Here is a 111208-nt window from a genome sequence, read left to right as displayed (position 1 = left end):
CCAGCCAGCATGGTGAATCAGAAACCTACTGATTTGGGAATCCCAAATCGATTCAACCTAACTCCATCCCGCTTTAGATTCTTGATTTGACGCGTTTTCTTGACGCGAGCCGGTGTCCACTTCGCTGGAAAACGTTCTAGTCCGTTATTGGACTAGCTCTGAGAAATTCTGCTCACCTTGACTTCGCCGGGAGAGACCACATCGGCGTTGTCAAAGTCGGGGATTGCATCGAGGGCTTTGACGATCTCGCTTGCTAAGCTGTCGGTAAATTTTACGAAATCAAAATTCATTTCGGTTGTTTTGTTGGAGAGAAATTTGCTGATATCATAACCAACGCGGTTCGATGCACGGGCCGGTAGACTGGTGGGAGAGCTAAGCAGCGGCAAGATAAGGGAGTGAGAAGAGGCCCCTGTCCGTTCCCGTCGCTCAAAGGTCTCCCATTCGGCCAAGTTCCAGCTCGACGCCCAATAGGAGGGCGTAACTATCGCCAATAGGAGCTTGCTCTTCGCAAGCGCTGCGAACGTCTGATCGGCGAAATTTTCGCCAAGTTCAATTTCCCGGTAGTCGAAAAAGATTCGGGCGGGTCGCCCAATTCTCAATGAGATTGCATTATCGAGATGTTTCAGAAACGGACGCAGCCAATCGTCCAATACGCTGTCCCGTTTATAGCTTACGTAAAGGTCGTAGCTGGCGGCGCGAATATTAGTTGACTCGAGGGGGCGGCGATCCGGGGAATTCGGAGTTTGAGGTGAAACGCCTAGCTGGAATACCTCTTCTGCATTCCCCAAATTGTGAGCTAATAGATTTGCTACCTTCAGGTAGGTAAAGCCCATTCCTTGAGGGTCCGATGTCCCCTGTTCGATGACTGCGAGTTTCTCTCCGTATGCAAAATAATCTACGTGTGGGATTTTCAGCTGATCAGTTACGCCGTGTATATTCGCGCCCCGTGGTAGCCAATCGGAATAAAATTCGCTCATCGCCCCTGACGCCCGCTCAACCCAATCTTTGGATTCGCGAAAATCGTTTGCGAATCGTGAGCCAAGGGGGATGATACTGAGCTGTGATCGATCATAAGCTAGGGATTGGCGGGCGCGCTGGGCAAGTCTCATAACGTCGCGTACGCCGTACAAACTCTGGTGGTTTGCCGTGAACATTCCGACCAAGATATCGGGCAACTGAATTGTGCAGATGCCACCAGAGTCGCTGAGACCGGTGCGGCTGTCTATCATAACTACGTCAAAGTCGTTCAGCCATTTGCTACGCAAGGATTCCAGAAAATTACCGCCCCCGTTGGCGAAGAATGACTGCCAATCAAAACTTTCAAGATTTGCAGAATAATTGTCATCAGTAGCGCGACCGCTGGCCAGCAAATAAAGCGTTATTCCTCGGCGACTATCGGTGACAAATAGTTCCTATAGTCAACCTCAGTGCCTTTGCCGGCATCAATCAGCAGCGCCAACAGTCCGGGTCCCCCAACTTCGTTTTTAAAATAGAAGAAGTAATTCTCAAGCCCTGGCGCCTCGAGGTCCCAGTCGACCATCAATACTTTTTTGCCTTGGCGCGCCAGCAAGACGGCGACATTCGCGAGTGCCATGCTTCTGCCGACACCGCCCTTATAAGAGTAGAATGTGACGATCCGGCTCATTTGGGTTGAAACTTTGGCAGGGCAGTTTGAGCGGGCGTGTCCGCTTTATAGAACTCGCGGAAAAAAGCGTCCGATGCTGCTTGCGACCATTTCGACTGCCAGTTTGGGGCCTGCTGAATTGCTTTCGCAATACCCACCGAGTGAACGTCAATGAGGTCGCTCAATTCCTCGGCCTTGGGACTGTCTTCCCGCATGCGGGTATTGTAGCAGGACCGAATGTCCATGCTCTGAATGAACTTCAGTTCCTTGGGAAAGTCTTCCCCGTCGTGAATGATTGCGGGAATTACCAAGCCATATGTAATCCCTTTGGCGCGGCCTTGCCGACCGAGCATATGGCTCATTTCCTTTGCGCACCACACGCTGTTGAAAAAAGTCTTTGTCCACAATGCCACCAGCACCTTTGAGACTCCCAAGGCATCGCCGAGCGATTGTGGCCAAAGCTCTCCAGCCGAGACCTGTTGGTTTATCTCATGAACGAAGATCGTCGGTTCACTGCCGAGGGCAAGTCCTACCCTGTGCCCGAGCAGCGGTTCGAAATGTTTCTTGATCCAGCCCAGCGTCTCAGGGTGACGCTTATAGCTGATAAAAATGTCGTACTTGTACGTCATCGTCCTATCCGCATTGCGGCCGTGAGGGGACAGATCCTAGCACCAAGTCGGGCCGATCTCAGCTTATGGGCGTGAATTTTACAACCATTTTCGCGATAGCAACCGAAGGTCGATCGGACCCAAGCGCTTGCGCTCCCTCAGAAGCACGAGCGCCGCAGCCCGCGCTACCCCGAAAACGGGACGCCGGGATCATTCCAGGAGTGTTTCGATCCCTGTTTTACCGGTTGATTTTCCTCCTGCTTGGGCGCTAATCGCCTCATGGAACGAACCCCACCCACCGAACATTTCGACGTCCTCATCGTCGGGGCGGGTCTCTCGGGCATCGGCGCGGGCTATCACCTGCAGCAGAAGTGCCCCGGCAAGAGCTACGCCATCCTCGAGGGCCGCGACTGCATCGGCGGCACATGGGATCTGTTTCGCTATCCCGGCGTCCGCTCCGACAGCGACATGTTCACGCTCGGCTATTCGTTCAAGCCCTGGACCGAGCCGAAGGCGATCGCCGACGGGCCGAACATTCTCAACTATGTGCGGCAGACTGCGCTCGAGAATGGCATCGACAAGATGATCCGTTTCAACCACCGCGTCAAACGCGCGTCGTGGTCGTCGCAGGATGCGCGCTGGACCGTCGAGGCCGAGCGCAAGGCGGGCGAGGGCGGACCGGAGACCGTGCGCTTCACCTGCAATTTCCTGTTCATGTGCTCGGGCTATTACAAATACGAGGAAGGCTACACGCCGGAATTTGCAGGCACCGCGGATTTCGCCGGCCGCATCGTGCACCCGCAGAAATGGCCCGAAGACATCGACTATGCCGGCAAGCGCGTCGTGGTGATCGGCTCCGGCGCGACGGCGGTAACGCTGGTGCCGGAGATGGCCAAGACCGCGTCCCACGTCACCATGCTGCAGCGCTCGCCGACCTATGTGGTGGCGCGGCCCGCAGAAGACGCGCTTGCCAACAAGCTGCGGCGCAATCTGTCCGCAAAACTCGCCTATCACATGATCCGCTGGCGCAACGTGCTGTTCGGCATGTATTTCTTCCAGCTCTGCCGGCGCAAACCCGACCGCGCCAAAGCGCTGATCCTCGGCGGCGTCAAAATGGCGCTCGGCCCCGACTACGATATCGGTACGCATTTCACGCCGCGCTACAATCCCTGGGAGCAGCGGCTGTGCCTGGTGCCGGACGGCGACCTGTTCAGGGCGATCAGGGACAAGCGCGCTTCGGTCGTCACCAATCATATCGACACCTTCACCAAAAGCGGCATCAAGCTGAAGGACGGCAGCGAACTCGAAGCCGACATCATCGGCACCGCGACCGGGCTTAACCTGCAGGTGCTCGGCGGCCTCGACGTCAGCGTCGACGGCAGGAAAGTCGATTTCGCGCGCACGCTGAACTACAAGGGCATGATGTATTCGGACGTGCCGAACATGGCCTCGGCGTTCGGCTACACCAACGCGTCGTGGACGCTGAAATGCGATCTCACCTGCGAATATGTCTGCCGCCTGATCAACTACATGGACCGGCACGGCTACAAGCAGTGCGTGCCGCACAACCTCGATCCTTCGGTGTCGGAACTGCCGTCGCTGGATTTCTCCTCCGGCTACGTGCAGCGCGCGATCGCGCAGATGCCCAAGCAGGGCTCGAAGCGGCCGTGGCGGCTCTACCAGAACTACGCCCTCGATATCGTCACGCTGCGCTACGGCAAGATCGACGACGGGGTGATGCAGTATTCGTGACGGGATGGCGCCGGAAACCGTCATGCGTAACTTCGCGCATCCGTGCCCTCGTCTGGCTAAGGGGCGGGACGGCCGGTGGCTCGGAAACCATGTACGTCCGGGCCTTCGATGGCACCGGTTGGAGCGCCTGGGATATGTTCGGCCTTACGACGGTCTAGTCGCGAGAGTGCTTCCGTACCCCGACGCTTCGCGGCTTCATAAGACATCCCCGGAAAAGAAAAAAGCCCCGGATCAGATCCGGGGCTTTGCTTTTTGCAGTATGCGTTTCGCGACGATCTATTCCGGCTCCCCGATCGCGACCTTCAGCGTGCCGACGCCGTCGACGCCGCATTCGAGGTTGTCGCCCGGCTTGAGCTGGGAGACGCCGGCCGGCGTTCCCGTCATGATGATGTCGCCGGCGGCGAGCGCGACCTGCTGCGAGAGCTGCCAGATGATTTCAGGCACGTTCCAGATCAGTTCGGTCAGATCGCCCTTTTGCGTTTCGGTGCCGTTGACGGTGAGCCAGATCTTGCCCTTCGCGGGATGGCCGATCTTCGAGGCCGGCTGCAGCGCCGAGCAGGGCGCGGAATAGTCGAACGACTTGCCGACTTCCCACGGGCGCTCCTTCTTGCGCGAGGCGATCTGCAGGTCGCGGCGGGTCAGGTCGATGCCGACGGCGTAGCCGTAGACATGGTCGAGCGCCTTCTCGGTGGGAATATTGAGGCCGCCGCTCTTCATCGCGACGACCAGTTCGACCTCGTGATGCAGGTCCTTGGTCAGCGGCGGGTAGGGGATGGTGGCGCCATCGGCCACCAGCATGTCGGCGTGCTTGGCGAAGAAGAACGGCGGCGCGCGCTCGTCATTGCCCATTTCGCGGATGTGCTCGAGATAGTTGCGCCCGACGCACCAGATGCGGCGCACGGGATAGGACTTTGTCTCGCCGACGACGGGAAGCGAAGGCTGCGGCGGAACGGGAATGACGTAGGATGCGGCGTTCATGAAATGGGTCTCTTGGACGGTTTTGGAGTGGAAACGGCGGGATAGCTTTACGCGCTTGCGCTGATCGGCGCCAGACTGGGGTGACCGGCGTCGCGCTGTTGCAGGCGGAAGAACGAGGCGTAGCGCCCGCCGCGCCGCAACAGGTCGTCATGCTGGCCGCGCTCGACGATCTCGCCGCCTTCGACCACCAGAATGGCGTCGGCGTGCATGATGGTGTGCAGGCGGTGGGCGATCACGATCGTGGTCCGGTTCCGGCACAGATGCTCAATGGCTTCCTGGACGGCTTTTTCGGATTCCGAATCCAGCGCGGCGGTGGCCTCGTCCAGCAGGATGATCGGCGCGTTCTTGATCAGCGCGCGGGCCACCGCGATGCGCTGGCGCTGGCCGCCGGACAGTTGCGTGCCGTGCTCGCCGACCGGGGTGTCGTAGCCGAGCGGAAAACCCTTGATGAATTCGTGGGCACAGGCGGCCTTGGCGGCGGCCTCGATCTCGTCCCTGGTGGCGCCGACCTTGCCGAAGGCGATGTTGGCGCCGATGGTGTCGCGGAACAGATAGACGTCCTGGCCGACGTAGCCGGTCTGCTGGCGCAGCGAATGGCGCGACACGCCCGAGATCGCCTGGCCATCGATCAGGATGGCGCCGTCGCCCACCTCGTAGAGCCGCAGCAGCAGCGCCAGCACGGTGGATTTGCCGCCGCCGGACGGGCCGACCAAAGCGGTGGTCTTGCCGGGCTCGGCGATGAAGCTCATGCGGCGCAGCACCGGCTCGTTCGGCCGGTAGGCGAAGGTCACGTCGCGAAACTCGACCCGCGCGTCGATAAGTTTCAGGGCCGGCTTGTCGTCGTCGGCGGGCTCGGTGGGCGGGCTGTCGACGATTTCCAGCAGCTTGCGCGCGCCGATCAGATTGCTGTTCAACTCGATATTGAGCCGCGCCAGCCGCTTGGCCGGCTCATAAGCCAGCAGGAACGCGGTCAGGAACGAAAAGAACTGGCCCGGCGAAGCGCCCATCGCGACCACGCGATAGCCGCCATACATCAGCCCCGCGGCGATCGCGAAACCGCCCAGCGTTTCCATCAGGGGGCTCGAGCGGCTGGACACCCGCGCCATCTTGTTGGCGTTGCGTTCGACGGCGGTAATGCTGGCGTCGATCCGCTCGCGCATTGCCTGTTCGAGCGTGAACGCTTTCACGGTGCGGATGCCCTGCAGCGATTCCTGCATGGTTTCCATGATGTCGGCGGTGCCGGAGAACTGGTTATGCGCCAGGCCCTTGATGCGCTTGACGAGCTTGCGCAGCACCAGCATCGCCGGGGGGGCCACGCCGAAACCCAGCAGCGCCATGTACGGATCCGTCATCAGCATGACGACGACGAGCGCGATCAGCGACAGCAGATCGCGTCCGATGGCGTTGATCAGGAGATTGAGGACCTGTGTCACCGACGTGGCGCCGGCGGTCAGCCGCGCCAGAAATTCCGAGGAATGCCGCTCGGAAAAGAAGGCGATGTTTTCGCTCATCAGCTTGGCGAACAGCTGGCGCTGGTTGTTGGCCAGGATCGCGTTGCCGATCTGCGACAGGATCACGGTGTGTCCGTAGGTCGCCGCACCCTTGAGCGTGAAGATGACGATGGTGACCAGCGACAGGATCGCAATGCCGCGCACATCCTTGTCGACATAGGCCTTGTTGATGACTTCGCCGAGCAGATAGGCGGAACCGGCCGTCGTCGCTGCCGCAACCCCCATCAGCGCGAACGCCAGCAGGTAGCGCCGCCAATAGGCGAGGCCCTGTTCGGCCACCAGGCGGCGAATCAGGATCGCTGCGCCATAGGGGTCGTCAGTGATTTTTCTCGGTGTTTCCTTGGGAAGCTCGGTCATCCGCGTTCCATTGACGGCGCAGGCGTGAATAACCTGCGTGTCAGGGCTGCTACGGTGACTGCTTGCCCGCTAAATGGCGGTTTTTCAAGCCAAATAACAGCTTGATTTTACGCCGATTCCGCTTGCCGGCCGAGGCCGCCGCGCTCCTGGAACAGCCGCTCTTCCCAGGCCAGCGCGTGGGTGGCGATGGTCTCGAGATCATCAAATTGCGGCGTCCAGTCCAGCGTGGCGCGGATGCGGCTGGTGTCGGCGACCATGGTCATGATATCGCCGGGCCGGCGCGGCGCGTATTGGACCGCGAAATTGCGCATCGCGACGCGGCGAACCGCCTCAATGGTCTCCAGCACCGAATAGCCGCGGCCATAGCCGCAGTTCAGCGTGACCGAATTTCCGCCGCTGCGCAGATACGACAGCGCGGCGAGGTGTGCCTGCGCGAGATCGCTGACGTGAATGAAATCGCGGATGCAGCTGCCGTCCGGCGTCGGATAATCGGTCCCGAACACGTCGATCTTGGCGCGCTGCCCGGTGGCGGCTTCGACGGCGATCTTCAGCAGATGCGTCGCGCCGACGGTGGCAAGGCCGACGCGTCCCTTCGGATCGGCGCCCGCGACGTTGAAGTAACGCAGCGCGACATATTTCAGATCATGCGCCGCGGCGACGTCGTGCAGCATCAGTTCGGTCATCAGCTTGGAAGAACCGTAGGGCGACAGCGGCCGCGTCGGCGCATGCTCGGGCACCGGCACCTGGTCCGGGTTGCCATAGACGGCGGCGGTCGATGAAAAGATGAAGCGGTTGACGCCGCCCTTGACGGCTGCGTTCAGCAGGCTGCGCGTCGTCATGGTGTTGTTGCGGTAGTAAGCCAGCGGATCGCGCATCGAATCCGGCACCACTACCGAGCCGGCGAAATGGATGATGCTCTCGACGCCGTGTTGGGAGAGCACGCCCTCGACGAGGTTTTCGTCGCCGGCGTCGCCGATGAACAGCGGCACACCCTCGGGCAGGAAGGCGGAGAATCCGGTGGAGAGATTGTCGATCACGACGACGCTTTCGCCGGCGTCCGCCAGCGCGTGAACCATATGACTTCCGATATAGCCGGCGCCACCGGTGACAAGCACGGTCATGGGCTTACCCTCTCTCCCAGTTGTTGCCGCCGATGCTAGCCGGGGCGCGGTGAAGAGTGGGTTTCGGCATGAGCGAACTGGTCACTATGCTTAATGTTGCGTATAGGAACCCATGTAAACGGAGCCGGACGTGCCGATCGAGAACAATTCAGCCGATGATCTGCAGCTGATCGTGCCGAATCTGCACAGGCGTTATTCCGGCGTCACGGCGACCAACCGGATGGTGGCGCCGAAACTGGCAAAAATGTTTCGCGCGGCATGGCTCGGTTCCCACGCCCCTGACGGCATTGCGCGGATGGGTTTCGCCGATTTGCCAAAACTCTGGCGCCGCCCCGCGCCGCTGATCTGGCACGCGCGGCGCAACGACGAAATGATTGCGGGCGTGTTGTTGCGCGCGCTCGGCTGGCCGCTGAAGCTCGTGTTCACGTCAGCGGCGCAGCGGCATCATAAATCGCTGACGCGCTGGCTGATCCGCCGCATGGACGCGATCATCGCCACCAGCGCGCTCTCGGCTTCCTTCCTCAAGCGTGAATCGACGGTCGTGATGCATGGCGTCGATACTGATCGTTATGCGCCGCCGGCCGATCGTGCGGCGGCGTTTGCGCAAAGCGGATTGCCGGGTCGCTATGCGATCGGCTGCTTCGGCCGGGTCCGCGCGCAAAAGGGCAGCGACGTCTTTGTCGAGGCGATGTGCCGGCTGCTGCCGCGCTTTCCGGATTTCACAGCCGTGATCGTCGGTGCTGTTGTGCCCGAGCAGCAAGGCTTTGCGAACGGGCTGAAAAAGCAGATCGAGGCCGCCGGTTTGCAGTCACGAATCATCATCACCGGCGAGATCGAGATCGAGGAAGTGCAGCGCTGGTATCAGCGGCTGACGATCTACGCCTTCACCTCTCGCAACGAAGGTTTTGGGCTGACGCTGATCGAGGCGATGTCGTCCGGCGCGGCATTGGTGGCGTCGCGGGCAGGGGCGGCCGAATTCGTGGTCGAGGACGGCGTCACCGGCGTACTGACGCCGCCCGGCGACGCTGATGCCTTGGTGGCGGCGCTGGAGCCATTGATGAAAGATCCCGCCTCGGCGGCGGCGATGGGGGTGCGGGCGCGAGCGCGCGTACTGGAGAAGTTCAGCCTCGACGCTGAAGCGAATGCGATCGCGGCCGTCTATCGAACCGTGGTTTGAGCCATCACGTCGGCCACAAAAGCGTCGAGATCACCGCCTGCGAAAAGGAAACCCGGCAGGCCCACGGCTTGCCCGGCCTCGATGTCGGTCGGGCGGTCGCCGATGACGAAGCTGCCGGCGTGACGCACCGGCCAGTGCTGCATCAGGTCATGGATCATGCCGGGGCTTGGCTTGCGCCAATGATGATTTTCGAGATAGCCGGCGACGGTGCCTTCCGGATGGTGCGGGCAGTACCTGATGTCGTCGATGACGGCGCCTTGCGCCGCGAGCTCGGCGCGCATCCAGTCGTGCAGCGCGTTGAGTTCGTCCTCGGTGAAATAACCGCGCGCAATACCGGCCTGGTTGGTGAAGAAGAACACGAAATAGCCGGCGTCGTTCAGCCGCCGGATCGCCTTCGCCACGTTCGGCATCCAGCGAATCCGTTCCCGCGTGCCGACATAGCCGTCGTCATGGTTGACGACGCCGTCGCGGTCGAGGAAGGCGGCGGGCTTCGGAATCGCGCGGGCGAGGTCGGTGCCGCTCATTCCGGAGAGGCCTCGCGCATCATGGTCTGCTCGATCTCGTCGCAGATGCCGTGGCCGATGGCGAGATGGATCTGCTGCACCACCGGCGTGTCGTCGGTCGGCGCCACCAGCAGATGATCGCAATCCGCGCCCATGGCCGCGCCCTTGCCCCCGGTGAAGCCGATCGTGACAAGCCCGCGCTCGCGCGCCTTGCGCAACGCCGCCAGGATGTTCGGCGAGCGGCCCGACGTGGTGAGCGCGAGCAGCACGTCGCCGCGCACGCCGAGGCCTTCGACCTGGCGGGCGAAAATCTGCTCATAGCCGTAATCATTGCCGATTGCGGTCAGCGCCGACGTGTCTGTGGTGAGCGCAATCGCCGCGTAGCCGGGCCGGTCCTTCTTGTAGCGGCCGACGATTTCGGCGGCGATGTGCTGGGCATCGCCGGCGCTGCCGCCATTGCCGATGATGAGAAGCTTGTTACCGGCGCGCAGCGCCGAAATGATCGCGGCTGCAATGGCGTGCGCGACGGCCAGCAGTGCCGCGTCGCTGTTGGCGCGTTCGAGCGCGACGAGCGACTCTTTCAGATGGGCGGCGATCAGGTCTTTCGAATTCTGGTTCAAGATGCACCATCAGGGTTGCAACGCGCGAGTTCTACCTTGGCAAGTCTTTTGGAACGTCTTGGTACTGATCGCACGGCTCACGCGCAAGCTCACGAGGGCTGATGTGCACGCGCGCGGGCTTCGCCAAGCACGCGCTGCACGATGTCGACCACGTCGGATGCCGGGATGTCCCGCATGCAGCGATGGTCGTTCATGGTGCAGACCGTGCGCTGGCAGGGCTGGCAGGTGAGTTGCGATTTGGTTTGCAGAACCGTCGCCGCCAGGCCGTTCAGCGGCGCCCAGAGATAGGGGCTGGTCGGCCCGAAAATGCCCATGGTCGGCGTGCCGATCGCGGCGGCGATGTGCATCAGGCCCGAATCATTTGAGATGGCGACGCTGGCCGCCGCCATTGCCAGGATTCCGTTGCGCAGGTCTGATCCGGTGAGGTCGCGGATTCTCGGTCCCCCGGCGGCCACGATCTCCTGCGCCAGCGCCTTTTCGCCGGGACCGCCGACCACCCAGACCTCAAAGCCGCGTTCTGCCAGCAGCCGGGCCGCTTCCGGGAAATAGGTCCAGCGCTTGGACGCCCCGACGGAACCGGGCCCCAGCGCCACCGCAGGCCCCGTACCCAGCCCGTTGGCCTGCCGCCAGCGGCTGGCATCGTCAGGCGGCACCGCCAATTGCGGCACCGGCCATTTCGGCGGCAATGCCGCGCCGTCGGGCAGCGCCAGCGCGGCATTCTTGTCGATAAAGCGGGGCAGGGCCTTCTCGCCCCAGCGCATCCGGTTGATCAGCCCGAACCGGGCTTCGCCGAAGAAGCCTACCCGTTCCGGGATACCGGCCAGCGTCGGCGCAATGGCCGCCTTCCAGGTCCGGGGCAGGACCAGGGCGGTCGCATAGTCCCTCGACCGCAATTCCCTGGCCAGGCCCTGTTGTTTGGCCACCGCCAGCCGGCTGCGCGGCAGATCCCAGACAATGCCGGCGCGAACCCCGGGCATGTAATCGACCAGGGGGGCGCAAAGGGAGGTCACCAGCAAATCGACCGGCCGGTTCGGCCAGCGTGCCTTAAGGACGCGCACCACGGTATGGCCTCGGACGAAGTCGCCGATCCACATATAGGGAATGATCAGGATCGGCCGTGTATCGGCCGCATCCTGCATCGCGATCCCATCTATTGAATCTTTATTCATATCTTAGGTGTCTGACGACCGGTCTTTTTCCGGCTTCGTCGGTAACCGCTCCGCACCGGCAGGTAAAGTCGCCCCTGCGGTCTTCACCACGGCCCACAAGCCAAGTTGCCTGCCGGGCGCGTCTGAGGCAAAGCTGGCGCCGCACATCAAGGCAGGGGATGACATGTTACTGGTGACCGGTGGCGCCGGTTTTATCGGATCGAACGTCGTGGCCGCGTTGAACGACGCGGGCCGCACCGACGTGACCGTGTGCGACATCCTCGGCCATGACGGCAAATGGCGCAATCTGGCCAAGCGACAGCTTGCCGACTTCGTGCCGCCGGCGGAACTGATGGACTGGCTAAAGGGCCGGGGGCTCGAAGCCGTGATTCATCTCGGGGCCATCTCGGAGACGACGGCGACCGACGGCGATCTGGTTATCGAAACCAATTTCCGGCTGTCGATGCGGCTGCTCGACTGGTGCACCGTGAATGCGACGCCGCTGATTTATGCGTCTTCCGCGGCCACTTATGGCGATGGTGAGCGAGGCTTTCGCGACGACCAATCTGTGGAAAACCTGAAAAAACTTCGGCCGATGAATCTGTACGGCTGGAGCAAGCATCTGTTCGACATGGCGGTGGCCGAACGCGCCGCGCGCGGCGAGAAATTGCCGCCGCAATGGGCCGGGCTGAAGTTCTTCAACGTGTTCGGGCCCAACGAGTATCACAAGGGCACGATGATGAGCGTGCTGGCGCGGCGCTTCGACGACGTCAAGGCGGGACGTCCCGTGCAGCTGTTCAAGTCGCATCGCGAAGGCATCGCGGACGGCGATCAGCGCCGCGATTTCATCTATGTCGACGACGTCGTTCGCGTGATGATGTGGTTGCTGGCGACGCCCGGTGTCAGCGGTCTGTTCAACGTCGGAACCGGAACTGCGCGCAGTTTCCGCGATCTGATGCTTTCAGCCTATGCCGCGCTCGGCGCCAAGCCCAACATCCAGTATGTCGACATGCCCGAGCAAATCCGCGGCAGCTATCAATATTTCACCCAGAGCGAAGTCGATCGGCTGCTGCACGCCGGCTATAACGGCGGCTTCACGGCGCTGGAGAACGCGGTCGACGCTTACGTGAAGGGTTTCCTCGACCGCGCCGATCGCTTCCGCTGACGGGCTACAGGTAAGAACATATGCTTGATTTTGATGCCCTGTCGCATGCGATAACCCGGCAGACCGTCCTCTGCATCGGCGATCTCATGCTCGATGAATTCGTCTATGGGGAGGTCTCCCGGATTTCGCCGGAGGCGCCGGCGCCTGTCATTTCGGTCCAGCGCAGCGAGACCAATGTCGGCGGCGCCGGCAATGTCGCGCGCAATATCGCCTCGCTCGGCGCGCGCTGCATCTTTGCAGGATTGATCGGTGAAGACGAAGCGGGCGCGAAACTGCGGGCGGAGCTTTCGCGTGAAGCCCGGATCGAGGCCGTGCTGGTGTGCGATCCCAACCGGCCGACAACGCGAAAAGTGCGTTTCGTCTCCGAACATTTTTCGACCCATATGCTGCGCGCGGACTGGGAGCTGGCGCAGCCGGCGGCGCCCGACATCGAGCAAAAGCTGATCGACGCCATCCTGCCGCAACTCGCCCGCGCCGACATCGTGCTGCTGTCCGATTACGCCAAGGGCGTGCTGACGGCGCGTGTGATCCGCAATGTCATCGACGCCGCCAAGAAGCTCGGCAAGCGCGTGATCGTCGATCCCAAGAGCGCCAATCTGGCGATCTATCGCGGCGCGACGCTGCTGACGCCCAACCGCAAGGAATTCGCCGAAGCGACCCGCAGCCGCGCCGACACCGCACAGGGCATCGCCGATGCGGCCCAGGACGCGATGTACCTGGCCGATTGCGAAGCCATGCTGGTGACGCAAAGCGAACACGGCATGACGCTGGTCGTTCGCGGCGGAGAGGCGATCCATGTGCCGGCGCTACCCGTGACGGTGCGCGACGTCTCGGGCGCCGGCGACACGGTCGCCGCCGTATTGGCGCTGACGCTCGCCGCCAACGCCGATTGGGAAACGGCGCTGCGGATGGCGAATGCAGCGGCTGCCGTCGCAGTCGGCAAGAAGGGCACCGCCACCGTCACGCCGGCCGAACTGCGGCGAAAAATCCTGCCGCATGCGTCGCTGGCGGCCGAAGAAAAAATCGTGGCCGCAGGCGGTGACCTCGATGTTCATCTGGCGGAGTGGCGCCGGCAGGGCCTGCGCGTCGGTTTCACCAATGGCTGTTTCGACATCCTGCATCCCGGCCACGTGAAAGTGCTGACCGCGGCGCGCGGCGCCTGCGACCGCCTGATCGTCGGATTGAACAGCGACGCCTCGGTCAAGCGGCTGAAGGGCGAGGGGCGCCCGGTGCAGGACGAGCGCGCGCGCGCAGAGGTGCTGGCGGCGCTGGAGGCGGTCGACCTCGTCGCGATCTTCGAGGAGGACACGCCGATCGACCTGATCACGCGCGTGAAGCCGAGCGTGCTGGTCAAGGGCGGCGACTATACCCGCGAGCAGGTCGTCGGCTATGAGGTCGTCGAGGCCTGCGGCGGCGAGGTGCTGCTGATCGATATCCTGCCCGGACACTCTACGACGTCGCTGGTCGACCGCGCCCGCGGGAGCGCAGCGTGAACGCCAGGACGGCCACTTCGCCGGGAGGCCAGGCGCTGTCGGTCTGGCGCGATCCCGCCCGGTGGACGAAAGCCGCCGATATTTTCGCGGTGCTGATCGCGTTCTCGCTGCCCTGGTCAACCTCGCTGGTCGGCATCTTTGCCGTGATCTGGCTGCTGGCGCTCGCGCCGACGCTCGATTTGAGGCTTTTTCTGCAATCGCTGAAGCGGCCGATCAGCGCGTTGCCGATCGCGCTGTTTCTGCTGGCGCTGGTCGGGACGCTTTGGTCCGACGCGCCATGGGACGTGCGCAGGTACGCCCTCAGTCCCGCAACGAAGCTCCTTGTACTGCCGCTGCTGTTCTATCACTTCGAGCGCTCGGCGCGCGGCATGTGGGTGTTGGTCGCCTTTTTGGTCTCCTGCGCGCTGCTGATGGTGATGTCCTGGTTGGTCTTGATGTATCCAAGCCTGACGCTCAAGCCGGAAGGTGCCGACCGCGGTATTTTCGTCAAGAACTACATCGACCAAAGCCAGGAATTTGCGTTGTGCGCGGTCATACTCGCTTATCCCGTCATCACACTGTTGCGGGACAAGAAGGTCTGGCAAGCTTTGCTGCTGATCGCGCTGGCGGCGAGCTTTATCGCCAACATGACTTTCGTCATCGTGTCGCGCACCGCGATCGTCACCATGCCGGTGATGATCGCGGTATTCGCGCTGATGCACCTGAAATGGCGGATCAATGTCATCCTGTTCCTGACCACGATCGTGCTGGGCGGGCTGGCGTGGATCGCGTCGCCCCAGTTGCAGGCGACGACGGACAGGTTCGCGCGAGATTACCGGTTGTACAAGGAACGTAACGAGCCGACGTCGCTCGGCTTGCGGCTGGTATTCTGGGAGAAGTCGCTGCGGTTTTTTGCCGAGGCGCCGATCATTGGACACGGGACCGGATCGACGCGGAGGCTGTTCGAGGCCGCCGCCACCGGTCCCGCGGGACTTGCCCAGGGGCAGGTAATCGGAAATCCGCATAACCAGACGCTTAACGTCGCGGTGCAATGGGGTTCCGTCGGGGTCGTCCTCCTGTATGCGATGTGGCTGGTGCATCTGCTGTTGTTTCGCGGCGAAGGCCTGGTGGCCTGGATTGGCCTCATGGTCGTCCTGCAGAACTTCTTCAGCTCATTGTTCAACTCGCATCTGTTCGATTTCCACGAGGGCTGGATGTACGTGCTGGGTGTCGGAGTGGCCGGCGGCATGATACTGAGGGCCAAGAATACTGAGGGCGGATACTGTAAGGGCGGAAGCGCCATGCCGGCGTCCACAGGCTGACTGGTCAGCGATTTTCAGGGATCAGCACCACCGGCCGTAAACGCTGGTTTGAGTGATCGAGATGAGCTATGAGCGGTGTTTGACGTTGCGGGACAGGTTTAGTTGATCAAGAGCATGACGCGTCTTTCCCAATTAACGATGCGGAACCTGCTGATCGCAGTGCATGATGCGCTTGCGACCGGCGCAGCGTTGCTCGCCAGCTTCTATCTCCGGTTCGAAGGCGACATGTTCTACGATCGCCTGCCGTTGCTGCTGCGCATACTGCCGTTTTTCGTCATATTCAGCGTTCTCGTTTGCTACTTCTCGCATCTCACCACGACGAAATGGCGGTTCATTTCGCTGCCGGATGCGTTGAACATCCTGCGCGCGACGACTGTCCTGACGCTCGCGCTCGTGGTGCTCGACTACGTGTTCGTTGCGCCGAACGTGCTTGGCACGCCTGTCGCGCCGAACGTGCCGGGTGCGTTCTTTATCGGCAAGATCACCATCATCCTCTACTGGTTTCTCGAGGTGTTCTTCCTGAGCGGATCGCGGTTCGCCTATCGGTATTTTCGTTACACACGCGCGCGACGTCATGCGAAGGCCGAGAATGCTTCGCCGGCGCTTCTGGTCGGCCGCGCTGCGGACGCCGAGATTTTGCTGCGCGCCATCGAGAGCGGCGCCGTCAAACGCATCTGGCCGGTCGGCGTGTTGTCGCCGTCGCCGGCCGATCGCGGGCAGTTGATTCGCAACATTCCCGTGCTGGGCGGAATCGACGACATCGAGGACGTGGTTCGCGATTTCGAGGCGCGCGGCAAGCCGATCGCGCGCCTCGTGATGGCGCCATCGGCGTTCGAGCCGGAAGCGAAGCCCGAGGCGGTCCTGATGCGCGCCCGCCGGCTCGGCATGATCGTCAGCCGGCTGCCGTCGCTGGAAAGCGGAGAAACGCCGCGCCTGACCACGGTTGCCGTCGAGGACCTGCTGCTGCGTCCGAGCGAGGCCATCGACTATGCGCGGCTCGAAACGCTGGTGAAGGGCAAATCCGTCATCGTGACCGGCGGCGGCGGGTCGATCGGTTCGGAAATCTGCGAGCGCGTCACGACGTTCGGCGCGTCGCGGCTGCTGGTGATCGAGAATTCGGAACCGGCGCTCTATGCCATCACCGAAGCGCTGGTCGAGAGCGGAACCACCGCCGAAATCGACGGCCGGATCGCCGATATCCGCGACCGCGAGCGGATCATGCGCCTGATGCGCGAGTTCAAGCCGGATATCGTGTTCCATGCCGCCGCGCTCAAACATGTGCCGATTCTCGAGCGGGACTGGAGCGAGGGGGTCAAGACCAACATCTTCGGCTCCGTCAATGTTGCCGACGCAGCGCTGGCGGCGGGCGCCAAGGCGATGGTGATGATTTCGACCGACAAGGCGATCGAGCCGGTCTCGATGCTCGGCCTGACCAAGCGCTTTGCCGAAATGTACTGCCAGGCGCTGGACCATGACCTGGCGACGCAGTCGGACGGCAAGTCGCGGATGCGCCTGATTTCCGTGCGGTTCGGCAACGTGCTGGCGTCGAACGGGTCTGTTGTGCCGAAGTTCAAGGCGCAGATCGAGGCGGGCGGGCCGGTCACGGTCACCCATCCCGACATGGTCAGGTATTTCATGACCATCCGCGAGGCCTGCGATCTGGTGCTCACAGCCGCGACGCATGCGATGACGCCGGCACGTCCCGATGTTTCGGTCTATGTGCTCAACATGGGACAACCGGTGAAGATCGTCGATCTCGCCGAGCGCATGATCAGGCTGTCCGGCCTGCAGCCCGGATACGACATCGAAATCGTCTTTAGCGGGATGCGGCCGGGAGAACGGCTGAACGAAATCCTGTTCGCCAACGAGGAGCCGACCATCGAGATCGGTGTGGCCGGCATCATGGCCGCCAAGCCCAACGAGCCGCCGATGCAGGTGCTGCGCAAGTGGCTCGCAATACTGGAGGAGGCGATCGCGAAAGATGATCGTGCCACCATCAGTGCGGTGCTCAAGGACGCGGTTCCCGAATTCGGATCGACGGCGGCCTGACCGCTAGCGCTGGCCGGTCTGCGCAACGCGCGCCTGCGAAAACTGAAACAACACGGCCGCGACACCGAAAGCCCCAAGCGCCAGCATCGTCAGATCGACGCTTCTCGAGGAGGCGGCAATCGTCGTCATCGCCAGGCCAGCCAAAGCGAGATTGAGCAGGAACACGCGGGCGATGACCTGCGTGACGCTGAACCCGTTATCCGTCGCGCGCTGATAGAAGTGCGATCGATGAGCGTCCCAGAACCGTTCGCCATTTACAATCCGCCTGAGCAGGGTAATCGTCGCGTCGGCAAGATAATAGAGCGGCAGCAGCAGGGCTGCCGCAATGTGCTGTTGCGAGGCGAGTTCGAACAGGCACCAGCCGATCAATAGACCTATGGGTAGGCTGCCGACGTCACCGAGGAATAATCGCGCGATCGGTCGATTGAAGGGTGCAAAGCCGAGCAAGGCGCCGGCGAGCGCCAGTGCTATCGGCAGCACGCTCGCCGGAGCTTGGCCGAAAAATGCAAATGCCGCCAGCGCTGCGGATGCCGGAAGCATTTCCGCGACCGTCATCCAGTCCAGGCCGTCCATGAAGTTCACGAGATTGATGAACCAGAGGAAGCCCACAATCAGCAATGCTCGTTCCAGCCCAAGCGGGATCGCTTCGAGAATCCGTAGCTGCGGAGGCAGGGTGGCAAACAGAACCGTGACGATGGCCAGTTGCAGCGCCAGCCGCGGGATTACCTGGATCGGCCGGAAGTCATCGATCATGCCGACGGCCGCAAGGCAGAATGCCGCCGCCATGACGACGGGGATCGCGTGGCCGAAAGAGGATACCCCGAGGACTCCGGCCAGCGCCGCCGCGATTGCGGTGGCGACCATCACGGCGATACCGCCGCCTTGCGGGGTTGGAACTACATGCGACGATCGCGCATTCGGGCGGGCCAGGGCATAGCGCCGAAGCAGGGGATGCAGCATCACGATCAGGCCCGCACAGATCAGCGCAGCTGCGATCGGAATGACGAGAGCCAGGGCAGTTCGATACGGATCCAAAAGTGTCATGAAAACTCAGCCGCCGGCTTTCTGCTGTTGATGCCAACGGCCTATCAGATGGGTGTCGCTTCGCAAATACGAAGCTTTGCTTCCGGTCAATACTCGGTGGCAAAGGGTTGAAAGTCGTGTTGCGAACAGCTCTCACCACGTCCCATTGCGGAAGAGCGACCCCGCTGGAACGCAGACGGAGGCCGCTCGTTGGACCTCGTTGGGCGTGCTGACGCCGGGCTATCTTGAACGCTACGTCGCCATTGATAAGAGACTGATTTCAATCATAGTTTTTAGTGGTCGATGCACCCGTGCTGCCGGCCGGCGGCTGTAGCGCGTTCCATTCGTTTCATGGCAACGATCCCGACCGTAAGGGCGAAGAAAAACCAAACCAGAAATTGAAAAGCAAATGAACCGGAAAGCTCGGACCCCACAAGCTGAAAGACATACATCGACACCGCGGACTTTTCGGCAAGCGAAAACCAATGCCAGTGCGCTAGGGCGGCACCTAACGGAAATAGCGTAACAATGCTGAACAGCAATAGACCCACAATTCCAGTTTCGTAAAGCATTTCGAGATGCACGTTGTGAGGGTAATGTCGTGATGCCGCAGCTTTGCTTAGCACCCAATCCGGAGCGCCAACCCCCTCATTCACCGGATACATCCCGATGCCCCTGCCGAACCAAAGCGAATCCGGTTCGGCCAGAATGCGTTGCCACGTTCTTGTCCATATCGGCAGTCGGAAGCCGGGGTCCGGATCCTGGATTTCTCGAATGGTCCGGGAGATAGCGTCAGGAGCTTTCGGGTCGACGTTCTTGTCCTGGAGCGCGCGCTGGTAGAATAGCGTTGCCGTCACTGTGATTGTCAGGACCAGGGCAATGGCACCGAGCACGGTGAATGATTTTGAGCGGGTCCAGAGGAACGAGCCCATCAAGAAGGTCAAGCTACAAGCAAGTGCAACAAGCGCCGTTCTTGCGGCGATATGAAACATAAATAACAAAACCAGCGGCAAAGCGATGCCGGCAAGAATCTGCCTGATCCGATTCGAGCCGAGCCCGATGGCAGCGAGCGTGGCCAACGCCAGCATTGTGCCGATCGGCTGGTGGAACGAGATAGCTATATTCGGATCGCCAACTCCCAGGATGTCATTGAGAGCGCCGCCGCGCATCACATCGCCGAACCTGATGGTATGTTGGACAATCACGATGAAGTAAAATGCTGCAGCGGCGAGAAACAGCAGCATGGCCGCCTTCAAGGCACGTGCAGCGGCAAAACCAAAAATCATGAACAGCACATGGAAAATCAGGATCCCAAACAGGTGGGTCGTGGGGACGGCGGGACGGGAAAGAAACAGAAAATTGGCAATCGCGAAAATATAGAAGGCCCCCACCAGGAGAAGGATATCGCTGACTTTGCTCGCCATGGTGCATATCGGGCGCCAACTAATAGCGATCAGCGCAGCTCCAAGCGCGCCGGTTACAGCAAAAATTGCCGTTGAGCCGATCAGATAAAATGGCACGAATATTTTTGCAAATGCCGCCGTCGTGACCACCGCCGCTGTCACTCCCGCGAGTGCGCGTTTGTCGTAGTTTACCAACATGACTCCGCAAAATGCTCCGTGGATTTCAGGCGGAAAACGACGAGTTTCGTGTGATCCCGGGCAATGTTGCCGGATAGGAGTGTTGATGGGCAAGCAATTTCGGTCATTTCAGCGTTTTCTTCCGACCGCACACCAGTAGGGTACGTTGTCGGAAAAGCCTATGTCGCCAAACCCGGCGCCGGCTAACATTTGTTCTATCTGTTGCCGCGTAAATCGCTGCTCAAGTGTGGTGCAAAACCGGTCGTAAGCGTCGGTGCGCATCACGTAGAATTTTCGATGACGGTAGGACTCGAGTGGAATGGCTGCAGGAGAGAATCCTGCGCGCTCGACCAGCGCGGCAGAACGCGCCAGCGGCCAATAGACGATAACCGCGATGAGCTGGCTGATGATGAGCCGTAGCGCTGGCGGCAATCGTGAAATGATCATCCGGAAGACATTGCTGAGGCGCCACATCGCGCGGTACCACCGAGGACGATTGTCCAGCGCATAGTAAAGGTAGATCAAGAACGGCGCGCCAACCCTGAGCTTGGCGGCGACTGCCCGAATCGCAGCGGCCGTATCCGGGACGTGATGCAAGACCCCCAGCGAGTAGGCGAAATCGAGGGAATTGTCCTGGAGCGGGATATCACCGACGCTTGCAAGATGAAAGCTGACGTTGGCGGTGTCGGCGAGATTTGCTCGCGCGACGGCAAGGGCATCTTCACTTGCGTCGAGCACATGAAGATGGCCGACTTTCGGTGCGACCATCACCGACCAGCGCCCGCTGCCGCAACCGACGTCAATGCCGACTGGGTTTGGGGGGAGCTCGTTCCACGGAAAGATACGAAAATAGGACTGGAAGATCGCCTCGCGGTCCAAAGATGAAAATTCGGCCTCGCTCTGACGGAAGGTCGACCATTCATGCCCAAACCCGGCCGCGACATCGTGATCAATGTTTCGCGTGACGTCGTTCATGGCAGCCATTTCGGGCAGTGAGTACGCAGAATAGGCGCGTGTCTATTGGATGGAGAAGGGGTCGGTCAAGCTGCGCAGCACGCGGGAGATGGCTGAGGCGATATGGCAATTCGAGCCGACTTTGGCGTGCAAAACCGGGCGGTAATCCGTGGTACTGGCACAAAATGAAAGTCGCCCCGATCCGTGAGCAATCGCGCTGTAGTGGCTTGCTGAAAGGTGGTCGGGCTGCTGATGACGTTATTGACGTGGGCACAACCAAGACGAGTTCATTTTACCCGATCAGGGTAATCTTTCCTGACTTCGCGTGAAAATGGTAGAAATTTCAATAGGATAGATGCTTCTCTTGATATTGTGTCGGCTTGACGTTCACGCCGTGAACGTGGTATCGACGACCATCCATTAGGGTGCATTCATGGACCGTACGTTAAGCGATAGTGCAGAGGACGAAAGGATCGTCCTCAATCTCCTTAAGTCTGTCGACGACGGCGCAGGGTCGCAGCGCCGTATCGCGGAAGAGCTGGGAATCGCGCTTGGTCTCGTCAATGCCTACCTGAAACGCTGTATCAAGAAGGGCCTCGTCAAAGTAAGCCAGGCTCCAGCGCGGCGTTACGCCTATTACCTGACACCGCAAGGCTTCGCTGAAAAGTCGCGGCTGACCGTGGAATACCTGTCGTATTCGTTTTCCTTTTTTAGGCAGGCCAAGGCGGATTGCGCGCGATCGTTTGAATTGGCGAAGGAGCGCGAATTTCACAATCTAGTACTTTTTGGAAAGTCGGACTTGGCCGAGATTGCCGTTCTGTGTGCGGTGGACTGCGGGGTCTCGATTGTTGCGGTCGTTGACAAGAGCGCAGATGCGCGGGGACTTTTTGCCGGCGTAAAAGTGGTATCGGATTTTGCGGAGGTCTCGGCTCCATTCGATGCGGTGGTCATCACCGATTTGGTCAACGCCCGCCAATCATTCGATCGGGCCGTGGAGCGCTATGGGCTTGAACACGTGCTCGTTCCAGGATTGCTGGGTATAAACGCAGCCGATCGCCGAGGTGAATTGCAATGAACGAAGTCAACGATAGCCATTGGTATGTCGTTCAAACCCGGGTGAATTCGGAGACGAAGGCCGCGCGCAACCTGATCCGCCAGGGATTTGAAACCTATCTGCCGCGGTACTTGAAGAATCGCAGTCACGCCGGGAAGATTGAAAAGGTCGCTGCACCCTTATTTCCGCGCTATCTGTTTGTGCAAATCAACATCGCCACTCAGCGTTGGCGCGCAGTTCAATCCACCTTCGGTGTGTCGCATCTTGTCACGAACGGTCCAAGCCCTGTGCCTGTTGCGGAGCAGGTGCTCTGCATGCTCAGATCGCGTGAGGATCAACGCGGCTTCGTAAAACTGGATCGGCGGCCGCAGTTTTCGGTTGGTGAGAAGGTCCGGGTACTCGCGGGTGCTTTTGCCGATAATCTTGGGTTGTTCGACGGCCTGGGTGATCGCGATCGCATTGCAATCCTGCTTGATTTGCTGGGGCGAAAGGTCCGGGTCTCGATCGAGGCGGATATGGTCGCGGCGGCCTAAAGGGCAAGCGCGAATGTCCCGCAAAGCTACCTTAATCGGCTTGGAGAGCGCCGCGGTCCCGACTGCGGCTTGCTGGAAATACCAACGTTGAACCGTTGAATGTTAGTGGGCACAATGACCTCATTTGCGCTGATCGGAGCCGCCGGTTACGTTGCGCCTCGGCATATGAAAGCCATTCAGGCGATCGGTGGCGACCTGAAGGTAGCCTACGATCCGAACGATTCCGTCGGAATCATCGACAGTCATTTTCCGGACGCGCATTTTTTTACCGAATTCGAACGCTTCGACCGGCATATCGACAAATTGCGACGGCGTGGCGAGAAGGTGGACTATGTGTCTGTCTGTTCGCCCAACCATCTGCACGACGCCCATTGCCGTTTTGCGCTGCGCTCGGGAGCCGACGCAATTTGCGAAAAGCCGCTGGTCCTCAATCCCTGGAACATCGACGGTCTTGCCGAGATCGAGCGCGAGACCGGCCGCCGCATCTCGACGATACTTCAACTGAGACTGCATCCCGCGATCGTTGCGCTGCGCAGCAAATATGCGCAGAGCGGCATTCGTCATCAGGTCGAGTTGTCGTATATCGCCTCACGCGGGCGGTGGTACCATACTTCATGGAAGGGTGAGGACGCCAAATCCGGCGGTGTCGCAACCAATATCGGCGTGCACCTCTTCGATATGCTGAGCTTTGTGTTTGGAGCTGCCAAACGGAGCGAGGCGCATCTGAGAGAGCCGGAGCGAGCTGCGGGCTTTCTCGAGTGTGAGCGCGCCGATGTCAGTTGGTTTCTTTCGGTGGATCGCAACGACCTGCCGGAAAAGGCCAAAGGCGCCCGGACAGCGTTTCGGTCCATCACCGTCGATGGTGAAGAAATCGAATTCTCGGACGGATTCGCCGATCTGCACACCCGCAGTTATCAGGAAATCATGGCAGGACGCGGCTTTGGCCTGGACGAGGTGCGCTCGTCGATCGGCGTGGTATCGGCGTTTCGCAGCGATCCTCTGAAGCGGGGCGGCGCGGTGCACCCGTCTGCACAGAAGCGGATCGGCACATGAAAGAGATGCGTGAAGATCCGCGCTTTCCCGGCGCCTTGATTCACGTATCGAGTTATGTCGATGACGGCGCCCTCATCGGGCGAGGGACGCGGATTTGGCATTTTTGCCATGTCCTTGCAGACACGATCATCGGCGAAAACTGCTCGATTGGTCAAAACGCCATGATCGGTCCCCGCGTGAGGGTTGGTAACGGCTGCAAGATTCAGAACAACGTGTCTCTCTACCAGGGGGTGGAGCTGGCCGACGAGGTATTCTGCGGACCGAGTTGTGTTTTCACCAATGTCAACAACCCGCGGGCGGGCATCAGCCGCAAGGATGAGTTTCGCTCGACACCGGTTGGCCGCGGCGCAAGCATTGGTGCAAATGCAACGATCGTTTGCGGCCACCGACTGGGAGAGTATTGCTTCATCGGAGCGGGCGCCGTTGTAACCAAGGATGTACCTGCATTCGCTCTCATGGTGGGGAACCCGTCGCGGCGCATTGGCTGGATGAGCAAGGACGGCGAGCGTCTCGGGCCCGATCTTGTCTGCCAGCGAAGCGGCGAACGATATGTTGAGGACCGGGCTTCCGGGACTTTGGCGCCATCGCCGTGATCATGACTTTCAGCGTTTCAGCCGGTTGTCACCTTTCCCGGATAGCGTCATGTGCGGCGTAGCGGGTGTCTTTCGGCCGGGGGGGCATCGCGGTAGTGCCTTGATCGATTGCGTCGCCGCAATGACGGCCACGCTGGCGCACCGCGGACCTGACCGGGGCGATACATGGGCCGATCCAGAAGGCAGGATCTGTCTCGGTCATCGCCGGCTATCGATCCTGGATCTGTCTGCGGCGGGTGCCCAGCCGATGCACAGCGATTGCGGCCGGTTCAGTGTGACCTTCAACGGCGAAATCTACAACCATCTGGAAATTCGCGGCGAGCTTGAGGCATGCGGCGGTGCTCCCCGCTGGATCGGATCATCCGACACGGAGACGCTGCTTTATGCAATCCGCCATTGGGGTATCGAAGGCGCGTTGAAGCGCTTCAACGGCATGTTCGCCTTTGGGCTCTGGGACGCCCGCGATCGCACATTGACGCTGTGTCGGGATCGCTTCGGCGAGAAGCCGCTGTTTTACGGCTGGATCGGACAGGACTTTGTGTTCGCCTCCGAACTCAAGGCCTTCTCGCCCCATCCCAAATGGCATCCGACGATCGACCGCCGTGCGATGACGGCCTTCATGCGCTATGCCTATGTACCCGCGCCGTGGACGATCTGGGAGGGGTTCAGGAAACTCGTCCCCGGCTCGTTCATAACGGTTGCCTCGGGTGCCCACGCCGGTGAGATCATTCAACCCCGGTCTTACTGGTCGATGCGCGACTGTGTCGTGAAAGGCCAGCAGCAACGGCTGAACGATCCGGTTGCAGCAGCGGACGAACTGGAGCGACTTTTGTCGCTGGCGACCAAGCGCCAGCTGCTATCCGACGTGCCGCTCGGCGCGTTTCTGTCGGGTGGCATCGACTCATCCACGATCGTGGCGCTGATGCAAAGCCAGTCGTCGCGACCAGTCAAGACGTTCTCCATCGGTTTCGCCGAAGCCGGCTTCAACGAGGCGGATCACGCGCGTCGCGTCGCGCGTCATCTTACGACCGACCATACCGAGATGATCGTCTCGCCGTCCGACGCCCGCGACGTCATTCCGCGTTTGGTGGAAATGTCGGATGAACCATTCGCCGATTCATCCCAAATTCCGACCCTGCTGGTTGCCATGCTGGCTCGGCGCAGCGTGACCGTTTCGCTGTCAGGTGACGGCGGAGACGAACTTTTTGGCGGGTATAACCGGCATGTCTGGGGCTCGCGGCTGCAAGCCCGATTTGGTTCGCTGCCGGGGCCGGCAAGGCGGCTCCTCGGCGGTATCCTCGGCGCGATAGCGCCTGAACCGGCCAACATGCTCTCGGCCGTCGTGGGCAGGATTCTGCCCGCCCGCTATCGCGTGCTGCGGGCGGGTGATCAGATCGTCAAGGTCGTGCGGGTTCTCGGCACGCACTCGTTCGATGAGATGTATCGAAGGTTGAGTTCGATCGAGGACAATCCCGCGGCCGTTATCGTCGGAGGTGCGGAGCCTCTCAGCTGGTTTAACGACCAGATGCACGAGATCGAAGAACCACTAGATCCGCTCGATCGCATGACACTCTCCGATGCGTTGAGTTATCTGTCCGACGACATCCTTCAGAAAGTCGATCGTGCCGCCATGTCGGTCGGTCTCGAGACGCGAGTGCCGTTTCTGGACAAGGACGTCGCGGAATTCAGCTGTCGGCTTCCTCCCGACATGAAGGTGAAGGAGGGGCGCGGCAAATGGATCGTGAGGGAGGTGCTCAACCGTCACGTTCCGGATAAATTAACCGTTCGCCCCAAGACCGGGTTTAGCCTTCCCCTGGACGACTGGCTGCGCGGGCCGCTTCGGCCGTGGGCTTCGGATCTATTGTCGCCCGATCGCCTCGAGCGGCAGGGTCTGTTCAATTCAGAGCTGGTCACCCGGATCTGGCATGAGCATCTGCACACGTCACGCAATCACGGATTCTGGCTCTGGAACGTACTGATGGCGCAGGGTTGGGCGGACAGGTGGCATGGCGTCGCGCGCTAGCCCGGTGGAACGATCAGGGCATCGACTCTAGGCTTTTCTTGCGATCATGAAGTAGTGGTCCACCAGCAGCTTGAGGCCATTCGTCAATTGGCGATCCCGGCTCTCGGTCTTTATCGTCCAGGTTCGGATAGGATCGTCTTTGGGCTTTAGATCGATCGCGATCTGAAAGCGCTTCAACTGCAATGACGACCCGTTGGCTTCCACAATCTCGTCAATGGTCTCCTTGCTAAAGACGTTCCAGCCGGTCTCCCACTGCGCCGCTCTTCCACCCGGCCGCTTGCGATGCCTGATCATCGCGTCAATACCGAACTCGTTCAATGGCGAGAGTACTACAATCAACCCGCCGGGCCTGGTTACGCGAAACAGGTTGCTCCAAAAGGCTGCGATCTGGGTTTCGTCAAAAATCGACATGCAGCCGATGGCGCAGGTCAGATCGAAAGTTTCCGTAAAGCGCTCGGGCAGGTCCAGGGCCGATGCATTGACGAACTCGGCTGCGGGGAGATTCCTCCGCGCGGCTATCAGCAGGTCGTCGGTCACATCGACGCCGGAACATTTTGTGCTTGGAAGTTGAGACGAAAGAAATCCGAGCAATTCGCCTGTAGCGCACCCGACGTCCAGGATGCTTGAGGCACTCGGCGCTTCGGCTCGGACGATGCCGAGCAGTTCCTTGAACGACTCTTTCGGCTCCTCGCTCCAGCCTTCTGCGATGTAGTGCGTGTGATTGCGGTATTCGGCGTTAGTCATCTTTGTGCCCTGACCTCAGACAAGCGTAAGTACCCCGTCGGCAAATGCCAGGCAAGCAGTCAACAGCTGTCGTGCCGGTCATTGCTGGCTCCGCCCCGGTCTTGGAGAGGTACGATTTATGGCTGTCACCACCAAGCAGGAGTTCCACGGCCGGTCGTTGCTCGATCAATCTCCGACATAATGCGCGTGACGCACTGGCCGTCCATTATGCCGAACTGCGGAGCGGCATCAATTTGCGCCTGGGCAAATTCGCCGTATTTCGTCTCCGACGCGAGGAGGCCCGCGAGGGCCTGCGAAAACTCGGCAAGGGTCTCCGTATGAAGCACAGCGGACATGTGCGCGAAATTGGGAAGCTTTTGACCGTATAGGTCGATGTTGACGATAGGCTTGCCTGCTGCGATGGCCCATCGCGTCGCGCTTGAGAAAAATGAAATGAAGATGTCGTGCTTCGGAATCAAGCTCACCAAATGCTCGTTGGATGCAGTGATGTTGTTTTCGCGCATCATCCGCTCCCCAATGTCTCCGGCCGAAGGATGAATCGAGAAAGTGATTTCGCAGCCATCAAGGGTCTTGAGGAGCGAAATATACCGTGTGGTCATCTCTTCATAGGATTGGAATTCACTCTTGCCGATATGGGTTGAATGGTAGTCCGGAGGCCAGCTGATCAGGATGCGAGGTTTCCTGGCGTCGATGAAATGAGGTTTGAACAGCGCGGCAGCCGACACTGGGTCCGTTTTGACGGCGTCGATCATTTCGTCGCAATACGGCGATCCGGTCAGCTTCAGCTTTGCGACCGGCAAACCTTCAAGCAGATACTGGTCGTAGCTCGCCTGGCTTTCGACGCACAGGATATTCATGGGGCCGCCCTGAACGATCCACGGATTCTTCAGCGTGATACCCATCGCTTCCATCGCAATGATATACTGAGGCTGAAACATCGTGGCGCCGGCTTCCCGTCCGGTTTTAATCCAATGACGCATCATGAGCCGCATGAGCAACTTCGTCCGGCCATTTGGCTCGTTGCGCTCGCCGGCAAGGCGCTTGCGCTCTAAGTCGATCTCCAGATCGTGGGGACGCGCGTTGCCATATGGAATCGTGGTGCAAATGATCCCGCGCGATTCGGCACGGGTGAGAAATGCCAGAGGTCCGGAAATGCCGTTCTCGGCAACGATAACAGATGCTGGGTTCAATCTGTCGAGTATGGCGTCGGCCGCTGCCAGTTGGCCCGCGAGAGCTTTCATGATGCCGTGTGGTGTCTCGATGCGCAACGACCGAAGCAGCGCTCTAACGAGGGCAGGCTTCACTCCGGCGAATCCGACGGTCGCGGCTGAGGTTGCGGAATTGAGAACTTCTTCGAATGCGACGGCCTCAATGCCGAGGTGGTTTGCCGACGCCGTTACTCTTTCAAAAAGATTATCCCTCGGCCCCATGTAGAGAAAAGCACAAGGCCGTGCTTCGCGGGCATGGCGCGCGGCGACATATCGCAACAGCGGAAACGATCCCGCGCTCGTCACCACCACAAGAGTGCTGTTTGATTTCTGGTTCATTCCTGCTTCGTACGTTTGATTAACTTATGGCGAGAGGCCGAGTGAACGTAAGCGGAGAACACGCGGCGCCCATGGAATTGAGCGATAAAACCGGCGTGCTGCAACATCGTTGCTCGTGGGGGAACGATCGCAAGCCTTGAATTTACTCGCGATGGGCGTGAACGAGGTAACCGGACCCAAGATATGCGTCGGCGCCCCATCCAGTCCAAAGCGCGATCGTCGGCTGTCGTTTCCAGTTCACCTTGTACCCCGCTTCTTCAAGCAGCGTCTTGTAGTCGTGGAGATGCAGGTTGTGCTTGGTGATAACTGCCCGCATAGGCATTTTATCGAATTCAAGGAATTCGAGCCGTGATCGTACCATCCCCGCGCTTTCGATAAACACAATGTCGTTGATGCCGGCTTTGGCAGATCGTTGATACAACTCCGATACGAATGACGGAACCATCACGACCGATGTCCGAAGATGCGCAAGCGCCTTCCGGCCAGGAAGTCGCGAAACCTCCTCGATGGAATCGAAGATGTCTCCGTCGCGGAAATGCATGTTTGGTTGAGGATATGCAATCTCGTTCAGCCGCTTTAGAAAAGTCTGACGATCGCAGCCATAGAACGAAACATCGGGATTCATTCTCGCAGCGGCGTATAGGGGCTGCGCGCACATGGTTCCGAATTCAAGTATCGCGGCAGGGGACGGGATATTGTTCATGAGGCCGACGTACTGGTTCAGGAGGGCAACATCGCCGTGCTGGCGTTGCCGCCTGGTGACAAAGCTTTCATAGTAGGAAATCCACATGGTTCGGCAAAATTCGTCCGTGTAGATATCCTTCTCGCCATCAGGCGCGGAACGATTCGAAACGAGGTCGTTCTGGTTTTTTGTGGCGATCGAAATCTCTTCCGCCAGTTCGATTGAGACGCGATCCGCGATCTTGGCCAATCTGTCATTGGCCGCGGAAATTTCGTTCTTTTCGACCAGGCAGGCGATGATCGCCAATTTGAGCAGGTAGCTTTCCCGGAACTTGGCTTCGCCGTCGAGCAGGCATTTTAGAGCGGCCTCGTGACCGTCGATCGCGTATGCAACGCGCGACTGGAAATAGCGATGTAAATCGCAGTCATCAATGGCGATCAAGGAATCGGCAATGAGTCGACATTCATCATCCTTTTCAAGAACATAAAGACTCGCGAGAACGGCAACCCGCAAGGCCACGCTATGCGGGTGCCTGGCCAGATAATAATTTGAAGAAGCGACGACCGCGGCTTGCTCTGGCCGGGCCGTGAAAAAATTGACGATGTCGGTTTCCGCAACACGGCGATCCGCGGCCTCTTCAAGATAGGCGTCCAGGAGTTTGATCTGTGCGTCCTGTATTTGATCGTGCCCGAGCCTGGCTGCGAGACTGGGAGGCGCGGGCCGAACCGTCTCCACGGAGTGGACGGAGTTGTAACCTGCAATAAAGCGGCGGGCCAGGTTCTTCGCTCGGCGGATCATCTGCTATCTCCTCACGGGCTGCAACCTATCCGGCAAGGCTCGGCAACCGATCCGATGCGTCGCGGGTTGCGGAATCATTGGGTCAGAAATTGTAATATAGAAATGTCGCTTGCTTCTGCGACAGCGAAGCTATGGAGAAGTAGAGAAAGAAGGCAACGAGGGCCGCCGGCACCGCTGTCTTCGTGAAGGCGTGGCTGTACGGGTCGATGACGAGCCGCCGTATGCGGCCGCTGATCTGGAAGGTATTTGGGCCGAACACGGCAAACAATCCAATGGCAATCAACAAAACTGGAATTACCTTGTAAAGCCAAAGTTCAGGGAAAATCACGCTGGACCAGCCATGCGACTGGAAGAACATGCCCTTGAACATCGTCCATGCGCTTGAGAAGCTAGTCGATCGAAAGACCACCCACAAGCACAGCACCGCGAACAAGGTTGCAAAGCGCGACAGCAACGGGCTGATGTTATCGAGGTAGAATTTCAGCCAGCGAGAATCATGGCTGCGAAGGCGAGGTGCGACGGCGCGGTGCCAGTAGTGCGCCACGGCGACGAGGATGCCGTGCCCCGCTCCCCACACGAAGAAGGTCCAGCCGGCGCCGTGCCAGACACCGGTCAGGAAGAACACGATCAGGATGTTTACGATCTGGCGTGCGGCGCCGCGCCGATTGCCGCCGAGCGGAAGGTAGACGTAGGTGCGAAAGAAGCCCGTGAGCGACATGTGCCAGCGGCGCCAAAAGTCGAGTATGCTGGCGGCCTGATAAGGCGAGTTGAAGTTGATGGGAATCCGAATGCCGAACATTCGTGCCAAGCCATAGGCCATTTCGGAATAGCCGGAAAAATCGAAATAGAGCTGCAGTGAGTAGCTGATCGATCCGATCCAGGCATCGGAGGGAGAAAGCTCGCCGACCGCGGCGCGGGCGAATGCCGCTTCCGCGAACGGCGCCAAGGAATCAGCGATGACCACCTTCTTGAACAGGCCGATCGCGAAGATCAAAACGCCAACCTGGAACGACTTGAAAAGGAAGTGCCGCGGCCAGCTGCTGCGCAGGTACTGACGCGAGACCATGGCGTAGCGCAGGATGGGGCCGGCGATCAGATGCGGAAAGAACAGCATCGAGAAGGCATGTGCGTCGAGCGGAGCGGGACGAACGATCCGCCGCTGGACGTCGACCAGATAGGCGATCTGCTGGAATGTCCAGAACGAGATGCCCAGCGGCAGGATCAGCGATTCGAGCAGCGCAGGGGGCGGTACCGCAGGTGCCAGATTCTGGAACGCAAAAAGCGAATATTTGAAGAAGCCGATGAGCAGGAGATTCATCGTGATGCCGAATATCAGGATCGAGCGATGGTGAAATTTTCCGATCGCATGGCCCACGATGTAGTTGAAGGCAATCGAGCCGCACATCAGCGGAACGAAACGGACGTCCCAATAGGCATAGAAGCCGAGCGACGCCAGTGTAACGATGGCCAAGGCGGCTCGTTTGCTACGGAGATTGACGGCGTAAAAGGCCAGCAGAACCAGCGGCAGAAAGCCGAACAGGAAAATGTAAGAGTTAAAGAGCATTCGTGGACGGTCCTGGTCACCAGGTATGGTGATCACATGAATGAAACGATAAGTTATCGGCGCGGAGGTTTGACCAGCTCTACTATGTCGATACGCGCTGCTAGTTCAGCGGGCGAACTTCGGCGCGATCAATTCTGCCAAGGCCTTCGCGCCGTTTCCGTTGAGATGTGAAAGGTTGTAAAAGTTCCGCTCTTGCGCGGTCATCGGGGTCGTATCCACGCAGTTAGAACCGGCGATCTCCTGGCACATTTTGAGGACGCCGGCGAATTGCTCTCTTACGGAGGCTTCCTGATCCGTCCGGCCAGCGAGGCCCTCGAGATAGACCGGCGAAACAAACACGATCACATTGTCGCTGATCGACTTCGCCTGGGCATACATGAACGCGATGTTGTCACGGAACACCGGAATGACCTTCTTAAAGGCGTCTGACGTTGCATAGTATCCGTCCGGCACGCGCCTTTCGAGTCTTGGGCAATCCGGTGGGTCAACGTTTCGGTAGCGGTCCCTCAGAATCGGGAGCCAATCAATACCGTAAAGCCTTTCGACAAAGACGCGGAAGAGGCCGCCAATGTTTTTGCTTGGACAGGGGCCGGTTCTTGCGGCTTCAGGGGCCTGGTGTGGAAGCCAAGACATCTCGTTGATCAGCGGAATTTCGAGAACCACAGCCCGTGCTTTGATATTTCTGGACTGCATCTCGCACAGCACCCAATGGCTGATACCCTGCAAGCCAAGCGCCGTCACTCCCAAATTGACGGTTTGAATGCCCATTCTGTTCAAGTTGCCCGCCATCGTCCACTTCTCGGTGAAGGGATGCCCGAACGTTAGCGACGAGCCGACAGTCACGACCACGCGATCGTCGACTATCGAACCGATATAGCCGCCGATTATCCTCGGAATTTCGACGGACGAAACGCCGGGTGCTCGCAAGTCGAAAAGGCGTTCCTGATAATAAAAACGAGAGAAAGTTGCCGCGGCTGCGGTTACAACGACGTGAAGCGCGCCCACCAGAGCGACAACCAAAGCCGTTATCTTGGCGAAATACTTGAAATCGGTGCCGATTAGCGGGGCGTCGGTCGGCCGCCTGGCAACGGGTAACTCCCACAATCCGGTCGCAGACCGCCAGTTCATCGAACTATCTTTGGCGCTATCAGGTCTGCCAGTGCCTTCGCGCCGGTGGCGTTGAAATGCGTAATATTGGCGAAGTTGCTTTCGGTAATCAGGGCCGAGGTATCGAGGCAATCTGGTCCGGCCGTGCGCTTGCAGATTTCGAGCGTCGCCTCGAATTGAGCGCGCACCATTTGGGCATCGCGGCCGACGACGGCCACGCCGTCATAATATACCGGGGTCACGAACATGGCGACGCTGTCGCTGATGGATTTTGCCCGAGCGTAAAGGCTCTTGATGTTCGACTCCAGCATAGGTCTTGCCTCTGCAAAGTCTGCTGCCGTCGGAAAATAGCTGTCAGGAACGACGCCAAGCGAGGGCTTCTCGGGCGGCGCTATCTTGTAAAATTGGTCTCTTGCGACCGAAAACCAATCGACTCCAAGCGGGTGGGTGAGCGTAAACTGGAACAATCCCCCGACCCTGACGTCGGGGCAGTGGTCCCCGACGGAGGCTCTAACCCCAGCATCCCTGATCGCGGCGATCTCGTTGATGAGTGATACTTCCAGAACAATGGCGCGAGGCCGCTTGTTTTGCTGAATAAGCGGGCACAGGATCGCGTCGTGCATCGCTTTCGCGCCATATCCTGTCGCGCTGATGTTTGCAGTCCTGATACCGCGCCGGTTCAATTCTGCGGTGTAGGTATAGGCCTCATCGAATGGATAGAGAAATGTGAAGGATGACCCGGCAGCCAAAGCCATCTCGTCTGAAACCTCGGATTTGATGTAGGCCGCCATCCATTTGTACTTTTCGCCTGAGAGGCGATGAATGTCGAAGATTCTTTCCTGATAGTAACGGCTGACCGCCGTGGACGCGATTGCGCTCCATGTAACGTGAAGCGCGCCCATGACCACGACAACCAACACTGTCGTCCTGGCGAGATATTTGAAACCCAAGGTCATTTGTAGGAATTTACTCCATCGCCCGGCCATTCGCTCACAGCTGACGGTTCCATTTTGAACACTCCCACTCGCACGATCAGATTTTCCATATCGCAGTGACATCTGCTTGATTTTCGACGTAGGGCACCTAACGTTTTAATGAAAAATTCACACGTGTCGAGGTTCCATTGACATGGTTGACTGGCGATTAACGGGTCCCCGATTCGTTGCGCTGAACGTTGGCTGCGGCCTCTCATTTGAGCTCTTGGCGGACGGGTTATCGATGGCAAACAGACGGTTAGCCGCCTCCTTGGAGACTTCGGCAGCTTCAGATATTGGGCCGGAAGAAGAGGACAGCTTTCCGCAGGCTGGCACAACCGCTTCCGCCTCTGATGCGTCGAGTGCTCCGGGGGCTGCCGCGACCATTCCGCAGCTCGCCCACTACCTGGTAAACGGGTTCTGGCAATACCACGGCACCATCGGCCATCGCTGGGCCAGCAACACCATTACCTACAACGTCAGTGGCTTGAATGCAGCCGAGCAGTTCCTCGCGCGTTCGGCGCTAAATGCCTGGCATGAGGTCGCCAACCTCACTTTTGTCGAAACCTCCGGCGCGGCGAACATCACGTTCACCCATAACGGCACGATGACCGCCTATGAAACCGACAGCTACACCGGCTCCGGTATCATCACCTCGGCAACCATCAACATCAGCGCCGACTGGATCACCAACGATGGCGGCGCGTATGATGGCAAGACCGGCATAGATAGCTACGGCTATCAGACCTACGTTCACGAGGTCGGCCACGCGCTCGGTCTTGGTCACCAGGGCCCGTATAATGGCAGCGCGAGTTACTCGAGCAATGCGCTGTTTGCCAACGACACCTGGCAATACTCCATCATGTCGTATTTCGCGCAGCAGAACTACAGCGGCAGCTCTTATCGCTATGTCGTTACGCCGCAGATGGCGGATATCTATGCCGCTGGGCTGATCTACGGCGCTGCTACGACCCGCACCGGCGACACCACGTACGGGTTCAATAGCACCGCCGGATCAATCTACAATTTTGCATCATACACACAAGCCCCCGCGCTGACGATCTATGACAGCGGCGGCACCGATACGCTCGATTGCTCGGGCTATTCATCTGCTCAGAGAATCGACCTTCGAGCCGGCTACTTCTCGTCAGTTGGCGGACTGACCAACAATGTCGGAATCGCTACAAGCTGTGTCCTCGAGAACGCAGTCGCCGGCGCCGGGAGCGATACCCTCCATGGAAACACCACGAATAACCGGCTGACCGGCGGTTCGGGTTTTGACTCCTATGGATTTTCGGTTGCCGGATGGGGCGCCGATCGAATTGTCGATTCCGATGGCACGGGAAGGATAATCTTTACCGGCGTCTCCAGTGTTTCGTCGCTGACCAGGCAATTCACCGGAACGATATCCGGCGGCGATTACATCCTCACCGATCTGGCCAACAGCTCGCAAATCATCCTTCAGGGCGCGTCGTCGGTTGCGAGCTGGACGTTTGGCTATACCTCGAGCGATTTCATCACCGCTAGCAACTGGACTGCAATTGGCTACCAGACGATGAGCTACGTTCCCAACACAGCGCCGGTTGTGAGCGTGACGGGGTCGGTGTCGGTTCAGACCTTTGGAAATGGCGCGCCATCATGGACTAGCGGGAACCTTCTGCCATTTACGGTGTCGGACGCAGACGGCGATGCAATTGTAAGATACCGGGTCACTGATGTTGGGACGGCGAGCACGAGCGCGGTCCTGTGGTATGACGGCTCGTTCCTGGCGCAAGGGGCGACGGTTGAATTCACGGCAGCTAATCTGCCGAACTTCTGGCTGGAGGGCGGCACGGTCAATGGGACCGATACGCTGCGGATTCAAACCTATGACGGCTACGATTGGAGCGCGGCCCGGGACATCAGCATTGTGACGGGTCCACCGCCGGGCAACGACGCGCCGGTTGTGAGTGTCACCGGTTCGGTGTCGATTCAGACCTTTGGGCACGGCGCGCCATCATGGACCAGCGGGAATCTGTTGCCATTCACCACGTCGGATGCTGACGGCGATGCAATTTCAAGATACCGGGTTACCGATCTCGGAACGGCAAGCACAAGCGCAATCTTGTGGTATGGCGGTTCGTTCCTGGCACAGGGTGCGACGATTGAGTTCACGGCGGCTAATCTGCAGAACTTTTGGCTGGAAGGTGGCACGGTCAATGGGACCGATACGCTGCGGGTGCAGGCCTATGATGGCTACCAGTGGAGCGCGGCCCGGGATATCAGCATCGTGACGGGTCGACCGGCTGGCAATGACGCCCCGCTTGTGAGCGTGACAGGCTCGGTGTCGCTTGAGATCTTTGGGAATGGCGCGCCATCCTGGACCAGTGGGAACCTGCTTCCATTTACGGTGTCGGATGCCGACAGTGATGCGATTGCAAGATACCGTGTTACCGATGTCGGAACGGCGAGCACAAGCGCTGTCCTATGGTATGGCGGCGCGTTCCTGGCGCAGGGCGCGACGGTTGAGTTCACAGCGGCCAATTTGGCGAACTTTTGGCTGGAGGGCGGCACGGTCGCAGGGACCGATACGCTGCGGATACAGGCCTATGACGGCTACGAGTGGGGCGTGGCCCAGAATATCAGCATCGTGACGGGCACGCCGCAAGGTAACGACGCGCCGGCCCTGAGCGTGACAGGTTCGGTATCGGTTCGGACTTTTGGCCATGGCGCGCCATCCTGGACCAGCGGGAATCTGCTTCCAATTGCGGTGTCGGATTCCGATGGCGATCCGATTGTAAGTTATCGGGTTACCGATGTAGGAACGGCGAGCACAAGCGCGATCCTGTGGTATGGCGGCTCGTTCTTGGCGCAGGGTGCGACGCTCGAGTTCACAGCGGATAATTTGCAGAATTTCTGGCTGGAGGGCGGCACTGCCGTCGGGACCGATACGCTGCGGATACAGGCCTATGACGGCTTCGAATGGAGCACCGCGGCGGACATTACCATCGCGTCGGTCGCTTCGAATCAACCCCTGTCATCAAGCAGCGCCAGCATCGCTGTTATCAGCGCAGACACATTTGTCTTTTCGCCGCCGCCCGGCAGCAACGCCGTCACCGACCTTCAGCCCAATTCCAATGCGATCGAACTCGATCACTCCCTGCGCGCGTTTGTCACCGGCACCACTGACCATGCGGCGATCAACGAACGCAACGACGACGTCGCCGCCACCAAGGCGAGCTACAGCCTGACTGACCAGTCAATCGGGCTCGAAAAGCTGCTGCAGCATTTGAACGATTTTCTTATCCTTTAGCGGCTTGCGCCAGGGCTCCTCCGGATTGGCTCTCGGGTTTGCCCGTCAGTCCCGAGACGCTTGAATCCGGGCAAGAAAATCCGAGGTATCGCCGGCGCGGCTGTTCCAGGAATGGTGGCTTCGCACGGCGGCGGCGCCGCGCTGTCCCATGGCGCGCGCGGCAGCGGGATCGGCGTCCACAACAGCGACCGCGCTTGCCAGCGCCTCGCCGTCGTCCGGCGGAAAGCAGATGCCGCAATCGTGCTCGCGAACAAGGTCGGCCTGCCCTGGGAAATCGGATACCAAGGCTGGAATGGCGCAGGCGAGTGTCTCGTATAATTTCAGAGGTGCCAATCCGGCTGACGATGACCTGCCGTCGGGGTCGCTGATCGGCACCAGGCCGGCGATGGCCCGTGCCACGATCCCGCCGACGGTTGTATAAGGAAGGCGTCCAAGCAAAACGATCCGCGAATCCGAGGCCGCGGCGAGGCGAGGTGCTTCCGGTCCGTCGCCAATGACGACAAGCGACACGTCTTTCGGCCAGGTTTTGGTCTCGAGCGCTGCCAGCATCTGGGGAATACCATGCCAGCGCGTCAGCCCACCGAAAAAGACAACGTACTTTTCCGGAAGCTGGCCCGATATTCCCGCATCGGAAATAGTCGCCGATGGCGAGAACAGTTCCACGTTAGCACCGTTCGGAATGGTCGCGACCGGGACCGGGCGGTTTTCGATTTCATTCTTGACCCACTGCGCGAGCTGAGGCGTTACGCAGATCACCCCCGCCGCCCAGCGAAATTGCCGTCGCTGCATGGCGTCGAGGAATCGGCGGCCGTGGCGAGCGCCGGGATGGGCGACGTAAAGGTCGCCGTACGTTCCGTTTACCTCGTGCACCAGCGGGATGCCGAACAGCTTCGCGGCGCAGGCGAGGGGAAACGCCAGCGGATGTGCGCGGACATACACCGCGCGGTATCGCCTGAATTTCAGCGTCAGGGAAATTTGCATGGCCGCGTATTTGAGCACTCTCGCCATCAAGCCCGGCCGCCGCCACTCGCCGCTGTGGCTCGGCGCAACCAGATCCACCGTCCATCCGCGTTTCCTCAAACCGGCTATAATTTCGTGGACATGGACGTAGCTGGCTACGCCTTCTCGCGGTGCTTCCAGGCAGAGATAGGCAAGCGACATGCGGCCCGTCACGCCGGAAGCTTTCCAATGCGGCTCGCGACAGATTTAATCGCCTCGCGCCACCGCCGATCCGAAGAATATGCGTTATGCGCGACCGGTGGGCTCGTCATCAACTGGTCGAACTCACTTTCGGAAAATCCAAGCTTCTTGAGCACAAAGGCCTTGTCGCGGCGAAGCTGTTCTGGATCGTAAAGCGGCGTTTCCAACTCCGCGAGCGCCTGCTCTCTCGTGATCTCTCCGTTTCGGATCAAGGCCGACAAATGGACCTTGCGCTTATCGATGCCGAACTTCTGCGGAAGGATATGGGCCTGATAGAATTTCGTGAAGATCGATTCATAGTGCTTTCCGCCGTAATAGCGCCACCCCGTATTCTGGATGAGCGTGGCCATTGCGGCATCCTTGCGGAAGTTCGCGATGTCTAGAATCTCGACAAAATGCAGATTGGAACTGAGGTATCTTCGCCAGATCGTCTTTAACAGGCCCATATGCGGGTAAGATTTGAGCTTACGACTGCCGAATTTCCTGTGAATGGCCTTGATGTTGGTCCAGTCCTGCTTGTTCCAGCCCCAAGCGCGCGGCATGCCGAACTCCGTCGCGATGTTGGTGCCGGAAATGACATAAGGCACGTTATGGCGCTCGGCGAGGTCGAACATCGCGGCCATGATGGCGTGATCGGTAAGCATCTCAATATCGACTACGCCTGCCTGGATGAACGCCCGTTGCAGATCGCGGAATTCCGGCCAGTCGATGACATAGGTTTCGAGATTGAAGCCGCATGCCTCGATGACAGCATGGATGTTTGCGGTCGCGACTTCCGCGTTCCAGCCGTTATCGAAATGCACAGCGAGAATACGCAGGTCCAATTTATGGGCCAGCCAGGCGACATAGCTGGAATCGACGCCTCCGGACATTCCGACCACGGCGTCATAACTGCGCCCTGAACCGTCGGCGCGAATGCGGTCTGCCAACTCCTGAAGCTTCTTTTCGGATTCTTCAGCGGAAAGCCTGATGCGGGCGAGCCGGACTTCGGCCTCGCGGCAATGATTGCATACGCCATTCCGGAACTGGATGTCCGGATCGCTGGTGTCCATGACGCAGATTGTGCAGACGGGACCGCCTGAGGCAGAGGAAGAAGTTGTCAAGGCAGGATCGATTCAAGGCGTTGGCGGTCAGGATAGGAAACGAGCACGGCGCGGTGGGGACCGTGATACACGAACATGCTGCCCGCCGCGACAGCGGACGCTCCCGCATCGACAGCCTGCGTGAAATGTTCGAGTTGGCCCGCGCCGCCGTTGGCGATCAATGGAATACCGACCGCGCCGGCGACGCTGCTGATCAGGTCGCAGTCGTATCCCATCCCCGTTCCGTCCCTCGAAATGGACGTCAGCAGCAGTTCACCCGCACCACGCCGTTCCATCTCGCGCGCAAAATCGACCGGATCGCGGCGCAGCGACTCGCGACCGTTCTGAACCTTGAGCTGGCGCGATCTGAATAATCCGTCGACAACATCGATGGATGCCACGATGCTTTGGCTGCCGAACCGGGCGGCAACCCCATCGATGATTCCCGGGTCGCTGGCCAGAACGCTGTTCAGGACGATCTTTTCGACGCCAAGTTCGAGGATGCGGCCGGCCTCGCTGACGGACGTTATGCCGCCGCCATATGCGAGCGGCATGAAGGCCTCCGCGACAATTTCGGCGATCGCATCGAAGTTGGGGCCGGCGCCCGATGCGGTCGCTCCAATGTCGAGCAAGGCGATCTCATCAACTTCCTTGCCGCTGAAAATTCTGACCGCGTTGATCGGGTCGCCGACATAGGAGGCGTTTCGAAACTTGACGGTCTTGACCAGGCCGCCGTCTTTCAGCAGCAGACAGGGAATAACGCGGGTCTTCAAGGGCCGCTTACCTTCGCAAAGGACTCGAAGATCTTCATGCCGAACCGATGACTCTTTTCGGGGTGAAACTGGACGCCAAGAATGTTGCCGTGTTCGATGGCGGCGGTGAAGCGAGTTCCGTAGGTTGCGGTCGCTGCGACATCGTTACTGTCCGCGCATTGCGCGTGATAGGAGTGCACGAAATAGTACCGGGCGGGCTCGCGATCGCCTTGGAAGAGCTTTCCTTTCCTGGCCAGGGTGATCTCATTCCATCCCATGTTCGGAATCCGCAACCGCTCGTGTTCGCCGTCGAACTTAAAGCGCAAGCACCGGCCCTTGATCCATCCCAATCCTTCGAGCGATCCTTCGTCGCTGCTCTCCAGCAGCAATTGCATTCCGAGACATATTCCGAGGATCGGCCGCTTCCGTTCCAGCACGGCATGGTTGAGAGCCGGGATCAGCCCGCGCTCGGCCAGGCGCGTCATTCCGTTATCGAACGAGCCAACGCCGGGAAGAATGAGGCGATCGGCATCGCGTATGGCGTCGGGATCGCTGACCGTCTGCGCTTCAATTCCAAGGTGCCGCATCATGTTGATGATCGAACCGACGTTCCCAAATCCGCTATCCACGACTGAAATCATGGCGCTACCTCGACGTTGAAGCGGTCCATCCAGACGCCAAAATTTATCAGGCGCCAGAAGCGATTGTTATAAGGAGTTCGGCCGTCGATCATGGCGTTACCCATTTCGATCGCTTCAGGCTTGAGGACTCCCCTGGACGCCTTCACGGCCTGATGAAGCGCCGCGCGAAATCCGTCCGGCTGTTCGTGGCGTACCCAATTCTCCTCCGGGGTCACAAACCCCATCTTGTCGCGCCTGTTGAGGATTTTCTCGGGAACCGTTCCCGCCATTGCCGAGCGCAAGATGCGCTTGCTGATTCCTTGATGGATCTTGAAGCGGTCAGCAAGCCCGAGCGTGAATTCGACAAGCCGGAAATCGAGAAATGGCGCTCGGCTCTCGATCGAAAAGGCCATCGAATTGCGATCGTTCCAGTGCAGCTGCATCGGCAGGCTGGTCGTTGCCAATTGCGAGCGCGAAAGCTCGGAGATGGTTCTTGCGTTGGGGAACGGCGTTGCCGGGGTGACCTTGATGCGGGTGGTGTCGATCCAGTCCGGCGTCGCGATAGTGCGTCCCGTGATCCGGCGCAGCATATATCGCAGGCGATCCGAAGCGACATTGTCGATCACCAGCTGAAACAGGTATGCCGGCCCGACATTGCCGCGCTTCGCTAGATCCCGTAGTTCGCCGAAAAACTGGAGCAGCCGTCCGCGACGGAGCAGATCTCCGAGAAACGGGGCGGGGTATTCACGGTAGCCGGCCAAAATCTCGTCACCGCCGTGACCGTCCAGCGTTACCTTGACATCCGTCGAGGCGACCGTCTCAAACACCTTCCATTCGGCGAAAATGCTGGCTGAGCCGAACGGTTCGTCCATGTGCCAGGTGATATCAGAGAGGCGATCAAGCAAATCTCGCGCTTCCGGCCAGACGCATGTCTGGGAAACCTTCGTCTTTTGAACGACGGCTTCCATGAACTCGCTCTCATCGAAGCTTGCGTCGTGCGCACGCGCAGAAAATGCGGCCCGACTCGCGCGGTCCTCCGAACCCCGCAGCAAATGCGTGATGCAGACAATGGATGACGAATCGAGCCCGCCTGAAAGTGCTGTGCCGACCGGGGTGTCGGCCTGCAACCGCAGCCGCACTGCGTCCGTGAACAAGGCGCGCCAGCGCTCTCGTACGGTGTCGTCGCTTGCGGCAATCGCTGTGCCGGTTGGAAGGGTGTACCATGCGACCGCTACGGGCTCGATCGCGATGTCTGGTTGTCTGATCTCGATGAACGTGCCCGGAGGAAGCGGACGCACGCCCTGAAACATTGTCCGGCCATTGTGGTCGGTCAAGCCCCAGACAAGATAATCATATGCGCTCTGACCGTCGAGATGGGCTCGCCAGCCGGCCAGGGTAGTGAAGGCCTTGATCTCGGAGGCAAGCGCCAATGTCCCATCGGGGGCGCGCCACCAATACAGCGGCTTGACACCAAATCTGTCGCGCGCCGCAAAAACGGTCTGTGTTTCACTGTCGTAGATGATGAATGCAAACATGCCGTTCAAGCGCGGCAAGCAGTCCCGTCCCCATCTTGCGTACGCGGCCAGGAGAACCTCGGTATCGCAGTTCGAGCGAAATTTGGTGCCGCTGGATTCGAGTTCCGAACGCAATTCAGAGAAGTTATAGATCTCGCCATTGTAGGTCACCCAATAGCGTCCGCTGGTATCCTGCATCGGCTGCGCGCCGGCTTCCGTGAGATCAATAATGGCCAGGCGTCGGTGTCCAAGCGCCGCTCGGCTCATCGCAAAATCAGGCGGCACCGGATGGCGGCGGTCCATGACATGCGATTTGCGGTCCGCCAAGAGTACATAGCCCTCGCCATCGGGGCCGCGATGCCTAAGCACGTCGCACATCGCCAAAATGTTGGCGGACTGCTCGATCGGCTTGGGTGAAATCAGTGCAGCGATGCCGCACATGCTTGAGCTACTTCTTGGCTGGTTTCGCGCGAGCCAACGCGCGCGCCGGAACACCCGCGACCGTCGCCCCCGAGGCGACCGGGCGGATAACCGCGCTTCCTGCTCCGATGACGGCGTCGTTGCCGATCTGGATCGATGGGATCACCGCGGCACCTGTACCGATGAAGCTGCCACGTCCGATGCTCACGCCGCCTGCGAGCGATACTCCTGGGCCGACGAAGCCGTAATCTTCGATCACGCAGTCATGGTCGACGCTCGCTCGGGTATTGATAACGACATGATCACCCAGTCGGGACCCGCAGTTGATCGTCGCCGACGCCGCCACGAAAACGCCTTGCCCGAACCGGATATCGTCGGCGATCACGGCCGACGGATGGATCACGTTGGCAAATTGCAGCTCGGGAAATTTCGTTTTCATTGAAGCGGCGATTCGCGCTCGCGCCTGATTGTCGCCAACGCCTATGATGCCCATGATGTTGGCCGACCGTGACAGGATATTCTGCAGACCGGTCTCGCTTCCCAGCACCGTCACGCCGTCCACCACTTCGCCGGCCGCGCGATCTTGATCGACAAAGCCAAGCACATTGAACGAGGCGGATCGTCGTGCGGCATCCGCAATTACTCTCGCATGACCGGAAGCGCCAAAGATGATCAGGTTTTGCATGGATCAAACATCTTTGACGATGATCTCGCCCTTGTGGGAATTGGCGACGAAACATCGATTTCCGAAAACTTGTGCATCGTAGGGCTTTTCGAGACCAAGCGAGTCATCGATCTCGAGCAGGTATCCTTCCGCATCGATCCATTTCAATCGGTTATTTCCCCAGTCGGTCACGACGATACGGCCGTCTTCCACGATACTGAGGGCGACAGGCGCGTGAAAGCCGGATGGCGCGGAGCTCTGAGGGGTTACGGCATCAGCGCCACGCCAGCCTTCCTTGCTGCCGCCGAGAATTCCCATGAAACGGCCTTCCGGCGAAAATCGTTGCAAGCGATGGTTCCAAGTGTCGGCGACGATGATATCGCCGCTCTTCATCGTGACCGCCATATGAGGCCGGTCAAAAAAGCCGGCCTTGCTGCCGGGTTCAAACCCGCTTGCCTGCGCGAAGCCATCCCGTCCGCCGCCCAGTGCGCCAACAAACCGGCCTTCAGCGTCGAAGGAAAAAATCCCGTGAAGCGCGTATTCCGTAACAAGAAGGTGCTGGCGGGCGTCGAAGATCCCGGTTGCCGGACCCTTGAACCGGAAAAGCGATTTTGCGCCGTCGATGCGCGTAACAAGCCCGCCGGTTGGCGCCAGAATATGCAGGCCGGGATCATAGTATGTCGTGACGTAAATGCGTCCATCTTTCCCGCATGCCACCGAATGGGGGCCGTTGAACCGGCCTGGTGGCCGGGGATGGGCGCGTTCTGCCAAGCCATCAGTGAGCGGCATTCTCTCCGACCAACCGGCGTCATCGCCGAGCCATTGGTAGGCCAGCAGGTCGGGCGTGAACCGCACGATGCCGTGAAGATCCATATCGGCGACCAATACACGTCGTTCCGGATCCATGCCGATTCCGAAGGACCTGCCGAATCCTCCAAAGCGAAGAAGTCCTCGATCTTTGCCGAAACCTATTCGAGGAGGAGGGGAGACCATGACGTTCGGCTTAAACGCCGAAAATGCGGTTGATGAGCTGCATTGTCTGAAGGCTCTCCGCTATTCCTACCGCCCGCGTCTTCTCGCCGCGAGCTGCTCCCAGCACGGCCTCGGCCTGCCTTAGAAACCCCGCTTTGTAGTCGACATCGGCCGCATCCGGCTCGACGGGGGTTTGTTTGCGCTCATTGGCATTCTGGAAGGCCGCCCGTTCCAGGGGCTGCAACATCCAGCGGCGGCTGGGCGTACTGACCGAGCAAGTCCATGGGCCCGGCCCTTTCCACAACCCTTCGTAAAGGGCAGAGTCGCCGCTATCGAACGCGACATGCGACAGGACGACCTCGGTTTCTTCGCCCCGCCAGGGCATGATCTGCTTCACCTCGACAACGTTGCCCCTGCAAAGAGCACGCATCATGTCGATGACGTGTATCGAGTTGGCGTACATGAACTTCTGAACGACCGGCTCCGGATGGTTGTAGCGGCGAGCCTCTGCGAAACTTTGCTGGTCCTGAATATGGGCGTACCGAAGTTCGTTCCGGCTATCGAGGTCGGCCAGAACGGACATTGTGCTTGAATAGAACCGGCGATTGAACCCTACGAAGACCGGCTTTTGGCGTTGCGACGCCGCATCAGCGATGTCCAGGGCATCGGCAAGATCGTAGCCGGCGGGCTTCTCCAGTAGCACGGCCCAGTCCTCGAGGAAGGCTGCCTTCGCCACGGCGTTTGCAGAAATTTCGGGGACGGCGACGACGACGAGATCGGCCGCACTCTTCGATTTCAGCGAAGGGATATTGTCGCAGACCGATCCAATGCCGAATTCTGTGGCCAAAACCTCGGCTTTTGCGCGAGTCCGGCTGTACAGTCCGGTCACGGAGACGCCCGGTAATGCTGAGAACGCGCGAATGTGTTCGCGTGCCATCGATCCGGCGCCGATAATCGCAACCCGAGTCATTCTTCCTCCGTCATGTAAGTTGCCGCAGCCTTATTGGCTGGTCCGTGGCACGTGATCAAGGCGGCACAGACCATCGATAAGCCCGGCGATTCGTCGTGTGGATTTGCCATCGAGATTGCCCCAGCGTTTCGATGAAACCGCGATTTCAGTCTTCAGACCTGACGCCAGGGTCGGGTTCGACAGAAGGTCCGAAAACGTTTTGCGAAGCTGGTCGAAGGAGTCGATATGAACGACGCCGCTGACGTTCTTGTAGTCGGCATAGTCATAATGAAAGACATCATAGTTAAGCGTCGGAACGGCACAACCGATCGCCCAGCGGATCGTCGCCGACCCGAATGCGAGATAGATGTCGCCGAGCGCGACGAGTCGGGCGGTATCGATCATGGTCGTACGAATGCCGTGTGCCGCCATCACGTCGGCCATTTGCGTGAAGTTCGGATGGGGCCGCATCAGAATTTCGTAGCGTGCCTTGAGCGGCTGCAGTGCATCGGCGAGTTGTTTGGTGAAATCGGTAATGTCGTCGAATTCAAATCCAGCGGGGCATGACGTGGATTGATCCGGGCACCCGCCGATCACGAGCAGCGGCTTCGCATCCACAATTCCCAGTTCAGATCGCAGCGCCGAAAGTTCGGCTTCCTTGTTCAGCTTATATTTTGCGAGATAGTCATCGTAGATCGCGCCCAATACGTGCATTTTCGAACGTGGAAGGCCGGAGCCAAGATAGTAATCCAGCATCGCGTCATTTTCGACGGCGATCGCGTTCGCGAATCCGGAGTTCATCATCCATGGATTGGGCGGGCTCGTCGAAGTCAGCTGGTGCCCGAGGATATAGGGAGCAGGCAAGCGAACTAGCGCCAAATTGTCCTGCGTCATCTTCCACCGGGGAAACATCCATCCGACAGCACGGTTTGCCCAATGTGAGTAGTGATAGCTTGGATTGTGCTGCAAGCTGAGAAAAGCTTCCTGCTGGTTCGCGATTGTGTAGGGCACGATCACCGAGGGGATATTGCAGCGATGACCTGCTTTGATGACAAGAGGCGTAATTAATCCGACAACGTCCTCCGGGAGGACGATCGCATCTGGTTTTAGATTGGCGACGCTCTGTCGTATTTTTCGCTCATCCCCCAGGTAGAGCAACACTATTCTGACCGCCACCCGGATTAGGCGCAATACTTCGTTGGGGTAAGAACTGCGTAATGCCTCACGGCCCCGCCTAATTGAAGGGTGAGCGTCCAGTATTGTTTTTATGACAGAGGTTTTTCTCAAGCGCTGCCGCAGCGTTTCTCGTTCTATTTGTGGTTTTCTCTCGCTTACTCTTGCTGGAACGAAACGCACGAATTCATACCGTGAGATTATGCCTTTTCGTTGCAATTCCACGACTTCGGAAAAAATTTGCTGCTCTTCTTCGTTCGGATTATTCTGGCCGAAATAGAGTAGCAGCGATGTCCACCCGATCTCGTGAAGCGCAACAGCGCAACGCCGCATTTCGACGTAATCGGACGGCCGCTGCGCAACCATCAAAACGGATCGCGGGGGAAGCGACTCAGGCATGACCGATGATGTCCTCGACCTTGGGACCGTCGATTGTGTAGACGCGCGTCATGGCACGCGCAACTAGAGCTCTTTGCTCGACATAGCCAGTTGAATTTCGCCACATTGAGATGAGCGACAGAAGGGCCTCGGCGCTCGAAACCTCGGGAATAATGTCGGCAAGCTCGGGCATTTCGAAGGTAGCGCAAAAACCTTCAGCGGCCGCGCCCCCGCGCAAGCCGACCACAGGAATACCAAGGCCGATGGCTTCGAGCAGCATCAATGAGGTGTAGCCGATCACGCAGTCCGCCTTGAGCATTTCGTCGAATGCCTCACTGTCGTCGGCCGCGATGCTGCAGCTTTCCGGATATTTGTCGGCCAATACCAAATACTCAGAGCGTTGTGTCCGCTCAAGCGGATGGATCTTGATGCGCAAGCGAAAGGTGTCCGAGCCGGAATTTTTCTGGCGCTCAAGTATCCCATTCAAGAACTGGATCGCCGCCGCTTGCACATAGGGTTGAGTGGGAAAGACGAGTCGAAGAGGAGAATCGGCCGCTGCGCTCGTCTGTCGAGTTGCCAGATGCCGGTACTTGTCGAGGATAGGGCTTGGCGCCTCGATTATCTCATCACCGCACCAATATCCCGCGCGACGCAGCTGGTCCCCCCACAACGGTCCGAACACGACCATCCGGTCGGGGAGGGGTAACTTGAGCGGAAGTGCGCGATGCACTGCCGACCAGGAATAATGGGGCTCTTTGGCGCTGAACATGCCGTGCTGAACTTCGGTGACTGGCAGTCCTAGCGACTTCGCCGCGGCGATTTCAGGAATCTTCGCGCTGGCATCGAGAACAACGATTGACCTTACCTTCCAACGCTTCAGGAGCAGCCGGATCAGGCCAAATTGAATTCTGAAGCGCGCCAGCTGGTTTGAAACGGTCAGGGCTACGACTTGCCGCGGGAGCTCCGGGATTAAGGCGGCTATCGCGCCGCTCAGGCCTTCGGCGAGGCGTCGGATGGCGGGAGCGCGGGACACAACCGAAGCGCCGGCCGCAGTCACTGCGCCAATTCCATAATTGTCAAACAGGCCGGGCCCGGCCGACCGATCGCGGGTCGTTCCCCAGTCGTAACGGTAGTGCAGAATACGCCGCCCCGGTTTGAGGTGATCTATCTCTCCCAGGTGGGGGTGCAGAGTGATTCCGGGAATGGGAGTCACCTCGCGCGGTTCATAAAACAACGCCAGGTCAGCCTCGATCGGAACGGCAAGACCGCGAACGATCTGAGATATTCCCAGTCGGAGTCGTCTAATACTGTCGGCGGGCGACGGTTGCGAATTGACCTCAAAGCAGAGCAGCCAAATCCGTTCCTTGACGATGGGCCATGCAAGCCATCCATCGAACGCCTCTCGAAGCAGAACCGGGTGACGGTCGAGTTCGAGAAATCGTTGGTTGATTTCCGCATGACCAAGCATCAGGTCCGGCCCGGCGCGTCCTGTCCGGGGTACTTCAATATCGCATCGAGCACGCGCATCGGCGCCGCGGCAGGGTCGGCGAGCTTGCGGGCCTGCTGCCAAGAGAGCGCTTTCTCTTGCGGTGTAGCGGCGCGCGCAAGGGTGTCAGCAAGGTCGGCTTCCTGGCGTACCGCCATTACCAGGCCGGCCTTCAAATATGGAAACTCGGCGAGGCGCACCATGCGGTGAAAATAATCGACGATACCGGGATCGAAGAATAGCGCAACCGGCGAGATCAATGGCTTATCTGAAAAATAGTTGAGGTAGGCGACGTCGTAGGTGCAGTTCGAAAATGCGCTACAGACAACATCGCAAGCCAGCAGAGAATGCTCCACGTCTCCGTAGTCGCCGAGAACGCAACGCACGCCCGAGCCGGCGAGGCGCTGGTGCGACCAGGTTACATCCTCGGCGTGCTCGCGCGGATGCGGGCGATAGATGATGACGCAAGGACCTGCTTGCGAAGCCACCGCGTCCGCCCACGCACTCAGCGTTCTGCGGTAACCGTCTATCGAATGCAGCGCCTGGCCGAAGAAACCCATCACCACGGTGCCAGGCTCGATTGCGAGTCGATCTCGCACCGTCTGCCGGATCGATGGAATGTTCATTGAACTATAAGCTGAATGCCGCGGCGAACCGATCGCAACCGCGGGAATATTGTGGCGCTCAGCGCTGAGACGAACACCTTCTGCATCAAGCGCGAAGTACAGATCGGCCTTTTGGCCGAACAGAAGATTAGCCTCGCCCCAGAAGTCCTGCATGACAAATCGCGGGCCTTGAAAAGCCGCCGTAACCGCTTCGTCAATGCCTCCATCGAATGGCGTCGAAAGACCGCAAAGGACCGAGTCCGGCATTGTTCGTTCGAGGATGGCGTCCGCTTCCCGCATCAGCGCGGCGCCCTCCGGGCAGTCGCGGGAAGCGCTTGGCGGCAGATCGACCTCATGGGTAGCTATGCCCGCGTTACGAAAATACCGTGTTGCCGGCATTTGGGTGGCGATTTCGATTGCGATATCCCGGCGACTCGTTGCCGCCTTTGCAATTTCGATCAGGTGAAGGGATGCCGCAGCATCGCGAGCCGTAATCAGCAGGCGGAAGGTCACAATGCGGCATCCCTGAATATGGCACGTATGGTTTGCGCGCGCTCGCGTGCCTGGCGTTCAAGTCGAGAGAATTTTCGCCACTCTGCGTCGGATATCGAAGTGCCTTTGCTTGCCGCGAGCGCCAAAACGCAGAGCGAGCGCAATGCCAATGCACGAAAAACGTCGACCGGATCGATTTCGATTTGCTGCGGCCCGTTGTCGATGCCGGCTTCGTAGCTTTGCAGCATGGCGCGGCCAAGGTCCACGGCAGCCTCGTCATCAACGCGTACGAGTATGAACCGCTCGACCATCAGCGCAAGTTCAAACCGTACGGGCAGGACAGAATGAAACACATCCTCGAAGTCCAGCAACAGGGGCTGCCCCTCGACGAACAGCGTGTTGCCCGGATTAAGGTCGCCATGAAGAGGCTGCACGTGCAAGCCCGGACCTGTGAAGTCGACGGCCTGGTCTGACGCAAGGATTCGCAGAAAGTCGGGTTCCGGGCCAACCGTGAGTCGTCCGGTCGCGCAGTCGGCCCGTATCGATGTCAACTCGGCAAGACGCGTTTGGGTATGCGCGTGCCATTGCTCTTTGGCGGGGTGGCGAGCGAGTGCGGTGTGGAATGCGGCCACGCTCTTCCCCAACGCCACGCAGTCGCCAAGGGTGGCATTGAGCCGCCGTCCCTCGAGATAGGGCATCGCCACCACAACACCTCCATCGGCGAGCGGTTTTGGAAATCCGGCAAGGGCAGCAGCTGCGTGAATGCCCTGACCGGCCAGCCAGTGCCCAATGGCCTCAGCGCGGATAGCTGCCGCGCGACGCTCCGGCGGGATTTGCTTCAGGAAAACCGGCGGGTGGGCCGCCGAGTCAATCCGGAACATCTTTTGCGGCACGCCGTCGAAGTTCAATACCGAAACGCTACCCTTCAGGCCGGTTGCCTCGAGCAGACGGACGCTTTCGGCCGGCTCGGCCAAACACCATTGTGGCAGCCCCGGCTCCAGGTCCTTCCACGCGGGTTCCCTAGCTAGGTCGTTGCTGGACATTGTGCCACTGCACCGGTGTCCCCGCCGCAACGGGCGAGGTTATCGTCCAGCCCGCGACGAGATCCCAGTATTCAACTGGAATGCCTTTGCACGGAAATGCAAAGCGCACGGTATCAAAAGAGACGACGCTTCCTGGCTTGAGATCATGCTTTGCGACGACGCACTGGCGCTGCGAAGTGCCGATCACGCCGTCGATCTTCGCTTTCGGATCGCGAGCGGGTTTCCCCATCGCCTGCCAGGATTCGTAAACCGACCGCAGAATGCGCGGCAAGTCATCCAGCGCTGCCGAGTGAGAAATGTCCTGATCGAGTTCATCGGCCGCGACGTGGACGCCTTTCTCCAAAACCGTTGCGCCGAGTGCGATCGACAGATAGAGCGCTTCAAGGCCGACGTGATGATCGGACAAGCCAACCGGCACGCCGAACGTGCTCAGATAGGTCTGCAGGATGCGTAGATTGTGTGCCTTCGGCAAGGCGGGGTGACCGTCAGGGCTGTGCTGAATAACGATATCCTCGCAACCTGCCGCGCGCGCGGTCGATACCGCCCGATGTACCTCTCCAATGGTTGAGCGGCCGGTGTCGATGACCAGCGGCAGCCCCTTCGCGGCCGCATGGCGTATCAATGGAATGTGGACGAGATTGGAGGATGGGATCTTCAGTGCCGCCGCGCCATGTGCTGCCGCGAAATCGGTTGCTACGAAGTCGTATATCGAAACGACCAGCGGCACGTTGGCGTCCGTTGCAAGTTTGAACAGGCGTGCATATGCCTCCAGCGGTACGACCTTCCGCTCGATCAGCGTGCGGTAATTTTCCTGCCGGGTGCGACCGTCCTTGGCTGCGTAGGTCTCTGTCGTGTCGCCCGGCAGGCAGATTTCCGGATCGTTCAGGATCTCGGTCTTTAGCGCCAAAGGCTGCTCGGGCACCTGCAATTGGGCAGCAAGAATGCGCTTGATCATCCCTGCGGCAAGATCCACGTCGCCGTTGAAATAGCTTCCGATCTCCGCGAAAAAAAGCGGCGGGGCGTCGGGCGCCAAGGGGTGCCGGCCGATAGAGAAGCGTCGCGTCATGGCGTCAGTCTCCAGATAATTTTTGGGGGCTTCGGATCATGCCGAAGCGATTTGTTATCTCGATGGTTCGGGCGGTGGGCCGGCGATAAACTCTGCGAACTGAAGGTCGAACTCGTCGTCGATATCGATGCTTTCGCGACGGGTCATTCTGTATCCCTTGCAGGGCCGTCGAAATAGCTGGTTACTTTCCAGAAAATCGGCGACGTGCGTCACATAGATGGCCCCATTCTGCCGATATACCGGCGTCATGTCCTGCCGGCGGGCTTCCATATCGCGGTCGTTGGTAAACGGTTCGATCAATCCGCCGTCCAATCTGACCGCCTTGCCCGGGTGATGATCGACATCACAAATGCTGATCACGGAGGCCGCCGCGCCGTTCACGAACAACTCAAGCGCACCATCAACATGACTTGCCCGTCGAAACGGCGAAGTCGGCTGGAGCAAGACCAGAATTTTCGGATCGTGGCCGTCATGGCGGATCGTGTGCAGGGCGTGTCGTAGCACTGAATCGTTCTGCGCAATGTCGGTCGCCAACTCCGCCGGCCTCCTGATGAGGCTTGCGCCGTGCTGCAACGTGGCTGCTGCGATCTCGTCGTCCTCGGTCGAAACGTATGTCGCATCGACGCGGGCGGATTCGAGTCCCGCGCGGATAGCGTGGGCGACGAGCGACATGCCGCCGACGACGCGGAGATTCTTTCGGGACAGACCTTTTGATCCTCCGCGCGCCGGTATGATGGCTACGATCTCTATCGGCATTCGTTTGCCTGTATTCGACTAGGAGCGTCGGGATCTGGGTGAACGACCAGACCGTTGACGTGCCCGGTCATGATGCCCGAGCATTCAATTCTGCCTGGCGATTCAGATTCGCCAGTTCGACCAATCTGCGGAATGGCGCGCAGCGGACATTCAGCTCGTCGAACGTACCGGAATCGATGACGGTTCCCTTGTCGAGCATGATGATGCGATCGCAGTCACGCAGCGTGCTCAGCCTGTGCGCAATGATGACGACTGCGCGGTTCCTGCGAATCCGCATCAAATTATCGCTGAAGGCGCGCTCCGTTGTATTATCTAGGGAAGATGTCGCCTCGTCAAAGACCATGAATTCGGGATCGTCGTAGAGAACGCGGGCAATCCCGACGCGCTGACGCTGGCCGCCAGACAGACGCGCGCCGTCCTCGCCGAGTCGGTGCTTGAGCCCATCCGGGAGACTTTCAACGAATTCCCGCAACTCTACCATTTCAAGGGCCCGCCAAACGCGCTTTTCGTCAATGTCCGCGGGATCGACCGCGAAGGCAATATTGTTGGCGATGGTGTCATCGACCAGGAAGACCCCCTGTGGCACGAAACCAATGTGCATTTGCCAGGCGCGGATCGTTGCCTGGTTATCAATGACAGTGCCGTCAATACGGATCTGACCGTCGGCCGGGGGTAGCAGTCCCATCAAAAGGCTGGCGAGGGTGCTTTTTCCGGATCCGGATGCGCCGGTGATGCCGACGATTTCACCTCTGCGAATTGTAAACGACAGGTCATGAACGGCCCGCGCCTCGGATTCGGGATAAGAGTATCCCACGCGGTCGAACTCAATCTGCTTTTGGAACGGAATTGGCTGCGGTTCGATGGTGGACCTGAAAATGTGAGGTTCGAGTTCGTCCAGTTCCTTTGCAATGATTTCAACCGAGTTGCGGCTGAGGTTCATGGCCTGCAAAGCCGAAAGGATGCGATTGAGCACCGGCGTCAGCCGGAAAAGCGTCGCGGTCAGCAACGCCAGGACGGCAATGCCGGTATTCTGGTGTCCGCTGAAGAACAGGATGTAAGTAACAATACCGAGGATCGCGACGATAACCGCGGCTTCGGTTCCGAGCGGCGAAATTGACGACAGGAAATTAAAGTGAGCCTGCCGCGAGAAATTCCTCCGCTCAACCTCGATGTAGCGGTCCAGGAAGAAATTTTCCTTGGCGTTCAGCTTCGTCTCTTTCATGATGCCGATTGACTGGCGCAAAATGGCCTGGCGTTTTTCAAAAATGCTGTTGAGCTCTTGCCCGGTTTTTTCGAAGGGGCGGCGCATGGAAAGGTAAAGAGCCCACGAGGCGAGACCGACCACGATCAGGCTTACCAACGTCTCCGGAGGTAATACGAACACCAGGACGGCGCAAAGCCCGATCAGCATGACGCCATTGACGGTGATATTTATCAATGCGGTCATGAATTGATCGAAAACAGCGGCGGTCAGCGACAGATTGCGGATGATCTCCGAACTCGTTTTGCTGAGATGCACGCTGTAGTCCGAGAACAGATAGGTATGCATCAGGCGCCGCGACAACTGTGCCTTCCACTTGGCGATGGTGTGCAGCTGAAGCCACGTGAAAAAAAGCATGTACACGTTCTTGCCGACCATCAGAATGCCGATCAGTATGATGATCAGGATCGGCAGTTCGTTGCCGACGCCAAAGCGCGTGACCAGGTCGGCAAGGATCGGGACTTTGTTGAGGCTTGCCGGATCGACGATGATGATGAGCAGCGGAAAGATCAAGCCTACGCCGGTCATCTCGATCAACGCGGCAATCAGGCTCAAGATAATAAAGCCGGCAAACTGCCATCGCCTCCGCAATATTTCCCCGAGAAGAAAGTGGCGGGCAATCGCCGAGATATTGATGACAGCGAGCGGTTTCAACGGTTGCATAAGATGATGTTACCTGGAGAGAGGCGGTTATCCGGAACGTCGGTCAGACGTTGCCGTCGAAGACGGTCTTGCGCAATTTCCACTGATTGCCTTCGAACTTCCAGATATGCGGAGAGCGGAACTGGTCTGTCAGCCGGTCGAAATATTGGCGGTCTATGATCGGCTGCTCGAACATCTTCGACGCAACCGGGAACTGTGCCGGAGGGATCGACAGGAAGTCGAAATTGTCCTTCTCGAATCGCTCCGAATATTCCCCGTCGAACCGGCGCACGAGTTGAACGCCTTCGACGCGGTCGAGTTCCCCGTTGCGGATTTCCTGCGAAGAATCGTAGGTCGCTCGTCCGATGCCGAATTTTACGAAGGTCGTGAAATAATGCAGATCGTCGATCTTGTCGTCGATCGAGCTGTATTTGCTGTAGGTGCCGGCGGTACGCTCCGGCGCCGCCTGGAAGCCGCCATGCTCGACGGCGTAATAGTAACATTCCTGCGGATGCCACGGCATGTAGTATCCGAGATACTGCACGTTAAGCGCGGCCGCCTTGATCGATCCGGGATCGGGCGGCAAGTAAGGAAGTAAATCGTGATCGGTAAGACCGAATTTCGACTTGAGCTCTGCGACCGCGGTGCCCGCGAGAAAGATGTTCGATTTGTCGGCGCTCGAGAAGAACTCCAGGTCTTTGGTAGCCTTGGAATCCCCGGCGGCGGCGTTGCCATACTCGGTCGGGTTTTCGCCGTAGAAGACCAGGGGGATGCCAAGTTGGGCCGCGATCTTCGGCGGAAAGTACATCTGTCCCATGATGAACGGCTGGAATGGATGGAACATTTGTTCGAGCGCGAGGCGGGTGAGCAGGCGATGGACCCGGCCATTGGGCGTGAATAGGTAGTTGTCGAAGCCTGCATGCATCCAGGCCTGGAAATTCTTCCATCCCCAGTCGGTGTAGATATGGGGCGCCCAGGTCACGGTCAGCGGGTTCATGCCGTATTCGTGCTTGAGCTTGTGGGCAGCATAGAAGCTGTCCTTGCCGCCCGATCCGGGAACGACGCAATCGTAGCTGCCGTCATGCTTGCGATAGCGGTCGCAGAGCGCCCGCAATTCGAGGTCGCGCGCAGCCCAGTCGACGTTCTTCTTTTTTTCGGCGACCTCGCATGCCGAGCAGATGCCCTTGGCGTTGAAAGCGACGGTCGGCTTCTTGGAGCCGCGCGTGTGCTTGTACTCCTTGTCGGAGTTCGGCTTCTGGTTGCTGTAGGTGCAGCTGCTGCAGAACTGGATATCTGCCGGAAGGCCGTAAAATTGCTCGGGCTCGGCCGCGTCGGGTGCATACAATTTGAGGTCAACGGGCTGCGGGGCTCGGATGATCGTCATGCTGTGATCCTTGGAAACTTCAACGATTGTTTTTCTGAGTATGACCGGCGCTTACCAGCAGCTCATGCCGCCGTCGACGATAACGTTCTGCCCTGTGACGTAGCTCGATGCGTCGGAGGCCAGAAATATCAAGGCGCCGTGCAATTCATTGTCGCGGCCCATGCGGCCGAGCGGAACCCGATTCGAGTAGCGCTGACGGAACACGTCATTCTGGCCGCTCTCGATGCCGCCGGGCGTCAGCACATTCACTCTTATGTTGTGTGAGGCCCAGTATGTCGCAAGATATTTCGCCAGCCCGATAACCGCAGCCTTCGATGCGCTGTAGACGGCCGGCGTATTGATGGCGACGCCCATGTATTGCGAGCCTTCGTAGATGCGCTGGTCGGGGGCGACAACGCCGTAGATCGACGCGGTTTGTATCATGCTGCCGCCGCTGCCCTGCGCGAGCATCTGCTTGCCGACGGCTTGCGCGACCAGGAACATGCCGTCGATATTGACGCTCATGATCTCACGCCAGACATCGGCGCTGTAGGTCTCGAAAGGTTCGAAGAAAGCCAGCAAGTCGCGCGATTTGGTGGCGGCGTTGTTGTGCAGGATATCGATCCTGCCAAAGCGCTTGACGACGGCTTCGACCATCGACTTGACGCTGTGCGGATCCGAAACGTCGCAGACCACCGGGAATATGTCGGTGCCGTCGGCGGCATTGAGGGTTTCGGCGGCTTCCCGCGCGCTCGCTTCGCTGACATCGACCAGTGCCACGCGCGCCCCATGCGCCGCCAGCACCTGACAGAAGCCGCGGCCGAGGATGCCGGCGCCGCCGGTGACGACGGCAACCTTTCCGGCCAGATCGAATAGTTCAGACATTGGCCAGCTTTACGGTTTCGCCGGGCGCCAAATTCTTGGCGGACCGGATCAGGTTCATGGTGTCGACGATCTGTCCCGGAGGGATCGGCGGATTGCGCGTTTCGACCATCTTGACGAAATGGCCGAGCGTGCGCGCGAACGCGGAAAAATTATCGTGAAGATCGACATGGGCGTGCCCCTTGTCGCAGAAGACGCTGAGATGGAGCGTTTTTCCCACATTGCCCAGGCAATTGAGCGTCATCGCGGTGCCGTCAGCCAATACCAGCGAGAAGGCCTCAAAGCGCGCGTTTAGCCGGGTCACGGACACCGGCTTCGGAAACCCGAGACCGGCGACGGCGTCGAGCATGTGGATGCCGTACTTCTCGATGCCGTTGAGCACGGTCGCTGCAACCAGCCGGGGCGTGCCCACAGCCGACATCTTGCCACGAAGTTCATCGAGTTCCGCCGCGTAGCGCAGACCCGAAGTCGACATCAGCGTGCCGTTTTCGAGATAGGGCCGAAAGCGCGCGAGTTCATCAGCATCCAGCGTCAGCGGCTTGTCCACGAACACCGGAACGCCGCGCTCCAGAAACGGCATCGCCAGTGCGGCGTGCTGTTCCCAGTCGTCACGACCGATGATGACGGCGTCAACGGCGCCCAGCATTGCCTCGGGCCGGTCGACCGCATGGTCGATCCTGCAAGCGGCGCATAGCTTGGCCGTGACGTCGGGGTCTTGCGTCCAGGCGTGGGTCACGCGGGTATTGCGAAAGCCGAAGGCGGTGTCCGGTTGGCGCTCGAGATAGCTCAGGATCACCGGCCAGCCTGCCACCTCGAACGCGGCGCGGTCGTAGCCATTGATAATCGCCGAGAAGGAAAATGGATGACCATTGCCTTCGCTGATACCGAGCATGCCAATCCTGGTCACCAGACTGCCCAGCCTCCGTCCACGCAGATATTCTGGCCGGTGATGTAGGAACCGGCGTCGCTGCACAACAGCGCCGCAGCTCCCTTGATGTCCGGCGGGCTACCGATCCGGTTGGTCGGGTTCTTGCCCTTGAGACGTTCGATAAAATCCGGATTTTCCTTTTGCGTGCTCTCGAACGGGAATGGTCCGGGGCTGATGCAGTTGGCCCGGATCCCCTGTGGGGCAAGGAAGCTCGACAGATATTTCGTCAACTGAATGACGCCGGCCTTCGCCGCGCCGTAGCTCGGCGGGTTGGCAAACCGCTCGCTGTCATACATGCGGTAATCGGGCGCGACGTGGCCGTACATCGAGGCAATCGAAACGATGTTGCCTTTTTTCCTGGCGAGCAGCGGCACCGCCGCCTTGACGGTCCGGAACACGCCATTGAGGCAGACTTCGATATCGAGATTCCAGTCCTCGTCGGAAATCGATTCAAAGGTGTTCTTGCGCCCGGACCAGCCCGAGTTCACCAGGATATCCAGTTCCCCGCCCGTGATCTTGCTGGTATCCTCGAGCAGTTGCCGGATCGAGGCAGGGTTGGTGATATCGACGGATAACGCCTCATGTTGTCCCGGCGCGCGTCGCGCGATGCGGGCGACGAATTCGCGGCATTTGTCGATGCTGCGGCTCGCCACGATGACGCGCGCGCCAAGCTCGGCGAGCGTGTGGGAAATCTCGCCGCCGAGCAGGCCGGCCCCGCCGACGACCAGCGCGGTTCGGCCCTTCAGCGACATTAATTGCGCGAGACTAGGTGCGGTTTCGGGATTCGAGTAGGGCATTGGCAATCACGAAGTCCTTGTGTTCGTCGATGTCGATAACGTCGTCGCGTGAAACGAGTTCGGCGCCCATGCGGCCAAACAGGATGCTGGGGCCGTCCGCCGGCAACCGGTCCGGACGAAAAGCATATACCGCGCCGTTGAGCTGGTAGGCGGGCGTCAATTGCTGTCGCGGCTTCCAGGGAACCGCACCGTCGATGAACGGACGCGGCTGGCCCGCTTCGATGCGCCAGACCCGTTCCGGATTGATTTCGGCATCGTGGAATGTCGCGATCGAATCCAGATCCTCGGTTACGAGCCGTTGCAGGCAGCGCGAGACCAGCTCAGTGCTGCGCAGCGGCGAGGTGGCTTCCAGCAGCACCATGACGGCGGCAGGCCGGCCATCGGAGACGAGCTTCCTGTGCAGATGCCGGATCGTATCGATGACGAGTGCGGTATCGGTCGCGAGCTCCGGCGGCCGTTCATGGATCTCGGCGCCGAGTTCGCGGCCCGCCGCGGCAATGCGGGCATCGTCGGTGGATACGAAGACCCTGTCGATCTCGGTGACCGAACGCGCGGTTTCGATTGGCCAGGCGATCAGCGGCCGTCCGCCGAGCGGATGCAAATTCTTATAGGGGACGGATTTGCTGCCGCCGCGCGCGGGCACCACGGCGACGATATGATGACCGTTAATCAAGCTTGTCGTCTCCCGCGAATACCTTCTGCGCCCACATCAGGTCGTCCTTATGCCCGATGTCGATCCACTCTTCGCTGACCAGGAAGCTGTTGGTCGGGTGTTCCTTGCTGATGAGCGCCTCGAACAGTTGCGGCATGTCGAAGAACTGGCCGCGCGGCAAATGCTCGAGCGTGTGAGGCGCAATGACATAAACGCCTGCATTGATCAGGTGCCGGAACGTGGGCTTTTCGTCGAGCGAGGCGATGCGTCCATTGTCCATGCTGACGCAGCCATAGGGCACCGTGTAGTGATGCTCGCGGACGGCCATGGTGGCTGCCACGCCCTCCTCGGTGAAATAGTCGAGCATCCGGCCGAAATCGGCCTTGGTGATGATGTCGCCGTTCATGACGACGATGGGATGTTTCTGCGGCGGCAGCAGGAAAAGCGACCCGGCGGTGCCGAGCGGTTCGGTCTCGCGAATATATTCGATCTCAATGTTAAGCCGCGAGCCGTCGCCGAAATGTTCCTCGATCATGTGTCCGAGGTAGTTCACGGAAATATAGAAGCGATGGAATCCGTGATCGATGAGCTGTTCGATCTGGCGCTCGATGACCGGCTTCTTGCCGACCTCGAGCAGCGGCTTCGGCTTGTTTGCGGTCAGCGGCATCAGCCGCGAACCGCGGCCGCCGGCCATCAGCACCACGGCCGAATCGCGCTGGCGGACGTCGTCCATGTGGCCGAGCAGCACCAAGCCTACCAAGTGGCCGTCACGGTCCACCCGTGGCATGTGCCTAATGACCGATGCCCGCATCCTGGCACGCAGGATCTCTTCGCTTTCGTCCGGCCGCGCAACCTTCGGCGTTTTGTTCATGATCGAACCGACCGGGCCGTCGAGATCGTCGCCATTGGAAACAGCCCTCCGGATGTCGCCGTCGGTAAGCGTCCCAAGCAGCCTTCGATCGTCCCCGCACACCAGCAAGATCTTGATTTCGGCTGATTGGATCGCGCGCGCCGCGGACCGGATGTTCAGCGACGGCGCGATCACCAGCGAGTTCAGCGTCGTTTCGCTAATCACAGGCGGACTCCGGACTTCATTGTTTTCATTTATTCAGCTCATTGGCGGCGATCTGATCGTCGACGGCATAGTCGCGTTGTGCGTTTCTTCCGAGCAAATCCCATAGCGTCAGTGGCGACAGCCCGTTGCCGGGACGCTTGACCGTTACGTCGTCGATTGAAAATTTCGTACCTGCCGCAATGGGCCGGGCGGCAATGACTGAGCCGCGGGCGGGCAGGCGGTTCTTGAGTTCAACTTCATCCGGCTCCTTGATGCCGGATCCGAGGGCCGCCGAGACATCGCGAACTTCGCGGATCATGCGCGCGAGTTCATCGGGCTCCAGCGAGGCCAGATGATCGGGGCCCGGAAGACGTCGCGACAGAGTGAAGTGCTTCTCGATTACCTTGGCGCCGGCCGCGACGGAAGCCACGGGCAAATGCCAGCCCAGGCTGTGGTCGGAGAAACCGACCGTCAGTCCGGTGGCCTTCGCCAGGGTCTCCATGGCGCGAAGGTTGATGGCCGAAGGCGGCGCCGGATATTGCGTCGTGCACTGCAACAGCCAGACACGCGCCTTGAGCGAGGCTGCCCAGTCGGGTTTCTTCCTGAATTCGGCCAATGCCGTGCGCGTCGGAGGAACACTGGAGGGATGGGCGTCGCTCCACGCGAGCAGGCTGAGGCTTTCCTCGATCTCGTCCAGTGAGCACATTCCGCTCGACACGATGAGGGGCAAGCCGCTCCGCGCGGCGCGCAGCATCAAAGGGCCGTTGATGACCTCGCCGGAGGGAATCTTCAGGCGCTTGACGCGCAGGGTCTGCACCAGGAAATCGAGGCTTTCGATATCGAACGGCGACGACATGAACTCTATGCCCCGCTCGTCGGATAAGGTCCGTAGCGCGATCTGGGCGTCGATACCGAGCTCGAGCGCCTTGAGCATGTCGTATTGCGAATCTCCCGACCTGGTGTTGGCTACCTGGTAGTCGGCCTTCTTTGCACTCTTCAGCACCAGTTTGTCGGCCGAAAAGGTCTGGAACTTGACAGCGTCGGCGCCGGCCTCGAGCGCGGCGTGAACGAGTTCACGCGCGAGCGTTTCGGAGCCGTTGTGGTTGACGCCGGCTTCCGCAATGATGAATACGCCGTCCGACCCGTCGCTCATGATCGTGTCCCTGATACCGAATTGGACCTTGCAGCGACATCACCGGCAAAGCGCATATCGACAAAAGGCTTCGCCGCGCGCATTTCGGTTAAGTCGGTGTCCAGCAGCAAATTGGCGATTGTCTTGCCGATCCCAAGATCGCGGCCGCCGTAAGGATTCTGGCGCTTGGAGGCGAGCGCGCGGAACGACGGTTCGAGGGCGCGGGCGATTGCTCCGCGGATTTGGTCCGCCCCGGCGGCGCAATCAATCACCGATGCGGCGCGGGGCCGTCCCTCTTGTCTTGCACCGATGTTGACCGTCGGAATTCCAGCCGTCGGAGCTTCGATGATTCCGCTCGACGAATTGCCGACAACGACATCGCTATGGGCCAGCGCGTTGAAATAGTGCCGCTGGCCCAGCGATTCACAAATGTAGAGTCGCTTGCCGAACTTCTCCGCAGCCGCCCGCAATGCCGCCATCGCCAGCTGTCCGCCGGGGTCGGCGTTGCTTCCGGTCGCGATGATGCTGGCATCGGGAAATGTGGAAATGGCGTCTACGATGGCTCCCATCGCGGCCGCGGGATCCTCGTCGGCCGCGGTCGCTGGATGATAAGTCAGCAGGATTGCAGGGCTTCCAAGCTTGATGCCGATATGCCGCTCGAAACTGTCGCGATCATCGGCAGAAATACGCTGAAAGGTCTCCAGGCCGGGCGCGCCGACATTGTGCACCCACGCCGGGTCCTCGCCGAGCTGCATAACCCGCTGCCGGTGGTCCTCGGTGCTGGTCAGGTGCAACCTTGCAAGTTTCGTGATCGCGTGCCGGTTGCCGTCATCGAACGCGCCAATCGTAACCTCGCCACCGTGAATATGCGCCACCGGTATCCGGCCGAGATAGGCGGCCTGCACCGAAGCGAGGATTTCAAACCGGTCGCCAAGCACCAGCACGATATCCGGTTTCAACCGTCGCAATGCCCGGGCCATTCCCGCCATGACGAGGCCCGCGGCCTCGGCGCTCGCCAGCCCGTCGGCGTCGTCCAGCGGCATGTCGACTTCGGCGTCGATGCCGAAGCCGTCGCCCTTGATGGCGTCGACGGTGTGGCCGAACGCCGGCGACAAGTGCGTGCCGGTCGCGATGACCTGAAGATGCGCGCGCGGATCGTCCTTCAGGCTCTGCATGGTCCAGCGCAGCAGGCCGTAGTCAGCCCGCGTGCTCGTCACCACGGCGATGCGGCGCGCATCAGGCATCCTGCGGCGCCCCGGCGAGCTTCGGGCTGCTTGGAAGGTTGATGATGCGGGCGGCAAGCGATTCAGTCGTCGAGAGATCGTCGCGCGGCGCCTCGGCATACATCGGCATCAGATGCATCGGCGTCCAGCAGGGCCGGCACAGGAAGCCGGCTTCATGCAGATGGCCGAGCGTTCTGTCGAGCAAGACGGCGTCCGCTTCCGGCAGCATGACGGCATTGAGCCAGAAATTGCTGCTGGAGCCGGCGGGCTCATCGATGAAACTCCAGTGCTTTGCGTTGGCAAAGCCGTCGCGATAACGGCTCGCCAGCAGACGCTTGCGTTTCAGCATGTCCGGCAGACGTGCCATCTGGCCCAGTCCGAGCGCCGCGTTGATATTGGGCAGCCGGTAATTGAACGCGATCTCGTCGTGAACGAAATTCCAGCGGTGCGGAAGCTTTGCGGTGGTGGTGATATGTTTCAGCCGCGCGGCGAGTTCGCGGTCATTGGTGACGATGGCGCCGCCGCCGCCGGTGGTTACGATCTTGTTGCCGTTGAAGCTGAGCGTCGCGGCGATGCCGCCGCCGCCCGATGGTCCATGCCGGTCGCGGCTGCCCAGCGATTCCGTGGCGTCCTCGACCACGAGCAGCTTCCACGCTTCGGCAAGCTTGCGGATCGCGTCCATTTCGCCGATATGGCCGAAAATATGAACCGGCATGATCGCCGAGATGCGGCGGCCGGTTTGCTTGTTGAAGGTGCCGTCCGGCGTTCGGCTGGCAACGCGCGAGAGATACCGGTCGAGCTTGGCGACATCGATCCCGAGGTCGGTTGGCGTGCAATCGACGAAATGCGGCATCGCGCCGGAATGTGAGATAGCGTTGGCGGTTGCGATGAATGTCAGCGCCGGACAAAGCACTTCCTGTCCGGCGCCAATTCCGAGCACATGAAGCAGCACGTGAATCGCGGCCGTTCCACTGACGACCGCGATGGCATCGGTGGTCCCGCATGCCTTGGCAAGTTCCGCCTCGAACTGCCCGACCTGGCGTCCGGCGTAGGAAACAAACCCCTCATCGAGAATCTGCATGACGAAGCGCCGCTCCACTTCCGTCAATTCCGGCTCGTGCAGTGCGAACGGCGCGGCCCCGGTGTGAAGCACCGACCGCAGCACATCGGTGAGCTCGGTCGCGGGGTCGTTGCGCAAGACGGAATGGGGGGTGGTCATAGCGTGTAGCTCCCGACTCGATAGCGCGCCAGATTTGCCGGGTCGCTGAACCAGGCTGCCGTCTTTGCCAGCCCCTTCTTGAAACCATCGCGGCCGCCGAATTCCGGCGACCAGTCGAGCAGCCGTTTGGCCTTGGCATTGCTTGCATGCAGCCGTTCGACCTCGCTGGCGGCGGGTCGCTGGCGCTCCTCGCGCTCCACCACCTCGACCTCGACGCCCATGGTCTCGGCTATCAGCGAAACCGTATCGCCGACCGAAATCTCGAACCCGCTGCCGAAATTGATGACTTCGCCGATCGATTTCTCGGATTGAAGGGACGCCATCATGCCGCGCGCGGTGTCGCTGACGAAATTGAAGTCGCGGGTCGGTCGCAATGCGCCGAGTTCGATGCGACGCTGCCCGGCCGCGATCTGTGTAATGATGGTCGGGATCACGGCGCGGGTCGACTGCCGCGGACCATAAGTGTTGAACGGGCGCGCAATCGTCACCGGCGTGCCGAAGGCGCGGAAATATGACATGGCAATCTGATCGGCGCCGATCTTGGTCGCGGAGTAGGGGGATTGTCCAACCAGCGGATGTTCCTCGGTGATCGGTACGAACTGCGCGGATCCGTATACTTCGCTGGTCGAAACCTGCACGACCTTCGCCACGCCAAGATCCCGCGCCGCCTGCACGACGTTGAGCGCGCCGGTGACGTTGGTGGTCACGTAGCTTTCGGGCGCAACGTAGGAAAACGGGATCGCGATCAGGGCGGCAAGATTCAGCACGCCTTCGCATCCCGTCATGGCGTTGCGAACGAAATGCGGGTCGCGGATGTCGCCGGAAACGATCTTCAGTTCCTTCAGGATTTTGGGATCGATGGAGTCCAGCCAGCCGCGCGTGTCGAATGAATTGTAAAGCGCCATCGCGGTCACGGTGTGATTTTCCCGCACCAGCAATTCGGTCAGGTGCGATCCGATGAAGCCATCCGCGCCGGTAACCAGGATTTTCACGTGGATTCTCCTTACGCCCAGCTGAACATGCTTGCTGCGGCGGCTTCGTTTTCGGCGAGTGTCACGGGCCGGTTGCCGTTGTCAGCGGATGCGTGGCAGGCCGCCAGAGCGGCAACGATACGACGTCCGCTCTGCCCATCCGGGTAATTCCGGCCTTCGATCAACGCAGCAATCACGCCGCGTGTCGGCTCGACATTGTCCGCCTGCGGAAAGCGACGGGTTTCGCGCTCCCACGGCATGCCATATCGAGTCGACGGCATGGCGCGATGTTCCGGCAGGCGGCTGGTGATGATCGCTTCACCCTCGAGCTCATCGACGAACATGTGGCCGTATTCGCCGGCATAGGTCACGGTCATGCCGTGACCATGATCGGGGCCGATGGAGAATGTGAGGCGCTGGCCGCTCTCGCCGAGAAAGCGAACCTCGCCGGCCTGGTCAAAGAAGTTCGGTCCGCGCGGATTTGGCAGCTTCCCGCCGGAAAACCACGCCGATGCGCTGACCGGCCAAGTTCCGGTCAGATAGTGAAACGCTTCGATATAGTGGGAGCCGTTCATCGCGAGGCCGAAGTTGCCCGCGATGACGTTCATGCTGCCGAGCCGGCCGAGCTTGCCGCTGTCCAGCACTTCCTTGACGATCTGGTACGCCGGCATGAAGCGCATCTGATGATTGATCGCGAGCCTTGCGCCGGCCTTGGCGCAGGTCGCGATCATCTCGTCGCATTGCGCTAACGAGGATGCCATCGGCTTTTCACAAAGGATCGCCTTTGCGCCGGCCTTCGCCGCACCGCAGGTGAGCAGGTGGTGCGTGTCCGCGGTGGTGGCGATCATCACCGTGCCGTCCAGACCGCTTGCGAACAAGTCCTCGGCATTGGTGAACCGCCGATTGTCGGCGACGCCGAACTGATCCCCAATATCCCTGACCGATTCCGCGCGCACGTCACAGACGGCGTCGAGTGACAGTCCGAGCTTTTGTGCCGCCAATGCGTGCGCGCGTCCCATGCGCCCGGCGCCGATCAACGTCACTTTCGCGGATTGTAGCGGTGTTTCAGATGACATGGATATTTCGTTCTGTCCGTTAGGCTTTGGCGATGAAGCGGCTGAGTATTTTCAATCCAACCGGACCGCTCTTCTCGGGATGGAATTGGACGCCCGTCAGATTGTCCTTGCGTACGGCGGCGCATACCCGGCGGCCATTGTATTCGCAGTGGGCGAGATCGTTTTCCGCGTGATCAGCCTGCGCCGCAAACGAGTGCACGAAGTAGCAGGCTTCGCCCGGCTGGACATCTTCGAAAATGCTGCCGGCCCAATCGCCGGAGGCGGGGTGCAGGCCGTTCCAGCCGATATGGGGAATCTTGTGCGGCGTGCCGTCCGAGCCGGTGTTCGGGATCGCCTTGACGGTTCCAGAAATGAGGCCCAACCCGGCATGCTGGCCGAATTCTTCGCTCTCATTCATCAGCATCTGCATTCCGACGCAAATTCCGAGCACGGGACGTCCCGACGCGATGACCTGCAAAACGGGTTCCGCAAGGCCGTGGGCCTTGAGCGCGGCCACGCAACTGCCGAAGGCACCGACCCCGGGTAAAATCATGATCGAGGCCTGCGCCACCTGTTCCGGCGTGGTCGCCAGAATGGGCGTCGCCCCGCAGCGCGTGACCGCCCGCGCGACGCTGCGCAGATTTCCGACGCCGTAATCCACGATAATGACGGTTCGCATCAGAGGTGCCTGATTGCGATGTTGGCAGAAGCCGCGGCAGTCCGGATGTCCGACAGCGGCATGCGGTTGTAGTGCAGGATGTCGGCCATCGCGACCGCATCGGCGTGGCCGGAATGCACTGCGTCCACCAGATGTTCGACGCTGCCCATGCCACCGCTGGCAATCACCGGCACCGAAACAGCGTCGGAGATCTGGCGGATGAGTGCCACGTCAAATCCCTTTCGCGTGCCTTCGCGGTCGACCGAAGTCAGGAATATCTCTCCGGCGCCAAGCGCGACGCCGCGCTTTGCCCATTCGACGGCATCCAGTCCGGTCTTCTCGCGGCCATTGTCGGTATAGGCTTCCCACTTGCCGGGTGTGGTTTGCTTGGCTTCGATTGACAAGACCATGCATTGCGAACCGAAGGTGGTCGCGATGTCCGAGATCAGTTCCGGCCGTTTGATAGCGGCGGTATTGATCGCGACTTTGTCGGCGCCACAGCGCATCATGTTTTCGACGTCGGCCAGCGAGCGGATTCCGCCGCCTACTGTGATCGGAATGAAGACTTCTTCCGAGGTGCTGGAAACGATGTCGCCAAGACTGTTTCGTTCGTAAAGGCTGGCGACAATGTCCATGTAAACGATCTCGTCGATGCCGGCTTCGTAGTATTTTTTCGCGAACGCCGCCGGGTCACCGATCTTGCGGAGGCCCTCGAGATTGACACCCTTGATGAGATTGGGCGCCTTGATGTCCATGCGCGCGATCAGTCGGACGTTGTTCATGTGCTTCCGGGCGAGGGGATCGAGGATGGCAGCGCGGCGAAATCCAGCCAGAGCAGGCGGCGTCTCGGATCGGTTCTAATAAGCTACCGCAGTCCGGGTGACTTGAGTGTCACCCTGACCAGTGCGCTTATTTCCGAATTGGCCACCCCGAAGGGGAAACCGCTTTTTTTCAATTATTCTGATGTGAGACGACATCTGGATGTCGCCTCAAGCCGATCGGCCGGTTTATACCGGCTCGGAGATAGCATCGTCAACATTTGCGTTCATACGGTGAACAGTAATTGTGCAGGTCCACACGCGGGACGATTTAAGATTAATATATAAGTAAAATCAATATGTTGTGTGATTTTCAGTCGGGTGTCGTCGAGCCAGGGCCAACTTGCAAAATGGCGTGAAATCATTGATGACGCGCAAAAGCATTTGCGGTGGCCAAACCGACCCTTCGGCGCGGTTTTCGGGAACTTCCCGCTTTCTTTTCCAACCGCGAACGCCTCGAGGCGTCATTCGCACCCAGCGCAGGTTATTTGCTCAATGCCGATGTCTCCGCGCAAGGCGGCAACCCTTCAGCACTCCGAAGCCTATGCCGCCGAACGGGTGGAATGGCGGCGCAAGGCGAGCTTTTTCCATCAGGAGGACCAGAAATACCTGCAATTTCTGGTTCCACCCGGCGCGCGCGTGTTGGAGATCGGCTGCGGCACCGGCGACACGCTTGCCGCGCTGCAGCCGTCTTATGGTGTCGGAATCGATTTCAGCCCTGGCATGATCAACCAGGCGCGAAAGCTACATCCCGGCCTTACCTTCCACGTCGTCGATGCGGAGGATGGCGCTGCGCTTGCCGCCATTGCCGAGCCCTTTGATTTCATCCTGGTGATGGACACGATCGGCGCGATCGAGGATGTTCAGAAGTTCATCGAGCAACTTCATCTGTATTGCGGCCGGCAAACCCGGCTGATCGTCGGATATTTTTCCCACCTGTGGCAGCCCGTGCTGAAGCTCGCCGAATGGACCGGACAACGGATGCCATATCCGCCGCAGAACGTGCTGTCGCCGTCTGATCTGCACGCGTTGGCCTCGCTCGGCGAGTTCGATGTGGTCAAATCGGAGCAGCGGGTGTTGATGCCAATCTCGTTGTTGGGAATCGGGCGGCTGATCAACCGCTTCGTCAGCATTCTTCCCGGCTTCAGGTTCTTCGCGCTTCGCCACTACTTTGTGGCGCGTTCACGCCATGCGGCCGTTGAGGATCTGAAATCTGTTACCATCGTCATTCCGGCCCGTAATGAGCGTGGCAATATCGAGCCCGCGATTCAACGCATTCCGTCGTTCTGCGATGACATTGAGATCATCTTTGTCGAGGGCCACAGCAAGGACGGCACCTTCGAGGAAATCGAACGGGTCAAGGCGGCGTATCCGCAGATGGACATCAAGGCGATGCGGCAGCCCGGCAAGGGCAAGGCCGACGCGGTATTCGCGGCCTATGACGTCGCCCGCGGCGACGTGCTAATGATCCTGGACGCCGACCTGACCATGCCGCCGGAACAATTGCCGAAGTTCTGGGAGGCACTTCGTTTGGGAAAGGGCGAGTTCATCAACGGGTCGCGCCTGGTCTATCCCCTTGAGGACGATGCGATGCGGTTCCTGAATCTGGTCGCAAACAAGTTGTTTTCCTACCTGTTTTCGTGGCTGCTCAACCAGCGCTATACCGATACGCTGTGCGGGACGAAGGTGATGCGGCGATCCGACTATTATCGCTTGCGGGACGGCAAAGCCTATTTCGGTGATTTCGATCCGTTCGGCGATTTCGATCTCATCTTCGGCGCGTCCAAGCTCAACCTGAAGACCGTCGATTTACCGATCCGCTACGCCGCGCGCGAATACGGCGAGACTCAAATTTCGCGCTTTCGGCACGGCGTCATGCTCCTGAAGATGGTCGTCTTTGCTTTCTTCAGGATCAAGGCGATCTGAGGCCCGCGTGCGTTGGAATCGCAGCTAGACGCGCGCTATGACGTTAATGCTCTCGCCGTCCCCGATCAGATTCTCGAGCTCGGCCGCGGTGGAAGGAAGGGGGCGCTCGTGCTGTTCATCATAGAGACGGTACCCGTTGGGTAGGAAGAACGACAGCAGTTCTTCCAACGACGTGCCACGCTCCGCGAGTACATAGGGGGCGAGTTCCATGATGAATATTGGACGACAGACCCGCAGCAAGTTGGTCGCGCCTCGCAAGATTTCACACTCGAAGCCGTCGACGTCCAGTTTGACGAGTTGCACTTTGGCTTCGCCGTGCTCCCTGAGGATACTGTCGATGCTGCGGGCCGGGGCCGACAGTGTCGGCATTTCCTGCCCCAGATGCTTGGCGTGGCGTTCGCTTCCTTGCGTCAGCGGCCAGCTCGAATAAATGGCGCCGGGCACCGGCGCTTCATCCTCCGCCGCGAGGAAACAATGATAGGCAGTGACCCGCTGGGCAAGTTCGGGGTTGAGTTCGAGGTTCCTTGCCTGTTTGCGAAACGCGAAATCGGTCGGCTCGAAGGCCAGAACGCGACCGGCCGATCCCACCAGTTTTGCGAGTTGCAGCGTGTGAGCGCCGATATTAGCGCCGATATCGAGTACCAATGCGGAGGGAGCTACCAGTCTTCGTAGCGCGGCTCTGGTGCTTCGCTCAAAAATATCCCCAAAATAGATGGCGAAGTCGACTCCTTGTGAGAGATCAAGATCGTATTTCAAGCCGTCGCGCGCGACGATGCAACGGTCCGAGCGACCCACAATGGTTCGGCCGAGACGAACGGCACGGTAAGCGAGACGCGCAAGCTGTATTTTGCGGGCAGTTTTCATTTGAATTTTCGGCCCCTGCGTTCTTTGATCGGGAGAAGCGGGGGCAATTCCTTCGTCGCAGGTTTTCGATTTTGGCGTTTACACGGGTTGCCGTACCAGGAGATAAGAAATCGTGAAATGCTGATCGATCAAGGCAGGCCATGAAACTATCTTCGGATCAAGATTAGAATGACGGACGCTCTGGTCAAGTACCGTAACATCTGGCAGCACAAGCCGGTTTTGCGGCTGCTCTATGATGACTTTTTCGAACGCATTGCCAATTCCGTTGTCGATGGCCCTACGCTCGAGCTTGGTGGCGGTATTGGCAATCTAAGGGAGAAGATACCCGCGCTGATCTCATCGGATATACAGTTTGCGCCATGGCTCGATCTGGTAGCCGATGCGCAAAAACTCCCGTTTGCCGCGAACTCCCTGTCCAACATCGTAATGCTCGACGTGCTTCACCACGTCGAATTCCCTTCGCTATTGTTCCGGGAAGCCGCGCGCGTACTCCGCGAAAACGGGCGAATCGTCATGGTGGAACCCGGGATAAGTCTGGGCAGCACCCTGTTCTACCGGGTGTTACACCATGAGCCGGTGGTGATGAACGCCGATCCGCTGGCGGAAGGTGCACCCGATCGCCATCGCGATCCCTATGCAGCCAACCAAGCGATACCAACTCTGCTTGTGGGGCGCGATAGCGAAGCGTTTCATGCTAAGTTTCCCGAGTTTCGGATCGTCGATACGCACTGGTTTTCGTTCGTCGCCTATCCGTGCAGCGGCGGGTTCAAGCCGTGGTCGCTGGTCAGCGAGGCTGTTGCCCGAAGGATATTGTGGGCGGAGAAGAAACTCGAACGATGGTGCGGGCGTCTGTTCGGATTTCGCTTGCTCATCGTGATCGAGAAAAGGACAAATGGCCCGTTGCCATGATGCCGTTACAAGGTGTGCTGTTTCCTGAAGGAGGCAAGCCCGCGATTGCCGAGGATCGCCACAATCCCGGCGCCTGTCATGATATTGAAAAGCGGCTCCAGCGGTAGGCGATATTTCGGCGAGGCAATCGGGCCGTTCAGAATCAATAGAAATACGATCCACGAGCCGGCGAATGCGAGGCGAGGCCAGTATTGCCGCTGGCGCAGGAGGGAGACGATCCCGAGCAACTGGATTGCGCGAACAGCGGCAAGCCCGATGCTCCCCAAAATCAGCAGCCAGCTGTAAAGCGCGTTGCCCGACCGGAACGCGTAGTTCCACACTTTCCCAAGAAAGGAATCGCCACGCGTCTCGTAAAAGCCGGCGCGCGGCAGTGCCGATACCGGCGGCGACAGCAAATGAGCCGGCGATACGAGATTGATGAAGATGCCCGAGCCCCAGGATGCCGCCAGCGCCGTGAGCTTGATTTCGTTGCGGAGAAATTCCCAACCGATTTCCTGAAAGCGCCGGGATTGCTCGAAAGGGTTAGACGACGGAATCCCAAAGCGCTGAGCGGTTCGTTGTATTACGTCGTCGACCGTCGTCGCGTAAGGCGTGCGGTCCTGAGTTTCCTTTGCCAGCGGAACGATCCATAGCGCGAGGTAGTCGCCGCCCTGCGGGCTCAGGGCAAACGTTCCGTATTGAGCATGGCTGCGGGCCGCGATCATGCCGAGGCCAACGCAAAGCACCGCTGCTGCGAACGCCAGGCTTGAAATTTCCGAAAGGGATTTGCGTTTCCACCACGCAAATGCAGCTAGCAGACCGATGGCGCCAATGCCCCATGGAGCGATCGTGACTCGGATCAGCGCCGCCCCGCCGAGAGCGCAGCCGAGGAGCATCGCGTTGCGTCGCGTCGGCGCGTCAGCCCAATTCGTTGCGAGAAAAAGTGATAAAGCGACGAAGAACGTGAAGGGCGTATCGGTGTACATCAAGCCGCTCATCACGATCTGTGTCGGATTGAGGATGGAAGCGATCGCGGACGGTAGAGCCAGCCTGGTGTTGAGCGCACGCGCAGTGAGGTATGTGAGAGCGCACGTCCCACTATCGAGGACGCCCTGCAGCAGGACGTAGACGATGGTTCCGGCTTTGCCGGCCAGAATGAATGGTAAGGCTGTCAGCCATTGGAACAGAGGCATCGTGTATGGCGCTTCGCCGAGCCATTGTGATCCATGTACGTTGCCGGCGAGGATCGCGCTTGCGAATGCTTGGGCCTGAGCCGCGAACGTAACGGAGTCGACGCCTTTAAGGCCGTCGTCGCCCATCCATGCATAGATCAGCAGCGCATATGACCAGCGCACTGCCAGCGCCGCCAGAAAAATTCCTGATAGGGGCGATCGCAAGCGAAGGAGGGAGCTTTCACGGTCTGCGAACGCAAGACTCATGTCACGGCGCTTCCAGAATACCTTTTGGAGTTTTTTCCGACCGCTCCGCACTCAATATCCATACCAGCCCGCCGATGCCGCCAACGATAAAGGATACGGCGCCGAATAGGATCGAAACAACCGTTCCGTCGGTTGGCGCGAGGCCCGCATAACCGAACGCGACCATCATCGTTGCCTCGCGCACGCCCCAGCCCGCGATCGAGACCGGCATCATCGTAATCAGCATGATCGGCGGGATCAGCAGGAACATCTGCTCGAAGTCAGCCGGCGCTGCGATCGAGCGCGCGGCGCACCACGCGATTACGACCGCCAGCACATGGATCGAGAACGACAGGACCGCAATTTTCGGTCCGCTGGTCCGGTCGAAGATCACGCTGTTGGCGATCACCGAACAGGCATAGAGATGCTTCGTCGGCCAAAAAGTTCGCAGCCACGAAAAAGGCAGATTGCCAAGCAGGAGAAATCCCAGCCCGCCGCACAAGGCTGCGACGTCGACAAGGACGAGAGCGATGCGTCCATGGCTGTCGGCAATGATCGCGAGGCTCCATGGCAGGCTGGCAATGATGATCAGGGCCAGAGCGATCAGTCCGATGGCGCGGTCAGTCAAAATCGAGTAGGTCGCGGCGCGCCAGCCCGCGCCGGTACGGTTAACGAGCCAGAGCCGCATGGCGTCGCCGCCGATCGTCGACGGCAGCGTCTGATTAAAGAACGCCCCGATCATGTTGTAGCGGAAAGCCTGAAGGTCGGTCAGCGGCGCCTGGCATTTCCCCGAGACTGCACGCCATCGAAGCGCACCCAGAAATATCTGGCCAACGGTGACAAGCACGGCGATCCCGAGCCAACCCAGGTTAATTTGCCCGAGACGGGACTGAATCGCCCCAAAATTGATGCCGCGGAGCGCAAGATAGAGTAGCGCCAGCGAAACCAGAATTCGAACCGTCAATGTCAACAGTGGACGCATCTTGGGCCGTGTGCAGGTGGTTGATTCGCCGATTAGCGCGAAAGCGCCCATTTTGCTCTGGTAAGGCTTTAAGGACGCCGTGGCAATAATCGTGACAGCCGGCGGCCCATCGCCCTTGCGAACAGGCGACAACGGCGGCTAAACAATGGTTGGAACGGGTGGTATCCCGGACAACTCTGGTATTTTTATGCAATTGGGCCGAAACATCGCGGTCATAGGTCTCGGCTATGTGGGATTGCCGGTGGCGGCATCGTTCGCCAGGAGGGGATTTCCCGTCGTAGGGTTCGATGTGGACACTGGTCGTATCTCCGAACTCGTGGACGGGTACGATCGCACGTGTGAAGTCGAAGGTGACGATCTTCGTCATGAATCGCTGACGTTTTCCAGTGATCCGGCCGCAATCCGAAATTCCGATTTTTTTATCGTCACAGTACCAACTCCAATTGATGACGCGCGTAGACCCGATTTGGGAGCGATGATCGCCGCTTCGCGTTCTGTCGGAAGCGTGCTGAAGATCGGGGATATCGTCGTCTATGAATCGACGGTCTATCCGGGCGCGATAGAGGAGGTGTGTATTCCCGTTCTCGCCCAGGTATCAGGTTTGAACGCCGGTTCGGACTTTACGGTCGGATACTCACCTGAACGCATCAATCCCGGCGACAAGCTCCATCGATTTGAGACGATCGTTAAGGTGGTCTCCGCGCAGGACGGGCCGACGCTCGATATTGTCGCCGATGTTTATGGGGCGGTGGTCTCCGCTGGAATCCACCGCGCTCCGTCGATCAAGGTCGCCGAAGCGGCTAAGGTAATCGAAAACACCCAGCGTGATCTCAACATTGCCTTCATGAACGAGCTGTCGCTCATCTTCAAGGCGCTAGATATCGACACCGGGGACGTGATTGCTGCTGCACGAACCAAATGGAACTTTCTGCCTTTCCAGCCCGGGCTGGTAGGCGGTCATTGTATTGGTGTCGATCCATATTACCTGACCTATCGTGCGGAAAAGGCCGGCTACCACCCCGAAGTCATTCTGGCTGGCCGCCGCATCAATGACAGCATGGGTCAAAGGATTGCCCGCGAGTGCGTTCGAGGATTGCTGCGTCGGAAAGGCGGCGGTGGCGTGGTGACCGTGCTCGGCCTTACCTTCAAGGAAGACGTTCCGGATACGCGCAACTCTCGCGTGGTCGATGTCATCAAGGAGTTGCAATCGTTTGGTCTGACCGTTCAGGTCCATGACCCGATCGCGAGTGGAGCGGACGCCAGGCACGAATACGACGTGACTCTAACTGAATTCGATGCACTTCAACCGGCCGATGCGGTCATTCTGGCGGTGGCACATGAGAAGTATCTCAAAGGCGGCTGGCCACTCGTTGAACGATTGCTGAATGGGGGAGAAGGCCTTGTTTTCGATGTAAAGATGAAGCTTGATCGCAGCTCAAAGCCAGCCGCCATCGAGCTGTGGCGCCTATAGGCCTTCAAACGGAGCCCGGATGTCCGATCGAGCGATTCTAGTCACTGGCGCTGCCGGCTTTATAGGATTTCATGTTGCGCAGCGGCTGTTGGCGGAGGGGCGTCCGGTTGTCGGTCTCGATATCGTCAACAGCTACTACGATCCGAAACTCAAGGAAGCGCGCATCGACATTTTGAAACGTCATGCGAGTTTCACTTTCGAGAGGCTTGATCTGGCAGATCGGGCCGCGATGAAGTTGTTTTTCGCACAGCATCGCTTCCCGGCAGTTGTTCATCTCGCCGCTCAGGCGGGTGTTCGCTATTCGCTGGAAAACCCGCATGCCTACATCGATGCAAATGTCGAAGGCTTCATGAATGTACTTGAAGGTTGTCGACATAACGGTTGTGAGCATTTATTGTTCGCATCTTCATCGTCGGTCTATGGTGCGAATACCAAGCTGCCATTTTCGGTGCAGGACAATGTCGATCATCCGATTAGTCTGTATGCCGCATCGAAAAAAGCGAATGAATTGATGGCACATACCTATAGCCATTTGTTCGGACTTCCTGCTACAGGCCTGCGGTTCTTCACGGTATATGGCCCTTGGGGTCGCCCGGACATGGCAATCTTCATCTTTGCCAAGGCGATCGTCGAGGGGACACCGATCAAGCTGTTCAATCACGGCAACATGCGACGTGATTTCACCTTTATCGACGACGTCAGCGAAGCGATTGCTCGCCTGATCAACCGCCCGCCTCGGGGTATTTCAGAGTGGTCCGGCGACAGGCCTGATCCATCGACGAGTTCGGCGCCGTGGAAAATCTACAATGTCGGCAACAATAACCCCGAGGAACTGATGCACGTGGTTTCTCTACTCGAGAAAGAGTTTGGTCGTACCGCCAATAAGGAAATGTTGCCGATGCAACCCGGCGACGTGCCGGAAACTTATGCCGAGATGGAAGATCTGCGCCGTGATATCGGGTTTCGGCCCGCGACCAGCATCGAGGATGGAATAACCAGATTTGCGCAGTGGTACCGCAACTATCATAATTTGGACGGCAGGGCGCTATGAACAAACGCATTATTCCCCTCATCATGTGCGGCGGCGCCGGCACGCGGCTATGGCCGGCCTCGCGCGAGGTTCATCCCAAGCAGTTCCTGCCGCTGTTCGGGACCCGCTCGACGTTTCAGGACACCTTGAAGCGGGTATCCGACGCCGCGCTGTTCGAGCGTCCGGTCATCATCACCAACAATGCCTATCGCTTCATGGTGCTGGAGCAACTCGCCGAGATCGGTCTGGAAGCCGACGTGCTGCTGGAGCCGATGAGGCGCGATTCCGGGCCTGCGATCGCGGCGGGCGCCGCGTTTGCGCAAACCCGCGACAAGGATGCCAACGTGCTGGCGCTGGCGGCCGACCATGTGGTGCGCGATACTGCGGCATTCGTCGCGGCCTGCCGTGAAGGGCTCGCCGCCGCGGAAGCGGGCCACATCGTGACCTTCGGCGTGCAGCCGGAGCGGCCCGCCACTGAGTATGGCTACATCAGTCCCGGCGATGCGATCTCGGGACAAGTGCGCAGCGTCGCCAAATTCGTCGAGAAGCCGAACGCCGAAACGGCGGCGGCCTACGTCAAATCGGGCTATCTCTGGAATAGCGGCAACTTCATGTTCCGCGCCGACGTGCTGCTCGATGAATACCGCAAGGTCGATACTGCAAGCGTCGAGGCGGTGTCGGACTCCGTCGCCCGGGCCGGCAGCGACCTCGGCTTCGTCAAGCTCGACAACGATACGTTTGCCGCCGCCAAATCGATCTCGATCGATTATGCGGTGATGGAGAAGACCTCACGCACCGCGGTGGTGCCGGTCGCCTGCGGCTGGTCGGATGTCGGCTCCTGGCACGCGGTCTGGGAATTGTCCGACAAGGACGGGCAGGGCAACGCCGCGCGCGGCGCCGCCGTGTTCGAGGATTCACGCAATTGCAACGTGACGACCGACCGCGCGCTGGTCGCGCTCGAGGGCGTCGACGATCTGGTCGTGGTCGCAACCCAGGATGCGGTGCTGGTATCGGGGCAAAAGGATGCCAACGGACTGAAGCGGCTGGTCGCGAAGCTGAAGGTCGTGGCGCCGCAGGTAACTGAAGATCATATCAAGGTGCACCGGCCCTGGGGCTCGTACCAGTCGGTCGACAATGGTGAGCGTCACCAGGTCAAGCGCATCATCGTCAAGCCGGGCGGGCGGCTGTCGCTGCAGAAGCATCACCATCGCTCGGAGCACTGGATCGTGGTGCGCGGCACCGCGCAGGTGACCGTCAACGAACTGATCAAGACGGTGCACGAGAACGAGTCGATCTACATCCCGATCGGCGCAGTGCACCGGCTGGAAAACCCCGGCAAGATTCAGCTCGAACTGATCGAGGTGCAGACCGGCAGCTATTTCGGCGAGGATGACATCATCCGCATCGAGGATGATTACCGTCGTTCATAGCGTAGCCCGACAAGCGGCGTCCGGACGCCGAACCTTAGGCATCTTCTGTCGCAGGGTTCAAAGTACTAACGCCGCCAATAGAAACCCGGCGTTCCTGTGCTGGATCCGCCGAAGTCGGTGTGGGTGGGTCCCCCGACTCACCGGCAAACCAGCTGAGATGACCGCGAACACGTTGCTCCTGCGACCGATGCCGTCTGAGCTGGTGTTCTGACTCGTTCATTCGCATCCTGCCTGCTTGGCGAGAGCCTCGGCGGATTTGGTTTGGACAAGTTAGCGCTGGCAACTTTGCGCTGGCGGAGTCGATGGGGCGGTGATGGATATCTCTACAAGGTCCCTGACAACTGCTGATCCTGGCCCCATCTCTGATGTGTCCGATCGATTGCGCAGTCAGGAACCGCTGCACACGGCATACGGTTCGGCGTCCGCTGCACGTGGGCTGAGACCGAATGCCACATATTTGCCCATCCCGTGCGCTCGCGCGGTTCGTTCTTGATCACTACTTAAGCGTCGTCGATAGCTTTAGAGATGCGGGGTACGACCAATGCGGTGGTTTCTTGGAACCGCGGTCGCCGTGGCTATGGCGATCGTGCTGTATATCGGATCAGCCGTGGTTTCTCTGCATGGCCTGGTCGAGGCGGCACGTGCCGGAGACGGCGATACGGTGCTGATGCGGACCGACACGGCTCGGCTGCGGCGTTCGTTGGTTGATCAGATTGTGTCAGCCTATCTGAAGCAATTGGGCCGTGACCGTCCCGTCAAGCCGCTGGAGAGAGTGGCGGCAAATACCTACGGTGCTTCTGTCGCCGATGCGATGATTGCCAAATTGCTGACCGCGGAAAACCTGACAGCCATCCTGGCGAAGGGAACAGTCAGTTCTGCCGGAGCAACCGTCAGCATCCCTCGTCTGACCGAAATTAAAACTTCAAATCTGTTCGAAACGCTGGGGCGGTTAAGACCGATTACGCCTGTAGAGTTTCTGATTTGGCTCGACCGGCCTGCCGGTACCGGCGTTAACGTTCATTTCGAAGGGGACGGGTGGAAGCTGTCAGGCATTCAATTGCCAACCGCGGTCGTTCAGACGCTTGCTCAAGAACTCGTGAGTGCCAAAGGGCGATAGCTGCGTGCGCTACGTGCTTAGTCTTCCTGGTTGGACACTTGCCTGCCGAACTCGCTACGTGAGCTTTTCATTCTCGGCGTCGACAAACACGTCTTCCTCCCGTGAGGCCCCGACCGGCTCCTTGCGCGCGGAGACCGCGCATTGGTCATCGATGCCGACATCACAGCCCAGGCCAGGCTGCCATCAGGAACACGGCCGCCTCCAGGCGGTGGTGCGGATCGAAGGCAAAACAACCCGTGCCACTACCCGTGCGCGACCATTACATGGCGCACGGCCGTGTAGTCTTCCAATGCGTAGAGCGACATGTCTTTGCCGTAACCCGACTGTTTGACCCCGCCATGCGGCATCTCGTTGGTCAGCATGAAATGTGTGTTGATCCAGGTGCAGCCATATTGCAGTCGAGCCGCCGTCGCCATTGCGCGTCCCACGTCCTTTGTCCATACCGACGAGGCCAGCCCATAGTCGCTGTCATTGGCCCAAGCGACCGCATCATCGACTTCTGTGAACCGCGTCACCGACACCACCGGCCCGAAGACTTCACGCCGCACGATCTCGTCGTTTTGCAGCGCGCCCGCGACGACGGTCGGCTGGTAGTAGAAGCCCTGGCCCCCACCGACCTTGCCGCCGGTCGTGATCGCGACATGTTTGAGTTCCGACGCACGCTCGACAAAGCTTGCGACACGATAGAGCTGACGCTGTGAGATCAAGGGGCCAATCTCGTTTTCGGTGTCGTCCGCGCGATCGTACTTGATCGTTGAAACGGCAGACGAGAGATCCGCAACCAGCTTGTCGTAAATCCCCTTGCCGGCATAGATGCGGCAGGCGGCTGTGCAATCCTGGCCGGCATTGTAGTAGCCGAAGGCGCGCAATCCGGTCACCACCGCCTCGAGATCGGCATCGTCGAAAACGATGACGGGGGCTTTGCCGCCAAGCTCCAGATGTGTGCGCTTCACCGACTTTGCCGCCGCCTGCAACACCTTCTTGCCGGTTGCGACGTCGCCCGTGATCGAGATCATGTTGACCTTGGGGTGGTTGATCAGCGCGTTGCCGACCGTATCGCCGCGGCCGAGCACGACGTTGACCACTCCCTCGGGCAAGATATCTGCCAGGACTTTGGCCAGTTTGAGCGCCGTCAGCGGCGTCTGCTCGGATGGTTTGAACACCACCGTATTGCCTCCGGCGATGGCTGGCGCGAGCTTCCAGGCCATCATCATCAGCGGATAGTTCCACGGCGCGATGGATGCGACGATACCGATCGGGTCGCGGCGGATCATCGACGTGAAGCCTGGGAGATATTCTCCGGCGATTGCCCCGGGCATGGTACGGACTGCGCCGGCGAAGAACCGGTAGCAGTCGACGATCGCGGGCAGTTCGTCGTTGAGCACGGCGTTGATCGGCTTGCCGCAGTTGAGCGCCTCGAGCTTGGCAAACTCGTTAGCCTCCGCCTCGATACGGTCGGCGATGCGCAAGAGATAGGCCGAGCGCTGTGCAGGTGTCGTGCGCGACCAGGTCGCAAACGCTTTCTCGGCGGAAAGGATTGCGGCCTCGATCTGCTGCAGCGAGGCCTCGGGCATCTGCAGCACGGTCTCTCCAGTGCGCGGATCGAAGATCGGTTCCTCGGTCTCGGTTCCCTTTTCGAGTTTCGAGCCGATCAGCATCGCCATATCCATAGCCCAGTCTCCTTCCTGCATCTTCTATTTGCCTGCGCCCGAGACTTGATCGCCCTCGCGCGTCAGGTAGTAGGCGGCGACGATCGGGATCAGCGTCACGAGCACCACAACCATCGCCACCACGTTCGTGACCGGCCGCTGACGCGGCCGCACGAGTTCTTCCAGCATCCAGATCGGCAGTGTCTGTTGCTGCCCGGCCGTGAAGGTGGTGACAATCACCTCGTCAAACGACAGCGCAAAGGCCAGCATCCCGCCCGCGAGCAGCGCCGTACCGATATTCGGCAGCACGACATGGCGGAAGGTCTGAAAGCCGTCGGCGCCGAGATCGTACGATGCCTCGATCAGCGAGCCGGACGTGCGGCGGAAGCGCGCGACCGCGTTGTTGTAGACGACGACCACGCAGAACGTGGCGTGGCCGAGCACGATGGTCCACGTTGAGAACGGAATATCCATCAGCGAGAAGGCCGACCGCAACGAGATGCCGGTGATGATGCCGGGCAACGCGATCGGCAGGATGATGAGGAGTGATATGACCTCGCGGCCGAAAAAGCGCGAGCCGCTCACCGCAGCAGCGCACAATGTTCCGAGCACGATCGCGATCAGGGTTGCGATCGCCGCGACCTTCACCGACACCGTCAGCGCCTCCCAAACGTCGGGCCGATTCCAGGTTACCCCGAGCCACTGTGTCGTAAAGCCGGGCGGCGGCCATTGGTAGGTTTTGTCTTCAGTGGTGAATGCGTACACAAAGATCAGGAGAATCGGCACGTGCAAGAACAGAAGGCCGCAGGCGGTCGCCACCTTCAGCCCGAGCGGCGCGGATGCTTTGCGATCAGATCGCATCGAACGCCCCCATGCGCTTGGCCATCCACAGATAGAGGCCCATGACCACGATCGGCACGACAGTGAATGCGGCGGCGAGCGGGATGTTTCCGGCTGTTCCCTGATGGGCGTAGACAGCCTGTCCGATGAACAGGTGCGAGGTGCCTATGATTTTCGGAATGATGTAGTCGCCAAGCGTCAGAGAGAACGTAAAGATCGATCCTGCGGCGACGCCCGGCAACGCCAGCGGGAAGATCACGTTCCAGAAACTACGCGTTGGCGAGGCTCCCAGATCGGCCGACGCCTCAATGAGGCTCACGGGAATGCGCTCAAGTGACGCCTGGATTGGCAAGATCATGAAAGGCAGCCAGACATAGACGAAAACGATGAACGTGCCCGTGGACGACACCGACAACGAGTTGCCGCCGACGATCGGCAGCGCCAGCCAGGCCTCGAGCAGGCCCGTCAGGTGCAGCTTTGCAAGAGCCCAGTTGAGAATGCCTTCCTTGGCGAGGATGAGCTTCCAGGCATAGATCTTGACCAGATAGCTCGACCACAGCGGCAGCATGATTCCGAGATAGAACAATGCCTTCCACTTGCCGCGGGCATACCGGGCCGCATAGTAGGCGATCGGAAACGCGACGACGGCGGATGCGATCGTCACCAGCGTGGCCATCACGACGGTACGAATCATGATGTCCAGGTTGGAGGGCTGCAGCAGTTCGCCGTAGGTTTTCAGCGTGAACTCACGCTTGATCATCCCCGAATATTCATCGATCGAGAAGAAGCTCTGCAGCAGAAGCGCAAACAGCGAGCCGAGGTAGACAATGCCGAGCCACAGAACCGGCGGCAGCAGCATGAGAAACAGCAGCAGCTTCGGCTTGCGCCAGAACAGATCGGACAGGGCGCCCAGCACGCCGTTGCGCGCGGTGAGAACCGCCGGCGCGCTCCGATCGGTCAGCGCAACCGTATCGCTCATGCGTCGGCCTCCATCACATGCAGCGCGTTGGCGCCAAAGGAAAGGACGACGTCCGCTCCCCGCTCCGGCACGGTCACGCCGGCCGGCACCGTCGCATGCAGCCGCAATCCTTCCGCGTCCAATCCGAGGCGCGTCGCCGCGCCGATATAGCTCACCGACACCACGCGCGCCGGGATGCCTGTGCCGTTGGCCTGGGTGCTCACGCGGATCGCCTCAGGCCTTAGGCTTCCCCAGCCGTCACGCTGGCAATGGCGTTTGACGAAGTCCGGCGGCACAACATTGGAGGAGCCGACGAAATCGGCCACGAACCGGGAAGCCGGGCGAGTGTAGATGTCCTGCGGCGTGCCTACTTGCATGATGCGGCCATCGTTGAAGACTGCGACGCGATCCGCCATCGACAGAGCTTCGCCCTGGTCATGCGTTACGAAGATGAAAGTGATCCCGAGCGATTTCTGCAGCGCCTTCAGCTCTTCCTGCATGTTCTCGCGCAGTTTCAGGTCGAGCGCGCCAAGCGGTTCGTCCAGCAGCAGAACCTTGGGCCGGTTGATGAGCGCACGCGCGAGCGCAACACGCTGGCGTTGCCCTCCGGAAAGCTGCCCAGGCTTACGCGTGCCGTAGCCCGGCAAGCGGACGAGCGCCAGCGCGTCCTCCGCAGTCCGTATCCGCTCTGTCTTGGAGACACCTTTCACCTTCAGTCCGTAGGCCACATTGTCCAGTACATTCATATGCGGGAACAGTGCGTAGTCCTGGAACACGGTGTTGACGTTGCGCCGATACGGCGGAACGCCCTCGGCACGTTCGCCGAAGATCGAGATGGCGCCCGCGGTTGGATGTTCGAAACCAGCGATGAGGCGAAGACAGGTGGTTTTACCCGACCCGGATGGCCCGAGCATGGCGAAGAACTCACCGGGCTGTACCTCCAGGTCGACCGAGTCGACCGCTTTTACGCTGCCGAAATGGCGCGATACGTTCTCGAATGAAACGGCGGCGATCATGCTTTGCCCGCGTTGCTTGTATGATCCGGCGCTCGGCCTACGGCGCCCGTCGGTGGCCAGCACGCGCTTGAGATCTCGTGGCCAGTCGCGGCAACCCTTAAGGGTTCGTCGCGCCCGGCCACCTTTGCCGCGGAATTGCACCGCGGCATCAGGCTTCAACGCCCTCCGATGACGCCGATGTAGTCCGAGACCCAGCGGTAGTAGGGCACGCACTTGTCGCCCTGCGTCGCGCATTTCGTTGTTGGCGTCGTCCAGAAGCGAACCTTCGAGAAGTTGTCGAAGCCATTTGTCGAGCAGCCCTCTTTGGTCTGCATTCCGCGTCCGTCCGTGCACGCCGCCGGAACCGCCGGATTGGCCCCGAACCAGGCCGAGAGGTCGCTCTGCAGGTTGGATGCAAGCGAATGCTCCATCCACATGTATGAGCAGTTCGGATTACGTGAGTCGACGTGCATCATGGTCGTGTCGGCCCACCCGGTGACACCCTCGTCCGGGATCGACGATGCGATCGGTTGATTCTGGCTCCTGAGCAGGTTGACCTGGAATGGCCACGAGCCCGACGCGACAACGCCTTCGTTCTTGAAATCGTCGATTTGGATGAAGGCATCGTGCCAATATCGGCCGACCAGCTTGCGCTGTGCGCGCAAGAGTTCGAGCGAGGCCTTGTACTGCGCGTCGTTCAGCTCATAAGGGCTCTTGATGCCAAGATCGGGCTTGTGCGTCATGAGATAGAGCGCCGCGTCTGCAATGTGGATGGGGCCGTCATAGGCCTGAACGCGCCCCTTGTTCGGTTTGCCATCCGGCAACGCCATCTCCTCGAATACCACCTTCCAGCTCTTCGGCGGGTCCTTGAAGACTTTGGTGTTGTACATCAGAACGTTCGGCCCCCACATGTAGGGAACGCCGTAGTGCACGCCGTCGACCGTATGCCAAGGCGCCTTCTTGAGGCGCTCGTCGATTGTTCCCCAGCTCTTGATGAGGCTGATATTGATCGGTTGCACCCGCTTGCCGGCAACGAGCCGCAATGAGGCGTCGCCAGATGCGGTCACGAGGTCGAAGCCGCCTTCATTCATCAACGCCACCATCTCGTCGGAGGTGTTGGCGGTCTTTACATTGACTTTGCAACCGGAGGCTTGTTCGAATTTTGTGACCCAATCGAACTTCTTGTCGGTCTCGCCGCGCTCGATATAGCCCGGCCAGGCGACGATGGTAAGTTGCCCTTCGGCCTTCCCGATTTCCTTGATTTGCGCCGCGGATGGATTCGCAAGCGCCAGCGTCAACGTAACGCCACTCAGCAATGCGAGTATCGACTTCATCAACACCTCCCAGGTCCAGGCGGCTGCATTTTCGAGGCAGCACGGTCCTCGCACAGAGCGTGTCGGCAAATGCAAGCTTTCGCAAATTCATTTATCAGAGGGTGGGTTTCGCTTTTTCCGATAGCGTGCCGTTATGGTCGCTGCCGTGCGCTGCGCTGGCCTTGCGCTATGCCTATGAAGTCGCGCGCGTTTTGCGTGAGACCTGACCCGCGCCGCCACGTCATGCCGATTTGAACTGCCGGCAGTGAGCCGGAGACGTCGCGCGACTCGATGCGATCGCCTTCCAGAGACCAGGGCCGGTAGACAATATCGGGCAGCAGTGCGAGTCCGGCGCCCGTGGCGACCAGGCTGCGCACCGCCTCGACGGATCGCGTGCGGAAAGCAATCTTGGGGCGGGTTCCGAATGCGGCGAGCAGTTTGCCCGTATTTTCCTCCACCTCATCAATTGTCAGCATGATAAGGGGCTCAGAGAGAATGTCTGCAAGCGCGATGCTGTCGGCGCTTGCAAGTGAATGTCCGAGCGGCAGCCACAAACGATAGGGCGAGACTTCGACGATCTCGGCGTCGATTGCGAGGCGGTCGCGCAGGTTCGACACCACCATGACGGCAACATCCAGTTCGCCGCCGATCAAGAGGTGCTCGAGGTAGTCGCCGTTGTCTTCGATGGCGTTGACCTCAACCGACGGAAACGCACGGCGATAGCGCGCCAGAAGATCCGAGAGCACGTAGCCGGCGACGAGCGAGGTAACGCCGAGCTGTAGGCGGCCACCACGGTTCGAAGCTTGCTCGGAGAAGCTCCTGCGTGCATCGGAGATATCCGTCAGGATGCGCGTCGCGTGGCGCAGGAGCTGATGGCCTTTGTGGGTAATAGACAGGCCGCGCGGGTGACGCTCAAATAGCTTGACGTTCAGATCGGCCTCGAGCTCCTTGATCGCCTCGGTGACGGACGATTGCGAGATCGACAGCGCTTGCGCGGCATGGGAAACCGTGCCGGCCTCGGCCACCGCGACAAAGAACTGAAGCTGTCTGATCGTGAACGCCATGACGGGATTAAGCACCAATATTGCCGCGGAAGAAAGCTCCAGCCGCGAGCGGCAGATCGACGACCACAGTATCAATGCGAGGAATGGCGCCATGAGGTGGCGCCTGAAAAAACCGTCAAAGAGCAAAAAAGACGTGACCGAGAAAGCGGGTTTATTGTCCCTGGCGCAAGCTCGGTTCTGATCGAAGCAGAACCGAAGGACTACTGAACGTCCCGCACGACGCGAAAACCGTTGGCGAAATAGCGCACGTCGAGATCGTAGCGGTAACGCGCCGCCGAGGTGACCGTATTGGCCTTGTTGGCGAACGATCCGCCGCGCAGCACGCGCTGGCGGCATTGTCCTTGCGTCCAGGCGGAGCCGTCCTTGGGCGCATTCTTGTAATTGTCGTTCCAGCAATCCTCGACCCATTCGTAGACGTTGCCGGATGTGTCGTAGAGCCCGAAGCCGTTCGGCCGGTAGGATCCGGTCCGCATCGTCCGGCGCAGCGAGTCGCCGCAATTGTCGCAATTGGCGTTCGACTTGCCGACCTCTTTGCCCCACCAGTAGGTGGTCGTGGTGCCGGCGCGCGCCGCATATTCCCACTCGGCCTCGCTCGGCAGGCGGTAGTTGCGGCCGGTCTTCTGCGTCAGCCACAGAACAAACGCCTTGGCGTCCTCCCAGCTCACGTCGATCACCGGCTGATCGCCGCGACCCCAGCCGCGATCGTCCGGCCGGTGCCTGCATTTGCCGTCCGAGACGCACGCATCCCACTCGGCGAAACTGGTTTCGCGCCGTTCGATCGCGAAGTTCTTGGCAATGGTGACCCGGTGCTGCGGCGCCTCGTACGGGCTGTCCTTGCCGCCCATGTCAAACTCGCCTGATGGCACCACCACCATTTCCGGGCAATCCGGACAGTCGCGGAACAGCTCGCCGGGTTCGGGCGGTGCGGCCGACTGGGCGGCGGCCGGTCCGGCCGCGAGCAGAAATATCAAAAAAGCAAAAAATCTGAACATCGTACCCTCGGCCTCAATTGCGCCGGTCGTCCCGCGCGCCGCCTGTCGGTCCATCGTGCCCGCAACACTCCATAAAATCAAAAGTCGCAGTGTCGCTATCGTCAGTTAGTTTGGCGGTATTATAATACTCCAGCTCGCCTCATCCCATAATCGAATCGACGAGAGCTTGGGCGCAAGGGTGTGGTCCGCCCGCGGGCAGGGGACGATATTCAATGGCGCAAATCCAGTGTACTATTTCACAGACGCATTTCAGTTCTTGAGTTATTTGAGATTTTGGCAGCCGGCCTGTCTGATTTTAGGAGGTGTGCGCGTGTTCTCGAAAGTATCGACTGGAATTGCTGTTTCGCTTTTGATGCTGGCAGGAACGATCGGACCGAGCCACGGACAACAAAAGCCGGTTGGTGGTCCCAATCCCTCTCCCCCGGGTGCAGCGGTTTACTTTGTTGGCCTCAAGGATGGTCAGACGGTACCGACCACCTTCACCGTGAATTTCGGCCTCAAAGGCATGGGCGTCGCGCCCGCCGGCTCCGACAAGGCGAACGCCGGACACCACCATTTGCTGATCGACACCGAGCTGCCGCCGCTCGATCAGCCGATCCCGAGCGACTTCAATCATCTGCATTTTGGCGCGGGGCAAACCGAGGCCGAAGTGACCTTGCCGGAAGGCGAGCACACGCTGCAGCTGGTGCTGGGCGACAAGGACCACATTCCGAATACGATTCCGGTGATCTCCGAGCGGATCAAGATTCGCGTGGTTGCGGCCTCCCAGGTGCCTGCGGCGTCGGCATCTGCCGCGGCGCCCGCCACGACAACCCCCGCCAGCGCGGGCCGCAAAAAATCTCCTGAAGGCGCCAAGGTATATTTCGTCTTTCCGAAGAATCGCGGCTATGTCACGCCGAACCCGGTCATCCGTTTCGGCCTGATCGGCATGGGCGTTGCACCCGCCGGCTTCGAGAAGGTCAACACCGGTCACCACCATTTGCTGATCGATACCGACGTTCCGAACCTCGACCTACCGATTCCCGCCGACTTCAATCATCTGCATTTCGGCGCCGGCCAGACCGAAGCCAAGATTACGCTTCCGCTCGGCAAGCATACGCTGCGATTGCTGCTCGCCGACGAGCTCCACATCCCGCACGATCCGCCGTTGCTGTCGGAACCGATCACGGTCACGGTCACCGCCAACGGTCGTCCGCCTGCGAAGAGGAAGTATCGCAAATATCGTCGCTATTACTAAAGGGGGCAGTTCCGGAGCCTGATATGAGCACACGTCGTCCGATCTGGATTGCAGCTCTGTATAGTCTCGTGCTGCTGACCTGTTCGATCAGCGTTGCGAAGGCTGACCGGCGCGTTGCGCTGGTTGTAGGCAACTCGAACTACAGCAATGCGAGCCTGTTCCTGGCCAATCCGAAGAACGACGCCACGGACGTTGCCGCGGCACTCCGCGGGGTCGGTTTCGAAGTGTTGCAGGCGATCGACGCCAACAAGCGCGATCTCGACCTGAACATGGCCAAATTCGCGAGGCTGGCGACCGACGCCGACGCCGCGCTGTTCTATTACGCCGGTCATGCCGTCCAGTATCAGGGCCGCAACTTCCTGATGCCGACCGACGCCGAAGTCGAGGACGAGATCAGCTTCCGCTACCAGATGACGCCGCTCGACGACGTGCGCGCCGCGCTCGACCGCGGCGACGGCGTCAAGATCGTGATCCTCGATGCGTGCCGCAACAATCCGATCGTCAACGCGCTTCGCCGCAAGAAGAAGTCCGGCGACAGCCGCGCCATCGATGCGGTGCGCGGCGGGCTCGCCAAGATCGACAAGGCCCAGGGCATGGTGGTGGCCTATTCCACCGCGGCGGATGAAGTCGCCGCCGACGGCGACGGCCGCAACAGCCCGTTCACCAGCGCCTTCCTGAAGCGGCTCAAGGAGCCCGGCCTCGAAATCGAACAATTGTTCCGCCGCGTCGCCGCCGACGTCAACGCCCAGACCGGCGGCCGCCAGCGCCCGGAAACCTACGTGTCGCTGCTGAGCAATTACTACCTCAACCAGACCGACCGGATCGCGTTCGACAAGATCAAGGACTCGCCCGATCCCGCCGTGCTGCAGGACTTCATCGCCAAGTTCTCGACGTCGAGCTACGTGCCGGAGGCGCAAAACCGCATCCAGCGCATCGAGGCCGCCATTCGCGAACGCCAGAACCAGGAGGCCCGTCAGCGGGAAGCGGCAAGGCTTGCGGAAGAGCAGCGCATGGCCGAACGCGAAGCGATGATGCGCAAATTGGCCGAGCAGGAAGAAGCGCTGCGCAAGCAGGAGACCCTTCGCGCGCAGGCGGCAGCCGAGAAGGTTCGCAAGGAACGCGAGGCCGCGCAGGCGCAGGAAGAGCAGCGCTTGCGGCTCGTGGCCGAGAAGGAGCGCAAGGAGCGGGAAGCCGCCAAGGCCCAGGAAGAGCAACGCGTGAAGCTCGCGGCCGAGCGGGAGCGCAAGCTGCGTGAAGAGGCTGCGCAATTGCTGGCCGAGCAGGCGCGGACCAAGATCGCCGCAATCGATCGGAAGGAGCCGACCAGTCCGTCGCTCGCCGGCATATCGACCGACATCCGGACGCTGCCGCCGACTGACGCCGCGCCGGCGCCTGGCGATCCCTGTGATCGCGACAGCGCCATGCTGGCGCAGTTGCGCAGCAACCCGTCGATCGAGGCCGTCACCGAATTGGAACGGAGCCTGAGCTGCGAGAAATTGCGTGCCCAGATCCTGCGGTTGCGGGAAAGCCTCTCGGCGGTCGCCAACGCGGCGCCGGCCATCGCCGCCCAGATCAAGCCTGTCGTTGAAAAAGTTGCGCCGCCGCCGGCCTTGGTTATTGCGCCACCGCCGCCGCCGGCCGCCCCGAAACAGGAAGCCGCCCCGAAGCCGCCGGAACCGAAGGTCGCCGTTGCGACTGTCGCACCGGCACCCGAATGCAAAAAGGACGAAGCCAGGCTTGCCAAGATCCGCGCCAATCCCTCGCACGCCGATCTGGCCGCGCTGGAGCGTGACCTCAGCTGCGAGCGGTTGCGCCCGCAAATCGTGCGGCTGCGCGAGAGCCTGCCCAAGGAAATCGCGAAGGAAGTGGCGAAACCGGACGAGCCGTCGGTTGCGGCCAATCCGCCAACCCTTCAATCCGCTCAGTCCGCGCCATCAGGGGCGAAGCCGGCGCAGCCCGCGCCGATTGTCCAGGTCCGAAGCTGTGACGAGGAGAGGGCCACCTTGGCCAAGCTGCGCGCCAGCCAGTCACGCGAGGATGTGGTTCGATTCGAGCGCGAACTCGCCTGCGAGCAGTTGCGGCCTCAGGTCATACGGCTGCGGGAAAGCCTGTCCGGCGGTTAGGCAGGACGGGCTCCCATAGCCTCGGCCGAAGCACTTAATTCCTCCATATTGCGGTGGCCTAAGCCCCCGATGAGCCCCGCCAATGCGCTTCTCTCAGTGTTTCTGGGCTGTAACTCTTTGAATCAAAACGTGTCCGGATAGCGAGGATGGCGTTCGCCACATTTGTGGCGGCGTGCTAGAGAACCGCCGGGGCAATACTGGGGGATTGATTTGTTGGGGTCGACAATATGAGTTCCAAAGGGTCCGGGTCGGATGCGAAAGCCGGCGCCACGCCTGAATTGCGCGTTGGCGTGATCGGTGCCGGCGTGATGGGCAGCAACCATGCCCGCGTGCTGGCGGGGCTGCCCGGCGTCACGCTGGTCGGCATCGTCGACCCGCTGCCGGAGCATCGCCTGCGCGCCACCGAACTCGCAGGCTGCCGCGCTTTCGAGGGTCTCGAAGAATTGCTGGCCGAGGGCGTCGATGCGGTCACGATCGCGGCCCCGACCCATCTGCATCATGAGGTCGCGCTCGCCTGCATCGCGCGCAAGATCCATATTCTGGTCGAGAAGCCGATTGCGCCCACGGTCGAGGAGGGGCGGGACATCGTCGACGCTGCGCATCGCGCCGGTGTCACACTGATGGTCGGCCATGTCGAGCGCTTCAATCCGGCGGTCGCGGCGATCAAGCAGGCGATCTCGGGCGAGGACATCCTTTCCATCGGCATCACCAGGGTCGGGCCGTTTCCGCCGCGGATGTCGAATGTCGGCGTCGTCATCGATCTGGCCGTGCACGATATCGACCTGATCCGCTGGTTCACCGAATCCGACATCGTCGAGGTGCAGCCGCAGCTCTCCAGCGCGATCGCCGAGCGCGAGGACATCGCGCTGCTGCAGTTCCGCACCGCCTCGGGCGTGCTCGCCCATATCAACACCAACTGGCTGACGCCGTTCAAGGCGCGCAACGTCACGGTCGCGACCCGCGGCAAATATGTGATGGGCGACCTCTTGACGCGTCAGGTTACGGAGTGCTTCGGCTTCAAGCCCGACGGCAGCTATTCGATGCGTCATCTGCCGGTCGGCCATGACGAGCCGCTGCGCGCCGAATTGATTGCGTTCCTCGATGCCGTCCGGTCAGGCAATGTGCCGGCGGTTACCGGCGACGAGGGCGTGGCCAGCCTGGAAATCGCGATCCGCTGCCTCGAAGCGCCGGCCCGGCCCGCGGCTTCCTCCGCGCGCAAGGGTCCTCGCCGCGTCGCCGGCTGATTACCGTTCATCTCATTCGTAGCAAGGCTCCATGAACCAGCACATGCGTCCAGAACCCATTCCCCTGATCGATATCGCCGCGCAGCGCCGCCGGCTTGGCAAGTCGATCGATGATGCCGTGTCCCGCGTGCTCAACCACTGCCAGTTCATCAACGGTCCGGAAGTGACCGCGCTCGAGACGGCGCTGGCGGCATTCAGCGGCGCCAAACATGTCGTGAGCTGCGCCAGCGGCACCGATGCGCTGCTGATGGTGCTGATGGCCAAAAACATCGGTCCCGGCGATGCCGTGCTGTGTCCGTCGTTCACCTTCAGCGCGACCGGTGAAGCCGTGGCGCTGACCGGGGCTACGCCGGTTTTTGTCGATGTCGATGAAGCCACCTTCAACATGGATCCCGCCTCGCTCAAGCGCGGCATTGCGACCGCCCGGCAACGCGGCCTGAAACCGCGTGGCGTGATCGTGGTCGATCTGTTCGGGCAGAGCGCCGACCACGACGCCATCGGCGCGGTCACGGAGGCCGAGGGGCTGTTCGTGCTGGACGATGCCGCGCAGGGCTTTGGCGCCAGCTACAAGGGCCGCAAGCTCGGCACCTTCGGGCTCGCCACCGCGACCAGCTTCTTCCCGGCCAAGCCGCTCGGCTGCTACGGCGATGGCGGCGCAATCTTCACCGACGATGACGAGCTTGCCAACACGCTGCGCAGCATCCGCGTGCACGGCCAAGGTGCGGACAAATACGACAATGTCCGCCTCGGCCTCACCGGACGGCTCGACACCATGCAGGCGGCGGTCCTGATCGAGAAGCTGAAGATCTTCGAGGACGAGATCGCGGCGCGCAACAAGATCGCGGATCGTTATGCACGCGGCCTCGGCAATGTCGTGACCGTGCCGCGGCTCGCCTCCGGCTGCACCTCGGTGTGGGCGCAATACACCATCCGCCTGCCCAAGGGCGCCGACCGCGATGGCTTTGCTGCCGCGCTGCAGGCGCAGGGCATTCCGACCGCGGTCTACTACACCAAATCGATGCATCAGCAGACCGCCTACCGGAATTACCCGGTTGCGGAAGGCGGCCTGCCGGCGAGCGAAAGCCTTTCGGAGGACGTCATCAGCCTGCCGATGCACGCTTATCTCGACGAGGCGACGCAGGATCGCGTCATCCAGGCGGTGCGCGGCGCGCTTTCCGCCTGATTTCGGGCCAAAGCGTTTTCGAAGAAAACGCGTCAACCGATAGCGTTTACGTGAAGAAGGCGCGTCGATACAAATATAGTTCTCGGTTCTGATGCAATCAGAACCGAATATGCGCTAGAAGCGGGCTCATGCTTGGGCGCATTTTCACCGTCGGCGGCTATACGCTTCTTTCGCGCGTGACCGGTTTTGCGCGCGACATCATGCTCGCGGCGATCCTCGGTGCGGGGCCGGTCGCGGACGCGTTCTTCGTGGCGCTGCGCCTGCCCAATCATTTTCGCGCCATCTTCGCCGAAGGCGCCTTCAACGCCGCGTTCGTGCCGGCCTATGCCCATCTTCACGGGCAGAACGTAACCTCGGCAAAACTGTTCGCCGATCGCATCTTCACGCTGCTGTTCGGCGCCCAGATCGTGCTGCTCGTGGTGGCGTGGCTGTTCATGCCGCAGGTGATCGGCCTGCTGGCGCCGGGATTTGCCGACGATCCGGCGCGCGGCGAACTGGCGATTGCACTGACGCGGATCACCTTTCCCTATCTCTTGCTGATCACGCTGGTGACGCTGTACGGCGGCATGCTCAACGTCATGCATCGCTTTGCCAGTGCGGCGGCGGCGCCGATCTTGCTCAATCTGTCGATGATGGCGACATTGGCGCTGGCCGCATTCTTTCCGGGCGCCGGTTATGCCGCCGCATGGGGCGTCCTGATCGCCGGCATCCTCGAATTCCTGCTGCTGGCGGGTGACGCGGCGAAGAACGGCATTCTGCCGAAGTTCAGCATGCCCCGGCTCGATAACGATGTGCGCGCTTTCTTTCGCGCGCTGGGGCCGGCGACCATCGGCTCGATGGGAACGCAGGTGGCGCTGTTCGCCGACACCATCATCGCGACGTTTCTCGCCGCCGGCGCGCTGTCGGCGCTGTATTATGCCGACCGCCTCAACCAGTTGCCGATCGGCGTGATTGGGATCGCGATCGGCACGGTGCTGCTGCCGGAATTGTCGCGGCGCCTGGCGGCGCAAGACGATGCTGGCGCCGCCAAGGCGCAGCGGCGGGCGTTCAACTTCACGCTGTTGTTTTCTATACCGTTCGTCGCCGCGTTCCTCACGGTGCCTGACGTGATCATGCGCGCGATGTTCGCGCGTGGCGCGTTCTCGAAAGCCGATGCCGCAGCAGCGGGCGCGACACTGGCGGCCTATGCCGTCGGGCTCATTCCCTTCGTGATGATCCGCAGCGCGGTCGCCACCTTCTATGCCCGCAAGGACACCGCGACGCCGGTCAAGGCGGCGCTGACTGGCGTTGCCGTCAACGTCGCCCTGAAAGTCGCGTTGATGGGGACGCTCGCCCAGATCGGCCTCGCGCTCGCAACCGCCATCGGCGCCTGGGTCAATCTGCTGCTGGTACTTGGTTTTGCAGTGCGAAGAGGATTTCTCGAACTGGACCGCGAGTGGCTCGGATCGCTCGCCAAGTTCGCGATATCTGGCATCGTGCTTGCCATAGCCCTTTGGTTGACCGCGCGTTTCGCCACCATTTATTTCGCGCAAATGAGCTCGTTCCGTGACGAACTCGCATTGCTGTTACTTATGGTGAGCGGCATCTTTGTCTATGGTGTTTCGATCCTCGTCCTGTTCGGCAGAGGCTGGATTTTCTCGCTGATCCGCGGCTAAACCCGTTTGCGCTTGGCGGCGAACCACGCCAATATGGCGCGAAACAATCAGGCTATTGGAGATACGATGGCAGCTCCCATCAAGTTCGGCGTCGGTCATAGCGTCCGCCGCAAGGAAGACGATGCGCTCATTCGCGGCAAGGGCCGCTACACTGACGACGTCTCGCCGTCTCCCGCGCTGCATGCGCTGATGCTGCGCTCGCCGCATGCGCACGCCAAGTTCACCATCAATGTCACCAAGGCCCGCGGCATGCCCGGGGTCGCCGCGGTGCTGATCGCCGACGACGTCAAGGATCTCGGCGATCTGCCGTGCCTGTTCAATTTCGAAGTCGATCCGTTCACCGGACCTCCGTACCCGATCCTCGCCAGGGATGAAGTCCGCCACGTCGGCGATTCCATCGCCTTCGTGGTCGCCGACACCATCGACCATGCCCGCGATGCGATCGAGGCGATCGAGGTCAACTGGACGCCGCTGCCCGCGGTGGTCGGCCTTGTCAACGCCGTCAAGAAAGGCGCGCCGCAGGTCTGGCCCAATCATGCCGGCAATTTGCTTTTCGACGTGCCGATCGGCGACAAGGCGGCAACCGAGGCTGCGTTTGCAAAAGCGCATGCGGTCGCCGAAGTGTCGATCGTCAATCCGCGCGTCATCACCAACTTCATGGAAACGCGCGCGGCGGTCGCCGAATACGACGCCAAGAAGGATCATCTGACGCTGACGATCGGCAGCCAGGGCAGCCATCGCCTGCGCGAGATCATCGGCGGCATGGTGCTCAAGATGCCGCTGGAAAAAATGCGGGTGATCTGCCCCGACGTCGGCGGCGGCTTCGGCACCAAACTGTTTCCGTACCGCGAATATGCGTTGATCTCGGTCGCGGCGAAACGGCTGAAGAAGACCATCAAATGGACCGCCGACCGCTCCGATCACTTCGTGGGTGACGCGCAGGGGCGCGACAACGTCACGGTCGCGAAGATGGCGCTCGCCGAGGACGGCAAGTTCCTGGCGATGGACGTCGACCTGATGGGCGACATGGGCGCGTATCTGTCGACCTTCGGTCCCTACATTCCGCATGGCGGCGCCGGCATGCTGCCCGGCCTCTACGATATCCAGATCTTCCACTGCCGCGTCCGCACCGTGTTCACCAACACCGTGCCGGTCGATGCCTATCGCGGCGCGGGCCGCCCCGAGGCGGCGTACGTGATCGAACGGCTGGTGGACGCCTGCGCGCGCAAACTCGGCATGACGCCCGATGCGATCAGGCGCAAGAATTTCATCCCGCCGAAGGCGCTGCCCTACAAGACCATCACCGGCAAGGTCTACGACTCCGGTGATTTCGCCGCGCATATGAAGCGCGCGATGGAAGTCGCCAACTGGAAGGAATTTCCCAAGCGCGCCAAGGCCGCCAAGAAGGCGGGGCTGGTGCGCGGCATTGGCCTTGCAAGTTATGTCGAGATCTGCGGCACCATGGGCGATGAAACCGCCAATGTGGCGCTCGATCCCAACGGCGACGTCACCATCCTGATCGGCACCCAGTCGAGCGGGCAGGGCCATCAGACCGCCTATGCGCAGTTGATCGCCGAACAGTTCGGCTTGCCGCCCGAGCGCGTGCACATTGTGCAGGGCGACACCGATCGCGTCGCCACCGGCCTCGGCACAGGCGGTTCGGCCTCGATCCCGACCGGGGGCGTCAGCGTGCAGCGTGCGGCCCACGACCTCGGCGGCAAGCTGAAGGAGATCGCGGCCGAAGCACTGGAAACCAGCGCTGCCGACCTCGAGATCAGCGACGGCCGAATCCGGATCGCCGGCACCGACCGTTCGGTGAGTTTCGCCGATCTGGCCAAACGTCCGGATGTCGATCCGTCAAAGCTGAACGCGAGTGCGACCTTCAACCAGGCCGACGGCACCTACCCGAACGGCACCCATCTGGCCGAAGTCGAGATCGATCCGGCCACCGGCATCATCAAGATCGTCAACTACGTGATCGTCGACGATTTCGGGGTGACGCTCAATCCGCTGCTGCTGGCCGGCCAGGTCCATGGCGGCGCCATGCAGGGGATCGGCCAGGCCCTGATGGAGCAGGCGGTGTTCGGCAGCGACGGCCAACTCGTCACCGGCACCTTCATGGATTATGCGATGCCGCGCGCGGCCGACGGCCCGTCCTTCCACTTCGAAACCCACAACGTTCCCTGCACCACCAATCCGCTCGGCGTAAAGGGTGCGGGCGAGGCCGGTGCGATCGGCTCCTGCCCGGCGGTGGTCAATGCGATCGTCGAGGGGCTGTGGCGCGAATACAAGATCGACCACATTGACATGCCCGCGACCGCCGAACGGGTCTGGATCGCCATCCGGGAGGCACAGCGCCGGCATAACCTCTGAATATTGTGTTGAAGTTGGAATGAATCTAAACTCGCGGTGTTGGCTAGGTCAGGCAAGGTCCACGGCGGTCGCGGACCAGCTTGTGTCATAAAAGAGGGGTCTAGCGAATGAAACGGGTTTTGGTGGTTGCAGGAGCACTGTTGCTCAGTGTTGGCGCAGGCGTGGCGCAGCAGGATCCCGTCAAGGATGCCCAGAACGTCATGAAGGCCAACGGAAAGAACCTCGGCGGCGTGTTGAGCCCGATGTTCAAGGGCGAAAAGCCCTACGATCAGGCCGCGGTCGATGCCGCGCTCACCCAGCTCAACGATACCGCAAAGAAGCTCCCGACCATGTTCCCCGCCAGCGTCAAGGACGCCAAATGGGAGGGCGACTACGCCCCCTCGCCAAAGATCTGGGAAGACAAGGCTGGCTTTGACGCCAAGGTCGCCAGCTTTACCAAGGTGGTGGCCGAGGCCAAGGCCAAGATCAAGGACCTCGACTCGCTGAAAGCGAATTTCCCCGGCATCGGCAAGGAATGCGGCGCCTGCCACGAGACCTACCGTCTCAAGAAGGGCTAGCCCTTCGGTTGACCAGACAGGAAGGGGCTGGACGCGTGATGTGTCCGGCCTCTTTCTTATTCGCGGGCGCGAACGCTTACCTCGCTCATCAATTCGGTGTGAAGTGGACTTCATCACCTGGGTATGAAGCCTGCTTCATCGTCGTGTGAAACTCACCAGCTGGCCGCGGATTTCGCCGCGCGGATCAGCGGCGGTTTGTTGCCGAACCGGCCTAGAGTCGTCGTAATTTCGTGGAAGCTTCCGGCTGGAATTGCGTACATACTGGCCGCCATATCAAAACGCCCGATGACGGATTGGTGAATGCTGAAACGACTGTTCCTTCTGGCCGTTCTGGCAGCCATCGCCGGGCTTGGCATTTTCTGGTGGCTGACCATACCGGCGGTCGTCGCTGCGAGTTCATTGCCAGCCTACAAGCCTAACCTCGCCAACGGCCTCACAGCGTTCAATGCCGGCGGATGTTCGTCCTGCCATTCCGTGCCGAACCAGCCCGATCGCCTCAAGCTCGGCGGTGGATTGCCGATTCCGTCTCCGTTCGGCACCTTCAACGTTCCCAATATCTCGCCCGATCCCAACGATGGCATCGGACGATGGAGCGAGGCCGATTTCGTCACCGCCATGCTCAAGGGCACGTCGCCCTCGGGCTCCCATTATTTTCCGGCGTTTCCATACGCGTCTTACGAACATGCGAAGGTCGAAGATGTCAGGGATCTCTTTGCCTATCTGAAGACGCTGGCACCGGTGGCCGGCAAGACGCGCGACCATGACGTGCCGTTTCCGTTCAACATTCGCCGCAATGTCGGGGTGTGGAAATTCCTGTTCACGGACGGCAAGCCGTTCGTGCCGGACGCCAGCAAATCGGCGCAATGGAATCGCGGCGCGTATCTCGTCAACAGCCTCGGTCATTGCGCGGAGTGCCACAGCCCGCGCAATTTTCTCGGTGGCATCATCGACGCGCAACGCTTTGCCGGCGGACCAAATCCGGAAGGCGAGGGCTGGGTCCCCAACATCACCCAGAAGCGGATGTCGGAGTGGAGCGCGAAGGATTTTTCCTATTTCCTCGAGAGCGGGCAGACGCCCGACGGCGATACCGCCGGCGGCTTGATGACGCGCGTGATCCGCAACACCTCGCAATTGTCCCCGGAGGACCGCACCGCGATGGCGGAATATCTGAAATCGCTGCCGCCGGTGGAGGGACCGCCGCGGCCGAAGAAGGCGGAGAAATCCTGACGTTTTTTTGATGCGAAGTCGCAACCGCGACGGAGCTGCGCTCCCTCTCCCGCTTGCGGGGGAGGGCTGGGGCGGGGGTGGTGCCACGAGTCAGACTCTTGGTGAGGACCCCACCCGGCGCTGCCCGCCGACCTCCCCCGCAAGCGGGAGAGGTGAAGTGAGTCTGCCGCCGGACTAATTCAACCAAAATTCGTTACATCACTCGAACGTATTGACCATGCCGGCCTTGGCAAGCGCGGCCTTGCGTACGCCCATCCACTCCTCGGCGAGTTTTGCCGGATCGGAAGCCGGGCTGCCCTTCATGTAGTCGGTCCACGCCGCGATCAGGACTTCCTGCCGCTTGAGCAGTGCGTTGTTGTGCTTCTCCTGGTCGTCGCTCCAGGCGCCCACCTCTTTCAGCGCCTTGACCGCGCCCTTGTGCGTCGGCACCGCCCAGTTCTTTGCCTGCGCTTTCACCGCAAGCCCGCTGGCGCCGGGCGCGTTGTCCTTGTAGCCGTCATAGCCGTCGATCATCGCCTTGGTCAGCATGTAGACCTCGTCTTCGGACTGGCTGCCATAGACGCTGTAGATCGGGTATGGGTAGGTGCCGACCTCGACCGGCTTGTCCTTGGAAAATTCGCCTGCGCCGCAGGTTGCCTTGTGCTCGGTGAAATACGGGCCGACCTTGCGCATGCGCTCCCATCCCGCCTTGTCGGAGAATGGCATCGCGGGCCAGGTGATGCCGCGCGGCGATGTCTGCAGTTCCTTGGCGGGCCCGGAGATCGTCGAACCGAATACCGCATCGGTATCGTTGTTGATGATGCCTTTCCACATCGCGTTGTTGCCCGCGAACTCGACGATCTTGACGTCCTTGGCCGTCAGATTGGCGAACGCCAGCACGGCAAGCGCATTCTGGTTGAGCGCGGGAGAACCGACCACGAAGCCGATGCGCTTGCCTTTCAGGTCGGCATAGGTCTTGACGCCGAGGTCGGCGGCGACCGCCAGCGAAAGGCCGTTGCAGTCGATCGAGCTCAGCGTGATCTGGATGGGCTGCGGTCCCCATTCCCGGGTCGCGAACTCGAACACGCCTTCCTGCGCGAAAAAGACCCCGACGCCCATCGCCGAGATGCTGGCGCGGTTGAGGCGCAGCGGTTGCAGGCGGGCGACGTCGTTGCCGGCGGGCAGCACGCGCGCATCCGAGCCATACTTGTCCTTGAACATCTTGCCGACGGCGACCGTGATGTTGAAGCCGGAGGTCCCCGTGTCATACGCGGTCATCGTCACGTTGGGCGGCAATTTCACCTGTGCGGCCGCCGTCGATGCCGCGACCGCGGTTCCGGTCAGCGCGATGGCCGCAAGCATCATCTTCGGATTGATCATTCATCCCTCCCGTTGCGGCTGACGTTGCAGCCTTGAGACGCTTGTCGCCGAGGATTCCGGGAAGTCAGCCGGAAACAGGCTTTGCGCATTGGCGCGAATGCTCGCGGATTTCCGCGCATACTGCAAGGCAGAAGCAGGGGGTCCCGATCCGCGTCAGCTTGACGCGTTGCGTTGTCCGAAACGGCGGAGGGTGGCAGGTCCTGATTTGCTTGATGACGCTGTCGTCAACCTGTCGAAGGGCTCGGGCGCTGCAGTCAGATCGGCACTCCGCGCAGGCAGAGGTCTGAGGTAGTCCCAACCAGGCGACGCCCTAGCTCCCGCCGAACGCCTTGAAGGTGATGATGGTGTGGGTGTCCTGGATGCCGGGAATGACCTGCACCTTCTCGTTGACGAAATGGCCGATGTCGGTGGCGTTGTCGACGTAGAACTTGACCAGCAGGTCGTAATCGCCGGCGGTGGAATAGATCTCCGAGGCGATCTCGGCTTCCGCGAGCGCATTGGCGACCGCATAGGACTGGCCGAGCTTGCATTTGAACTGGACGAAGAAGGGAACCATGGCGTGTCTCCGAAGGGAAGATTTGTGCTCAATATAGCGCTTTCAAGCGAAGTGGATACCGGTTCGCATCAGGAAAGCGCGTCGGGGTCAGAAGCTCAAAAACGGAGGCTGATGGCAAGCCAACTTGCTGGCAATGGCCGGCCGCGCTAGGACAGTTTATGGCTCCGAACTCACCAATTCCACGAGGTAGGCGATGACGCCGATCGCGCTGACCATCGCCGGCTCCGATTCGTCCGGCGGCGCCGGAATCCAGGCCGACCTGAAGACGTTTGCCGCGCTCGGCGTCTACGGCGCCTCGGTCATCACGGCGCTGACGGCGCAGAACACGACCGGCGTCAGCGGCATCCATCAGGTGCCGGCGGAGTTCATCACCGCCCAGATCGATGCGGTATTTTCCGATCTTGCCGTCGGCGCGGTCAAGATCGGCATGGTGGCGCAGCCCGCCAGCATCGATGCCATCGTCGCGGGGTTGACGCGCTGGTCGCCGAAGCATGTCGTGCTGGATCCCGTGATGGTCGCGACATCAGGCGATCGCCTGCTGGCTGCGGAAGCCGTCGATGCGCTGCGCACCAAGCTCATTCCGCTCGCCTCGGTCATCACGCCCAATCTGCCGGAAGCGGCGGCCTTGCTCGATGAACCGGTGGCGGAAAGCGAAGCTGCGGTCGAAAATCAAGGCAAGCGGTTGCTGGCGATGGGCTGCCGGGCGGTGCTGATCAAGGGCGGCCACGGGCATGGCGCCGAGAGCACCGACTATTTTATCGACGCCGGGAAGACCATCACGCTGGCCGCACCGCGCGTCGCCACCAAAAACACCCACGGCACCGGCTGCTCGTTGTCGTCGGCGATTGCGGCGGGCCTCGCGAAGGGCGAGAACATGGAGACCGCCGTCCGCAACGCCAAGGCCTGGATCAGCGCGGCGATATCGGCCGCGGACCGCTTCAGCGTCGGCCGCGGGCATGGCCCGGTGCATCATTTTCATAAGTATTACTGAAGGCAGACGTTACTGGAAGCACCGCTGCAGCCCCGTTTCTGTCCTTGTCCGAATGGCCCATTGGCGGGACCATGCCCGGCCCCTATAATTCAGCGCCTGAAATTCAAGTAAATCGCGACGCCGCCAACGCGCGGACCAGCCGCAATATCCGGGAGAGAAACGCCGTGAGACAAACAACCCTTCGCTATGCCTTATTGACCGTTCTGGCGGGCCTTTCCATTGCCGCAAATCCGGCCCAGGCCCAGACATGGCCGGACAAGCCGATCACGTTCGTGGTGCCGTTCGCGGCCGGTGGCGGCACCGACGCTTTCGCGCGCCCGCTCGCAGCCCAGCTCGACACCCAGCTCGGCAAGCGCGTGCTGGTCGAGAACCGCGCCGGCGCCGGCGGCACGGTGGGCGCCTCGGCGGCGTCCAAGGCCGCCCCCGACGGCTACACCTTCTTCATGGGCGCGGCGCATCACGCCATTGCACCCTCGCTCTATCCCAATCTCGACTACGACATCGAGAAGGATTTTGTCGCGGTTGCGCTGATCGCGCGTCCACCGCAGGTGATCGTGGTCAATCCCGAGAAGGTCGCCGCCAAGACGCTCGCCGAGTTCATCGCGTTCAACAAGGCGAACCCGGGTCAGTTGAACTACGGCTCCGCCGGCGCCGGCACCACGCATCACCTCGCGGGCGAACTGTTCAAGATCCTGACCAAGACCAACCTCCAGCACGTGCCCTATCGCGGGGCGGGACCTGCGATGCAGGACCTGATCGCCGGCCACGTGCCTGTCGTGTTCGACGGCATGGGCTCGTCGGCGGGGCCGATCAGGGCCGGGCAGCTCCGCGCCCTCGCGGTCGCCGCGCCGAAGCGGGTGGCGGCTTTCCCCGACCTTCCCACGGCCAAGGAAGCCGGTCTGCCCGATTTTGAAGTGGCGACCTGGTACGGCCTGTTCGCGCCAAAGAACACGCCGCCGGCGATCGTCGAACGCATGATCAAGGAGCTGCAGCAGGCGATGCAGGTGGCTGCGATCAAGGAGGCCTGGGAGCGCAACGGCTCTGATGTTCCTGATGTCACGGGCCCTGCATTCGCGAAGATGGTGTCAGACGAAGTCGTGCGCTGGCGCAAGGTCGTGAAAGAGGCCAATGTGAAGCTGGACTAGAGAGCGTTTTCCTAGCTGTTTTCCTTGGCGCCAATGCGGGCACCGTTGATCGGTGCCCGCCCGCCTGCGACGTATGGCGCGGTGCGCTGAAGTAGCACTTCCACGCTTCCCCCAAAGTTCGCTAAGATGAGGACTGAAGGTCGCGGAAGCCTCTGCCCCGCGCCAATACATTTGCAATCCAGGGAGTGATCAAATGAAGCGCCGTACGTTCCTCAGAGGCGGCGCCGTGGCCGGCGCTACGACGCTGGTTGCGGCACCCGCGATCGCGCAAGCCGCGCCCGAGATCAAGTGGCGTTTGACCTCGAGCTTTCCAAAGTCGCTCGAGACCATCTACGGCACGGCGCAGACGTTTTCGAAATACGTCGCTGACGCCACCGACAACAAATTCCAGATTCAGACGTTTGCGGCCGGCGAGATCGTGCCCGGCCTGCAGGCGCTCGATGCGGTGAGCACCGCGACCGTCGAGATGGCGCAGACCCCGCTTTATTTCTACATCGGCAAGGAGCCGGCGCTCACCTATGCCACCGGCGCACCCTTCGGCATGAACCATCGCCACCAGCATTCCTGGTGGACGTTCGGCGGCGGCGCTGATCTCTGCAACGAGGCGCTGAAGCCATTCAAGGCGCATGCGATCCTGTGCGGTAACTCCGGCACACAAATGGGCGGCTGGTTCCGCAAGGAGATCAAGACCGTCGATGATCTCAAGGGCCTCAAATTCCGCATCGCGGGCATGGGCGGCCATGTGCTGGCAAAGCTCGGCATCGTGCCGCAGCAGATCGCGGGCGGCGACGTCTATTCGGCGCTCGAGAAAGGCTCGATCGATGCCGCGGAGTTCGTCGGTCCCTATGACGACGAGAAGCTCGGCTTCTACAAAGTAGCAAAATACTATTACTACCCCGGCTGGTGGGAAGGCGGGGCCATGCTCCACATGATCGTCAACGACGAAAAGTGGAATGCGCTTCCCAAGCAATACCAGGCAGTTCTCAGCCAGGCCGGCGCGGCGGCAGGCGCGTGGATGATCGAGAAATACGACAGCGTCAATCCGGCCGCCCTGAAGCGGCTGATCGCAGGCGGCGCCGAACTGCGCGCGTTCCCGCAACCGGTCATGGAGGCCTGCTACACCGCCACGCAGGACCATCTGAACGAAATCGCCGAGAAGAGCCCGCTCTTCAAGAAGACCAAAGAGAGCCACGACGCCTACATGAAGGAAGTGCTGTTCTACACGCAGATCGCGGAGAATTATTACGACAACTATCTGCTCAGCAAGATGCGCAAGGGCTGAGGACGGGCGCGCGCTCGTCCTGTGAAGCCGGATTACTGGTGCGTCGGTAGCAGGTCCATTCGCCTGATAATTAAAGGGGCTGGGAACGATTGTCTGTTCCGGGCGTCGTTTCTTCGACATTGCCGGAGAGAACCCAGATGATCGGCGAAGGTATTGATGCAAAGCTCGACCAGGCCAAGGAGGCCGTTCAGGCGGCTACTCAAACGGTCAAGGATACCACTCAATCTGTTGCCGACGCCGTCGAAGCAGGCCGGCAACCTGGTGCGCCTCTTGATCGCTTGGCTCGGTGGGCTAAAGAAGCGCCCCTGCACGCAGTCACTGTCGCGTTCTTGGTCGGTGTTCTGGTCGGGCGCCGCCGCAGGTAACAAGCCACCGCACCTTTCTTCGGTCGATCGCGCAAGTTGGTTGGCAGCCTCGACGGCCGCCTCTCGGCGATGAACCCGGAGAGCTGCCTAAAGTCGCACATGGTGAGGGCTCACCTGCTAATGGATTGCATCGCCAAGACCAGCGTCGCTGAAAGCAGCGACGAAAGGGCGAGCAACGTCCAATCCGGTCTCGCGCTTCCTGCTGCTATCTGTCCGATCAATAACTCTATCCGCTTCATCATTCGTCCTTGGGAAGCCGGTCAAGGTAGGCGAGTCCAGAACACGTGAGCTCTTCGGTCTCGCCTTGGCTGGCCTCCAGCCTTCCTTGCAGATGTCGCTCCAACAGGCATCGTCGACCGTCCGCAACGTCGACGTCGCGATGTGTCGTCAGATAGACGGTCCAAGCCGTGTCGACCGCCTTTCGAAGAACTTCATCGACCATTATCCAGCTCCAACAAGTGCGACCACCGAGGCAACTCACGTTGTCCCCGGAGGTTTCCTATTTTTCCCGGAGCGTCCGAGGTTCAAGTTTTGCGTCGCAATACCTGAGAGCGCCAAGGTGTCAGGCGATCCGGATCAATACGTTTCGAGCAGCTCCGTCGCTCGCCTATGAGCAGGATGAACAAGCATTCATCTAGTTCAATTCTCGACTGACCAGCGGCGGCAACTTCCGGGCGCTTTCGGACTTATTGCCAAGGGAAAAAGTGGAAGAGGCGTCCGGGATGGTCGCTGATCAACTTTGCTGTGCCGTCCTCCGGCGCTCAGAACGATAAGGGTGACCCTTGATGTCCATGCTGACTTCCGCCATTCAACGATCGACCCTCGGTCTTCATTCGCTTGAACAGTATGAACCGTTAATCGGCGCGGCGACGGTCGAACGGATAGCCGCCAAGGCCGATCGAGTTCGCACCATGCGCGTCGCTCACATTAGTTCGACGTTCTACGGCGGCGGCGTCACCGAGCTGCTGACGCCGCTAACTCTGATGATGAATGCAACTGGCATCGAAACCGACTGGCACTTGATTCAGGGAACGCCGGGTTACTTCGGTTGTACCAAGAAGCTTCACAATATGTTGCAAGGCGAAAGCTTGGGCTTTTCAGACGCTGAAAAGACGATCTACGAACAGGTCGTGTTCGAAAATGCGACGCGGCTTCATCTTGACGATTGCGACGCGATCATCGTGCACGATCCTCAGCCGCTGCCGTTGATCACTCATTTCGCCGATCGCGAAATGCCGTGGCTCTGGCAATGTCACGTCGATCTTTCGTCGCCCCACGCGCCGGTATGGACCTATCTGCGCCAATTCATCGAGCAATATAGCGCTGCGATCTTCTCGCTATCTGAATATCGCCAGGATCTTCAGGTTGACCAGCGGTTCGTCACCCCGGCGATCGATCCGTTTTCAGCGAAGAACCGGGAGCTGTCCGACCGGGAGATAAGGGAATTCCTGGGCAACTACAAAATTCCGACAGATCGTCCGTTGGTGACGCAGATTTCCAGGTTCGATCGGTGGAAGGACCCGATGGGCGTGATTGAAGCCTTCCGAAAAGCGAGAGAGCAGGTCGATTGTACGCTCGTGCTCGTCGGCAACAATGCCTCCGACGATCCAGAGGGTGGGAAAATCCTCGAAACGATCAAGAGCGTCGCCGACGAAAGCATAATTGTTCTTGCGGTCGATGATCCAACCTTGGTGAACGCGCTGCAGCGATCTGCGGCCGTCGTCCTGCAGAAGTCGACCCGCGAAGGTTTCGGTCTCACCGTGACCGAGGCGATGTGGAAAGGCGCAGCCGTCATAGGCGGCGACGTGGGAGGAATTCGGCACCAGATCAAGAACGACTGGAATGGATTCCTTGTGCGTACGCCTGATGAGGCGGCGGCAAGAATCGTGCAGCTCTTGAAGGATCCCGGTATTCGGAAGCAGATTGGTTCGCGGGCGAAGGAAAGCGTGCGGAAGAACTTTCTGATGAGCCGGCTATTGGAAGATTGGCTCGATCTGCTGATCAACTACGAACGGCCGGTGATCTGACCCGTTCTGGTTCGAAGCCCTTGATACGTGATGGGAAAGCCGATGCGAATTGCCCAGGTAGCGCCTCTCGCCGAAAGTGTTCCTCCCAAGCTCTATGGCGGCACTGAGCGGGTGGTGGCGTGGCTGGTTGATGAGCTGGTGAGCTTGGGTCATGAGGTAACGCTTTTCGCCAGCGGGGATTCGAAGACCACCGCCAAGCTGCATGCCGTTTGGCCTCAGGCTCTTCGCCTCGGCCGGCCGCGGACGGACCCGATGGTTACCCAGGCTGCGTTGTTGGAGGCGGTCGCCCTACGGGTGACCGAATTCGATGTCATCCACCTGCATATCGACTGGCTGCATCTGCCGCTCCTTAGCCGGCTTGGTGTTCCGTTCCTGACCACCTGCCATGGGCGCATGGATTTGCCGGGGTTTCCTGACGTGGTCCGCCGCTTTCCCAACGCGCCGTTCGTTTCGATATCGGATAATCAGCGCGCTCCGCTGAGCGAAGCCAACTGGCTCGGTACCATTTACCACGGCTTGCCGACCGACCTGTTCCGGCCTTCGTTCGAGGCCGGCTCCTATCTCGCCTTTCTGGGCCGGCTGACGGCGGAGAAAGGACCGGAAGCCGCCATTCGGATAGCGCATGCTGCCAGAATGCCGCTTCGTATCGCCGCCAAGGTGCCGCGGGGCGAAAGGAAATATTTCAAGGAACGGCTTGAGCCGCAGATCGACGGGGATCAGGTCCAGCTCATCGGCGAGGTCAATGATGAAACGAAACGGCAGTTTTTGGCGGGCGCGGCCGCGTTGCTGTTCCCCATCGATTGGCCAGAACCGTTCGGTCTCGTCATGATCGAGGCCATGGCCTGCGGCACGCCCGTCATTGCCTTCAAGTCCGGCTCGGTGCCGGAGGTCGTCGACGACGGCATCACCGGCTTTGTCGTACCGGGGGAAGCAGAAGCCATACAGGCGATTGGAAGGCTTTCCGGGCTCGACCGACGTCAGGTGCGCAGGCATTTCGAGAAAAGGTTTACGACCAGGCGGATGGCGCAGGAGTATCTCCACCACTACAAGGCCTTAAGTAAATCGACTGCCGGCGAAGTTCATGCCGGTCTCAGGTCCACCTTGTCTAAAGATTCAGTGCCCGAGCGGCCTCTGGCCCCTTAGGGTCCCGGCGCTTCGAGAGCGGACCGAACAACCAAGCGAAGCGGAGCGATTGCAATCGCGAGTGCTGATGCAAATGCTCCGGTTGAGCCAGCATCCCGAAAGCGGAAACTAATTCAGAGCTACTCGCCGATACGGCTCGCCGGGGATCGCTAAAATTTTACACAAATCAATAACGTGCGACCAACTGCTCCGGCAAAAGTCGGGCGGCATTAAACCCGGCCTTTATCGCGCGCGTGCATCCTCCTGCAAAAGGAGGCGCGAAAAGCGATGCCCATTTTTCAGTATTTTTACGTCACAGGATCGGCACTGTTTGTACTGTTGTTTGTTTCCGACGCTTGCCTGCGCGACAGCGAGAGCGATTCACGCTTCGACGGGTCGCTCTATCAAAGCGCCATCTACGCACCCCGGGCGGTCGAAACCCTCACCGAGCCGCGCTTCACGCAGGATGCGACGCCGGCCGACCGCGTCAGGGAAGTGTTTGCCCAGTTCGTGCCCAATGAAGGCAAGCGCAGCAAGCGATACTCTTCGGCGGCGACGCGCGGGACCTAAATCTTCCGCACGCGTAACGCAGTGCGCGCGAACCAATCGCGCGCAGTGCCGCAACAGGTATCGTCAGGCCACGGCCTCGATCGCCTTGCCGTTGACGCGCGTCTCGTCCTGCAAATTATCGACCGTGACATGGGTGTCGTACCAGGTCAGGCGAGGGCGCACGCCGAAGCGTTTTGTCAGTTCGGCCACGCGTTCCTCCGTAAACCAGGCTTCCGCCGATTGGCGGCTGTCCCAGAGATAGACGCCGCCGGTACCGGTTTCGCCGTTCAGGTAGTCCTTGCGGATCAATCCTTTGGTGGCGAGGCCGCGGTAGGTCGGCGCGCTCGACGTGCCGCCTGTGATTGCCTGTTCTTCGGTTCGCTTCGGCAGATCGAACTGAACGACGACGATGCAATTGGCCATGGGAGTTTCCTCAGGTAGGGGTGGTAGATGCGGTCCGCGTGCTTGCAGTCTAATCTAGTTGCCGAGCTTGATGCCGGCGTCCTTGATCACTTTTGCCCATTCGGGCGTCTCCTTCTTGATGACGGCCGCAAACTCTGCCGGCGTATTGCCGACCCGTTCGAGTCCGAGTTCGTCGAACTTCCTGCGCACCTCCGGCAGCGCCAGCGCCTTGACGGTTTCGCCGTGCAATTTGTCGATGACGTCCTGTGGCGTGCCGGATGGCGCGAGCAGGCCGAACCACGGCACCGCCTCGAAACCGGGAAATCCCGATTCCGCCATCGTCGGCAGGTCGGGCGCCAGCGCCGAGCGCTTGACCGAGGTGATGGCCAGCGCGCGTAATTTGCCTTCCTTCGCCAGCGGCACCACGTTCACGATATTGGCGAACGACATCGCGATGCGGTTGGCGAGCAGGTCGGGCATCAACGCCGTGGTGCCGCGATAGGGCACCGATGCGATGTCGACATGCGCCATGTATTTGAACAGTTCGGCGCCGAGATGCTGCGACGTGCCGACGCCGGCATGGCCATAGGAGAGTTCGCCGGGCTGCGCCTTGGCGAGTGTCACCAGTTCGGCCACCGTCCGGGCCGGCACCTCGGGCGGCACGGCGAGCACGTTGGCCGCGATGAACACCTGCGAGATCGGCGCAAAATCCTTGACCGGATCGAACGGCAGCTTGTCATACAGGCTCGGATTGATGACGAGCGCCGAGTTGCCGCCCATCAGCAGCGTGGTGCCGTCGGCGGCCGCCTTGGCGACGCGTTCGGTGGCGATGTTGCTGCCGGCGCCTTGCAGGTTTTCGACCACGAACGGCGTGCCCCAGACCTCGGCAAACCGTTCGGCCAGAATGCGCGCCGCAAGGTCCGGCGCCGTGCCGGGCGTGAAGCCGACCAGGATCTTCACCGGCTTGTTCGGATAGCTGGACTGCGCGGATGCCGGCTGCGTCGTTAGCAGCACCAGCAACGCGGCGAACAGGTTCGCAACGGACTTCATCGTTTCCTCGCTCGTCCTGCATGCCGGTTTGCGCGGTCATTGCCGCAGGACCTGGAGCAAGTGTGACAGCAGCGGGCGCCGCTCGCAAGGCGCGGCCGACGCTTACCGCGCCCGGAAGCATCCTTAAGGACAGGACGCGCTTGAGCGATATGTTGCAAAAGTCGGGGCTACCCGAATAGCCGGCCATCACGCCATCCATCAATCAACTCTTGCATGCGTTGGCGAGTGATTGAACACGACCGGTCTCTTTCGCTTTGGGCCATAAGCGGACATGTCGGCAAATAACCAAGACGTCTGCTTTTGACCCTGCGCGTCGAACAGGTTGGTCAGATTCATACCTGCGGGCGACCGCTGCCCGTTCGCAGGACATCATTGAGGGTCTTGAGCACGAACTTCGCAACATCAACCAGAGTCGCGCCGCCCTGTACGAGACAAAGTCCGTCGTCGTCGAGGGCGTGATGGTCGTTCTGCACTCGGTCGTCGTTCTGATGCGGATCGACATTCATTGTCATTCTCCTTGTTTCCGATCGAGGCGATCATCGCTCCGTTTCATCGGTGTCGGGAGAATGCCCTGGTTTGCCGCCTCCAGCTGTTCCCTGGGGAACAAGCCATATGTGATCTTTGCCACGTGCGGCGCGCTGTGAACTTCATCTGACGATGAAATTATGCCCCGCCGTGTGGTCAACGGCGGGGCATGCGAGGCAAGGAGTTCGCTTCTGGCGTTGTGCGTGTTCTTACCTAAGTTTGCCGGCGAAGTTTTTAACAAGATAGGCGGCGCCGCCGATCACATTGCCCGCAAGGTAGGCGACAGCATTGGCAAAGTCGCCGCCGCCGGTCACCTGCACGAGATCGTCCAGGCTGAGCTCAGCAGAATCATGGGAGGAAACGTTTTCGATCTGGTTGTTGGTCATGATTGTCTCCCCTGTCACGGCAGCATTTTCTGGGCGCTACGATAACCGTCGCCGATACCTTGGCGTAACGCCTTTGCGGCACCTACTACGTCTGCCTTGAACTCACTCCAGCTGTAGCCTCCATTGACGCTATCAAGTTCGTCATCTGTGAAGGCTTCATTCGTATTCGCAGTCAACTTGGTCGTCATGGCCATTCTCCTTTGTTTCCGACCGGAGCGATCATCGCGCCGTTTCATCGGTGTCAGGAAAATGCCGCCTTTTGCTCCCTCGTGCTGTTCCTTGGGGAACAAGCGTCACGTGATCTGCTGCACAGACGCGGGCACAATTTTGAACCGGAGAATTAGACACCCGAGAAAGTGCGTCGACCAAGGGAGCGGGCCATTCCTAAGCAGGCGGGAGAATCAAACCTGCCCGATGCATGACCGCGATTTCTGCGCCTGCAGCCGGTGTTGTACTGTGACATGTCGGAAGTTACGTGGCTATTTCGGCGGCAGCGATACCGCAGTCGTCGAGGGACTGAAGCGAAGCGCCTTCAGCGAAGCATCAAGATTGATGAGGTTTATGATTTCCTGGTCTGGTGCAGGCTACCAGGCCGAAGAACTGACGTCGCAAGCCGGTTAAGTTGCTCGGCGGGCGCATCAAGGGATCGAAAGCTCAGAGCTGCGCCAGATTGGCGCAGCCGCCGCCTTAGCTCAACTGGAGCCGTTCATCGGTCTAGAAGGGGAGGCTGAGGTCGGGGATTATAGGGAATGGGAAACCGAGGGGGAGGTGGCGTCGTCCTGCCGCCTGCCACCGTGTCCAGATCTTTCGTCGTCAGTTCGGTCTGCTCTTCAGCCGTGCGCTCCATGCTTCATCTCCTCGCGCTGTGCCGATGCACCATTGCATCGGCATGACCCGGACAATGACCAATTGGCCACGACCGCGCTGTTCCTCAGGTAACAGCCGGGATATCGCCATCCGGATCGTTGGTGGGACGGGAGACCTTCCGCGCGTGCCGACAGTAGTGGACGGACGGGCCCCGCAAGCGGCTTTGGCGGTCGAGTCGGACACCTGTCCTCTCAGGTTTGCGAGCCGGAATGTTCGGTATCGCATCGCTCTACGCGCTCATTTTGCTGCTGGATTGCGGCGGCGAGAGCGCCAAACATGCTTGCGATCCATAGCCAAAATCCAAGACCGAAACTGGCTACCTTGTCCGGCATACTGCGCCAACATCGGACGTCACCATTGAGACGGCGAAGAACCAGACGCCGGTCACTAACGCCATTGCAGCAAATATTCCGGCTACGACGTTCGCTCTCATGTACAGAGCCAGCCATGGGCAGAACAACGCCAAATTTCCCAGCCAGGGCCAATTGGTGCGGAAGTCCAGCTTTAGTCCCAGCGGGCCAGTTATAAGGACTTCGCCGCCAAAGAAAGTATGCTTTTCATGGCCGCCATATTGAGCGACAAATGCGATCGAGACCAAGGACAGAAGGAACAGGATATAGCTTCCCATACGGAGAAGCTTGGCTGGTTCTGGCAGGCGTTTTCCGTCCGTCACGATCGCGCCCAGTTTGCACCATGGCGTTGTGCGTTGCGAAGCGAGACTCGTCCACGAAACAAGAAGGGCGCGTGTCGCTTCGTTCCTATTATCCTGCACGCTGTGAAACTCCGTCATTGCGAGGAGCAAAGCGACGAAGCAATCCATCTCTCCGCCGGCGGCGGTATGGATTCCCTCGCGGGGCCGTCATCGGGCGCGCATTCGCCTGACGCGAAGCGGCGAGGGCCGATAAGGCAGCCCGACGGGCAAATCAGTTCCGGTTTTCAGAAGTTGTGTCAAGCCCCAAAATAAAAAATATTTCTGTTTACCAGAACGAAAATCAGGTGCATATCTTTGCCCATCCCGTCCTGGTCAGAAGGGCGTCGGCCGTCGTCACGGACGTTGGGCGGGTTGCGATGGACGCTGGTTTACGCTGAGACGACGGCGTGGATAAGCGTACGGCAAAACCGTGTGGTCCTGGCGCCCGTTGCTGGCGTCAAGCCGTCGGCTAAGCGTGAGCTGAACCGGCGGTGACGGAGTCAACCAAGAACTCGTCTCCGGGGAGATCACGGCATAAGCCGTAAAGCCGTTGCGCAGGGAAGGCCGGGTGTTCACCGCTGCCCTGTATGCTCGTGTGCA

General features: G+C 60.2%; 98 protein-coding genes. 33 read left to right on the top strand and 65 right to left on the bottom strand.

Annotation, left to right across the window (positions count from 1 at the left end; genetic code table 11):
• Window positions 1-152 precede the first annotated feature (152 nt).
• The 3 genes from JQ574_RS26415 to JQ574_RS26405 are packed head-to-tail and all read right to left on the bottom strand — an operon-like array spanning window position 153 to window position 2253.
• Window positions 153-1370 carry a toll/interleukin-1 receptor domain-containing protein gene (locus JQ574_RS26415; RefSeq protein WP_212384069.1) on the bottom strand — a complete coding sequence of 406 codons (1218 nt, stop codon included), beginning with the start codon at window positions 1368-1370 and terminating at the stop codon, window positions 153-155.
• Between the two features lie 8 nt (window positions 1371-1378).
• Window positions 1379-1645: an AAA family ATPase gene (locus JQ574_RS26410; RefSeq protein WP_212384068.1), complete on the bottom strand. Its 267-nt coding sequence runs from the start codon at window positions 1643-1645 to the stop codon at window positions 1379-1381.
• Entirely contained in the window at window positions 1642-2253 is a 612-nt protein-coding gene (locus JQ574_RS26405; RefSeq protein ID WP_212384067.1) for a toll/interleukin-1 receptor domain-containing protein, read from the bottom strand. Before JQ574_RS26405 ends, JQ574_RS26410 begins: the two co-directional genes overlap by 4 nt.
• Before the next feature lie 258 nt (window positions 2254-2511).
• Here JQ574_RS26405 and JQ574_RS26400 point away from each other — a divergent pair, with 258 nt between their 5' ends.
• Window positions 2512-3984, top strand: coding sequence for an NAD(P)/FAD-dependent oxidoreductase (locus tag JQ574_RS26400; RefSeq protein ID WP_212384066.1), 1473 nt, complete (start codon window positions 2512-2514; stop codon window positions 3982-3984).
• A 276-nt stretch (window positions 3985-4260) separates the two neighbouring features.
• On the opposite strand, the gene JQ574_RS26395 is transcribed toward JQ574_RS26400, so the two are convergent.
• From JQ574_RS26395 to galE, 3 genes are all read right to left on the bottom strand, one after another.
• Window positions 4261-4962, bottom strand: coding sequence for a fumarylacetoacetate hydrolase family protein (locus tag JQ574_RS26395; RefSeq protein ID WP_212212223.1), 702 nt, complete (start codon window positions 4960-4962; stop codon window positions 4261-4263).
• A 47-nt stretch (window positions 4963-5009) separates the two neighbouring features.
• Window positions 5010-6830, bottom strand: a complete 1821-nt coding sequence (locus tag JQ574_RS26390) for an ABC transporter ATP-binding protein (protein WP_212384065.1) — start codon at window positions 6828-6830, stop codon at window positions 5010-5012.
• Window positions 6831-6937: 107 nt separating this feature from the next.
• Complete coding sequence (galE, locus tag JQ574_RS26385; RefSeq protein WP_212384064.1) at window positions 6938-7951, bottom strand: UDP-glucose 4-epimerase GalE; 1014 nt, start codon at window positions 7949-7951, stop codon at window positions 6938-6940.
• Window positions 7952-8081: 130 nt separating this feature from the next.
• Here galE and JQ574_RS26380 point away from each other — a divergent pair, with 130 nt between their 5' ends.
• A complete protein-coding gene (locus tag JQ574_RS26380) occupies window positions 8082-9128 on the top strand; it encodes a glycosyltransferase family 4 protein (protein WP_212212217.1) in 1047 nt (348 codons plus the stop codon).
• On the opposite strand, the gene JQ574_RS26375 is transcribed toward JQ574_RS26380, so the two are convergent.
• The 3 genes from JQ574_RS26375 to waaF form a co-directional block, all read right to left on the bottom strand.
• Window positions 9110-9652 carry an HAD-IIIA family hydrolase gene (locus tag JQ574_RS26375; RefSeq protein ID WP_212212216.1) on the bottom strand — a complete coding sequence of 181 codons (543 nt, stop codon included), beginning with the start codon at window positions 9650-9652 and terminating at the stop codon, window positions 9110-9112. The genes JQ574_RS26380 and JQ574_RS26375 overlap by 19 nt on opposite strands.
• A complete protein-coding gene (locus tag JQ574_RS26370) occupies window positions 9649-10251 on the bottom strand; it encodes a D-sedoheptulose 7-phosphate isomerase (protein ID WP_212212214.1) in 603 nt (200 codons plus the stop codon). Before JQ574_RS26370 ends, JQ574_RS26375 begins: the two co-directional genes overlap by 4 nt.
• Before the next feature lie 89 nt (window positions 10252-10340).
• Window positions 10341-11420 (bottom strand): lipopolysaccharide heptosyltransferase II, encoded by a 1080-nt coding sequence (gene waaF / locus JQ574_RS26365; RefSeq protein WP_212384063.1) that lies wholly within the window; start codon window positions 11418-11420, stop codon window positions 10341-10343.
• Between the two features lie 163 nt (window positions 11421-11583).
• Here waaF and rfaD point away from each other — a divergent pair, with 163 nt between their 5' ends.
• The 4 genes from rfaD to JQ574_RS26345 all read left to right on the top strand — a co-directional run bounded on the left by rfaD (window position 11584) and on the right by JQ574_RS26345 (window position 17407).
• Window positions 11584-12564, top strand: a complete 981-nt coding sequence (gene rfaD / locus JQ574_RS26360; protein WP_212384062.1) for an ADP-glyceromanno-heptose 6-epimerase — start codon at window positions 11584-11586, stop codon at window positions 12562-12564.
• Window positions 12565-12584: 20 nt separating this feature from the next.
• Window positions 12585-14057: a D-glycero-beta-D-manno-heptose-7-phosphate kinase gene (gene rfaE1, locus JQ574_RS26355; protein ID WP_212384061.1), complete on the top strand. Its 1473-nt coding sequence runs from the start codon at window positions 12585-12587 to the stop codon at window positions 14055-14057.
• Window positions 14054-15358, top strand: a complete 1305-nt coding sequence (locus JQ574_RS26350; RefSeq protein WP_212384060.1) for an O-antigen ligase — start codon at window positions 14054-14056, stop codon at window positions 15356-15358. Before rfaE1 ends, JQ574_RS26350 begins: the two co-directional genes overlap by 4 nt.
• A 114-nt stretch (window positions 15359-15472) precedes the next feature.
• Window positions 15473-17407 carry an SDR family NAD(P)-dependent oxidoreductase gene (locus JQ574_RS26345; RefSeq protein WP_212384059.1) on the top strand — a complete coding sequence of 645 codons (1935 nt, stop codon included), beginning with the start codon at window positions 15473-15475 and terminating at the stop codon, window positions 17405-17407.
• A 3-nt stretch (window positions 17408-17410) separates the two neighbouring features.
• Here the strand turns inward: JQ574_RS26345 and JQ574_RS26340 are convergent, their stop codons facing one another.
• From JQ574_RS26340 to JQ574_RS26330, 3 genes are all read right to left on the bottom strand, one after another.
• The gene (locus JQ574_RS26340) at window positions 17411-18451 is read right to left on the bottom strand and encodes a glycosyl transferase (RefSeq protein WP_212384058.1); all 1041 of its coding nucleotides are present in this window, start codon (window positions 18449-18451) and stop codon (window positions 17411-17413) included.
• Between the two features lie 272 nt (window positions 18452-18723).
• Window positions 18724-20031: an O-antigen ligase gene (locus JQ574_RS26335; protein ID WP_212384057.1), complete on the bottom strand. Its 1308-nt coding sequence runs from the start codon at window positions 20029-20031 to the stop codon at window positions 18724-18726.
• Window positions 20032-20139: 108 nt separating this feature from the next.
• Window positions 20140-20985 (bottom strand): class I SAM-dependent methyltransferase, encoded by an 846-nt coding sequence (locus JQ574_RS26330; RefSeq protein ID WP_212384056.1) that lies wholly within the window; start codon window positions 20983-20985, stop codon window positions 20140-20142.
• 412 nt (window positions 20986-21397) lie between these two features.
• Here JQ574_RS26330 and JQ574_RS26325 point away from each other — a divergent pair, with 412 nt between their 5' ends.
• The 5 genes from JQ574_RS26325 to asnB (JQ574_RS26305) all read left to right on the top strand — a co-directional run bounded on the left by JQ574_RS26325 (window position 21398) and on the right by asnB (JQ574_RS26305) (window position 26220).
• Window positions 21398-22039 (top strand): winged helix-turn-helix transcriptional regulator, encoded by a 642-nt coding sequence (locus JQ574_RS26325; RefSeq protein WP_212384055.1) that lies wholly within the window; start codon window positions 21398-21400, stop codon window positions 22037-22039.
• Window positions 22036-22551 (top strand): transcription termination/antitermination protein NusG, encoded by a 516-nt coding sequence (locus JQ574_RS26320; protein ID WP_212384054.1) that lies wholly within the window; start codon window positions 22036-22038, stop codon window positions 22549-22551. Before JQ574_RS26325 ends, JQ574_RS26320 begins: the two co-directional genes overlap by 4 nt.
• Before the next feature lie 114 nt (window positions 22552-22665).
• Window positions 22666-23604 (top strand): Gfo/Idh/MocA family protein, encoded by a 939-nt coding sequence (locus tag JQ574_RS26315; RefSeq protein WP_212384053.1) that lies wholly within the window; start codon window positions 22666-22668, stop codon window positions 23602-23604.
• A complete protein-coding gene (locus tag JQ574_RS26310) occupies window positions 23601-24197 on the top strand; it encodes an acyltransferase (protein WP_212384052.1) in 597 nt (198 codons plus the stop codon). The genes JQ574_RS26315 and JQ574_RS26310 overlap by 4 nt, the downstream gene beginning before the upstream one ends.
• A gap of 49 nt (window positions 24198-24246) precedes the next feature.
• Window positions 24247-26220 (top strand): asparagine synthase (glutamine-hydrolyzing), encoded by a 1974-nt coding sequence (asnB, locus tag JQ574_RS26305; protein ID WP_212384051.1) that lies wholly within the window; start codon window positions 24247-24249, stop codon window positions 26218-26220.
• A 27-nt stretch (window positions 26221-26247) separates the two neighbouring features.
• Here asnB (JQ574_RS26305) and JQ574_RS26300 read toward each other — a convergent pair whose 3' ends face one another.
• From JQ574_RS26300 to JQ574_RS26275, 6 genes are all read right to left on the bottom strand, one after another.
• On the bottom strand, window positions 26248-26964 hold the full coding sequence (locus tag JQ574_RS26300; protein ID WP_212384050.1) for a class I SAM-dependent methyltransferase: 717 nt from the start codon (window positions 26962-26964) through the stop codon (window positions 26248-26250).
• A 125-nt stretch (window positions 26965-27089) separates the two neighbouring features.
• Window positions 27090-28511: a hypothetical protein gene (locus tag JQ574_RS26295; RefSeq protein WP_212384049.1), complete on the bottom strand. Its 1422-nt coding sequence runs from the start codon at window positions 28509-28511 to the stop codon at window positions 27090-27092.
• A gap of 142 nt (window positions 28512-28653) precedes the next feature.
• Window positions 28654-29991 carry a hypothetical protein gene (locus tag JQ574_RS26290; RefSeq protein WP_212384048.1) on the bottom strand — a complete coding sequence of 446 codons (1338 nt, stop codon included), beginning with the start codon at window positions 29989-29991 and terminating at the stop codon, window positions 28654-28656.
• 82 nt (window positions 29992-30073) lie between these two features.
• Window positions 30074-31555 (bottom strand): MBOAT family protein, encoded by a 1482-nt coding sequence (locus tag JQ574_RS26285; RefSeq protein WP_212384047.1) that lies wholly within the window; start codon window positions 31553-31555, stop codon window positions 30074-30076.
• Window positions 31556-31660: 105 nt separating this feature from the next.
• On the bottom strand, window positions 31661-32683 hold the full coding sequence (locus JQ574_RS26280) for a hypothetical protein (RefSeq protein WP_212384046.1): 1023 nt from the start codon (window positions 32681-32683) through the stop codon (window positions 31661-31663).
• A complete protein-coding gene (locus JQ574_RS26275) occupies window positions 32680-33618 on the bottom strand; it encodes a hypothetical protein (RefSeq protein WP_212384045.1) in 939 nt (312 codons plus the stop codon). Before JQ574_RS26275 ends, JQ574_RS26280 begins: the two co-directional genes overlap by 4 nt.
• A 262-nt stretch (window positions 33619-33880) precedes the next feature.
• On the opposite strand from JQ574_RS26275, the gene JQ574_RS26270 reads away from it, so the two are divergent.
• A complete protein-coding gene (locus JQ574_RS26270) occupies window positions 33881-36928 on the top strand; it encodes a M10 family metallopeptidase (protein ID WP_212384044.1) in 3048 nt (1015 codons plus the stop codon).
• Window positions 36929-36973: 45 nt separating this feature from the next.
• Here JQ574_RS26270 and JQ574_RS26265 read toward each other — a convergent pair whose 3' ends face one another.
• The 28 genes from JQ574_RS26265 to hisF all read right to left on the bottom strand — a co-directional run bounded on the left by JQ574_RS26265 (window position 36974) and on the right by hisF (window position 66719).
• Window positions 36974-38089, bottom strand: coding sequence for a glycosyltransferase family 4 protein (locus JQ574_RS26265; RefSeq protein WP_212384043.1), 1116 nt, complete (start codon window positions 38087-38089; stop codon window positions 36974-36976).
• An 8-nt stretch (window positions 38090-38097) separates the two neighbouring features.
• The gene (locus tag JQ574_RS26260) at window positions 38098-39231 is read right to left on the bottom strand and encodes an N-acetyl sugar amidotransferase (protein ID WP_283813777.1); all 1134 of its coding nucleotides are present in this window, start codon (window positions 39229-39231) and stop codon (window positions 38098-38100) included.
• Window positions 39228-39983, bottom strand: a complete 756-nt coding sequence (locus tag JQ574_RS26255) for an AglZ/HisF2 family acetamidino modification protein (RefSeq protein ID WP_212384041.1) — start codon at window positions 39981-39983, stop codon at window positions 39228-39230. Before JQ574_RS26255 ends, JQ574_RS26260 begins: the two co-directional genes overlap by 4 nt.
• Window positions 39980-40603 (bottom strand): imidazole glycerol phosphate synthase subunit HisH, encoded by a 624-nt coding sequence (hisH, locus tag JQ574_RS26250; protein ID WP_212384040.1) that lies wholly within the window; start codon window positions 40601-40603, stop codon window positions 39980-39982. The genes JQ574_RS26255 and hisH (JQ574_RS26250) overlap by 4 nt, the downstream gene beginning before the upstream one ends.
• Complete coding sequence (gene asnB / locus JQ574_RS26245) at window positions 40600-42537, bottom strand: asparagine synthase (glutamine-hydrolyzing) (RefSeq protein ID WP_212384039.1); 1938 nt, start codon at window positions 42535-42537, stop codon at window positions 40600-40602. The genes hisH (JQ574_RS26250) and asnB (JQ574_RS26245) overlap by 4 nt, the downstream gene beginning before the upstream one ends.
• A 7-nt stretch (window positions 42538-42544) precedes the next feature.
• Window positions 42545-43201, bottom strand: a complete 657-nt coding sequence (locus JQ574_RS26240; RefSeq protein ID WP_212384038.1) for an acetyltransferase — start codon at window positions 43199-43201, stop codon at window positions 42545-42547.
• A gap of 3 nt (window positions 43202-43204) precedes the next feature.
• Window positions 43205-44086, bottom strand: coding sequence for an NHL repeat-containing protein (locus JQ574_RS26235; RefSeq protein ID WP_212384037.1), 882 nt, complete (start codon window positions 44084-44086; stop codon window positions 43205-43207).
• A 97-nt stretch (window positions 44087-44183) separates the two neighbouring features.
• The gene (locus JQ574_RS26230; RefSeq protein WP_212384036.1) at window positions 44184-45122 is read right to left on the bottom strand and encodes a Gfo/Idh/MocA family protein; all 939 of its coding nucleotides are present in this window, start codon (window positions 45120-45122) and stop codon (window positions 44184-44186) included.
• A 30-nt stretch (window positions 45123-45152) separates the two neighbouring features.
• The gene (locus tag JQ574_RS26225) at window positions 45153-46673 is read right to left on the bottom strand and encodes a hypothetical protein (protein WP_212384035.1); all 1521 of its coding nucleotides are present in this window, start codon (window positions 46671-46673) and stop codon (window positions 45153-45155) included.
• Window positions 46666-48120, bottom strand: a complete 1455-nt coding sequence (locus JQ574_RS26220) for a hypothetical protein (RefSeq protein WP_212384034.1) — start codon at window positions 48118-48120, stop codon at window positions 46666-46668. The genes JQ574_RS26225 and JQ574_RS26220 overlap by 8 nt, the downstream gene beginning before the upstream one ends.
• Window positions 48120-49256 carry a hypothetical protein gene (locus tag JQ574_RS26215; RefSeq protein ID WP_212384033.1) on the bottom strand — a complete coding sequence of 379 codons (1137 nt, stop codon included), beginning with the start codon at window positions 49254-49256 and terminating at the stop codon, window positions 48120-48122. The genes JQ574_RS26220 and JQ574_RS26215 overlap by 1 nt, the downstream gene beginning before the upstream one ends.
• Window positions 49253-50278, bottom strand: a complete 1026-nt coding sequence (locus tag JQ574_RS26210; protein WP_212384032.1) for a phosphotransferase — start codon at window positions 50276-50278, stop codon at window positions 49253-49255. The genes JQ574_RS26215 and JQ574_RS26210 overlap by 4 nt, the downstream gene beginning before the upstream one ends.
• Entirely contained in the window at window positions 50256-51344 is a 1089-nt protein-coding gene (locus tag JQ574_RS26205; RefSeq protein WP_249119598.1) for an N-acetylneuraminate synthase family protein, read from the bottom strand. Before JQ574_RS26205 ends, JQ574_RS26210 begins: the two co-directional genes overlap by 23 nt.
• 54 nt (window positions 51345-51398) lie before the next feature.
• Window positions 51399-52100, bottom strand: a complete 702-nt coding sequence (locus JQ574_RS26200; RefSeq protein WP_212384031.1) for a cytidylyltransferase domain-containing protein — start codon at window positions 52098-52100, stop codon at window positions 51399-51401.
• Window positions 52101-52167: 67 nt separating this feature from the next.
• A complete protein-coding gene (locus tag JQ574_RS26195; protein WP_212384030.1) occupies window positions 52168-54024 on the bottom strand; it encodes an ABC transporter ATP-binding protein in 1857 nt (618 codons plus the stop codon).
• A gap of 43 nt (window positions 54025-54067) precedes the next feature.
• Window positions 54068-55387 (bottom strand): N-acetyl sugar amidotransferase, encoded by a 1320-nt coding sequence (locus tag JQ574_RS26190; protein ID WP_212384029.1) that lies wholly within the window; start codon window positions 55385-55387, stop codon window positions 54068-54070.
• Between the two features lie 51 nt (window positions 55388-55438).
• On the bottom strand, window positions 55439-56251 hold the full coding sequence (locus JQ574_RS26185; RefSeq protein WP_212384028.1) for an SDR family oxidoreductase: 813 nt from the start codon (window positions 56249-56251) through the stop codon (window positions 55439-55441).
• A complete protein-coding gene (locus tag JQ574_RS26180) occupies window positions 56244-57155 on the bottom strand; it encodes a Gfo/Idh/MocA family oxidoreductase (protein ID WP_212384027.1) in 912 nt (303 codons plus the stop codon). The genes JQ574_RS26185 and JQ574_RS26180 overlap by 8 nt, the downstream gene beginning before the upstream one ends.
• Window positions 57152-57973 (bottom strand): SDR family NAD(P)-dependent oxidoreductase, encoded by an 822-nt coding sequence (locus tag JQ574_RS26175; protein WP_249119597.1) that lies wholly within the window; start codon window positions 57971-57973, stop codon window positions 57152-57154. Before JQ574_RS26175 ends, JQ574_RS26180 begins: the two co-directional genes overlap by 4 nt.
• Window positions 57942-58646: a cytidylyltransferase domain-containing protein gene (locus JQ574_RS26170; RefSeq protein WP_212384026.1), complete on the bottom strand. Its 705-nt coding sequence runs from the start codon at window positions 58644-58646 to the stop codon at window positions 57942-57944. The genes JQ574_RS26175 and JQ574_RS26170 overlap by 32 nt, the downstream gene beginning before the upstream one ends.
• Window positions 58639-59700 carry a nucleotidyltransferase family protein gene (locus tag JQ574_RS26165; protein WP_212384025.1) on the bottom strand — a complete coding sequence of 354 codons (1062 nt, stop codon included), beginning with the start codon at window positions 59698-59700 and terminating at the stop codon, window positions 58639-58641. The genes JQ574_RS26170 and JQ574_RS26165 overlap by 8 nt, the downstream gene beginning before the upstream one ends.
• Window positions 59701-59725: 25 nt before the next feature.
• The gene (gene neuB / locus JQ574_RS26160) at window positions 59726-60832 is read right to left on the bottom strand and encodes an N-acetylneuraminate synthase (protein ID WP_212384024.1); all 1107 of its coding nucleotides are present in this window, start codon (window positions 60830-60832) and stop codon (window positions 59726-59728) included.
• The gene (neuC, locus tag JQ574_RS26155; protein WP_212384023.1) at window positions 60829-62055 is read right to left on the bottom strand and encodes a UDP-N-acetylglucosamine 2-epimerase; all 1227 of its coding nucleotides are present in this window, start codon (window positions 62053-62055) and stop codon (window positions 60829-60831) included. Before neuC ends, neuB begins: the two co-directional genes overlap by 4 nt.
• Window positions 62048-63253 (bottom strand): LegC family aminotransferase, encoded by a 1206-nt coding sequence (locus JQ574_RS26150; protein ID WP_212384022.1) that lies wholly within the window; start codon window positions 63251-63253, stop codon window positions 62048-62050. The genes neuC and JQ574_RS26150 overlap by 8 nt, the downstream gene beginning before the upstream one ends.
• Window positions 63250-64245, bottom strand: a complete 996-nt coding sequence (locus JQ574_RS26145) for an NAD-dependent 4,6-dehydratase LegB (RefSeq protein ID WP_212384021.1) — start codon at window positions 64243-64245, stop codon at window positions 63250-63252. Before JQ574_RS26145 ends, JQ574_RS26150 begins: the two co-directional genes overlap by 4 nt.
• 11 nt (window positions 64246-64256) lie before the next feature.
• Entirely contained in the window at window positions 64257-65300 is a 1044-nt protein-coding gene (locus tag JQ574_RS26140) for a Gfo/Idh/MocA family protein (RefSeq protein WP_212384020.1), read from the bottom strand.
• Between the two features lie 19 nt (window positions 65301-65319).
• A complete protein-coding gene (hisH, locus tag JQ574_RS26135) occupies window positions 65320-65958 on the bottom strand; it encodes an imidazole glycerol phosphate synthase subunit HisH (RefSeq protein WP_212384019.1) in 639 nt (212 codons plus the stop codon).
• Entirely contained in the window at window positions 65958-66719 is a 762-nt protein-coding gene (gene hisF / locus JQ574_RS26130; protein ID WP_212384018.1) for an imidazole glycerol phosphate synthase subunit HisF, read from the bottom strand. Before hisF ends, hisH (JQ574_RS26135) begins: the two co-directional genes overlap by 1 nt.
• 531 nt (window positions 66720-67250) lie before the next feature.
• Here hisF and JQ574_RS26125 point away from each other — a divergent pair.
• Entirely contained in the window at window positions 67251-68681 is a 1431-nt protein-coding gene (locus JQ574_RS26125) for a glycosyltransferase (protein WP_212384017.1), read from the top strand.
• 24 nt (window positions 68682-68705) lie between these two features.
• Here the strand turns inward: JQ574_RS26125 and JQ574_RS26120 are convergent, their stop codons facing one another.
• Entirely contained in the window at window positions 68706-69545 is an 840-nt protein-coding gene (locus JQ574_RS26120) for an FkbM family methyltransferase (protein ID WP_212384016.1), read from the bottom strand.
• Window positions 69546-69713: 168 nt separating this feature from the next.
• Between JQ574_RS26120 and JQ574_RS26115 the strand changes: the two genes are divergently transcribed.
• Window positions 69714-70454 carry a class I SAM-dependent methyltransferase gene (locus JQ574_RS26115; protein WP_212384015.1) on the top strand — a complete coding sequence of 247 codons (741 nt, stop codon included), beginning with the start codon at window positions 69714-69716 and terminating at the stop codon, window positions 70452-70454.
• A gap of 5 nt (window positions 70455-70459) precedes the next feature.
• On the opposite strand, the gene JQ574_RS26110 is transcribed toward JQ574_RS26115, so the two are convergent.
• Together JQ574_RS26110 and JQ574_RS26105 are read right to left on the bottom strand one after the other, a co-directional pair.
• Window positions 70460-71872, bottom strand: a complete 1413-nt coding sequence (locus JQ574_RS26110; protein ID WP_212384014.1) for a glycosyltransferase family 39 protein — start codon at window positions 71870-71872, stop codon at window positions 70460-70462.
• 1 nt (window position 71873) lies between these two features.
• Window positions 71874-72833 (bottom strand): lysylphosphatidylglycerol synthase transmembrane domain-containing protein, encoded by a 960-nt coding sequence (locus JQ574_RS26105; protein ID WP_212384072.1) that lies wholly within the window; start codon window positions 72831-72833, stop codon window positions 71874-71876.
• Window positions 72834-73020: 187 nt separating this feature from the next.
• Between JQ574_RS26105 and JQ574_RS26100 the strand changes: the two genes are divergently transcribed.
• From JQ574_RS26100 to JQ574_RS26085, 4 genes are all read left to right on the top strand, one after another.
• Window positions 73021-74304 carry a nucleotide sugar dehydrogenase gene (locus JQ574_RS26100; RefSeq protein WP_212384071.1) on the top strand — a complete coding sequence of 428 codons (1284 nt, stop codon included), beginning with the start codon at window positions 73021-73023 and terminating at the stop codon, window positions 74302-74304.
• Between the two features lie 19 nt (window positions 74305-74323).
• Complete coding sequence (locus JQ574_RS26095; protein WP_212384013.1) at window positions 74324-75355, top strand: NAD-dependent epimerase; 1032 nt, start codon at window positions 74324-74326, stop codon at window positions 75353-75355.
• Complete coding sequence (locus JQ574_RS26090) at window positions 75352-76764, top strand: mannose-1-phosphate guanylyltransferase/mannose-6-phosphate isomerase (protein WP_212384012.1); 1413 nt, start codon at window positions 75352-75354, stop codon at window positions 76762-76764. The genes JQ574_RS26095 and JQ574_RS26090 overlap by 4 nt, the downstream gene beginning before the upstream one ends.
• Before the next feature lie 541 nt (window positions 76765-77305).
• Entirely contained in the window at window positions 77306-77881 is a 576-nt protein-coding gene (locus JQ574_RS26085; protein WP_212384011.1) for a DUF2939 domain-containing protein, read from the top strand.
• 242 nt (window positions 77882-78123) lie between these two features.
• Here the strand turns inward: JQ574_RS26085 and JQ574_RS26080 are convergent, their stop codons facing one another.
• From JQ574_RS26080 to JQ574_RS26050, 7 genes are all read right to left on the bottom strand, one after another.
• A complete protein-coding gene (locus JQ574_RS26080; protein WP_212384010.1) occupies window positions 78124-79551 on the bottom strand; it encodes a gamma-aminobutyraldehyde dehydrogenase in 1428 nt (475 codons plus the stop codon).
• Window positions 79552-79575: 24 nt separating this feature from the next.
• Window positions 79576-80391: an ABC transporter permease gene (locus JQ574_RS26075; RefSeq protein WP_212274749.1), complete on the bottom strand. Its 816-nt coding sequence runs from the start codon at window positions 80389-80391 to the stop codon at window positions 79576-79578.
• On the bottom strand, window positions 80381-81349 hold the full coding sequence (locus tag JQ574_RS26070; protein ID WP_212384009.1) for an ABC transporter permease: 969 nt from the start codon (window positions 81347-81349) through the stop codon (window positions 80381-80383). Before JQ574_RS26070 ends, JQ574_RS26075 begins: the two co-directional genes overlap by 11 nt.
• Window positions 81346-82344: an ABC transporter ATP-binding protein gene (locus JQ574_RS26065; RefSeq protein ID WP_212384008.1), complete on the bottom strand. Its 999-nt coding sequence runs from the start codon at window positions 82342-82344 to the stop codon at window positions 81346-81348. Before JQ574_RS26065 ends, JQ574_RS26070 begins: the two co-directional genes overlap by 4 nt.
• A 155-nt stretch (window positions 82345-82499) precedes the next feature.
• Window positions 82500-83657, bottom strand: coding sequence for an ABC transporter substrate-binding protein (locus tag JQ574_RS26060; RefSeq protein WP_212384007.1), 1158 nt, complete (start codon window positions 83655-83657; stop codon window positions 82500-82502).
• A 131-nt stretch (window positions 83658-83788) separates the two neighbouring features.
• Window positions 83789-84700, bottom strand: coding sequence for a LysR substrate-binding domain-containing protein (locus tag JQ574_RS26055; protein WP_212384070.1), 912 nt, complete (start codon window positions 84698-84700; stop codon window positions 83789-83791).
• A 200-nt stretch (window positions 84701-84900) separates the two neighbouring features.
• Window positions 84901-85692 (bottom strand): formylglycine-generating enzyme family protein, encoded by a 792-nt coding sequence (locus JQ574_RS26050; protein WP_249119596.1) that lies wholly within the window; start codon window positions 85690-85692, stop codon window positions 84901-84903.
• Between the two features lie 310 nt (window positions 85693-86002).
• Between JQ574_RS26050 and JQ574_RS26045 the strand changes: the two genes are divergently transcribed.
• The 8 genes from JQ574_RS26045 (at window position 86003) to JQ574_RS26010 (ending at window position 97291) form a co-directional block, all read left to right on the top strand.
• The gene (locus tag JQ574_RS26045) at window positions 86003-86929 is read left to right on the top strand and encodes a DUF4399 domain-containing protein (RefSeq protein ID WP_312014740.1); all 927 of its coding nucleotides are present in this window, start codon (window positions 86003-86005) and stop codon (window positions 86927-86929) included.
• 23 nt (window positions 86930-86952) lie between these two features.
• Window positions 86953-89052 carry a caspase domain-containing protein gene (locus JQ574_RS26040; RefSeq protein WP_212384006.1) on the top strand — a complete coding sequence of 700 codons (2100 nt, stop codon included), beginning with the start codon at window positions 86953-86955 and terminating at the stop codon, window positions 89050-89052.
• Window positions 89053-89279: 227 nt separating this feature from the next.
• On the top strand, window positions 89280-90296 hold the full coding sequence (locus JQ574_RS26035; RefSeq protein WP_212214714.1) for a Gfo/Idh/MocA family protein: 1017 nt from the start codon (window positions 89280-89282) through the stop codon (window positions 90294-90296).
• 31 nt (window positions 90297-90327) lie between these two features.
• Window positions 90328-91479, top strand: coding sequence for a DegT/DnrJ/EryC1/StrS aminotransferase family protein (locus tag JQ574_RS26030; protein ID WP_212384005.1), 1152 nt, complete (start codon window positions 90328-90330; stop codon window positions 91477-91479).
• A 128-nt stretch (window positions 91480-91607) separates the two neighbouring features.
• A complete protein-coding gene (murJ, locus tag JQ574_RS26025; protein ID WP_212384004.1) occupies window positions 91608-93134 on the top strand; it encodes a murein biosynthesis integral membrane protein MurJ in 1527 nt (508 codons plus the stop codon).
• A gap of 66 nt (window positions 93135-93200) precedes the next feature.
• Complete coding sequence (locus tag JQ574_RS26020; RefSeq protein WP_212214720.1) at window positions 93201-95507, top strand: xanthine dehydrogenase family protein molybdopterin-binding subunit; 2307 nt, start codon at window positions 93201-93203, stop codon at window positions 95505-95507.
• A gap of 107 nt (window positions 95508-95614) precedes the next feature.
• Complete coding sequence (locus tag JQ574_RS26015; protein ID WP_212214723.1) at window positions 95615-96064, top strand: cytochrome c; 450 nt, start codon at window positions 95615-95617, stop codon at window positions 96062-96064.
• Window positions 96065-96364: 300 nt separating this feature from the next.
• A complete protein-coding gene (locus tag JQ574_RS26010) occupies window positions 96365-97291 on the top strand; it encodes a cytochrome c (protein ID WP_212214725.1) in 927 nt (308 codons plus the stop codon).
• A gap of 198 nt (window positions 97292-97489) precedes the next feature.
• Here the strand turns inward: JQ574_RS26010 and JQ574_RS26005 are convergent, their stop codons facing one another.
• Together JQ574_RS26005 and JQ574_RS26000 are read right to left on the bottom strand one after the other, a co-directional pair.
• Window positions 97490-98635 carry a TAXI family TRAP transporter solute-binding subunit gene (locus tag JQ574_RS26005; RefSeq protein ID WP_409363563.1) on the bottom strand — a complete coding sequence of 382 codons (1146 nt, stop codon included), beginning with the start codon at window positions 98633-98635 and terminating at the stop codon, window positions 97490-97492.
• A 325-nt stretch (window positions 98636-98960) separates the two neighbouring features.
• A complete protein-coding gene (locus tag JQ574_RS26000) occupies window positions 98961-99206 on the bottom strand; it encodes an Lrp/AsnC ligand binding domain-containing protein (protein ID WP_192737765.1) in 246 nt (81 codons plus the stop codon).
• A 193-nt stretch (window positions 99207-99399) separates the two neighbouring features.
• On the opposite strand from JQ574_RS26000, the gene thiD reads away from it, so the two are divergent.
• The 4 genes from thiD to JQ574_RS25980 all read left to right on the top strand — a co-directional run bounded on the left by thiD (window position 99400) and on the right by JQ574_RS25980 (window position 102989).
• Complete coding sequence (thiD, locus tag JQ574_RS25995; RefSeq protein WP_212294349.1) at window positions 99400-100197, top strand: bifunctional hydroxymethylpyrimidine kinase/phosphomethylpyrimidine kinase; 798 nt, start codon at window positions 99400-99402, stop codon at window positions 100195-100197.
• A gap of 164 nt (window positions 100198-100361) precedes the next feature.
• A complete protein-coding gene (locus JQ574_RS25990) occupies window positions 100362-101342 on the top strand; it encodes a tripartite tricarboxylate transporter substrate binding protein (RefSeq protein WP_312014741.1) in 981 nt (326 codons plus the stop codon).
• 193 nt (window positions 101343-101535) lie between these two features.
• Complete coding sequence (locus JQ574_RS25985; RefSeq protein WP_212384002.1) at window positions 101536-102624, top strand: TRAP transporter substrate-binding protein; 1089 nt, start codon at window positions 101536-101538, stop codon at window positions 102622-102624.
• 137 nt (window positions 102625-102761) lie between these two features.
• On the top strand, window positions 102762-102989 hold the full coding sequence (locus tag JQ574_RS25980) for a hypothetical protein (RefSeq protein WP_212274761.1): 228 nt from the start codon (window positions 102762-102764) through the stop codon (window positions 102987-102989).
• 238 nt (window positions 102990-103227) lie between these two features.
• Here JQ574_RS25980 and JQ574_RS25975 read toward each other — a convergent pair whose 3' ends face one another.
• Entirely contained in the window at window positions 103228-103431 is a 204-nt protein-coding gene (locus JQ574_RS25975) for a hypothetical protein (RefSeq protein ID WP_212214748.1), read from the bottom strand.
• 343 nt (window positions 103432-103774) lie between these two features.
• Here JQ574_RS25975 and JQ574_RS25970 point away from each other — a divergent pair, with 343 nt between their 5' ends.
• From JQ574_RS25970 to JQ574_RS25960, 3 genes are all read left to right on the top strand, one after another.
• Window positions 103775-105016 (top strand): glycosyltransferase, encoded by a 1242-nt coding sequence (locus JQ574_RS25970; protein WP_212294350.1) that lies wholly within the window; start codon window positions 103775-103777, stop codon window positions 105014-105016.
• Between the two features lie 42 nt (window positions 105017-105058).
• Complete coding sequence (locus JQ574_RS25965) at window positions 105059-106159, top strand: glycosyltransferase family 4 protein (protein ID WP_212294351.1); 1101 nt, start codon at window positions 105059-105061, stop codon at window positions 106157-106159.
• Between the two features lie 267 nt (window positions 106160-106426).
• Window positions 106427-106708: a hypothetical protein gene (locus JQ574_RS25960; RefSeq protein WP_212214754.1), complete on the top strand. Its 282-nt coding sequence runs from the start codon at window positions 106427-106429 to the stop codon at window positions 106706-106708.
• Window positions 106709-106771: 63 nt separating this feature from the next.
• On the opposite strand, the gene JQ574_RS25955 is transcribed toward JQ574_RS25960, so the two are convergent.
• The 6 genes from JQ574_RS25955 to JQ574_RS25930 form a co-directional block, all read right to left on the bottom strand.
• Window positions 106772-107110 (bottom strand): monooxygenase, encoded by a 339-nt coding sequence (locus JQ574_RS25955; protein WP_212274765.1) that lies wholly within the window; start codon window positions 107108-107110, stop codon window positions 106772-106774.
• Between the two features lie 54 nt (window positions 107111-107164).
• The gene (locus JQ574_RS25950) at window positions 107165-108139 is read right to left on the bottom strand and encodes a tripartite tricarboxylate transporter substrate binding protein (protein WP_212274766.1); all 975 of its coding nucleotides are present in this window, start codon (window positions 108137-108139) and stop codon (window positions 107165-107167) included.
• A gap of 332 nt (window positions 108140-108471) precedes the next feature.
• Window positions 108472-108645, bottom strand: a complete 174-nt coding sequence (locus tag JQ574_RS25945; protein WP_212274767.1) for a hypothetical protein — start codon at window positions 108643-108645, stop codon at window positions 108472-108474.
• A gap of 228 nt (window positions 108646-108873) precedes the next feature.
• Window positions 108874-109050: a hypothetical protein gene (locus tag JQ574_RS25940; protein WP_212274768.1), complete on the bottom strand. Its 177-nt coding sequence runs from the start codon at window positions 109048-109050 to the stop codon at window positions 108874-108876.
• Window positions 109051-109064: 14 nt separating this feature from the next.
• Window positions 109065-109238, bottom strand: coding sequence for a hypothetical protein (locus JQ574_RS25935; protein WP_212274769.1), 174 nt, complete (start codon window positions 109236-109238; stop codon window positions 109065-109067).
• A 995-nt stretch (window positions 109239-110233) separates the two neighbouring features.
• Window positions 110234-110737 (bottom strand): hypothetical protein, encoded by a 504-nt coding sequence (locus JQ574_RS25930; RefSeq protein ID WP_212274770.1) that lies wholly within the window; start codon window positions 110735-110737, stop codon window positions 110234-110236.
• Between the last annotated feature and the right edge of the window lie 471 nt (window positions 110738-111208).

It is taken from the genome of Bradyrhizobium sp. AUGA SZCCT0158, assembly GCF_018130065.1.
In the GTDB taxonomy this organism is placed as follows: domain Bacteria; phylum Pseudomonadota; class Alphaproteobacteria; order Rhizobiales; family Xanthobacteraceae; genus Bradyrhizobium.
Note: the sequence above shows the minus strand (reverse complement) of the source record. Positions and strands in the feature narration are given on the sequence as shown.

What these genes read in the sequence shown, in the direction of transcription:
- JQ574_RS26005 (WP_409363563.1), bottom strand. Translation starts at nt 98,635, where the DNA reads ATGATGCTTGCGGCCATCGCGCTGACCGGAACCGCGGTCGCGGCATCG.
- JQ574_RS26220 (WP_212384034.1), bottom strand. Translation starts at nt 48,120, where the DNA reads ATGCTTGGTCATGCGGAAATCAACCAACGATTTCTCGAACTCGACCGT.
- JQ574_RS26295 (WP_212384049.1), bottom strand. Translation starts at nt 28,511, where the DNA reads ATGAACCAGAAATCAAACAGCACTCTTGTGGTGGTGACGAGCGCGGGA.
- murJ (WP_212384004.1), top strand. Translation starts at nt 91,608, where the DNA reads ATGCTTGGGCGCATTTTCACCGTCGGCGGCTATACGCTTCTTTCGCGC.
- JQ574_RS25975 (WP_212214748.1), bottom strand. Translation starts at nt 103,431, where the DNA reads ATGGTCGATGAAGTTCTTCGAAAGGCGGTCGACACGGCTTGGACCGTC.
- JQ574_RS26400 (WP_212384066.1), top strand. Translation starts at nt 2,512, where the DNA reads ATGGAACGAACCCCACCCACCGAACATTTCGACGTCCTCATCGTCGGG.
- hisF (WP_212384018.1), bottom strand. Translation starts at nt 66,719, where the DNA reads ATGAACAACGTCCGACTGATCGCGCGCATGGACATCAAGGCGCCCAAT.
- JQ574_RS26030 (WP_212384005.1), top strand. Translation starts at nt 90,328, where the DNA reads ATGAACCAGCACATGCGTCCAGAACCCATTCCCCTGATCGATATCGCC.
- JQ574_RS26000 (WP_192737765.1), bottom strand. Translation starts at nt 99,206, where the DNA reads ATGGTTCCCTTCTTCGTCCAGTTCAAATGCAAGCTCGGCCAGTCCTAT.
- JQ574_RS26235 (WP_212384037.1), bottom strand. Translation starts at nt 44,086, where the DNA reads ATGGATCCGGAACGACGTGTATTGGTCGCCGATATGGATCTTCACGGC.
- JQ574_RS26315 (WP_212384053.1), top strand. Translation starts at nt 22,666, where the DNA reads ATGACCTCATTTGCGCTGATCGGAGCCGCCGGTTACGTTGCGCCTCGG.
- JQ574_RS25985 (WP_212384002.1), top strand. Translation starts at nt 101,536, where the DNA reads ATGAAGCGCCGTACGTTCCTCAGAGGCGGCGCCGTGGCCGGCGCTACG.
- JQ574_RS26280 (WP_212384046.1), bottom strand. Translation starts at nt 32,683, where the DNA reads ATGAACTGGCGGTCTGCGACCGGATTGTGGGAGTTACCCGTTGCCAGG.
- JQ574_RS26195 (WP_212384030.1), bottom strand. Translation starts at nt 54,024, where the DNA reads ATGCAACCGTTGAAACCGCTCGCTGTCATCAATATCTCGGCGATTGCC.
- JQ574_RS25965 (WP_212294351.1), top strand. Translation starts at nt 105,059, where the DNA reads ATGCGAATTGCCCAGGTAGCGCCTCTCGCCGAAAGTGTTCCTCCCAAG.
- JQ574_RS26200 (WP_212384031.1), bottom strand. Translation starts at nt 52,100, where the DNA reads ATGCCGATAGAGATCGTAGCCATCATACCGGCGCGCGGAGGATCAAAA.
- JQ574_RS26335 (WP_212384057.1), bottom strand. Translation starts at nt 20,031, where the DNA reads ATGTTGGTAAACTACGACAAACGCGCACTCGCGGGAGTGACAGCGGCG.
- JQ574_RS26270 (WP_212384044.1), top strand. Translation starts at nt 33,881, where the DNA reads ATGGCAAACAGACGGTTAGCCGCCTCCTTGGAGACTTCGGCAGCTTCA.
- JQ574_RS26090 (WP_212384012.1), top strand. Translation starts at nt 75,352, where the DNA reads ATGAACAAACGCATTATTCCCCTCATCATGTGCGGCGGCGCCGGCACG.
- galE (WP_212384064.1), bottom strand. Translation starts at nt 7,951, where the DNA reads ATGACCGTGCTTGTCACCGGTGGCGCCGGCTATATCGGAAGTCATATG.
- JQ574_RS25970 (WP_212294350.1), top strand. Translation starts at nt 103,775, where the DNA reads ATGTCCATGCTGACTTCCGCCATTCAACGATCGACCCTCGGTCTTCAT.
- JQ574_RS26095 (WP_212384013.1), top strand. Translation starts at nt 74,324, where the DNA reads ATGTCCGATCGAGCGATTCTAGTCACTGGCGCTGCCGGCTTTATAGGA.
- JQ574_RS26230 (WP_212384036.1), bottom strand. Translation starts at nt 45,122, where the DNA reads ATGACTCGGGTTGCGATTATCGGCGCCGGATCGATGGCACGCGAACAC.
- waaF (WP_212384063.1), bottom strand. Translation starts at nt 11,420, where the DNA reads ATGAATAAAGATTCAATAGATGGGATCGCGATGCAGGATGCGGCCGAT.
- JQ574_RS26285 (WP_212384047.1), bottom strand. Translation starts at nt 31,555, where the DNA reads ATGCTCTTTAACTCTTACATTTTCCTGTTCGGCTTTCTGCCGCTGGTT.
- JQ574_RS26290 (WP_212384048.1), bottom strand. Translation starts at nt 29,991, where the DNA reads ATGATCCGCCGAGCGAAGAACCTGGCCCGCCGCTTTATTGCAGGTTAC.
- JQ574_RS26225 (WP_212384035.1), bottom strand. Translation starts at nt 46,673, where the DNA reads ATGCCTGAGTCGCTTCCCCCGCGATCCGTTTTGATGGTTGCGCAGCGG.
- JQ574_RS26010 (WP_212214725.1), top strand. Translation starts at nt 96,365, where the DNA reads ATGCTGAAACGACTGTTCCTTCTGGCCGTTCTGGCAGCCATCGCCGGG.
- JQ574_RS26375 (WP_212212216.1), bottom strand. Translation starts at nt 9,652, where the DNA reads ATGAGCGGCACCGACCTCGCCCGCGCGATTCCGAAGCCCGCCGCCTTC.
- JQ574_RS26345 (WP_212384059.1), top strand. Translation starts at nt 15,473, where the DNA reads ATGACGCGTCTTTCCCAATTAACGATGCGGAACCTGCTGATCGCAGTG.
- JQ574_RS26100 (WP_212384071.1), top strand. Translation starts at nt 73,021, where the DNA reads ATGCAATTGGGCCGAAACATCGCGGTCATAGGTCTCGGCTATGTGGGA.
- JQ574_RS26055 (WP_212384070.1), bottom strand. Translation starts at nt 84,700, where the DNA reads ATGGCGTTCACGATCAGACAGCTTCAGTTCTTTGTCGCGGTGGCCGAG.
- rfaE1 (WP_212384061.1), top strand. Translation starts at nt 12,585, where the DNA reads ATGCTTGATTTTGATGCCCTGTCGCATGCGATAACCCGGCAGACCGTC.
- asnB (WP_212384039.1), bottom strand. Translation starts at nt 42,537, where the DNA reads ATGTGCGGCATCGCTGCACTGATTTCACCCAAGCCGATCGAGCAGTCC.
- JQ574_RS26150 (WP_212384022.1), bottom strand. Translation starts at nt 63,253, where the DNA reads ATGACCACCCCCCATTCCGTCTTGCGCAACGACCCCGCGACCGAGCTC.
- JQ574_RS26015 (WP_212214723.1), top strand. Translation starts at nt 95,615, where the DNA reads ATGAAACGGGTTTTGGTGGTTGCAGGAGCACTGTTGCTCAGTGTTGGC.
- neuB (WP_212384024.1), bottom strand. Translation starts at nt 60,832, where the DNA reads ATGAGCGACGGGTCGGACGGCGTATTCATCATTGCGGAAGCCGGCGTC.
- JQ574_RS26040 (WP_212384006.1), top strand. Translation starts at nt 86,953, where the DNA reads ATGAGCACACGTCGTCCGATCTGGATTGCAGCTCTGTATAGTCTCGTG.
- JQ574_RS25955 (WP_212274765.1), bottom strand. Translation starts at nt 107,110, where the DNA reads ATGGCCAATTGCATCGTCGTCGTTCAGTTCGATCTGCCGAAGCGAACC.
- JQ574_RS26065 (WP_212384008.1), bottom strand. Translation starts at nt 82,344, where the DNA reads ATGATCGCCGCCGTTTCATTCGAGAACGTATCGCGCCATTTCGGCAGC.
- rfaD (WP_212384062.1), top strand. Translation starts at nt 11,584, where the DNA reads ATGTTACTGGTGACCGGTGGCGCCGGTTTTATCGGATCGAACGTCGTG.
- JQ574_RS25960 (WP_212214754.1), top strand. Translation starts at nt 106,427, where the DNA reads ATGCCCATTTTTCAGTATTTTTACGTCACAGGATCGGCACTGTTTGTA.
- JQ574_RS26410 (WP_212384068.1), bottom strand. Translation starts at nt 1,645, where the DNA reads ATGAGCCGGATCGTCACATTCTACTCTTATAAGGGCGGTGTCGGCAGA.
- JQ574_RS26110 (WP_212384014.1), bottom strand. Translation starts at nt 71,872, where the DNA reads ATGAGTCTTGCGTTCGCAGACCGTGAAAGCTCCCTCCTTCGCTTGCGA.
- JQ574_RS25945 (WP_212274767.1), bottom strand. Translation starts at nt 108,645, where the DNA reads ATGAATGTCGATCCGCATCAGAACGACGACCGAGTGCAGAACGACCAT.
- JQ574_RS26275 (WP_212384045.1), bottom strand. Translation starts at nt 33,618, where the DNA reads ATGACCTTGGGTTTCAAATATCTCGCCAGGACGACAGTGTTGGTTGTC.
- JQ574_RS26240 (WP_212384038.1), bottom strand. Translation starts at nt 43,201, where the DNA reads ATGCAAAACCTGATCATCTTTGGCGCTTCCGGTCATGCGAGAGTAATT.
- JQ574_RS26140 (WP_212384020.1), bottom strand. Translation starts at nt 65,300, where the DNA reads ATGTCATCTGAAACACCGCTACAATCCGCGAAAGTGACGTTGATCGGC.
- JQ574_RS26390 (WP_212384065.1), bottom strand. Translation starts at nt 6,830, where the DNA reads ATGACCGAGCTTCCCAAGGAAACACCGAGAAAAATCACTGACGACCCC.
- hisH (WP_212384040.1), bottom strand. Translation starts at nt 40,603, where the DNA reads ATGATTTCAGTCGTGGATAGCGGATTTGGGAACGTCGGTTCGATCATC.
- asnB (WP_212384051.1), top strand. Translation starts at nt 24,247, where the DNA reads ATGTGCGGCGTAGCGGGTGTCTTTCGGCCGGGGGGGCATCGCGGTAGT.
- neuC (WP_212384023.1), bottom strand. Translation starts at nt 62,055, where the DNA reads ATGCCTGATGCGCGCCGCATCGCCGTGGTGACGAGCACGCGGGCTGAC.
- JQ574_RS25930 (WP_212274770.1), bottom strand. Translation starts at nt 110,737, where the DNA reads ATGGATTGCTTCGTCGCTTTGCTCCTCGCAATGACGGAGTTTCACAGC.
- JQ574_RS26175 (WP_249119597.1), bottom strand. Translation starts at nt 57,973, where the DNA reads ATGCCCTACTCGAATCCCGAAACCGCACCTAGTCTCGCGCAATTAATG.
- JQ574_RS26060 (WP_212384007.1), bottom strand. Translation starts at nt 83,657, where the DNA reads ATGAAGTCGATACTCGCATTGCTGAGTGGCGTTACGTTGACGCTGGCG.
- JQ574_RS26085 (WP_212384011.1), top strand. Translation starts at nt 77,306, where the DNA reads ATGCGGTGGTTTCTTGGAACCGCGGTCGCCGTGGCTATGGCGATCGTG.
- JQ574_RS26070 (WP_212384009.1), bottom strand. Translation starts at nt 81,349, where the DNA reads ATGAGCGATACGGTTGCGCTGACCGATCGGAGCGCGCCGGCGGTTCTC.
- JQ574_RS26325 (WP_212384055.1), top strand. Translation starts at nt 21,398, where the DNA reads ATGGACCGTACGTTAAGCGATAGTGCAGAGGACGAAAGGATCGTCCTC.
- JQ574_RS26210 (WP_212384032.1), bottom strand. Translation starts at nt 50,278, where the DNA reads ATGTCCAGCAACGACCTAGCTAGGGAACCCGCGTGGAAGGACCTGGAG.
- JQ574_RS26080 (WP_212384010.1), bottom strand. Translation starts at nt 79,551, where the DNA reads ATGGATATGGCGATGCTGATCGGCTCGAAACTCGAAAAGGGAACCGAG.
- JQ574_RS26190 (WP_212384029.1), bottom strand. Translation starts at nt 55,387, where the DNA reads ATGACGATCATCCGAGCCCCGCAGCCCGTTGACCTCAAATTGTATGCA.
- JQ574_RS26205 (WP_249119598.1), bottom strand. Translation starts at nt 51,344, where the DNA reads ATGACGCGACGCTTCTCTATCGGCCGGCACCCCTTGGCGCCCGACGCC.
- JQ574_RS26125 (WP_212384017.1), top strand. Translation starts at nt 67,251, where the DNA reads ATGCCGATGTCTCCGCGCAAGGCGGCAACCCTTCAGCACTCCGAAGCC.
- JQ574_RS26185 (WP_212384028.1), bottom strand. Translation starts at nt 56,251, where the DNA reads ATGTCTGAACTATTCGATCTGGCCGGAAAGGTTGCCGTCGTCACCGGC.
- JQ574_RS26105 (WP_212384072.1), bottom strand. Translation starts at nt 72,833, where the DNA reads ATGCGTCCACTGTTGACATTGACGGTTCGAATTCTGGTTTCGCTGGCG.
- thiD (WP_212294349.1), top strand. Translation starts at nt 99,400, where the DNA reads ATGACGCCGATCGCGCTGACCATCGCCGGCTCCGATTCGTCCGGCGGC.
- JQ574_RS26330 (WP_212384056.1), bottom strand. Translation starts at nt 20,985, where the DNA reads ATGAACGACGTCACGCGAAACATTGATCACGATGTCGCGGCCGGGTTT.
- JQ574_RS26120 (WP_212384016.1), bottom strand. Translation starts at nt 69,545, where the DNA reads ATGAAAACTGCCCGCAAAATACAGCTTGCGCGTCTCGCTTACCGTGCC.
- JQ574_RS26340 (WP_212384058.1), bottom strand. Translation starts at nt 18,451, where the DNA reads ATGACACTTTTGGATCCGTATCGAACTGCCCTGGCTCTCGTCATTCCG.
- JQ574_RS26050 (WP_249119596.1), bottom strand. Translation starts at nt 85,692, where the DNA reads ATGTTCAGATTTTTTGCTTTTTTGATATTTCTGCTCGCGGCCGGACCG.
- JQ574_RS26115 (WP_212384015.1), top strand. Translation starts at nt 69,714, where the DNA reads ATGACGGACGCTCTGGTCAAGTACCGTAACATCTGGCAGCACAAGCCG.
- JQ574_RS26300 (WP_212384050.1), bottom strand. Translation starts at nt 26,964, where the DNA reads ATGACTAACGCCGAATACCGCAATCACACGCACTACATCGCAGAAGGC.
- JQ574_RS25950 (WP_212274766.1), bottom strand. Translation starts at nt 108,139, where the DNA reads ATGAAGTCCGTTGCGAACCTGTTCGCCGCGTTGCTGGTGCTGCTAACG.
- JQ574_RS25935 (WP_212274769.1), bottom strand. Translation starts at nt 109,238, where the DNA reads ATGACGACCAAGTTGACTGCGAATACGAATGAAGCCTTCACAGATGAC.
- JQ574_RS26405 (WP_212384067.1), bottom strand. Translation starts at nt 2,253, where the DNA reads ATGACGTACAAGTACGACATTTTTATCAGCTATAAGCGTCACCCTGAG.
- JQ574_RS26310 (WP_212384052.1), top strand. Translation starts at nt 23,601, where the DNA reads ATGAAAGAGATGCGTGAAGATCCGCGCTTTCCCGGCGCCTTGATTCAC.
- JQ574_RS26265 (WP_212384043.1), bottom strand. Translation starts at nt 38,089, where the DNA reads ATGTCGCTTGCCTATCTCTGCCTGGAAGCACCGCGAGAAGGCGTAGCC.
- JQ574_RS26320 (WP_212384054.1), top strand. Translation starts at nt 22,036, where the DNA reads ATGAACGAAGTCAACGATAGCCATTGGTATGTCGTTCAAACCCGGGTG.
- hisH (WP_212384019.1), bottom strand. Translation starts at nt 65,958, where the DNA reads ATGCGAACCGTCATTATCGTGGATTACGGCGTCGGAAATCTGCGCAGC.
- JQ574_RS25980 (WP_212274761.1), top strand. Translation starts at nt 102,762, where the DNA reads ATGATCGGCGAAGGTATTGATGCAAAGCTCGACCAGGCCAAGGAGGCC.
- JQ574_RS26395 (WP_212212223.1), bottom strand. Translation starts at nt 4,962, where the DNA reads ATGAACGCCGCATCCTACGTCATTCCCGTTCCGCCGCAGCCTTCGCTT.
- JQ574_RS26020 (WP_212214720.1), top strand. Translation starts at nt 93,201, where the DNA reads ATGGCAGCTCCCATCAAGTTCGGCGTCGGTCATAGCGTCCGCCGCAAG.
- JQ574_RS26035 (WP_212214714.1), top strand. Translation starts at nt 89,280, where the DNA reads ATGAGTTCCAAAGGGTCCGGGTCGGATGCGAAAGCCGGCGCCACGCCT.
- JQ574_RS26075 (WP_212274749.1), bottom strand. Translation starts at nt 80,391, where the DNA reads ATGCGATCTGATCGCAAAGCATCCGCGCCGCTCGGGCTGAAGGTGGCG.
- JQ574_RS25940 (WP_212274768.1), bottom strand. Translation starts at nt 109,050, where the DNA reads ATGACCAACAACCAGATCGAAAACGTTTCCTCCCATGATTCTGCTGAG.